The sequence below is a fragment of the Mesorhizobium sp. BR-1-1-10 genome, from assembly GCF_020165595.1.
In the GTDB taxonomy this organism is placed as follows: Bacteria; Pseudomonadota; Alphaproteobacteria; order Rhizobiales; family Rhizobiaceae; genus Mesorhizobium; species Mesorhizobium australicum.
On the sequence record NZ_JAIUIL010000007.1, the window covers coordinates 168,083 to 283,425 of the forward strand.

Consider the following 115,343-nt stretch of genomic DNA (forward strand, 5'->3'; position numbering starts at 1 on the left):
TCGCGGTGCTGGCGGCAAGCGTTTTCCTGGAACTCGTCGGGAAAGGCGACCGCATCGGCGTCGCCTGGGGCCGCACCGTCTACACCATCGCCGACATCATGTCCTATGCCGACCTGCAGGACGTCACCGTGGTGCAGCTCTGCGGCAATCTCGGCGCACCCTATTCCTACCGGCCCGATCAATGCACTATGGAAATCGCGCGCCGGCTCAATGCCAAGGGCCTCAACTTCTACGCGCCCCTGGTGCTGTCGACCGAGGAACTGGCGCAAGGCCTGCGCGCCGAACCTGTGATCCGCGACCAGCTTGCCGGGATCAGCGACTGCGATCTTGCGCTCTACTCCATCGGCGCGGTCGATGCCGACAGCCATCTGGTGAAGTGCGGCGCGCTGACGGCAGCCGAGATGGCGGCGCTGCGCAGGGAAGGTGCCGCGGGTGTCATTGCCGGGCAGATCATCGATGCCCGTGGCGAGTTGCTCGACTGCAGCTACAACCGGCGGGTCATCTCGGCGGGGCTTGCTTCACTGCGCGTCATCGGTAAGCGGCTGATGGTCGTGCAGGAAGACAGCAAGTTCGAGCCGCTGCTCGCCGCGATCGCCGGCGGCCTCTGCACGCATCTGGTGGTCGGCGCGCATATGGCGCAGCGGCTGCTCGATCATGCCGGAACGTCAGCAGAAAAGGCGTCCTGAAAACCAATCCTTTGCCGGCGCATCGTCATCAAGGCGTCGCGGCATTCCTGTTCACCATCAAAGACAGCAACTGGACGAAGCGAACATGAAGAATCTGTGGAACGACGACGCGGCCGAACAACTCGTTGCCGACTACGCGAAGAAGGGCGTCGGCCGCGATCTGGCGTTGCGTGTCTACACGACGCGGCTTCTGGGCGGCGTGCCGCAACTGGTCCTGCATGGCGGCGGCAACACCTCCTGCAAGATCAAGGCGACCGACCTCGTCGGTGACGAATGGGACGTGCTGTGCGTCAAGGGCAGCGGCTGGGACATGGCCGTCATCGAGCCGCAGGGCCTGCCGGCGGTCAAGATGGGCGCCCTGCTCAAGGCGCGCAAGCTGGACAGGCTTTCCGACGAGAACATGGTCGCATTACAGCGGGCCAACCTGATCGACCCCGCCTCGCCCAACCCTTCGGTCGAGACCCTGCTGCATGCCTTCCTGCCGCACAAGTTCGTCGACCACACCCACTCGACCGCTATCCTGGCTATCGTCGACCAGGAAGACAGCAAGCCGCTGGTGGCAAAGGTGTTCGGAGCAAAAATGGGCTATGTGCCCTACATCATGCCGGGCTTCGATCTCGCCAAGGCGGCGGCCGATGTCTTCGACGCCGACCCGACGGTGGAAGGCCTGATCCTCGACAAGCACGGCATCTTCACTTTCGGCGACGATGCCAGGCAGGCCTATGACCGGATGATCCACTATGTGAACGTCGCCGAGGATTATGTGGCCGAGCATGCCAAACCGAAGACTGCGAAGATAGCGCTGCCGGCAAGGCTAGCGTCACCGGCGGCGATCGCGCCCATGCTGCGCGGCGCTGTAGCGGCGCCACGCGGCGAAGGCCGCTTCGACCGCATGATCTCTGACTTCCGCACCTCGGACGCGATTGTCGATTTCATCAATTCCGCAGAGATCGCCGACTATGCAGGACGCGGCGTGTCGACGCCGGATCTGTCGATCCGCATCAAGACCGGGCCGCTGGCCGTGCCGGCGCCCGACGCCGACAAGATCGGCGACTACAAGGCCGTAATCCGGAACCACGTCGACGCTTTCGCCAAGGATTACCGCGCCTATTTCGAGACCAATGACGCGCTCGACGACGTCAAGCGCACCATGCTCGATCCGATGCCCCGGCTGACGCTGGTGCCGGGGCTCGGCATGTTCGGCCATGGCCGCACGCTGAAGGATGCCAGGATCGCCTCGGACGTTGGCGAGATGTGGATCGAGGCCGTGCGCGGCGCCGAGGCCGTCGGGCGTTTCCACCCGCTATCCAAGGCCGACCTGTTCCCGCTCGAATACTGGTCGCTGGAACAGGCCAAGCTCGCCTCCAACAAGCCGAAGCCGCTGACCGGCCAGGTGGTGCTGATCACCGGCGGCGCCGGTGCGATTGGTGCGGCGACCGCAAAACTGTTCGCCGACAATGGCGCTCATGCCGTTGTCGTCGATCTCGACGCCGAAAAGGCCGCCGATGCCGCCAGGAAAGCCGGCAACAATTCGATTGGCGTCGGCGCCGACATCACCGACCCGGACCAGATGCGTGCCGCCTTCGACAAGGCGGTCGCCGTCTTCGGCGGCGTCGACATATTGGTGTCCAATGCGGGTGCTGCCTGGGAAGGCCGCATCGGCGAGCTTGACGATACGCTGCTGCGCAAGAGCTTCGAGCTCAATTTCTTCGCTCACCAGTCGGCGGCGCAGAACGCCGTGCGCATCATGCTGGAACAAGGTACAGGTGGGGCGCTGTTGTTCAACACCTCCAAGCAGGCGGTCAATCCGGGTCCGAAATTCGGCGCCTATGGCGTGCCGAAAGCGGCGACGCTGTTCCTGTCAAGGCAATACGCGCTCGACTACGGCGCCCATGGCATCCGTTCCAACGCCGTCAACGCCGACCGCATCCGCTCCGGGCTTTTGACCGACGCCATGATCGCCAGCCGCTCGGGCGCACGCGGCGTGTCGGAGAAGGAATACATGTCCGGCAATCTGCTCGGCCAGGAAGTGACCGCGCAGGACGTGGCTCAAGCCTTCCTGCATCATGCGCTGGCCGACCGCACCACCGCCGACGTGACGACCGTCGACGGCGGCAACATCGCGGCGGCGCTGCGGTAAGCACCTCCAATTGACAATAAAAAGGGCGGCTCACGGGCCGCCCTTTTCCTTTGTGTGTTGACGAGCCTTACTTCGCGTTGGGGTTCGGCATCCAGGCCGGCATGGCGACATCGGCATGGGCGAACTGCGGCAGCTTGGCCGACAGGTCCTCCATGTTCTTGATGTCCTTGTCGATCAGTTCCTTCTGGGTGATCAGCGTCGGCGGCACGATGACGTTGTGGCCGGGATCTTCGCCGGCGAGCAGTTGCGCCAGGGCGCGCACCGAGACCTGGCCGACGACTGCCGGGTTGGTCGCCGCGGTAGCCGCCCAGGCACTGTCGGGCTCGCGCATCGCCGCGATGTCGGATGTCGAAATATCGGCCGAATAGATCTTGATCTTCTTGTTCAGGCCGGCTTCGTCGACGGCGATCTTCACGCCCTTGGCGAACTCGTCATAGGGCGCGAACATCACGTTGATGTCGGGGTGCGCCGACAGCACCGAGCGCGCCTGGTTGGCGACGGAGTTGGCGATCGGATTGTCGAGCGTGCCGAACATGGCGGCTTCCTTTATGCCGGCATATTTTTTCTTGACGTCAACCCAGGTCTCGTTGCGGCGGTCGAGCGGAGCAATGCCGGCGACATAGACATAGCCGGCGTTCCAGCTTTCGCCATTGTCCTTGACTGCCTGTTCGAGCGCCAGCCGTGCCAGATCTTTGTCCGACTGTTCGATTTGCGGGATCTTGGGGTTTTCGACATTGACGTCGAATGCCACCACCTTGATGCCGGCGTCGACGGCGCGCTGGGCGGCGTCCTTCATCGATTCCGTCAGGCCGTGCTGGATAATGATGCCCTGCACGCCGAGCGCGATGGCCTGGTCGACCATGTCGGATTGAAGGGCGGCGTCCTGGCGGCTGTCGAGCACGCGCAGGTCGATACCGAGCGCCTTCGACTGCGCCTCGACGCCCGACAGATACGCCTGGAAGAAGTCGCCGGTCGAGAGATAGCGAACCAGTGCGATCTTGACGCCGGGTTTGTCGAACGGCGCCGGCTTGTCGGCGGCAAATGCCCCCTGCATCAGCATGGTTGCGCCGGCGAGCCCGAGCGCCACTTTCCCCAGAAGTCTTCTAGTGATGTTCACCTTGTTTTCCTCCACTTTTGTTGAACCCAAAATCCTATCCGGCCGAATGCTAGTTCCTGCCCCTGCCCGAAAGGGCAAAGGTGAAGACAAGGGCGACGACCAGAACCACGCCCTTGACGAAATCCTGCGTGTAGTAAGGCGCGTTCATCATTGTCAGGCCTTGCAGCAAGATGCCGACGAACAGCGCGCCTATGGCGGTGCCAAAGGCGTTCGGCTTGGCGGCGCCGAGCACCGCGTAGCCGATCAGCGCCGCGGCAACCGCATCGAGCAGCAGATTATTACCCGAGGCGATGTCGCCGCGTCCAAGCCGGGCCGCGAGCAAAATGCCGCCGATCGAGGCAAAAACGCCTGAAATAACGTAGGCCCAGATCTTGTATGCCTTGACAGGCGCGCCAGCGAGTTCGGCGGCGCGCTCATTGCTGCCGACCGCATACATCATGCGGCCGAAGCGGGTGTATTCGAGGAAGAACCAGATCAGCACGGCCAGCACCAGAAGCACGACGACCGAGACCGGGATGAGGTTTGGGATGAAGAAGTCGAAGCGGTGGCGGCCGAGCGCCAGGAAGGCATCGGAGAACTTGCCGCTGGCGACCGAGCCATCGGGCATGGTCATGCCGGTGGCGATCGAGCGGCCTTCCGTGGGGATGCGCTGCAGGCCGACCAGCAGGAACATCATCCCGAGCGTCGCCAGCAGATCGGGTACACGCATGTAGACGATCAGCCAGCCATTGATCAGGCCGACAATGGCGCCAATCAACAGGCAGACGATGACCGCCACGAACGCGTTTTGCTCCAGCACCACCATCACATAGGCCGCAGCCATCATGGCAGAGGTTGCGACCGAACCAATCGACAGGTCGAAGCCGCCGACGACAAGCGTGGCGGTAACACCGAGCGCCAGCACACCGGTGATGGCGACAGACTGGAAGATGAAGACGGCACTTTGCGGCGAAACGAACCCGTCGGCGGCGATCGCGAAATAGGCGACCAATCCGAACAGCAGCACGATGAACCCATAGCGGATGGCGTAGTCGCGCAGCGTCATTCGGCGCACCCCGGCGCCGCTGCCCCATTTACCCAACTCGCAGCCATGGTCTCTCCATTCTAATTCCATCGGCCGCCACGCTCAGGCAGCGCTGTGCAGCGGTCCACCGGCAACCTCGGCCAGCAGGCGGTCGAGGTCGACATCGGCATTGCGGTGTTCGCCGACGATCGTGTGCTCCGACATCACCAGGATCCGGTCTGCCGTCTCCAGCGCTTCGTCGAGTTCGGTGACGAACAGAAGCGTGGCGCGGCCATTGGCGCTGGCCCTCAGCTTGGCGGCGATGTCGCGCCGGGCCGAAATGTCGACGCCCTGGAACGGCTCGTCGAGGATGAACAGCGCGGCATTCTGCGCCATCCAGCGGGCGACCATCACCTTCTGCTGGTTGCCGCCCGACAGCGCCGACATCTCGTCCTTCTCGGAGCGGCAGACGATGCCCAGTTGCTCGATCTGCCTGCGCGCGGTGGCGCGTTCGAGGCGGCGCCTGAGCACGCTCAGACTGGACATGCGCTTCAGAAACGGCAGGCTGACATTGCGCTCGATGTTGAAGCCGTCGACGATGCCGCTGGTCGCACGATCCTTGGCGACGAGGAACACGCCGGCGGCGATCGCGTCGCCCGCCGAGCGCGGCGCATAAGGCTTGCCGTTCATCGTCATGGTGCCGTCGAGCGGCCGGCGCACACCGAACAGCGTCTCGGCAAGCGCGGTCTTGCCGACGCCGACGAGGCCGGTGATGGCGACGACCTCGCCATCGCCGAGTGTCAGCGACATCGGCTTGGCGCCCTGCGCGATGCGCAGGCCTTCGACGCTCAGGACCGCCCTGGCGGAACTCCTGGCCACGATCCGGTCGAGATGGATCTTGCGGCCGAGCATGGCGTTGACCGCGCCTTCATAATCGAGCGGCTTGGCATCGAAGGCGCCCGAGACGACACCGTCGCGCATCGAGACGATGCGGTCGGCGAGCCGCCTGATGTCCGACATGCGATGCGAGATATAGAGGATCGCCACGCCCTGCTCGCGCAGACGGTCGACCAGCGCGAACAGCCTGTCGGCCTCGGCACTGGAGAGCGACGAGGTCGGCTCATCGAGGATCAGCACTTTCGGCTGGTGCGCCAGCGCCCGGGCAATCGCCACCATTTGGCGGTCGGCCAGCGAAAGATCGCTGACGCGCGCCTTCAAATCGATGGCCAGCCCCATGCGGTCGGCGACCGCCTTGGCCTCACGGCGCACGCGAGCGGGATTGAACAGGGTCGGCACGCCCCGGCCGCTCAGCCGGTCGAGCGTGAGATTGGTGGCGACATCGAGATCGGCGACCACGCCGTCATTGATGTTCTGGTGCACGGTGACGACACCCGCGCGGATCGCTTCCGCCGGCGTGTTCGGCGCGAACTCCGCACCGGCGAGGGTCATCGAGCCGCCGCCACGCTCGTAGACGCCGCTGATAATCTTGACGAGGGTGGATTTGCCGGCGCCGTTGGCGCCCATCAGCACGGTCACTTCGCCGGCATGGAGGTCCACCGCGATGCCGCCAAGCACCTCGTTGCGGCCAAAGGATTTCCTCAGTCCCTCTACGCGGAACACGGCATTGCCGACCATGCGTTCCTCCCTGGTCATGACGCTATGGTCAACGTCGGCAATTGTCAACACGATTGACAATTGCCAGACAGCTTCCTAGCTTGGCCCCGCCGCTTGGGCTCCTTATGATCGGAGCACATAGGCGGGAGGGACAAGGATGACTGGGAACTTGCCGTTCGAAGCATTGTCGGTGGAGACGCTCGCAACCCGTCTCGGCACGAACGAAGCGCTGTGCGCGAAGATCGGCAAGGATGCGAGCGCCTGGAAAGTTCGCGAGGTTGGCGACGGCAATCTGAACCTGGTGTTCATCGTCGAAGGCGCCAGTGGCGGCGCCATCGTCAAGCAGGCCCTGCCCTATGTCCGCCTGGTCGGCGACAGCTGGCCGCTGCCGCTAAAACGTTCCTTCTTCGAATACCACGCACTGACCCGGCAAGAGGCGCGCGCGCCGGGCTCGGTGCCGGAGATCTACTACTTCGACGAGGTCCAGGCGCTGATCATCATGGAGTATCTGGCGCCGCCACACATCATTCTCAGGCGCGCCCTGATCGACGGGCGCCGACTGCCGAACATTGCCAGGGATATCGGCCTGTTCATGGCCCGCACGCTGTTTCGCGGTTCGGACCTGTCGATGGTGACCAAGGAGCGCAAGGCGGATTTGGCGCTGTTCGCCGACAATGTCGAGCTTTGCGACATCACCGAGAACCTGGTGTTTTCCGACCCCTATTTCGACGCCAAGATGAACCGCCACACCAGTCCGCAGCTCGATAGGCTGGTGGCGGAACTGCGGGCCGACCGCGACCTCAAGGTGGAGGCGCAGCGGCTGAAGCATATGTTCGCCGCCAATGCCGAGACGCTTTTGCATGGCGACCTGCATTCCGGCTCGATCATGGTCACCGATCAGGAAACGCGGATGATCGATCCGGAGTTCGCCTTCTACGGCCCGATGGCCTTCGACGTCGGCATGCTGCTCGCCAATTTCTGGATGTCCTTCTTCTCGCAGCGCGGGCATGAGCAGAACGGCAGGCGCGATGCCATGCGTGCCTATCTGCTCGGCGTCACGGCTGAAACCTGGGCCGTGTTCCGCGCCGAGTTCTCGCTGTTATGGCGGACGGAGCGCACCGGCATGCTCTATCAAAAAAGCCTGTTCGAGGATCAGGGCGACCGGCTGGGCGCCGAGCAGGCGCTCGATAATGTCCTGCACCAGATATGGGACGATCTGCTCGGCTTCGCCGGCATCGAGGTGCACCGGCGCATCCTCGGTCTCGCCCACAATGCCGACTTCGAGACCATTGCCGATGAAGATCTGCGCGCCAGTTGTGAGGCGAAGGCACTGAAATTCGGCCGTCACATCGCCGTCAACCGGCGCCAGATCCACAGCATCGACGAGGTCAACAATCTGGCCGCGCTGATCGAACAGGAGAACAGCATTTGAACGTCGGTGACCGCCACTTTCGGACCATCTGGCTGAGCGACGACGGCCGCTCAGTTGATATCATCGACCAGCGCTGGCTGCCGCATGAGTTCCGCATCGAGAAGCTCGGCACGGTCGCCAGCGTCGCCACCGCGATCCGCGACATGTGGGTGCGTGGCGCACCGTTGATCGGGGTCACCGCGGCCTATGGCGTCGCCATGCAGATGACGGATGATGCATCCGACGAAGCGCTCGACACTGTGTGGGAGGTACTGCACGATACCAGGCCGACGGCAATCAACCTGCGCTGGGCGCTCGACGAGATGCGGCGTTTCCTGCGGCCGTTGCCGCTTGGTGAACGCGCCGCGGCCGCCTACCGGCGTGCCAATGAGATCGCCGACGAGGATGTCGGGCTCAACCGCGCCATCGGCGAGAACGGTCTCGCCATCATCAAGGATATCGCGGCGCGCAAGCAGCCGGGCGAGACGGTCAATATCCTCACCCACTGCAATGCCGGCTGGCTGGCGACGGTCGACTACGGGACAGCCACTTCACCGATCTACCTCGCTGTCGAAGCCGGCATTCCGGTCCATGTCTATGTCGATGAAACACGCCCACGCAACCAGGGCGCCCAACTCACCGCCTGGGAGATGGCTGGCCACGGCGTGCCGCACACGCTGATCGTCGACAATGCCGGGGGCCACCTGATGCAGCGCGGCGCAATCGACATGGTCATCGTCGGCACCGACCGCACCACCGCCGACGGCGACGTCTGCAACAAGATCGGCACCTATCTGAAGGCGCTCGCCGCCGCGGACAACGACGTGCCGTTCTACGTTGCGCTGCCTTCGCCGACCATCGACTGGACGGTGGGCGACGGACTTGCCGAAATCCCGATCGAGGAGCGCTCCGGCGACGAGGTTTCGCTGGTGTGGGGCAAGACAGCGAGCGGCGAGATCGCCCAGGTTCGCGTCTCGCCCGAAGCAACGCCTGCGGCAAACCCCGCCTTCGACGTGACGCCGGCGCGGCTGGTCACCGGGCTGATCACCGAGCGCGGCATCGCCAAAGCGTCGCGCGAGGGGCTGAAGGCGATGTTCCCCGAGCGGGGATAGGCGGGCCGCGCTCAGAACTCGGCATTGTCCAGCGCGTTCACAAATTCCAGCGAGCGCCGCAAGGCGCCGCGAATGGTGCCGATATCCACCGGCGTGCTTCGCCGCTGGGGATCATTGCGCTGCGGGCGCTGCAGCCGCAATGGCAGTTCGATGCTGACTGGCAGCGTGGCGGGCAGCACGGCCCAGTAGGATGCATAGTCGACAGAGCCGTCGCCGATGGCGCAGAAGGCCCATCCCTCGCCGGTGCTGACGACATCCTTCAGATGAGCATGTCCAACCGTATCGATGGCATCGGCGATATCTTGCGCCGGCTGCATCGTCTCGCCGCTGTAGGTGAAGATGTTGCCGGCATCGTGGTTCAGGCGGACGTACGGCGATCCGATGTCGCGGACGAAGCTTGCCCCCGATCGCGCGCTGCCGAGCAGATCGCCACTGCCATGTCCGGGGTTTTCGAGCGCCAGAACCATGCCGGCCTCCTCCAGCCTCGGCAGGAGAGCCTCGATCGTCGCGCGGATCGCCGTGCTGTTTCTCGCCGGACCGGCATTGGTGATCAGGAACGAAGCGCCAAGACCGGCGGCAAAGCCGATCCGCCGGGACAATGCTTCGATCGCATCGGGCCCCGACAGGTCGATATGAGCCGATACGGCGTTGATGCCCAGCCCGGCATGTTCCGCTGCCCGGCGCAGCTTCGCGGCGTGCGCAGCCGCAAACAGACCCTCGTCGAAATCGACATAGCCGCTGATAAAGGCCGGCTCGACATGGGCGGCACCCACAGCGGCAATCTCCTCGACGGCCAATTCCATGGAATAGCCGTCGAAGAGAGCGGTCGAGACCGACATGATCCGCGAAGGCAGGGCTCAGGCTCCCTTGCCGTAGACGATCAATTCCGAGGCTTCCTTCACCTTGGCCGGCGAGAGTGCCTCGCGCCAGTCGTCACGGACCACGACGCCCTTGGCGAAGCGCATCAGGCGCAGTGCGGCGTCGGACGGCACTTTCGGCGAGAAGCCGAACCACATGGCGATCTCGACATTCAGATGACCGATCAGGAAGTCGAGCGCGGCCTGCCTGGGAATACCATATTTGCGCTCGCACTCCTCGACGGCCTCGACCATCGTGTCGACGAAGGGCATGGCGACCATTTCGGACAGGCCGGGCTCCAGGATCGCCAGCTGTTCGACCGTCACCCGGTGGCTGTCGATGATCGGCGACCACATCGCCTTGCACACCTCCTCGCCAAGCGCGTAGTCCTCTTCAGGTCCCTGCATCAGGGCGCAGACGATCGACTGCCTGGCGATGCCGCCATGATAGTCGCGACGCGCGGCCCACTCCGTCTCGTCGCCGAACAGCGGCGGATGGCACGGATGGCCGACGAAATAGGTGAGATCTGGCCTGTCCTTCGGCAGGTCGCCGGCATAGGGTGCGGCCGCATCCAGAACGAGGATCATGGTGCCCTTGGCAAGCATCGGCGAGACCTGCCGCGTCACCTGGCCGATGATGTTGTCCGGCAGAGCCATCACCACGACCTTGGCGCTGGGAATGCCTTCCTCCATGGCGACGGCGGCGATATCGGCTTCTCCCAACCGCTTGCGGCCGGCCTCGCCGATCTCCACGGCGCGGACATCGTAACCTGCTTCGATCAGCTTGCGTGTCACGCGGAAGCCCATCTTCCCTCCGGCTCCAAGCACCGCCACGGATGTCGTCATTTGCTTCTCTCCCATTTCCTCTTGATGGCGCGCCGATGGCGCAGGTTCAGCCGAACGCTTGCAGCGCGGCCTCGAGTTCCGGATGCGTGGCGGCGTAGTCGCGCGCGGGAATGCCTGCCGCGGCGGCTTCGAAAGCATCGTGCAGACTTTGAACGCCGGCGGCCGGACCGCCGGGATGCGCCATGATCCCGCCGCCGCAGCAATAGATGAAATCGTTCGTGCCGAGCCTTCCATAGGTCTCGCCCGCCTGCACCGCGGTCTGTCCGGACGAAAACACCGGCATCACCGTATCGGGCCGGTCGGCCCGGCCGAACATCGGAGTGAGGCAGGCGTGGGCGGATGCCATCACCGAATCGTCGGGCTCGCAGAACTTGTTGGACAGCCCGTTGACGTGCATGTGGTCGATGCCGGCCAGGCGCCAGAATTTCTGGTAGGCGAGATAGCTCATGCCGACATCAGGAGAACGGCTGAAGAGACCCCAGCCCGCCCGATGGCCGTGCAGCGCGACGGCGGAATGCCGGCGCATCTTGACGACACCCGACAGGCCGACGGAATTGAGGACAAGCATGGCGCAGGTGCCGCCACGGCGCTCGATCAGGTCGAGCTGGCGGCGCATGGCGTCGATGTCGCCGGAAATGTTGGCCGCGTACATGACCTTGCGCCCAGTCCTGTCGGCGTGCCGGTCGATGACAGCCATGACCGCCTCGAACCGCTGTTCGAACGGCGAATGCGGGGGATCTCCCATCAGTTCGTCGTCCTTGATGAAGTCGAGGCCGGCTGAGATCAGCGTATCGGCCAGGGTCGCGGTCTCCCGCGGCGTAAGGCCGACGCTCGGTTTGACGATGGTGCCGATCAGCGGCCGTCCCGTGACGCCGGTCAGACGACGCGTGCCTTCGACAGCGAAAGCCGGCCCCGGATAGGCATCAGCGAAGACATCGGGAAAGCTGACGTCGAGCAGACGCATGGCCGAGAAATGATGCAGCTCGAACAGATTGCCGAGCACCGTCGACCAGACCGAAGCCAGCACGGTGCCCATGTTCTCGATGTTCCAGGAAAGACCCACTTTGGCCCGGCGCGGCCTGACGGCCGCCGCATCTCCGGGCGCGCGCGAAAACGGCAACGCCTCGCCATCGACCTCGCCAAGATCCTCGATGAATTCGACGCGCGCGCCAAATCTGAGCAGCAGTTCCGGCGTCTCCCCAGGGATCGGACGGAATGTCCCGCTCGATTGCTCACCCGCCATCGCGGCCGCGGCGACCTCCATGGGATAGCGGGTTTCGATCAGGTAGGTGGCGTTAAGACGACCGGTCAATGCAGGCTTCCCGGCTGGAATGAACTTCATAACGGGAGCGATAGCATCAAAAAGACATCATGTCATCACATGAGTTTTCCCGGTCAAAAAATTTGCGACTGTCAGTCCCCGCCGTCGTTGCCCGCCAGTTTCGAATAGAGTTCGTTGGCGCGGCCTATATGGTCCGCCATGGCGGCGCTGGCGCCTTCGGCGTCGCCGCTGGCGATCGCCTTGTAGATGCGTTCGTGTTCCTCGACCGTCAGACGCTCGGCGCCTTTCACGGCCACGAGATCGCGCTTGAAGCGCGACAGCCATTCGAGCATGCCCTTGGCCACGGCCGCGATCATCGAATTGCCGCTCATTTCCGCTATGACGGCGTGGAATTCCATGTCGGCGGTTACGAACCGAGCCTGGTCGCCCTTCGCCTCGCGTAGGTGGCGCAAGGTCCCGGCAAGCCGTTCCAGGCTCTTGGCCGTGGCGCGTCGCGTGGCGATCCGAACCAGGCCCGTTTCCAGCAAGAGCCTGACTTCTTTGAGTTCTTCGAGGCCGCGCGAATTCGTCGCCAGCATCATGACCATTGCCGCGGAGACCTGATCGACGATCACCTCCGGCGTTGGGTTGATGACGCGCGCCCGTTCGCCGTGCGATATCCGGATGAGCCCCATCTGCTGCAGCGTCAGCATCGCTTCCCGGATCGACGGCCGCCCGACGCCGATCATCGTCATCAGTTCCTTTTCCGACGGCAATTGGGAACCGGGCGGAAATTCGGATGTCGAGATCGCCGCCATCAGCCGATCGAGCACCTCGACATACAACTTCTTCTTCTGGACCGGTTCCATCCGCATCTCTCCTGATCGTTTCCCGGGGGCAATCGATCCCGAGTCGCACCAACAGGCAAGGTCCCCGCTAATAATTGACATTACACATATGATGACCTAGCGTCCAGTGTGGCCAGTCTCGACGCGGCCGTGACGGCAAACATAGTGTCGGCACGGCCCGACTGGCCAGGGATGAGACGGAGAACCCGGCGGGCGCGTTGCTCCCGTCGACTCAGTCAAATGAGGTTCCGAGTGGCTTGCCTATTTGGTATGCTGGTATAACATGTAGCTGGTATGGTGTCCTTCGGAAGAGACACCTTTACGGAGTGACAGACGAGCCGATCAGGTCGGCCGGTTTTTGGGAGGAGAGATCATGAAGTTTTCAATTGTGGCGGCGCTTGCCGGCGCCGCGCTGGCCAGTGCTTCTGTTTTGCCGGCGATCGCATCGTCGGACAAACCGGTGATCGCGCTCGCCAACGCCTATTACGGCAACACCTGGCGCCACCAGATGGTGGAGGCGTTCGAGGCCTCGGCCAAGGAAGCCAAGGCAGGTGGCCAGATCGCCGATTACATCATCATGAACGGTGACGGCTCGGTGGCGCAGCAGAACAGCCAGATCGCCGAGCTGATCCTCAAGAAGGTCGATGTGCTCGCCGTCGACGCCGCCTCGGAGACCGCGGTCAACGGCATCATCGAAAAGGCCTGCAAGGCCGGCATCATCGTCGTTTCCTTCGATTCGGTTGCTTCGGCGCCCTGCAACTACCAGCTCAACTTCGACTTCAAGGGCTACAAGGCGGCCCAGGCCGAAGCCGTCTTCAAGATGATCGGCGGCAAGGGCAACGTCATCCAGGTGCGCGGCGTGAAGGGCTCTGCGCCCGACAGCGACATGTTCAACGCGCAGCAGTCGGTGCTGGCGAAATATCCCGACATCAAGGTTGTCGCCACCGTCTACGGCCAGGCGACCGCCTCGGTCGCGCAGGCGGCGATCGCCAACGTCCTGCCCTCGCTGCCACATGTCGACGCCGTGCTCGGCCAGGGCGGCAGCGACGATGTCGGCATCGCCCAGGCCTTCGTCCAGTATGGCGGCGATTATGCCGGCAAGATGCCGATCATCGAAGGCGGCGGCGGCACCGACTTCGTCAAATGGTGGGCCGAAGAGAATGCCAAGAACGGCTACCAGACCGTCTCGATGAACACCACGCCGGGGATTGGCGGCGCCGCGTTCTGGCTCGGCCTTTCGCTGCTCAAGGGCGGCAAGGCACCGAAGCTGATGATCATGCCGGTGGCGACGGTCGATGCCAGCAATCTCAAGGAGTATGCGAAGCTGCCGGGCGGCCAGATCATCAGCCCTACCTATTCGCTCGACTGGGTCAAGCAGAACCTGCTCAGCAAGTAAGGCTGCCATTGCCAGGGACCGGGCGCGCCCAACGGCCGCGCCGGGCCCCTGCCCGTAAGAAACGGAGGACGAATGTCCCATCTCGCCGTAACCGATCCGGAGGGTGCAGCCGCTACGGTGCCCGACACCAGGCCAAACGTCGTCTCGCTGTCGCGGATCACCAAGAGCTTCGGGCCGACGCTGGCGAATGCGCAGATCGACCTCGCCGTCTCGGCTGGCGAAATCATCGGCCTGGTCGGTGGCAACGGCGCCGGCAAATCGACACTGATGCGCATCCTGTGCGGGGCGACGTCACCGACCCTCGGCTCGATTTCGTTCACCGGCCAGGATGTGGGCTTCGCCGACTACGACACGGCGGAGGCGCAAAGGCGCGGCATCCGCATGGTGCATCAGGAACTGTCGCTGTGCGCCAACCTTTCCGTGGCCGAGAACTTCTTCCTGGAGACGCCAGGCGACGCAGGCAACCGGCCGGGCTGGCGCGCGCTCTATCGAGCCCGCGCCCGGGCGGCGCTGGACGCCGTCTTTCCCGCCAACGGCATCGATGTGAACGCCGAAGTCGGCCATCTCTCCATCGCCGAGCGGCAGATGGTCGAGATCGCGCGCGCCGCCGCCACGCCGGGTGTCAAGCTGATCGTGCTCGACGAGCCGACCTCCTCGCTCGACCTCGACCGCTCGAGGCAGTTGCGGGCCTTCATCCGCGAACGAGCCAAATCCGGCCTTGCCTTCATCTTCATCAGCCACAAGCTGCAGGAAATCATCGACATCGCCACGCAGGTGATGGTGCTGCGCAACGGGCGCACCGCCTGGCGCGGCGATGTCGCCGGCACTTCGATTGGCCAACTTGTGCAGCTCATGGGCGGCGACGCCAATTCGATCCACCAGCACAGCGCGACTGCCGCCAGCAGCGGCGAGGCGCTGGTCAAACTGTCCGGCTTCCTGACTGCCGGGCTCGGCCGCGACATCGAGATCGGCCGCGGCGAGATCATCGGACTGGCAGGGCTCGAGGGCAGCGGACAGAAGGAGTTGCTGCACGCCATTTTCGAGCCGGATTCCGCCAGAGGGGCCGCGGTGACCCGGAGCGGCGATGCCGGTTTCATTGCCGGCGACCGCCAGAAGGAAGGCGTGTTCCCGCTGTGGAGCGTGCTTGGAAACATCAGCATTGGCAGCCTTGCCCGCCGTCCGGCACTGGGGCTGGTTTCGCAGCGTGCCAACCGCGAGGCGGCGGCCGAAGCGGCCGGCCGGCTGCGGCTCGACGACAAGCGCTTCGGCTCCAACATCCTCGAACTCAGCGGCGGCAACCAGCAGAAGGCGCTGGTTGCCCGGGCGCTCGTCGCCGACACGCCGATCCTGCTGCTCGACGATCCGACGCGCGGCGTCGATATCGCCACCAAGCAGGACTTCTACAGGCTCTGCAACGAGATCGCGCGCAGCGGGCGCACGCTGGTGTGGCACACCACCGAAGATGCCGAACTCTTGGCCTGCGACCGCGTGCTGGTGTTTTCCGGCGGCCGCATCGTCAAGGAATTGGCCGGCGAGGCGATCACGGAATCAGCCATCGTTGGAGCGTCCTTTGCCCAGCAGGCGGACAAAGCCATCGGCGCCGGTCGCAGCGGCTCTGCCGGCGCCGGGCTTGCCCGCCGGCTGGTGAACGCGGCTCCCTTCATCGGCCTCGCCGCCGTGCTGGCGGTGATGATCTCGGCCAACCCGGCGGTCGCTTCGATCTTCGGGCTCGACCTGCTCCTGATGCCGGCGCTGTCGCTGGTGCTGGTGACGGCGGCGCAGATGTTCATCGTCGGCGGCAGCGAGATCGATCTCGGCGTCGGCGCCTTTGCCGGCCTGGTCAGCGTGCTTTCCGCCACGCTGCTCTACGATCAGCCATGGCTCGGCGCGCTGGCGCTGGTGGCGGCGGTCGCCGCCTATGCCGGGCTTGGCGGCCTGATCCAGGCACGCAAGATCCCAGCCATCGTCGTCACGCTTGGCGCCTCTTTCATCTGGATGGGACTGGGCTACGCGCTGCAGCCGACGCCGGGCGGCGCCAGCCCCGAATGGCTGTCGGCGATGTTCAGCTGGTCACTGGGTTTCCTGCCCACCTCCATCATCTTAATCGCCGCGGTCGCGCTGGTGGTGCTGGTGATCGACCGGCTGCCGCTCGGCGTGGTGCTGCGCGGCTTCGGCAACAATCCGACCGCCATGATCCGCTCCGGCTGGTCGCCGACGCGCTATGCGCTGGTGCGCTACCTCGTCGCCGGACTGTTCGCGGCTGCCGCCGGCCTGTCGCTGACCGCGATCAACACGGCAAGCGATATCAATTCCGGCAATTCGTTCACGCTGCTCAGCGTCGCCGCCGTGGTGATGGGCGGCTGCTCGCTGCTGGGCGGCGTCATCTCGCCGGTCGGCGCCGTCGCCGGGGCGGTCACGCTGGCCTTGATCGGCGCCTTGCTCGGCACGCTGAACGTGAGCAGCGACTTCAACGCGGCAACGCAAGGGCTGATCCTCATCGCCCTGCTGACGCTGCGCAGCCTGACCGCCGACCGCAGGAGCGAACAATGAACGGCCTCGCCGCCTTCAGCCTGTGGGCGCAGAAGAACCGCTGGGTCTGGTCGGCGATCGGCGTGCTCGTGCTTTGGCTGGTTCTGTCCATCGTCACCAACCGGTTCAGCCTCTCCAGCCTGTCGGGCATCATTCTATCGGCGTCGTTCCTGACCGTTGTCGGCATAGGCCAGATGTTCGTCGTCACCACCGGGCGCGGCAATATCGACCTTTCGGTGGCGTCGGTGATCACGCTCAGCGCCTTCGTGGCGCTGCTCACCATCAAGGGCCAGGATGCCAACCTCGCCATCGGCGTGGGTGCGGCGATCCTGCTCGGCCTTGCGGTCGGCGGCTTGAACTCGCTGCTCGTCGTCGGGCTGAACATACCAGCCATCATCGCCACGCTGGCGACGGGTTATGTGCTGGCGACGGCAACGCTGCTGTCGAACCGCGCCATATCGGGTTTCGCCGTCAGCCCGCTCTTGAAGACGCTGGCGACGGGCCGCGTCTCCGGCGTGCCGATCATGGCCGTCATCGCCATTGTCGGCGTGGCCGCGACCGCGTTCGTGCTGCGCTACACGGTGTTCGGACAGTTGCTGTCGGCGGTCGGCCAGAATCGCACCGCCGCGCGACTGGCGGCGATCCGCAACAACCGGATCATCGCGTCGGCGTTCATCATCTCGGCGGTGCTGGCTTCGCTCAACGGGCTGCTGCTCGGCGCTTATATAGGCGGCGCCTTCCTCGAAATGGGCCAGCCCTATCTCCTGCAGTCGATCGCTGCGGTGGTTCTGGGCGGGACGCTGATCTTCGGCGGCTCGGCCAGCGCCGTCGGCACGCTGTTCGCCAGCATCCTTTTGATCCTCATCGTCACCACCATGCAGATCGTCGGCCTGCCGCCAGGTGCGCAGGACATCGTGCAAGGCATCGTCGTCATCTTCGTTCTGGCGCTGGCCGGCCGCCAGGTGCTGTCGAGGCGAGCCGCCGTCGACCGCGCAGGCGACGACGGCACGCTGAAATCCGAGTGATGATTTCTCTTGCCAAGCTGTGGTAGAGTGATCATACCAGTAGATAAGGTGACGATCGGCAATGCCGGCGTCCGCGACCAAGGAGCAAGGGCTAGATGACGACGATTGCGCTGTTCGGTGCCGGTGGCAAAATGGGCTACCGCCTTTCGACCAATTTCCGCGGTTCGCCCTATACAATCCGCCATGTCGAGGTCAGCGAGGCCGGGCGCGAGCGGCTGAAGACCGGACTGGGCTTCGACACGGTCAGCGCCGACGAGGCGCTGGAAGGCGCCGACGTGGTGATCCTGGCCGTGCCGGACACCCATATCGGCAAGGTCGCGGCCGGCATCGAGAGCAAGCTTGCGCCGGGCACGATGGTCATCGTGCTCGATGCCGCCGCACCGTTTGCCGGCCATCTGCCTAATCGTCCCGACCTGACCTACTTCGTCACCCATCCCTGTCATCCGCCGATCTTCAACGACGAGACCGACATGGCGGCCAAGAAGGATTATTTCGGCGGCGTCAAGGCCAAGCAGCACATGGTCAGCGCACTGATGCAGGGACCGGAGGCCGACTACGCCAAGGGGGAGGCTATCGCCAAGATCATCTGGGCGCCGGTAATGCGCTCGCACCGCGTTTCCGTCGAACAGATGGCGCTGCTCGAGCCGGGACTTTCGGAAACGGTGTGCGCCTCGCTGCTGGTCGTCATGAAGGAAGCGGTCGACGAGGTGGTGGCGCGCGGCGTCGACCAGCAGGCGGCACTCGACTTCCTGCTTGGCCACATGAACGTGCTCGGCGCCGTCATCTTCGGCGAAACCAAGGGGGTGTTCTCGGATGCCTGCAACAAGGCGATCGAGTTTGGCAAGCCGGTGCTGATGCGCGACGACTGGAAGCGCGTCTTCGAGCCCGAAGAGATCGCGGCCAGCATCCAGCGGATCACTTGAGCGTCTCTAGGTACAGATCTGCCTTAGGTACAGATCACCTGAATTTGTGGTTGACTCATCATACCAGTTAGCTAAGCTAATGTTCGCTCGGATCACGCTTCGCCGGGAGTTCGATGCTGAGACGGGTGGAGGATGGGGGAATAGGAACTTGCCTTGGCGGAGCTGGTGGGCTTGAGCCCGGGCGTTCCGCAACCTTCACACGCTGACGAATTCAAACACAGACAAGTGGCTCGAACGATCGAGACACAGGCTTTTCAAACGGGAGGACTTCATGAAACTGACACGCAGAATGACGCTTGCCGCCTTCGCCGGCGTGCTGGCGCTCGGCACGGCGATGCCCGCCTACGCGGCGGACCTGATCGCCATCATCACCCCATCGCACGACAATCCGTTCTTCAAGGCGGAAGCCGTCGGCGCCGAGGCCAAGGCCAAGGAACTCGGCTACGAGGCGCTGGTGCTGGTGCATGACGACGACGCCAACAAGCAGTCCGAGCTGATCGATACCGCGATCGGCCGCGGCGCCAAGGCGATCATCCTCGACAATGCCGGCGCCGACGCGACCGTCGCCGCCGTGCAGAAGGCCAAGGACGCCGGCATTCCCTCCTTCCTGATCGATCGCGAGATCAACGCCACAGGCGTTGCCGTGGCGCAGATCGTCTCCAACAACTACCAGGGCGCCCAGCTCGGCGCGCAGGAGTTCGTCAAGCTGATGGGCGAAAAGGGTAATTTCGTCGAGCTGGTCGGCAAGGAATCCGACACCAATGCCGGCATCCGCTCCAAGGGCTACCATGACGTCATCGACGATTATCCGGACCTGAAAATGGTCGCGCAGCAATCGGCCAACTGGAGCCAGACCGAGGCCTATTCCAAGATGGAATCGATCCTGCAGGCCAACCCCGACATCAAGGGCGTCATCTCCGGCAACGACACGATGGCGATGGGCGCCTATGCGGCGCTCGCGGCGGCGAACCGCAAGGATGTCATCGTCGTCGGCTTCGACGGTTCGAACGACGTGCGCGATTCCATCACCTCGGGCGGCATCAAGGCGACGGTGCTGCAGCCGGCCTACGCCCAGGCGCAGATGGCGGTCGAACAGGCCAACGACTTCATCAAGAACAAGAAGTCGCCCGAGAAGGAAAAGCAGCTGATGGACTGCGTGCTCATCAATGGCGACAATGCCGCCAAGCTGGAAACCTTCGCGCTGAAGAACTGAGCCGGCACGATATAATTGCGAGGGGCGGACACGCGTTCGCCCCTCAGTGCTTTATTTTGATGCAATTCCGGACGGGAAACCGTTTCACAGTTTTCCTGGAATTGCTCTAATTTCACGTTCCGGGTGCTTTTGACCGCCATGCCGAAGACATTGACCTGGCTAACCCCTTTTAGTTGGCTGACGCTTGTCGCGCTCGCGGGCCTTGGCCTCGGCGGTTGCAAAATCCTGCCGACGCCGGTGGCGCAGAGTGAAAACAGCGCGTCTGCCTTTAACCCGGACAAGATGGTCGAGGACATCTGGGCCCCGAAGGTCATCCCCTACCTCAGGCAGAAGGCTGGGCCGTTCGCCGAGGTCCATGCCTTGGCGAAAACCGATCCGGCGGCGGCCGGCGCCAAATACGGCAATCCAAGGAAGCAGGCGAATTCGCCATGGACCTTCGCGGTCCGCGTCGAGGGCAAGATCGTCGCCGCCAACACGCAGTCGCGCGCGGCAACGATGGATGTCGACGTGGACGGCGACGACAAGGCCGATGCGCGCGTCCAGATCGGGCCGGCGATACGCGGCACTGCACTTAGAGACAGCCTCGATTTCGTCCAGTTCAACGACTTCACCAATCAGATCGACTTCGCCCAGTTCGGCAAGGCCTTCAACGCCTATGCCGGTAAGACCGTGCTGTCCAAACTGCCTCGCGAGGCGCTTGAGGGCCGCACCGCCAAGGTGATCGGCGCCTATACGATCGAAGGCGGCCAGGACCTGCCGCTGGTGACCCCGGCGGAGGCCGAGATCGGGCCGAAGCCATGAGCCCCGCTCACGAGGTTATCCTCAAGCTGGAGGACGTCTCGAAGGTTTATGCCGGCACGGTCGCGGTCAAGCAGGCGAACTTCGAGGTGCACAAGGGGGCCGTCAACGTGCTGGTCGGCGAAAACGGCGCCGGCAAGTCGACGCTGATGAAGATCATCGCCGGCGTCGAGCAGCCGACCCTCGGCCGTATCCTGCTCGAAGGCGAAGAGGTTTCCTTCTCCTCGTCGGGAGACGCGGTCGCGCGCGGCATCGGCATGGTGTTCCAGGAGCTGAACCTGTTCGGCAACATGACCGTCGCCGAGAACATCTTCGCCACACGCGAGATCACCAACCGGCTGGGCAAGATCGACCGCAAGGCACAGGAAAAACGGGCGCGCGAATTCCTCGACCGGCTCGAGGCCGGCATCCGGCCCGAGATGCTGGTCGAGGACTTGCGCATCGGCCAGCAGCAGCTGGTCGAGATCGCCAAGGCGGTTTCGCTCGACGCCAAGATCCTGATCATGGATGAGCCGACCTCGGCGCTGAGTGCTACGGAAGTCGAAATACTTTTCAAGGTGATCGCCGACCTCAAGGCGCGCGGCGTCGCCATCGTCTACATCTCGCACCGGCTGGAAGAACTGATCCGCATCGGCGACACCGTCACCGTGCTGCGCGACGGCCGCATCACCGGCCAGGAGGAAATGAAGAACGTCGACACGCAGTGGATCGTGCGGCAGATGATCGGCTCGGATGCCAAGGATTTCGCCAAGGCCGACGGCCACCAGCCAGGCGAGGAAATCTTCCGCGCCGAGGAGATCTGCCTGCCGCGCGTTACCGGCGGACTGGCGGTCGACCATGTCTCGCTGTCGCTGCGCGCCGGCGAAATCCTCGGCATATACGGGCTGATGGGCGCCGGGCGCAGCGAATTGTTCGACTGCATCATGGGTCGCCACGGCCATGCCAGCGGCAAGATCTTCATCGCCGGAAGGCAAGTGAAGGAGCGCGACACGACGCGCCGTATCCAGCGCGGGCTTGCACTGATCCCCGAGGACCGCCAGCGCGAAGGGCTGGTGTCGATCCTCTCGGTGGCCAGCAACCTGACGCTGGCGAGCCTGTCGCGTTTCGTGCGCTTGTTCCACATCCGCGGCGGCGCCGAGCGGCGGGCCGTGATGCAGATGGTGCGGGAACTCGCAATTAAGGTAGCCGACCCGGCGCAGGAAGTCTCGTCCCTGTCGGGCGGCAACCAGCAGAAGGTGGTGATCGGCAAGGCGCTGCTCACCGGACCGAAAGTGCTTCTGATGGACGAGCCCAGCCGTGGCATCGATGTCGGCGCCAAGGCCGATGTCTTCCGCACCATGCGCAAGCTTTCGCGCGACGGGCTGGGCATCCTGTTCGCCACCTCCGACCTCGACGAAGTGATGGCACTGTCCGACCGCATCGCGGTGATGAGCAATGGCAGATTGACCGGCATGTTCGACCGCACCGAAGCGACGGAGGCGGCGATCGTCGCCGCGTCGGCGCTGGGCCACGGACCGGCCGCACATGGGGAGCAACGCTGATGACTGACATTCCGGCCAAGGCGGCCGCTCCTTCCGCTACCAGCGGCTCCGCGTTGCTGACACTGATGAAGCTCAGGACCTTTATCGCGCTGATCGCGGTCCTGGTGTTCTTCTCGATCGCCGCGCCGAACTTCCTGTCGGCGGCGAACCTGATCCTGATGGCCAAGCACGTGGCGCTCAACGCCTTCCTGGCCATGGGCATGACCTTCGTCATCATCACCGGCGGCATTGATCTTTCGGTCGGCTCGATCGTCGGCCTGTGCGGCATGGTGGCCGGCTATCTCGTGCTCAACGGCATCGACCTGCAGATCGGCTACACCATCTATTTCAACGTCGTCGAGATCGCCCTGATCACGCTTCTGGTCGGCATAGCGATCGGCGCCGTCAACGGGCTGCTGATCACCAGGCTCAACGTCGCGCCCTTTATCGCCACGCTCGGTGTGCTCTATGTCGCGCGCGGTTTCGCGCTGCTGTCCTCCGACGGCCGCACCTTCCCCAACCTGGTCGGCAAGCCGGAACTCGGTACCACCGGCTTCGGCTTCCTCGGCGCCGGCCGGCTGCTCGGCCTGCCGGTGTCGATCTGGATTCTGATCGTGGTGGCGCTGGGGGCTGCCTATCTCGCGCGCTACACCCCGCTCGGCCGGCACATCTTCGCCGTCGGCGGCAATGAGCGGGCGGCGCGGATCTCGGGCGTGCGCGTCAACATGGTCAAGATGTTCGTCTACATGTTTTCCGGCTTCTGCGCGGCGATCGTCGGCCTGATCATCTCCTCGGAGCTGGTGGCCTCGCATCCGGCGACGGGCGAGAGCTTCGAATTGAACGCCATCGCCGCGGCGGTGCTCGGCGGCACCTCGATGTCGGGCGGGCGCGGCACGATCGGCGGCACCATAGTCGGCGCCTTCGTCATCGGCATCCTGTCGGACGGGTTGGTGATGATGGGCGTAAGTTCGTTCTGGCAGATGGTGATCAAGGGGCTGGTCATCATCGTCGCCGTCGTCGTCGACCAGGCGCAGCGCCGGCTGCAGCAGCGCGTCACCCTGATGCAGATGGCCAAGGCGGGTTGAGCATGGCGAGCTTAAGTGGAGCGCTGATCGGCTGCGGCTTCTTCGCCGTCAACCAGATGCATGCCTGGCACGACATAGAGGGCGCTTCGATCGTCGCTATCTGCGACCGCGATCCCGAGCGGCTCAAGATAGTCGGCGACCAGTTCGGCGTGACGCGGCGCTACACCGACGCGGCGGAACTTTTCACCGCCGAGACGCTCGACTTCGTCGACATTGCCACCACGGTCGGCAGCCATCGGCCGCTGGTCGAGATGGCGGCCGCGCATGGCGTTCCCGTGATCTGCCAGAAACCGTTCGCGCCAACGCTGGCCGAAGCCAAGGCGATGGTGAAGGCCTGCGCGGATGCCGGCGTGCCGCTGATGGTGCATGAGAATTTTCGCTGGCAATCGCCGATCCAGGCGGTGCGCGCGGTGCTCGACAGCGGCGAGATCGGCACGCCCTTCTTCGGACGCATCTCCTTCCGCTCCGGCTATGACGTGTTCTCCGGCCAGCCCTATCTGGCGACGGGCAAGCGCTTCATCATCGAGGATCTCGGCATCCATATTCTCGATATCGCCCGCTTCCTGCTCGGCGATGTGTCGAGCCTGACCGCGCGGACCAAACGCATCAACCCGGCCATCGCCGGCGAGGATGTCGCCACGATCCTCATGGACCACGCTGGCGGCGCCACCTCGGTGGTCGATTGCAGTTATGCGACCAAGCTTGCGGTGGAGCCGTTCCCGGAGACGCTCATCGAACTCGACGGCAGCGACGGCACGATCCGGCTGGCGCAAGGCTATCGGCTGACCGTCACCGGCAAGAGCGGAACCAAGGTGAGCGACGTCTCGCCGCCGCTGCTGCCCTGGGCCTCGCGGCCCTGGCACAACATCCAGGAAAGCGTGCTGGCCATCCAGCGGCACTGGGTCGACTGCCTTGCATCAGGCCAGGAACCGGCGACGTCAGGCGCGGACAATCTGAGGACATTCGCCCTGGTCGAGGCCGCCTATGCGGGTGCCGCCAGCCGAGAACCGATGCAGATCGAAGCCTTGCTGAGATGACGGCGGACGCTTTCCAGCTCTACGGCACGCGCGCGGCCGAGCCCAAGCCGGTCACGCTGCGCGTGGGCGCATTGAGCGCGGAACTGGACAACGGCAATCTGCGCACCATCCGCCACGGCGGCACCGAAGTGCTGCGTGCCATAGCTTACATCGTGCGAGACCGCGACTGGGGCACCTATGAGCCTGACCTCACGGACCTGACCATCGACCAGACGGACGACCGTTTCTCCGTCAGCTACGCGGCAAGCTGCCTCGGTCCGGGCGGCAGCCGGCTCGGCTTCCACGCCACGATCGAAGGCTCCGCCGACGGCAGGCTGGTCTTCGATGTGACCGCGCTCCCCGAGAGCGATTTCGAAACCAACCGCTGCGGCTTCTGCATCCTGCATCCGATCGCCGGCCTCGCCGGCAGCCCGGTGACGGTCGAGCACACCGACGGCAGCGTGGTCGAGACGGAACTCCCCGATCTGATCGACCCGTGGCAACCGTTCAAGGATTTGCGCGCCATCACGCATCAGGTCCGGCCCGGCGTTGTCGCGCAATGCCGGATGGAAGGCGACGCATTCGAGATGGAGGACCAGCGCAACTGGTCCGACGCCTCGTACAAAACCTATGTGCGGCCGCTGGCGCTGCCATGGCCGTATGTGCTGCCGGCCGGGCAGGCGCTGCGCCAGACGATCAGCCTGCGCATCACCGGCGATCCCAATGTGCCTGCCTCGGCGGCGCCGGCCGAACCGGTCCGCGTCGAGCTCGGGCAAGCCGGCGCGAAGCTGCCCGATATCGGCATCGTGGTCTATCCGGAGGAGATAGAGGCGGCACTTGCCGACCTGCCGTTGCTGCGAGGGCTCGGTCCCCGGCAACTGCTTTTCCACTTCGACCCGACGCGTGGTCACGGCCTCGAGGCGCTGCGCGCCCATGCCCGGCTGGCGGCCGCCTATCCTGTTTCGACGACGCTGGAGTGCGTGGTCGCTTGTGACGGCGATCTGGACGCCGAACTTTCCGAGATCGCCGACATGGTGCGCCGGGCAGGCCTGCGGCTCGACGCCATCGCGGTGTCGCCTGCGGTCGACCGGCAATCGACGCCGCCGGGCAGTGCCTGGCCGGCATGCCCACCGCTCGAGGACGTCTACGCGGCCGCCCGCCGGGGCTTTCCCGGCCTCCGCCTCGGCGGCGGCATGTTCAGCTATTTCACCGAACTCAACCGCAAGCGCGTTCCAGCCGGCCAGCTCGATTTCATCACCCACTGCACCAATCCGATCGTGCACGCCGCCGACGATCTCAGCGTGATGCAATCGCTGGAGGCGCTGCCCTTCATCACCCGGTCCACGCGGGCGATCTTCGGGACAAAGCCGTACCGGATCGGACCATCGACGATCGCCATGCGCCAGAACCCTTATGGCGGCGCGACCAAGGACAATCCTCAGGGACAGCGCATCGCCATGGCGAACCGCGACCCGCGCCACGCCGCGCAGTTCGCCGCCGCATGGACGATCGGCTATGCCGCGCGGGTCGCGCCGGCGGGACTGGAGATGCTGACTCTGTCCAGTTTCGCTGGACCGTTCGGCGTGGTCGCGGGATCGGGCGAATCCGCCGCAGAGGGATCGCCGCGGCCGATTTTCCAGGCCATTGAAGGGCTTTGTGAGTTGGCCGGGCTGACGCATGTTTCCGCCACGACGAGCGACGAGACGCGGGTCCTGGCGCTGGCCGGCCGCTCCGCGTCGGGCGAGACCATCGTCTGGCTGGCGAACCTGACACCGAACGACATGCGGGTCGACGCTTCCGCGCTTGGCCGGGGCGATCTCGTGATGTCTCCCTATGCGATTACCAGGATCGGTTACTTCTCGGAATTCATCACATAGAGCGCACGCGAGCGCTCGAGGTGCTTAATCATCGCCTTCTCGGCGCCGTCGGCATCCCCGTGCTCGATGCGGTCGATGATCTCTTCGTGCTCGGTCAGCGTGTATTTTTCCTTGCCGGTCCAGATCAGCATTTCGGTGTGGTATTCCTTCAGCCAGCCCAGTGTGGCTTCGCTGACGGCGACATAGATCGGATTGCCTGAAATGGACGCGATCTGGGTATGGAATTTCATGTCGGCGGAGATGAAGGCTTCGGAATCGCCGCGCGCGGCGCGCTGCTCGGCCACGGTCGCCTTCAGCAATTGCACATCCTCTGATTTGGCCCTTTCCGCGGCTTCCCTGACCATGCCGCGCTCGAAGAAGATGCGCGCGGTCTTCAGGTGCTCCAGCGTGTCCCGGGACGAGGACAGGATGATCTTGGCCGCACCGTCGACCTGCCTGATGATCGACTTGGCGGTCAATTGCAGCACCTTGGCGCGCTCGCCATGCGAGATGGCGACCAACCCCATATTGCTCAGCGCCTGCATGGCCTCGCGTATCGCCGGCCGGCCGACCTCGAAGCGCTCCATCAACTCGCGCTCGGACGGCATGTCGTCGCCCGGCTGCAGTTCGCCGCTGGTGATCAGCCGCTTCAGTCTTGCAAAGACTTCGTCGGAAAGTTTGCGCCGGACGATCGGCTCCGAACGGTTCATCGTGACGAATCACTCCCTGGCCGGTTCCTGTTTAGCATTCCCGGCAGGATTACCGGAATGCCCGCGCCTGGAGCGGGTTCGCTCCAGCTTTGCGGCAGCCCACCCACTCTTGCCGAGGCGTGGATATTTCTTGCAATACTTATGTACTCATTATACCAGATTTCCTGCGCGACGAAACTTTTTTCGAACCTTTTTCGAGCGGCGGACTGATCATGATCACGCTTACTTATCGCATCGAAACCTCTGGCAGCATCGAGGCGCTGGCCGCCAAGATCGCCAGCGACCAGTCGACCGGCACCTTCGTCGCGCTGCCGGGCGAGACCGAGGAGCTGAAGGCGCGCGTGGCGGCGCGCGTGCTGGCGATCCGGCACCTGCCGGATGCCACGCAACCCTCTCTCCCCGGATCCGGCAGCGGGCCCTTCCGGCGCGCCGATGTCGACATCGCCTTCCCCTTCGACGCCATCGGCACCGACCTGTCGGCACTGATGACCATTGCCATTGGTGGCACCTATTCGATCAGGGGCCTGTCCGGCATCCGCGTCATCGACATGAAGCTGCCGGAACAATACCGGGGTGCCCATCCGGGTCCACAGTTCGGCGTTGCGGGCAGCCGCGGGCTGACCGGTGTCGAGGGCCGCCCGATCATCGGTACCATCGTCAAGCCGGCGCTTGGTCTCAGGCCGCACGAGACGGCCGCGATGGTGGGCGAACTGATCGAGGCCGGCGTCGATTTCATCAAGGACGACGAGAAGCTGATGAGCCCTGCCTATTCGCCGCTGGCGGAGCGGGTGAAGGCGATCATGCCAGGGATTCTCGACCATGAGCAGAAGACCGGCAAGAAGGTGATGTATGCCTTCGGCATCTCGCATGCCGATCCCGACGAGATGATGCGCAACCACGATCTTGTGCTCCAAGCCGGCGGCAATTGCGCGGTCGTCAACATCAACTCGATCGGCTTCGGTGGCATGGCTTTTCTGCGGAAGCGTTCCGGCTTGGTGCTGCATGCCCATCGCAATGGCTGGGACATTCTCACACGCCACCCCGGCCTCGGCATGGACTTCAAGGTCTGGCAGCAATTCTGGCGGCTGCTCGGCGTCGACCAGTTCCAGATCAACGGCATCGGCTCGAAATATTGGGAGCCGGACGATTCCTTCATCCGCTCCTTCGAGGCAGTGACGACGCCGCTGTTTTCATCAGACGATTGCGCGCTGCCCGTGGCCTGCTCGGGCCAATGGGGCGGCCAGGCACCCGAAACCTATGAGCGCACCGGCCGCACGGTCGACCTCCTCTACCTCTGCGGCGGCGGCATCGTCAGCCATCCGGACGGACCCGGTGCCGGCGTGCGGGCCGTGCTGCAAGCCTGGCAGGCGGCGGTCGAGGGCATTGCGCTGGCGGACTATGCCCGCGATCACATCGAACTGGCCCGATCGATCGAAAAGTTCGGCGACGGCAAGGCAGCATGAGCATGGCCGCGCAAAACCTGCTCCTCAGTTATTATGGCGACGACCTTACCGGTTCGACGGACGTCATGGAGGCGCTTGAGCTCGGCGGCGTTCCGACGGTGCTGTTCATGAACCAGCCCGATCCGTCCTTGCTGGCGCGATTTTCGCATTGCCGCGCGGTTGGATTGGCGGGCACCAGCCGAAGCGAAACGCCGCAATGGATGGAGGAAAACCTGACGCCGGCCTTCGAATGGCTGAAAGGCCTCGGGGCGGCGATCTGCCACTACAAGATCTGCTCTACCTTCGATTCCAGCCCGGCGGTCGGCAGCATTGGCCGCGCCACCGAAATCGGCAGGCGTATTTTCGGCCGAGCGAGCGTGCCGATGGTGGTCGGGGCGCCGCAGCTCAAGCGCTACACCGCCTTCGGCAATCTCTTCGCGGCATTCCGCGGCGCGTATTTCCGCATCGACCGGCATCCGGTGATGAGCAGGCATCCGGTGACGCCGATGGACGAGGCCGACCTGCTCATCCACCTTTCGCGCCAGACCAGCCTAAGTTCCGGTCTGGTCGACCTGGCGGCGCTGCAGGCGGACGATCTTTCGCAAACGGTCGATCAGATCCTGCGAGACAAGGACATCGTCCTGTTCGACGTCGATAGCCTCCGGACTCAGCAGCGGGTCGGCGAACAGCTTTGGCGCATCCATGAAAAGGGCCATGGTTTTGTCGTCGGATCCTCCGGCGCCGAATATGCCTTGCTTGCCGAGTGGGCCGCCAAAGGCATCGTGTCGGGGCATGCGGCATTCGCGTCGCCCGGTCCGGTGGATCGGCTCGCCGTGGTGTCGGGCAGCGTCTCGCCCACCACGGAAAAGCAAATCCGCCACGCACTCGCCCACGGGTTCGACGGTATTGAGATGGATGCGATGCGGCTGGTCCGCGAGGGCGCCGGCGAAGCGATCGAGCAGGCGGTCGCGGCCGGGCTGGCGAGCCTTGCCAAGGGCCGCAGCGTCATCCTCTACACCGCGCTTGGTCCACAGGCCGATCGCGGCGCCGAGATCGACCGGATCGAGGGCGCCCGGAACACGCTCGGGCGGGCCCTGGGGACCATCCTGCGCCGTCTGATCGCCGAGCAGAAACTCAAGCGCGCGGTGATCGCTGGTGGCGATACGTCCAGCCACGCGCTCGGACAATTGGCCATCGACGCGCTGACCGTGCGCATGCCGTTGCCGCAATCGCCGGGATCTCCGCTCTGCGTCGCCCATGGCGGCGGTGAAATCGACGGTCTTGAGATCGCACTGAAAGGCGGCCAGGTCGGCACCGACGCCTATTTCGAGACGATCCGGCTGGGAAGCTAGTCGACGAGCCAAGCCGTTCAATACAACGGCTTGCCCATGTGCTTCGGCGTCGGCCACTGCGCCGTGATGCCGGGTTGCACTGGCCGTTCGAGGTAGGTCGCCAGAACCACGTAGCTGCGCGTCGAGGTGACGCCGGGTGTCTCGTAGAGACGCAACAGGAGGCCTTCGAGCGCCTTGGTGTCCTCGGTGCGCACCTTGAGCAATACGCATGTATCGCCGGCGACGGTGTGGATCTCCTCAACCTCGGGATATTCCGAGATCGCCATCAGTTCCGGGGTCTTGCCCCAGCCGCTGGTGTCTATGTGAACGAAGGTGAGCAGCGGCTTTCGCACCGCGTTGGGATCGATGATGGCGGCCGTGTTGCGAATGGCGCCGCTGCGCCGAAGCCGCTTGACGCGCTCGTGCGCTGCCGGCGGCGACAGGCCGACGCGATCGCCGAGTTCGGCATAGCTGACGGTCGCGTCTTCGACGAGAACGCCTAATATTTTTCGGTCGGTCGCGTCGACATCCCGGGCCGCCGGCCTGTTCCGCGGAATGCCATCTGTTTCTTCATCCATAGCGGTATTCCCGATTGTCACGGAATTTAATACGGCCATTATGATGATATGTCGAACAACGATCAAGCTACAGCCTTGGGCGCGGACACCAGGCCGCCCATCCCGGCCCTCGCTTATCTCTTGACCGGGTGCATCGCCGTGATCGGCTCGAATTCGCTTGTGCTAGGTCCGATCGCTCCGGCAGTGGCCGTGTCGTTCTCGACCAGCGTCCCCATGGTGATGATGGCGGCGGCCGCGTTCGGCCTCGGCACATCCGCGAGCGCCCTGTTCCTGGCACGCCATATCGACCGGCTCGGCGCGCGGCGGATGCTGCAGGCGGCCTTGCTGCTGCTGGCATTGGCCTTGGTCGCCAGCGCGGTCGCGCCAACGGTGAGCGCGCTGGTTGCCGCGCAGCTTGTCGCTGGGATCGCCGCTGGCGTCGCCATGCCGGCAATCTATGCCAGTGCCGCGGCCATCGCCCCGCCTGGGCGGGAAAGCGGCACGATCGGCGTGGTGCTGACCGGGTGGACGCTCAGCATGGTGGCCGGCGTTTCGCTGTCGGCGGTGCTTGCCGATCTCGTGCACTGGCGCGCCGTCTTTGTCGCCGTGGCCGTGCTGGCGGCGCTGGCGCTTGGCGGCCTCAGCGCATCGTCGCTCCCGGATGTCCGGAAGGCCGGACCGGCGCCCGCCCCGCTGGCGGCGTTGAACATCCCCGGCATTGTGCCGCTTCTCATCGCATGCGGCGCCTTCATGACCGCCTTCTACGGTGTCTATGGCTACCTTGGCGACCACCTCCACAGCGGGCTGGGGCAGCCGGTCAGCGCCAATGGGCTGGCGGCCCTCGCCTATGGCGCGGGATTTGGCACGGCGGCGCTCTTCGACGGCATCATCGACCGGCTGGGCGCCCGACGCGTCATGCCCTTTGCATACCTTCTCGTCGCCATCGTCTACGTGGCGATCGCCGCGACCAGCGGCAGCTATGGCTTGACGCTCGCCATGGTGGCTGCCTGGGGACTTGCCAATCATTTCGGGCTGAACGTGCTGGTGATGCGCCTGTCGGCGCTCGATCCGTCGCGGCGGGGCACGATCATGGGGCTGAACAGCGCGGTGACCTACCTCGCGGTGTTCGTCGGCACCACCGGCTTCGGGCCGCTCTATTCCGGCTTCGGCTTCGCCACATGCGCGGCAGTTGCGGCCTTGCTGATGCTGGTTGCCGCTGGCGCGGCGGCATGGCGCACACGCTAGAACGATCCGCCTGTTGCATTGCTCCAGTCGGCACAACGTGATTGGCCAAGGGCACCTGCTGCGTTGACAGCGGCCCCACCATCCTTCCATACAAAGCGCGTTAATGTTCTCAGGGCGGGGTGAAAGTCCCCACCGGCGGTAACGGTTTCGGCCGAAGCCCGCGAGCGCTCTCCGCTATCGGAGAGGTCAGCAGATCCGGTGTGATTCCGGAGCCGACGGTTAGAGTCCGGATGAAAGAGAACGAAACGGAAGACGGACCGCCCCGGCGGGCCGGATTTCGTATCGTGCGTCCTGATTCTGGTTCGAAACGGAAGGATGGACCCATGAATCAGCATTCCCACAAAGACTATGAAACAATCCGCGTCGCCGTCATCAGGGCGCGCTGGCATGCCGACATCGTCGACCAGTGCGTGCAAGCCTTTGGGGCGGAACTGGCCGAGATTGGCGGCGGACGCTTTGCCGTCGACATCTTCGACGTGCCCGGCGCCTACGAAATTCCGCTCCATGCCAAGACGCTTGCCGGGACCGGCCGCTACGCCGCGATCCTCGGCACGGCATTCGTCGTCAATGGCGGCATCTACCGGCACGACTTCGTCGCCAACGTCGTTATCGACGGCATGATGAACGTGCAGCTGTCGACCGGCGTGCCCGTGCTTTCGGCGGTGCTCACGCCCCACAATTTCCACGACAGCGCCGAGCATCATCGCTTCTTCTTCGAGCATTTCACGGTCAAGGGGAAGGAAGCGGCAAACGCCTGTGTGCAGATACTCGCCGCGCGGGAAAAGATCGCGGCCTGAAGCGCCGCTGCCGGGGTGGAAATCCCGGTAACGGGCTGTAGTATCTCGGGAAATACTGAGTTCGGGAGAATGCCGGTGCAGACCAAGAAGATCATCAATGACGGCAACCGTGCCGTCGACGAAATGCTCGAAGGGATCCTCGCCGCACATCCTCGCCACCTCAGGAGCGCGGACGGCAGTCCGCGCTCGATCATCGCCCGCGATGGACCACGGTCCGGCAAGGTCGGGCTGGTGATCGGCGGCGGCTCCGGCCACGAGCCGACCTTTCTCGGCTTTGTAGGCAAGGGGCTGGCCGACGCGGCGGCTGTCGGCAACGTCTTTGCCTCGCCGCCGCCCGATCCGATCGTCGAATGCACCAAGGCGGTCAGCGGCGGCGCCGGCGTGCTGTTCATGTACGGCAACTATGCCGGCGACGTGATGAATTTCGACATGGCGGCCGAAATGGCCGCCATGGACGACATCGAGGTGCGCACGGTGCTGACCACCGACGACGTCGCCTCGGCGCCGCGTGACCAGCGGCGGAAGCGCCGTGGTGTCGCGGGTAATTTCTTCATCTTCAAGGCGGCCGGTGCCGCCTGCGACCTGATGCTCTCCCTCGACGAATGCGAGCGCGTCGCGCGCAAGGCCAACGACCGCACCTTCACGATGGGCGTGGCACTGTCGCCCTGCTCGCTGCCGCAGACCCGGCGGCCGAATTTCGAGATCGGCACGGACGAGATGGAAATCGGGATGGGCATCCATGGCGAACCCGGCATCGCCCGCGGCAAGCTCGGGACCGCCGACGAAATCACCGACGCGATGCTAGACAAGATTTTCGCCGAGATGGCGCCGAAGCGCGGCGACAAGGTCGCGGTGCTGGTCAATTCGCTGGGTTCGACGCCGCTGATGGAGCTCTACATCATGAACCGCCGGGTCAAGCAGAGGCTCGACGCCATCGGCGTTTCGGTCCACGCGACCTGGGTCGGCAATTACTGCACGTCGCTGGAAATGGCCGGCGCTTCGGTGACGCTTTTCCATCTCGACGAAGAATTGCAGGCGATGCTCGACCACCCCTGCGACTGCGCCATGTTCCGTGCCGGCTGAGGAGCGCTCCATGACCATCGCCGCGTTCGACCTGAAAAGAATGTTCGATGCGATCGCCGTGGCGATGGAAGCCGACAGGGACCGGCTTTGCCAGCTCGACGGCGTCATCGGCGACGCCGACCACGGCATTGCCATGGCGCTCGGGTTCAACGCCGCGCGCGATGCTCTGGCATCGCTCGACCTTGCGGCGGCCGAGCCGACCGCGCTCCTCAACGCCGCGGCGAAATCGTTTCTCAATGCCGTCGGCGCGTCCTGCGGCCCGCTCTATGCCACCGCCTTCATGCGCGCCGCCGCCGCCGTCAAGGGCAAGGCGACGCTGGCGGATGCCGATGTCGTCGCGCTGCTGCAGGCCATGGCGCAAGGCATCAAGGATCGCGGCAAGGCCGAAACCGGCGAAAAGACAATGGTCGACGCCTGGCAACCGGCGGCGGAAGCGGCCGGCGCCAGCAATGCAGCAGGAAAAAACCTTGCCGAAAGCCTCCAGGCCGCTTTTGCCGCCGCCGAGCGCGGCGCGGAATCGACCAAGGACATGATCGCCGCCAAGGGCCGCTCGTCGCGGCTCGGCGAGCGCTCGCTCGGCCATATCGATCCCGGTGCGGCTTCGGCCGTCACCGTCATCGGTGCGATGCGCGACAGTCTCGCTTAGCCCTTCGCCGCGTCGAGCTTGTCGATCGCCTGGACGTTGCCGGCCGACGGTCCCTTCTCGTCGAACTCCGAGGCCAGCCAGGTATCGACAATGGCCTTGGCCAGTTCCGGGCCGATGACGCGGGCGCCCATGGTGATGATCTGGGCGTTATTGGATTTCGCCGCGCGTTCGGCCGAATAGGTGTCGTGGGTGAGTGCGGCGCGGATGCCCGGCACCTTGTTGGCCGAGATCGAGACGCCGATGCCGGTGCCGCAGAACAGGATGCCGCGATCGTTCTCACCGTCGACGATCGTCTGGGCAAGTTTCCGCGACAGGTCGGCATAGAAGCCGGCCTGGCTGAGATCGCTGACGGTGAGCCCCGGCTTGGTCGCCAGATGCGCTGATATGACGTCGAGCAGCGGCTTGCCGGCGCTGTCGGCTCCAATGGCTATTTTCATTTTTTGTCCTTTCCAGTTCGATGATTCAGATGGCGGCCGACGCGCGGCGCAGGATGTCGATGTAGCCTTCGGCCTGCCAGGCCGAGCGGCCGATGAACAAGCCGTCGATGTTGGGCTGGGCGATCAGTTCCGCGGCATTGCCGGGATTGACGCTGCCGCCATAGAGCACCGGCGGCACGGACGGCAGCAGACCCCCCGCGACCTTCTTGATCAGCGCCTGCTGCTTGTCGGCATAGTCGGAACTGGCCGGAATGCCCTTGTCGCCGATCGCCCAGACCGGCTCGTAGGCGAACAGGATTTTTGCTCCCCTCGCCTCGCCCTCGAGGAATTGCAGTGCACCCTCGACCTGGCTGGTCAGCACCGCATCGGCCTTGCCGCCTTCGCGCTCGGCCAGCGTCTCGCCGACGCAGATCAGCGGTATCAGTGCGTGCTTGACCGCCGCCGCCGTCTTCAGCCCAACCGTGCGGTCGGTCTCGCCGAAGTGCTCGCGCCTTTCGCTGTGGCCGAGTTCGACGAGGTCTAGGCCACAATCGTTCAGCATCACCGGCGAGATCTCGCCGGTCCAGGCGCCGGCGTCGGCCCAATGCATGTTCTGCGCGCCGACCTTGACGCGCGTCGTCGACAGCGCCTGCCCGACCTCGCGCACCGCCGTGAAAGGCGGGACGACGAAAGGCTGGATGCGATCGTCGAAACCCGCCACGAAGCCGGCCAGTGCGCCTGCAAAGTCAAGCGCCTCGGCGAGCGTCTTGTTCATCTTCCAGCTTGTACCGACCCAGTAAACCACGCGTACACCCCTTGATCCTCAGTCCCTGTTTGATCGTCAATCCTTGTCGGCGACCACCGTCAGCGAGACGCCGGCCGCATCCAGCGTGTCGCGCATTCCGGGCTCCGGCCCGCGCCCGGTGAAGACGGCGTCGAATGCCTTGAGATCGGTCAGGAAATGCAGCGCGCTGCGGCCAAACTTGCCGTGATCCACCAGCAGATATTTGCGTGTCGCCGCGGCCATCATCAGTCGCTTGGCCTGCACCACTTCCTGGTCCTGATGGAAGGCGGAGGCGCCATGGATGGCGGACGACGACAGGAAGGCGACGTCGGCACGCAGCGACCGCAGCGAAGCCTCGGCGAGCAGGCCGAAGAAGCCGTGGAATTTCTTCGAGTACTGGCCGCCGAGCGCGATCAGGTTGATGCCTGCGGCACCCGCCAGATCCTGGATGACGGCGAGGTTGTTGGTGATCACCGTCAGTGGCCTGAGATCGGCGAGATACCGCGCGATACCGCCCGCGGTCGAACCGTCGTCGATGATGACCGTCTGGCCGGGTTCGATCATGGTCACGGCCGCCGCCGCAAGGCGCTGTTTTTCCCCAATCGCCTGCTTCTGCCGGTAGCGGAAATCGCTTTCAAAAAGGCTGCTCGGCTGGATCGAGGCGCCGCCGCGCACCTTGCGCAGCAAACCGCTCTCCTCGAGCTCGTCGAGGTCGCGATGCACGGTCATCCTGGAGACGCCAAAGCGGGAGGCAAGATCGTCGACGCTCGCCGCGCCGGCATCCACCAGGAAGTCCATGATGCCTTGGCGTCTGTTGTCGCTCTTCATTCTCGCCGACCCGCCAACGCAGAACCCTGGCTCCTTGATCGAACGAAGATATAACAGATATGATCGCATAGGTATCATGATTTTTGTGATAATGGGACATTTTTGTGGGATATTTCGCCGGCTTTTATCGCGCCGCTGTAACAAGAATTGCTGCCGGGACGGTCTGTCACGGTTGCGGTTGCGCGGGATTCCGGCCAGAAGCATCGGTGGGCTGAACGATGCGCGGGCGGCCCGCAACCACAGTTCGAAACCAGATACGGGAGACTAATCGTTGGCTCGCATCACACTGAGACAATTGCTCGATCACGCCGCCGAATACGGCTATGGCGTGCCGGCCTTCAACATGAACAACATGGAACAGGGCCTCGCCATCATGGAGGCTGCCGAGGAGACCAAGTCGCCGGTCATCCTGCAGGCGAGCCGCGGCGCCCGCGCCTATGCCAATGACGTGGTGCTGGCCAAGCTGATCGACGCGCTGGTCGAGATCCATCCCGACATCCCGGTCTGCATGCATCTCGACCATGGCAACAACGAAGCCACCTGCGTCACCGCGATCCAGCACGGCTTCACCTCGGTGATGATGGACGGCTCGCTCAAGGAAGACGGCAAGTCGCCGGCCGACTATGCCTATAATTCCGGTATCACCAAGCGCGTCGTCGACATGGCGCATTGGGGCGGCGTGTCGGTGGAAGGCGAGATCGGCGTGCTGGGCTCGCTCGAGAGCGGCGGCGGCGAGCAGGAAGACGGCCACGGCGTCGAAGGCGCGATCAGCCACGACCAGCTCCTGACCGATCCGGTGCAGGCCGAACAGTTCGTGCGCGATACCCATGTCGATGCGCTGGCGGTGGCCATGGGCACCAGCCACGGCGCCTATAAATTCTCGCGCAAGCCTGACGGCGCGGTGCTGGCGATGAACGTGATCGAGGAGATCCACCGGCGCTTGCCGAACATGCATCTGGTCATGCACGGCTCGTCCTCGGTGCCGGAGGACCTGCAGGAGATCATCAACAAATATGGCGGCCAGATGAAGCCGACCTGGGGCGTCCCAGTGGAAGAGATCCAGCGCGGCATCAAGCATGGCGTGCGCAAGATCAACATCGACACCGACAACCGCATGGCGCTGACCGGCGCGATCCGCAAGGTGCTGACCGAAAATCCCAGCGAGTTCGATCCGCGCAAATATCTGACGCCGGCGATGGCGGCGATGAGGAAGCTCTGCAAGGAGCGCTTCGAGCAGTTCGGCACCGCCGGCAATGCGCCGAAGATCAAGCCGCTACCGGTTTCGGAAATGGCCAAGCGCTACAAGTCGGGCAGCCTCGATCCGAAATTCGCCTGAGTTCGATCCGGTTGCATTTTATGGACAGGAGCCCATGGGCTCCTGTCCGATTTCTATCCGGCTTTCGGCAGCAGGCCAGGCCTGCCGGTCTCGATGAAGGGCGCCCAGAAGTCGACCGACTCGCGGATCATGGCGACCACCTGATGGTCGACCGGCTCGCGCTCGCGGAAGGATAGTTCGAGACAGATTTCGTTGTCGGTGCCGCCGCCGCGTCGCACCGTCTCCAGCAGCTTCTCAGGCGTGATGCGGCCGTCCTTGTTGTGGGCCGCGGTGAATGGCCAATGGCCACCCTTGTTCATCGACGATTGCTTGATGTGGATGATCGGCGACTTCAGGGGAAAAGCTTCGGCCCAGGCATAGGGATCGATGTCGGCCGGATTGGAGGAAGTGACGTCGCCATGGTCGATGTCGACCATCATCTCCAGCGGAATGGCCATGCCGGCCGAGTCGATCGCGTCCTGCAGCATCCGGCAATTCTCGATCGTGTGACCGAATTCGCGACCGACCGACATCGGCTCCCAGAACAGATAGGTCAGGCCTGCCGCCCGGGCGTGCTCGGCGACCTCGCGCCAGCAGTCCATCGCGATGTCGAACAGCCTGGCGCGACGGGCGGGATCGTCATAGTCCCGATGCGTGAAGATGGCGAACTGCGTGCCCATGCCGCTGGCGCCAAGCTCGGCCGAGATGTCGGCGAAGGTCTTGAACCAGTCGACATAGTAGCGGCGCACATCGGCATCCGGATGGCCGAAATGGTTCAGCCGGCCATAGGGGCCGGTCATGCCGGAGGTGACGCGCACGCCGGTGCGATCCAAGGCGTTGCGGAACAGGCGGACGAACTTGACGATCGTCGCCGCCGGCCAGCCTGGGTTGACGAATTCATGCGTGAGCTGAACGTCGCGAATGCCGATCTCATAGGCGACGGTATCGATCAGATCGTCCGGCTCGGCGAAGCGGTTGACCAGCGGATTGGTGTTGAGGGAGAGCGTGAAAGCCAAGGTCGCGATCCCTTCAACGCGGGCGCAGAACAGGGGCGATGAGCGCCATCAACCTGCCCTCGCCTGCCGGCTCGCGCACCAATGCTCGAAGGCCGACTTCTCCTCGGCGGACAAATGCAGGCCATGCTTGGTGCGCCGTTCGAGAATGTCGGCCGCGTCTTCCGCCCATTCCTGTTCAAAGAGGTAGTTCGCCTCGCGCTCGAAGAAATCCTTGCCGAAGCACCGCCCCAGTGCGGCGAGTGATCGGGCGCCGCCGACCACGGACCGCGTCCTGGTGCCGTAGAGCCGACCGTAATGCTTGAGCAGCGATGCCGGCATCCATGGATACTCGCCTGCGAGGTTGCCAAGAAACTGTTCGAAGTCGGCATTGGCGATGTCGCCGCCGGGCAGATGCGCCCTCGCGGTCCAGGCTTTGCCCATGCGGGGAAAGAACGGTGCGATCCTGTCCAGCGCGTGCTCGGCCAGTTTGCGGAAGGTGGTGATCTTGCCGCCGAAGACGGAAAGCAGTGGCGCCTGCGCGTCCGGCGCGTCGAGTTCGAAAATATAGTCGCGCGTCACCGCGCTCGGATTGTCGGCGTTGTCGTCATAGAGCGGCCGGACACCGGAGAACGAATGGACCACGTCGCCCCGCGCAAGGCCGCGCTTGAAATAGCGGTTGACCACCTTGATGAGGTAATCGATCTCGCTCTCATCCGCCCTCACATCCTCGGGCCGGCCCTCGTAGGGGATGTCGGTGGTTCCGATCAAGGCTAGATCGTTCTGGTAGGGATTGATGAAGATGACGCGCTTGTCGTTGTTCTGGACGAGATAAGCCTGCCTTCCCTCCCAGAATTTGGGCACGACGATATGGCTGCCCTTGACGAGGCGGACGTTGCGCCTGGAGTTCTGGCCGGCAACGCGGTTGACGATGTCGTTGACCCAAGGGCCGGCGGCATTGATCAGCGCGCGGGCCCGTACGCTGGTCTTGATGCCGGTCCTGACGTCGCGCATCTCGACAACCCAGAGGCCGCCCTCGCGGCTGGCCGCGGTGCAGGCGGTGCGGGTGAGGACCTTCGCTCCCCGTTCGGCGGCGTCGAGCGCATTGATGACGACGAGGCGGGCATCGTCGACCCAGCAGTCCGAATATTCGAAACCGCGCTTGAAGCTGTCCTTGATCGGCGCCCCCTCGGGAGCTGTGCGCAGGTCGAGCGTCCGCGTGGCGGGCAGCCGCTTGCGGCCGCCGAGGTGGTCGTAGAGGAAGAGGCCGAGCCGCACCAGCCATGCCGGCCGGTCGTCCGGGCTGTGCGGCAGCACGAAGCGCATCGGCCAGATGATGTGCGGCGCCGATTCCAGCAGCACCTCGCGCTCGATCAGCGCCTCGCGCACCAGGCGGAACTCGTAATATTCGAGGTAGCGCAGACCGCCATGGACGAGCTTGCCTGAGCGCGAGCTGGTGCCTTCGGCGAGATCGTCCTTTTCGCACAGGATGACGGAAAGCCCGCGGCCGGCGGCGTCGCGCGCGATGCCGGCGCCGTTGACGCCGCCGCCAATGACGAAGAGGTCGACTATGTCAGGGCCGACGCTCATCTTGCCGTCGCCCCACTGCCTGATTTTCGCATCATGGCCATCGCTCTCAGCACGGATTGACCGGAGGCAGGCCGGCCAGGTAGCGGCGCACTTCCTCGGCGGCCTGCTCGGCGGCATAGGTCACGGTGCGCACCGAAGCGCCGGCGATATGCGGCGTCAGCGTCACATTGGGCAGCTGCAGCAAGGGCCAGTCCGAGGGCACCGGTTCGACCGCGAAGGTTTCCAGCATGGCGCTGGCGATCTGCCCTGAAACCAGCGCCTCGTAGAGTGCGTCGTAGTCGACCAGCGGGCCACGCGCCGTATTGACGAAGATCACGCCCGGCTTCATCCGCGCGATGGTGTCCTTGCCGATCAGACCGCGTGTCTCCTGCGTCACCCGTGAATGCAGCGTGACCACATCGGAGCGCGACAGGAGGTCGTCGAGCGCAACCAGTTCGACGCCAGCGTTGCGATCCTCGGCGCTCAGTTGCACATAGGGATCGCTGACCAGGACGTGGCAGCCGAAGGCGCGCAGCAGGCGCACCACCTTCGTGCCGATATTGCCGTAGCCGACCACGCCGACGGTCATTTCGCCGAGCTCGCGGCCGGTGCGGTCGGCGCGGTAGAGATCGCCGCGCCATTCCCCCTTGCGCAAGGCCTCGTGGCCGACTCGGATCAGCCGCGTCTCGGCCAGGATGGCGCCGATGGTAAACTCGGCCACGGCAGTGGCGTTGCGGCCGGGCACATTGACCACGGTGATGCCGTGCACCCTGGCCGCTTCCATGTCGATGTTGATCGGGCCGCCGCGCGACACCGCGACCAGCTTGAGCCCCGGCAGGCGCCGCATCATGCCCTCCGACAGGGGCGCAAGCTGGGTGACGAGGATTTCGGCATCGTCGATGAAGTCGACGACCTCGTCGGGATGGCCGAAATATTCCTTGACCTTGTCGAGACCGAGCGCGGCGTTGCCGAACTCCATCGGCTCGTCGGGCCAGGCCGTCTGCAATGTCCTGATATCGAGGTCGCCACTGGCCACCTTCTCGATTTTGGCGCGAAACACCTCCGGCAGCATGAAGTTGTCGCCAATGATCGCTATTTTCCTCAGCATACTCGACTTCTCAATTTTCCTGCGATGTCGCCATGGCACGCCAGACCGGCCGCAGGGCCTGGTGCGCCAGCATGTAGGACGGGGTCATCCTGTCGTAGATCGCGGCGAGATCCGGGTCGCTCGGCTCGGCCTCGCCGAGCAGCGGCGTCACCCATTCGCCGACGCATTCGTCCATGGAGGCGTATTGACCGACGCAGACCGCCCCGATCATTGCGGCACCGGCCGCACCGGCCTCCTCGCGCGCGCTGGTGCGCGTGTCGGCACCAATGGCCGCACCCAGGATCTTGCGCAGCGCCGGGCTTCTGGCGGCGCCGCCGGTCAGGCGAATTTCGCGCGGCAGCGGGCCCATGGCGGCGTAGCAATCGCGCGCCGCGAAGGCCAAGCCTTCGAAGACGGCGCGCACCAGATCGGCGTAGCCGTGACGCGACGAAATGCCGACGAAGCCTGCCCTGGCATTGGCATCGACGAACGGTCCGCGCTCGCCGGCTTCCGACACGTAGGGCTGGTAGAGCAGCGAAGCCGGCTGCGAGGCCGCGATCCAGGCATCGACCAGCGCGATCATCTCGCCATTGCTGCGGGTTATGCCTTGCGAGGCGAGAATGCCCGAAGCGAGGCCAAGCACCCAGTCGATGTTGAGCGTCGCCGCCATGTTGGACTGCATCTGCGCGAAGACGCCCGGCGCCGGCATTGCCATCGTATAACCGGTCGCCGCTTCGTTGAGCTGCACATCATCAGGGGTCTCGGCCAGCCGCATATGCATGCCGGTGGAACCGATGATCGAGCAGCCGGGCTTGCGCTCGCGGTCGAGGAGGCCGGCGCCGAGCGCGGTGCAGACGACGTCGACATAACCGAGCACGACGGGTGTGCCGGCAAGCATGCCGGTGACGCCGGCGGCGGCCGGCGACAGTCCGGCGCTGTGGCTCGTGCCGTCGACGATCGGCGGCAGCAGGTGCCTGAGATCGGTGACGCCGAGGACGTCGAGCACGTCCCCACTGTAGTCACGGGTGCGGAAGTCGCCGAAAGTGAAGGTCCCTTCGGACGGATCGGTGGCGCGTTCGCCGGTCAGCTTGAAATAGAGCCAATCCTTGCAGTGGAACGCGGTCGCCGCCTTGCCGAGCATTTCGGGCATGGTGCGTTTCATGAAGGCGAACTGCGAGCCTTGCTGGCAGGCGGCGAGCCCGCTGCCGGTCTTCTCGAAGCGCAGCCGGTCATCGGGCCGCGCACGGATTTCCTCGACGACGCCGGCGGCGCGCGCGTCGAGCCAGAGCCAACCCTTGGCCACCGGCTCGCCCTTGCCGTCGATCAGCCAGGTGCCGTCGCCCTGCCCGGTCACCGCGATGGCGACGGTCCGGCTGGCGAGATCGGGCACCTTGTCGGCAAGCTGGCGCAGGGTCGTGGCGGCATCGGCCCATGTGCGGGCCAGATCCTGTTCGGCGCCGCCGCCCGGCAGCGTCTCATAATGGTTCGGCGTTGCCGCGGCCGCGATCTGGCGGCCCTTCGTGTCGAAAGCGATGGACTTGATGACGGAGGTGCCGGCGTCGATGCCGATCAGTACGTCGCGCATCACGCGAGCTCCATGCCGTGCGAGATCGCCTTGCCGCTCGCCTGGTCGAAGACGTGCAGGTTTTTGGGATCGATGCTGACATTGATGGGCGCGCCGAGGTCGAGCCGGGTGCGGTCATGCTCCACCAGGACCAGCGAGCCGCCGGCGAAGTCGGCGGCGATGTGGGTCTGGTCGCCGAGCCATTGGTTGGCCGAGACCCTGGCCGGAACACCCTCCTTCGAGCGCCTGACCGCATAGGGCCTGATGCCGATGACCACCCGCTCGCGGCTGAGCAGCTGGTCGCGAACCGGAGTGCTGAAGGCGTCCTTGTCGTAGTCGAGCGACAGCCCGTCGGGCAGCTTGAGACTGATGCGGCCGGCGGTCGTGCCGACAAAGGCTTCGAAGACGTTCATCGGCGGCTCGCCGACGAAGGTGCCGGTGAACAGGTTCGCAGGGCGCTCCTTGATCCGGTCCGGCGTGTCGAACTGCTGCAGCACGCCGCCCTCCATCACCGCGATGCGGTCGGCCAGCGCGTTCGCCTCGGTCTGGTCGTGGGTGACCAGGATCGCGGTCAGGCCGCGTTCCTTGATGAAGTGCTTGATGCGGCCGCGCAGCACGGCGCGAAGCTGCGGCTCGAGCTGCCCCATCGGCTCGTCGAGCAGATGCAGGTCGGCCTCGCGGATCAGCGCCCGGCCAAGGCTGGCGCGCTGCTGCTGGCCACCCGAAATGGAGCTGGGATAGCGCTCCAATATGTCCTCGATCTCCAGCAGCTTTGCGATGCTGGCGACCTTGGCGTCGACCTCGCTCCTGGGCAGCCTTGCGGCCTTGAGGGCAAAGGCCATGTTCTCGCGCACGGTGAGCGGCGGATAGAGCGAATAGCCCTCGAAGGCCATCGCCACATTGCGTTTGACCGGCGGCAAGGTGTGTACCTTGCGGCCGGCGACCGCGATCGCGCCACGCGACACCTCCTCGAAGCCAGCGATCATTCGCAAGGTCGAGGTCTTGCCGCAGCCCGACGAGCCGAGCAGCGCCACGATCTCACCCTTGCCGATCTCCATCGTCAGGTTCTTGACGGCGTGAACGCCCCTGTCGATCGGGCCATAGAATTTGTCGACGCCTGATATGGTGAGCGCGCTCGGGCTCATGCCGCTTCTCCGTTGCGCAGTTTGACGACATTCCTGGCGCCGATGCGCTCGCCGCTCGCCCGATCGAACAGCAGGGCGCTCTTGCCGTCGACGGCGATATGCGCCTTGCCTTCGCTGCGCCCCGGCGTTCCGGCCGGGCGCGAGACCAGGATTTCACGGCCGCGCACGGTGCGCACCAGGGTGACGATCTTTTCGTTGAGCGGCGTCTCCGCCTCGACCGTCACCGGAATGGCGCCGGGTTCGTTTTCGCCAACGAAATGCAGGGCCTCGGGTCTCAGCCCGATGATGCAGTCGCGGCCGATGGCGGCCTCGGGAGCATCGGCGAGATGGACCTGCACATTGGACAGGCCGACATAGCCCCCCCGGGCATCGCGCGCGGGCTTGACGTCGAGCAGGTTGATGGTCGGATCGCCGAACAGCCGCGCAATCTCGATGTTGGCCGGCTCACGATAGATCTGCTCGGGCGTACCAAGCTGCCTGATGACGCCTTGCGACATCACCGCGATGCGGTCGCCGAGCGCCATGGCTTCCTTGTAGTCCTGGGTAACGTAAACGACGGTGGCGCCGCGATCGGCGAGCAGCCGCGGCAGTTCGAGCCGCATCTCGAAACGCAGCTTGGCGTCGACATTGCGCAAGGGATCGTCGAGCAGAAGCAGCGGCGGCGAACCGACCAAAGCGCGGGCAAGGGCCGTGCGCTGCTTCTGGCCGTTGGAGAGCGCGCGCGGCTTGTGGGAAAGCACATGGCCGATCTTCAACAATTTGGCGACGCTCTCGACACCGGCCTTGATCGCGCTCTGCGACGAGCGCTTGGCCGCCAGCGGCGTCGCGATATTGTCGAAAGCGCTCATATGCGGAAACAGCGCGAAATTCTGGAACGCCATGCCGACGCCGCGGAATTCCGCGTCGACATCGGTCATGTCCTCGCCGCCGATCAGGATCTTGCCTTCGTCCGGATCGATGACGCCGGCGACCAGCCGCAACAGCACCGTCTTGCCGGCGCCCGAGGGACCAAACAGCACCAGCGTTTCGCCATCGGCGACGGTCAGCGACAGATTGTCGAGGACGGTCTGGCTCTTGTAGCGCTTGACGACGTTTCTGAGTTCGAGGCTGGCCATTTCTATCCTTTCACCGCGCCGAGCGACAGGCCTTCGACCAGATAGCGCTGTGCGTAGAGGGCGAGAGCCAACGTCGGCGTGATCGACAGGACGATGGCCGCCGAAATCTGGCCGTACTGGATGCCCGATGAAGTGATGAAGGCCAACGCGCCGACCGTCACCGGCTGCTTGTCGGCCGAAGCCAAGACCAGCGCGAAGACAAAATTGTTCCAGGCGAAGATGAAGGCAAGCAGGCCGGCCGCCGCGATGCCAGGGCCGGCGAGCGGCAGCGCGATCTTGCGGAAGGTGGCGAACCAGGAATGGCCGCCGATGCGGTAGGCATATTCGATGTCGGCCGGAATATCCTCGAAATAGCCGCGCACGATCCACAGGATCAGCGGCAGGCAGATCAACTGGTAGACCCAGATCAGCCCGATGTAGGTGTTGGCAAGGCCGAGCTTCTGGAAATAGAGGGTCAGCGGCAGCAGCACCAGAAGTGCCGGCGCGAACTTGAACGACAGCAGCGTGAAGGCGATGTCTTCCGAACCGCGGAATTTGTGGCGCGCGAAGGCGTAGGCCGCCGGCACGCCGAGCAGCAGTGAAACCGCCACCGAGGTCACCGACAGGAATACCGAGTTCCAGAGGTTGCGCATGAAGGCGATGTCGAGCGTGCCGGCGGCGGTCATCAGCTTGCCGGTGATCAACGCCGTGTAGTTGGCGAGCGTCGGTTCGAAGATGAGCTGCGGCGGGATGCGCAGAATGGTCTCGTTGGTCTGGAACGACATCATGAAGATCCACAGGATCGGGAACATGAAGAAGATCACGACCAGCGTCAGTGCCGCGCCGCGCAGGATGCGTTCGAGAAGCGAGGTATGTTCCATCGCCGCCTCCTATGCCTGGCCGCGGGCGCGTTCGCGCAGCCTGAGCCAGTTCTTGATGAAGATGTTGGAGAGGAAATAGGTGATCGCCCACAGGATGATCATCAGCGCCGCCGAGCGGCCGACATTGGTCGACTGGAAGAAGTTGAGATAGGCCTCGACCTGGAACACGGTCAGTGTGTCGCCCGGCCCGCCTTGCGTCATCGCGTAGATGATGTCGAACTGCTGAATGGAATCGAGCAGGCGGAACAAGGTCGCCGTCAGGATGTAGGGCGTCAGCATCGGCAAGGTGATGCGGAAGAAGACGAAGCTCCTCGGCACGCCGTCGAGCGCGGCGGCCTCGAAGGGCTGCGTCGGCAGGCTGCGCAGGCCGGCAAGCAGCAGGATCATGATGAAGGGCGTGTAGACCCAGATGTCGACCAGCACGACGGTGAACAGCGCCGTCGACGGTGACGACGCCCAGCGAAAATCCTGCAGCCCGATGAGGCTGGCGAGATAGCTCAGCACGCCGAAGCCCGGATTGGTCATCAGCTTCCACATCAGTGCTGCCAGCGCGGGCGCCGTCATCAGCGGCATCAACAGCATGATCGAGATGAAGTTGTTGAGCGTCGAGCGCTTCTGCAGCAGCAGCGCGATGGCGAGACCGAGAAGCAGTTCCAGCACGACCGTGGTGCCGGCATAGAGCAGCGACACTTTCAACGTATTCCAGAATTTCGGGTCGGTGAAGAAGGAGATGTAGTTGTCGCCCCAGTTGAACTGGCGCGCCCAGGGCTGGCTCAGACGATAGCGTTGGAACGAGTAAACGACCGAGGTCAGGAACGGGATCAGGATGCCTATGCAGACCAGCAAGGCCGGCAGGCTGAGCACATAGGGCAGCACCCGCTTGCTGATCCTGAAGCCGGATGGCTTGAGCCTTTGCGATACCACCGCAGTCATCGAGCTGCTCCGTTGTTGCTGTCGCTTCGCCCTGCCGGCCGCCCAAGGGAGCAAGGCGGCCGGTGGGGCGAAATGGCGGTCACCTTTCGGCACCGCATCGCAAACATGAAAGATGTGGCGAGGGCCGAACCGCCAAGCAGGCCGGCCCTCGTTGCGACTTAACCGAGGCCGGCTTCCTTGAGCTGGCCGTTGATGCTCTCGGCGAGCTTGTCGAGGCCCTCGTCGATCGGCACTTCCTTGGACACCATCTTCTGCAGCGTCGCCGCCCATTCGGTGGTGAGATCGAAGAACAACGGCTGCGCCGTGAACTTGATCGAGGCGCCGGGTGCCGAGGCGTCGAACATCTCGACATAGCCCGGATAGCTCTTGTTCAGCTTCTCGCGGAAGACCTCATCTTTCCAGACCGACTGGCGGACTGGGTTGACAAAATCCATCTTGGTGGCGCCGAACAGCGCATGCTCAGGTCCGGAGGCCCATTGCATGAAGTACCATGTGGCGTCCTTGTCCTTGGAGAAGTTGGACATCGACAGCGACCAGATCCAGATGTTCGGCGTTGGTGCCTTGGCCTCCGGATTCGCCTTGAAGGCGGCGAAGGCAAGCTTGCCGGCCATCTTGTTGTCGCCACCATTCATGAAGTAGCCAAGGATATCGGCGTCGAAGATCATCGCCGAGGCGCCGGCGCCCAGATCGGTGCCGACCTGGTACCAGGTGTAGGTCGACCAGTCCTTCGGGCCGCTCTCCTGGATCATCTGCACCCACTGCTTGTGGAAAGCCTTGGACTGGGCGGTGTTCATGGCGGCCGACAATTTACCGTCGGCCGACACGTTCAGGTCCTTCTGATCGAAATTGGCGTAGGCCGACAGGAACCCCGGGTGTATGGTCGCCCAGGAGCGCGAGCCGCGCACACCAATGCCGTAGACGCCGCCGCCGACATCCTTGGTGAGCTTGGCGGCAGCGGCCACCATCTCGTCCATATTGCCGGGAACCTTGACGCCCGCCTTGTCGAACATCGCCTTGTTGTAGGTGATGTTGTTCTGCTCGAACCCCCACGGAATGCACCACTGCTTGGCGTCTTCCGATCCCAAAGCTCCGCCCGGCTTGCCGTTCCAGGCGCAGGAATTCTTGACGCCTGGCAGGAAGTCGTCCCAAGCATAGTTCGGGTTGGTCTTGGCCGGATCCTTGATCCATTCGTTGAGGTCGGTGATCCAGCCGGCTGGGCCATAGGTCCAGGTCATGTACGCGCCGGTCATGAAGGCATCATATTCGGGCGAGCTCGCCGACAATGCGGCCGTCACCTTGTCGAAATAGACGTCTTCGGGGAATACGTCGTAGACGACGTTCATGCCGGTCAGCTTCTTGAAGTTCTCAAGATTGGCGATCATGGCGTCGGCATAGGGATGCTTGTTGAGCAAGAGCTTGATGGTCTTGCCCTTATGCGCCTGCCAGTCGAAGTCGGCGGCAAGCGCGCGGGTCTGGCCGAGGTTGAGCAGCGAGCCGGCGGTGCCGGCGGCGAGACCCATGGCACCCAGGCCCTTGATCAGTCCACGACGGTCGACTTGTCCGCGCAGGAAGGCATCTATCAGGTCTTTCTCTTTCTCATGCATTTCGTCTTCTCCTCCACAGGGTAGTTTCAACTGGACTGTTGCCGGCTACCCGACCGGCGTCTCTTCCACGAGCGATCGCGCCGTGCGCTCGTCCGTTATCAGGCCCTTGAGATAGCGCCCCTCCAGCACCGACTTGATGGCGCGAACCTTAATCCTGCCGCCGGCGACGGCGACAATCCGGCGGCTGGCGATATCCTCGCGCGCCAGTGCCAGCGCCCGGTTGGAAACGGTCGTCGCCACTGCCTTGCCGGCCTCGTCAAAGAAATGGCCGAGCAATTCGCCGACACCGCCATTGCGACGGATCTCCTCCATCTCGCCCTTCTCGATCATGCCGGTGGCGACAAGCGAAGCCTCGCGTTCGGCGGTGCCGATGCCCGCAAACAACAGGTCGGCGGATCTGGCGAGATCGAAGACCTCACTAATGCCCTTCTGGCCCAGCAGCACGATGCGGTCCTCCGCCGTGTTGGCGAACATCGGCACCGGCATCACATAGGCTTCGGCACCGGTGCGTTCGGCGAGACGGTGGATGACATCATGCGGGTTGGCCGAGAATTTCCGCGTCAGGCCACCAAGCAGCGAGACGAAACGGATGCGGTCGGTGGTGGTACGCGGCAGATATTCCACGCAGGCCGCGAGCGTGCGGCCATGGCCGACGCCGATCAGCGCCTGCTCGCCGCGCTCGATCTCGCGCTTGAGGAACTGCGCGCCGGCGATGCCGAGCGCCTTGAGCGGCAGATCCTCGGAATCGAAATCCGGGACCACCTCGCAATAGTCGAGGCCGTAGCGGCGGGACAATTCGTCCTCGAGCTCGACGCATTCCGACACTTCGCCGTCGATATAGACCTTCACCAGGCCTTCCTGGTTGGCCTTGGTGATGAGGCGGTGCGCCTTGAGGCTGGTCAGCCCCAGCCGCTTGGCGACCTCGGACTGGGTCAGGCCGCCGGCGTAATGAAGCCACGCAGCCCGCGCCGCCATGCTGGCATCATCGTCCCGCAAAAGGCCGTTTCCAAAACCAACCACGTTTCCGTCCCGGTGATATTTTTATCAGTTGCTGCAAAATTTTTCACACGGATCGGCCGAAGTCAAGCGCCACCTTCAAATCGCGTGGCGTTTGGTCCGCTGCCGCGCGACGGTTCGGCCGGGAACCTCAGGAGGGCAAAAAGGTTCTTACATCGACAGCCCGAGGTCGCGACGTACCGGCCAGCCGCAAGCAACGTCGCAGCGAGGGCGCCGAAATCCTGGGAAAAAATGGAGGGCGGAGCACCAGCGCCGCCCTGACAGGGCGATGTTCGAGCCGCTTTGCTGCGATATGCCACTTCATCCGACATGGCCCGATCTTGTCGCCCGGTTGCTGCTTGCGCTGCTGGCTGGTTTCCTCATCGGCCTGAACCGGGAAGCGCGCGGCCACACCGCCGGGCTTCGCACGACCATCCTGGTCGCCCTGGCGGCCGCTGTGGCCATGATCCAGGCCAACATACTGCTTGATACCACGGGCAAGGGAATGGACTTCTTCGCCAGCATGGACGTGCTGCGTCTGCCGCTTGGCGTGCTGACCGGCGTCGGCTTCATCGGCGGCGGCGCCATCCTTCGGCGCGGCGATCTCGTGACTGGAATCACCACCGCGGCCACCATGTGGATCATGACGATGATCGGACTTGCCGTTGGCGGCGGCCAGTTTGGTCTTGCGGCAATTGCGACCGTGCTGACGCTACTGACACTTCAGGTGTTGAAATGGGTCGACCTCAAGTTGCCGCGCGATCACCATGCGATCCTGTCGGTTTCCTGGGCAAAAGAATCCCCACCTGACCTTCCGGAGATGGTGCGGCCGCTCGGCTACGGCGCGCGCCTTGCCAAGATCGAGCATGATCCCGGCCGCGACCGCTTCGTGTACTCGTTCAATCTCGAATGGAGGCAGTCCGACGCCGCCGAACCCTCGACGGAAATCCTGGCGCTGGTCGCGCGCGAATGCGAGATCGAGCGATTCGAGTTCATCGGCGAGAAGGCGTCCTGAAGAGCAATTTTTCCGCCCCGGGGACGCGGCAGATACCGCGGGTCGCCTGCCCGGGAGGTCAATCGAAGAGAAAGGTTACTGCAAGGTCCGTGCGGCGGACGGCACGGAATGGCCATGTGCCATGCCGGCATCGGCATCACCCTCGCTGAGCGAACGATCGAGGCCCGTCGCCACCACCGAGACCCTGAAGCGGCCTTCCATGCTCTTGTCGAAGATGGCGCCGACGATGATGTCGGCGTCCTCATAGACCTCTTCACGGATGCGCGTGGCCGCCTCGTCGACCTCGAACAGGGTCATGTCCCGGCCGCCCGAAATCGACACCAGCACGCCCTTGGCGCCCTTCATCGACATTTCGTCGAGCAGCGGATTGGCGATCGCGGCTTCCGCCGCCTTCATCGCCCGGCCGTCGCCCGAAGCCTCGCCGGTTCCCATCATGGCGCGGCCCATGCCGCGCATCACCGATTTGACGTCGGCGAAGTCGAGATTGATCAGGCCTTCCTTGACGATGAGGTCGGTGATGCAGCTGACGCCGGAATAAAGCACCCTGTCGGCGATGACGAAGGCATCGGCAAAAGTGGTCTTGGCATCGGCGATCCGGAACAGGTTCTGGTTGGGAATCACGATCACGGTGTCGGCGGCCTCGCGCAGCCGCTCGATGCCCTCTTCGGCCATCTGCATGCGGCGCCTGCCCTCGAAGGTGAACGGCTTGGTGACGACGCCGACCGTCAGGATGCCGGCCTTGCGCGCCGCCTGGGCGATGATCGGGGCCGCACCGGTTCCGGTGCCGCCGCCCATGCCGGCAGTGACGAAACACATGTGGGTGCCGGCCAAATGATCCATGATCTCGTCCAGCGATTCTTCGGCCGCGGCACGGCCGATCTCGGGCAACGAGCCGGCGCCAAGGCCTTCCGTGACGTGCGCGCCAAGCTGGATCAACCGCGTCGCCTTCGACATGGTCAGCGCCTGGGCATCGGTGTTGGCGGCAATGAACTCGGTTCCCTGAAGCTGTTCCACGATCATGTTGTTGATCGCGTTGCCGCCACCGCCGCCGACGCCGATCACGGTGATCTTGGGTCTCATCTCGGAGATTTCCGGCTTCTTGAACTCGGCCATGCCTGCTTCTCCTTCGCCAATTGCGCGCGCTTCACGACCCACAAGCAGACTGCCCGCAAGACATTGCAATCGAGCGGCATGACGCGAATCAGTCCGTTCGGATGGGTACCCCAAAAAGCCAGAGAGCGGCCGGACGTGCAAGTGCGTGAAGGTCAAGTTTTGTGATGAAGAGGCCGACCTTCGAGAACGACTGTCCGGTTTCGGACGATCGCGATAATGTCGTCGTGGATCAGGCACCAAGCGGATGCCTGCGACGGATGCCTAGAACTCGCATTTGCCGAGGCCATCGATGGCTGAGCGAGATTCCTACGGACTTAATCAGCAAGCAAGGCCGAGGGGATATATGCGCCCTCCTGACCCAAAGGTATGAAAGAATTGTCCAGTTTGCCATCAATGAGAGTGCGACAGCCGGGGAGAGTGCGACAGCCGGGATCGCGACGCGGATTTTTGCGGCGATGAAACGCCCCGTCGACCACGGCGCCATGGCCGTCTCAGGCTATACCGTTCCTTGGCATACAGCGGCAGGAACACCAGTCGCCCTCCATGTCTCGTCGTCGCGGCCGGTACGCGACGTGCACGTCGTGCGGCTCGACACGCAAGCGGCCGAGCCGATGGGCTGGCGCGTCGAGCCGACGGGAAATGCCGTGTCCCGTCGCGATTTCGATCACGGATCCTTCCTCAGGGTCGCGGCGGCGGAACTTGCCAAGGCCACCGAGATCGAAGGCGTCGCCTTCGAAGTATACTTGACCCGCAACGATGGCGCCCGCGTGCTGTTCGAAAGCGGAAACCTGCGCCTCGGCTTGCAGGACGGGCGGCTGATATCAGGCGACGACGGCAACTCGCCCGATAGCGACGTGGTCTTGCCGGCAAACACCTGGCTCAAGGTCGAGATTTCGTCGAACGACGGCGCGACCGTGCTGCGGATCGATTCGGACGATCTCCTGTCGCCGTTTCGCCTGGATCGTCGATTCGACCTGCCGTGGCGGCTCCTGACCGGTGACATGGTCTTCGGCACCAGCACGGCAAACGATGTCAGGTCGCTCAACGCGAAATTCTCGACGATCTCGCTGCAAACCGCGGCTGGCCGTATCGCCTGGACGTTTCCGACCCTGCTGCCGAGAGGCCCGCTCGCCTCGACAGGCACCGATCGCGTCCTCTTCCTGGAAACGGTCAACCAGCCCGCCTTCTGCATGACCTCGCGCCGCTGGGACGGGTCGAGTTTCGACCCCCGGCTGGTGCCGTCGCATTACGACGCCGTGCATTGCCACGACGACGACATGGAGGCGTTGCAGTGGCCGGCCTCATACCAATTGCAGGTTCCCGCCGAGGCGCCCGCCGGGGTCTATGCCTTCGAGGTCGGTCACGATGAAGGATCGGAGCGTATCGTCTTCTTCATCACTTCGTCGGAGCGCCGGGCGCCGTTGTTGTTCCTGGTGCCGACGGCCACCTATCTCGCTTACGCGGACGAATTCCTGCCGGCGCATCTCTACGAATGGATGTGCGAAGATCGCGGCCATCGCTTCGCGATCGATAACAATCTGAAGTCGCTCTACGACTATCACAGCGACCTCAGCGGCGTGTCGATCTGTTCCACCAGGAAGCCCAAGGCGACGCTGCGTGACGACTACAAGTATCCGCTCTGCGGCTGCCCGCACAATCTGCCGGTCGACCTGCATTTTCTACGCTTCTGCCACAACAATGATATCGCCTTCGATCTCATCACCGACCGCGACCTGCACGAACTGGGTCTTGCCGGCCTGCAGGAGTATCAGGCGGTCATCACCGGCAGCCATCCCGAATACATGTCGGTCGAGATGGAGCATGCGCTGCGCCAATTCGCGGCGGCGGGCGGCAGCATCGCCTATCTCGGCGGCAATGGCTTTGCCGGCAAGGTGGCGTTCCAGGACGATCTGATGGAATTGCGCCGCTCGCCGCTCGAGGCGGGCCGGACCTGGGACGGCCCCATCGCCGAACAGTCACTGTCGATTACCAACCAGCCGGGAGGCTACCTGCGCGCCAGCGGGCGCGGCGAGTTCTCGCTGACCGGCGTCGCCATCTCGCTGATGGGTTTCGATGGCGCGCGGCCTTTCACGCGTACGCCGGAAAGCCGTCAGCCCTCGGCCGCGTGGTTGTTCGACGGCGTCACCAGCGAGACCTTCGGCGACGAGGGCATCGTGCTTGGCGGCGCCGCCGGCTACGAGGTCGATGCCACCGACCCGCATCTGGGCACATCCCCCGACACCATGGTCATTGCCCGTGCGACCGGGTTCCCGGACAGCTTCGTCCATGACGCGACGCGCTGGTACGAAGGAGGTGACAGAGAGCGCGACGAGCGCCGCTGCGCGGAGATGACGCTGCGCCATCTGCCCTCGGGCGGCCTGATCTTCTGCGCGAGTTCGGTCGCCTGGTGCGGCGCCTTGCCCGCGGGCGATGCCATGAACGACGTCGGCCGGATCACCAGGAATTTGCTGACGCATCTGGCGCTGGAAAAGAGCGGGCCGGCCCCGGATCGATAGCCGGAAAAGAAGGCAGCCCGCCGCACCGCGCCGGCTCCGGCGGTTGGCTTGCCGCGCAACGACCGAAGCGTCTATCATGCCTGATCAATCGGCGGCTTGGGTGTTCCCGCCGTGCCGGGCCTAAGCTTTGTCCGCGGCGCGTGTCGTCAGGTCATTTTCAGAACGGATGAAGGTGCGCCCCGCCAATGGCCGGCAGAACACATTTCGGTTTGACCGCCGTCGACACCGTGCCCTTGCACGAGAAGGTCTATCTGGAGCTTGTGCGAGCCCTGATGTCGGGCCAATTCCTGCCCGGCCAGAAGCTGACCTCGCGCAAGCTCGCCAGGGAACTCGGCACCAGCGACATGCCGGTGCGCAGTGCCTTCATGCGGCTGCAGGCATTGCGTGCACTGAGCCCGATGCCGAATGGCAGCGTCGAGGTGCCGGTGATCTCGGCCGAGCGATTCTCGCAATTGACCGCCGTGCGCACACTGCTCGAAGGCCCGGCGACCGAGCTTGCGACGAAACTGATCAACGGCAACAATCTGCGGGCGATCCGACGCCATTGCACAGAACTGACCCTGACGGCCCGCAAAGGCGATATCGGCGACTATCTCAGGAAGAACCACGATTTTAAGTTCTCGATCTATCGCCATTGCGGCAACGAGCAGATGATCTTCCTGATCGAGACGGTGTGGATGCAGGTCGGCCCGTTTCTCAGAAACCTCGCCGTGGGATTCGAGGACGACCTCTCCTCCATCCTGGACATCGACTATCACGAGGAAGTCGTTGCCGCGATCGAGGCGCAGGACGGTGCGCGAGCGCGGGCGGCCATCGTTCGCGACATCGACGAGGGTGCTGCCCACATCCTGCGGCAGGTCAGATTCCCGGAAGCGAGGAGCTAGGCCGGTGTCTCCTGGACCCCAGATGCCGCTTGGCTTTCCCTTGCCTTGTCGCTATGTTGCGATCGCAGATCGCGCAATTGGTTCCTGAAATGCCTCCCGACATACCGGCTAATGACTTGAAAAAATGAAGGAAACTTTTCCGACCGATGTCGGAGATGCCTTCATGAACTCATCAGCCGCTTTGTCGTAAAAATAGGGTGCTCGCCTCAGACGCGACACCGCAGGGAACCAGAGGTTTGAAATTGAGCGATGCAATTGCGGACGTTTTGAACTGGCTTGAAAGCCGAAGCGACATCCAGAGCCTGAGGGCCGCGGTGTGCGACCTCAACGGCATCATGCGGGGAAAACGCATCCCCGTCGAGCAGGCCCGCAAGGCACTGGAGGGCAAGCTGCGCATGCCCTACTCGCTGATCGGGCTCGATGTCTGGGGCGAGGACATCGAAGGCAACAGCCTGGTCTTCTCGACCGGCGATGCCGATGGCCTTTGCCAATGGACGGGTCGCGGCATTCTGCCGGTGGAATGGACGGCGCATCCGACGGCGCTCGTCCCGCTCTGGCTCGCCGATGAGAGCGGAGCGCCCTATCTCGGCGACCCCCGGCGGGCACTGGCTCGCATCCTCGGTCGCTACAAGGCGCTCGGCCTGACGCCTGTCGCGGCGACCGAACTCGAATTCTACCTGGTCGATCCGCAATCGCAGCGGCCGGTCGGACCGGTCTCACCGGTCACCGGGCGGCGTCTCGATTCCGACGCGGCGCTGTCGATCGACGAGATCGACGATTTCGAAGCCTTCATCCACGACATCTATGAAGCCTGCCGGGCGCAAGGCATTCCCGTCGACACGGCAATCGCCGAAAACGGCGTCGGCCAGTTCGAGATCAACCTGAACCATGTCGCCGACGCCTTGCGGGCGGCCGACGATGCGGTGTTGTTCAAGCGCACGGTGAAGGGCATTGCCCGCAAACACGGCTTTGCCGCCTGCTTCATGGCCAAGCCCTATGGCGATCGCGCCGGCAACGGCTTCCATGTCCATTTCAGCCTGGTCGATGCCGATGGGCGCAACGTATTCGACGACGGCACCGACCAGGGTTCCGACACCATGCGGCACGCGGTCGGCGGGCTGCTGGCGGCGATGGCCGAAAGCACGCTGGTGTTCGCGCCGCACTTCAATTCCTACCGCAGGCTGCGCCCGAGATCCTACGCGCCGACCGCGGTCGCCTGGGGTTACGAGAACCGCATGGTCGCGATCCGCATCCCCGGCGGCCCGACCGGCGCGCGCCGCATCGAACATCGCGTCTCGGGAGCCGACGCCAACCCCTATCTCGTGCTTGCCGCCATACTGGGCGCCGCGCTGATCGGCATCGAGAAGCAGATGTCGCCAGGCGACCCGGCGGGGAGTGACGGGCAAGGCGTTGCCCCGGCCAAATTGCCGCCGGACTGGGCGTCGGCGATTGCAACCTTTGAAGGCGGGACGCATGTGGCGGAGATCTTCCCGGCGATTCTGCGCGACTCCTTCGTCGCCTGCAAACGCCAGGAATTGAATACGTTTGCCCTCAACGTCAGCGATTTCGAGATCGAGACCTATCTCGAAAGCGTCTGAGGCCTTTACGACGAGCGCTCGGCCTTCAGCACCGTGACCGCCGCCTCGCTGTTGTGAACGTAGTCGTTGGCGTCGGGCTGCTTCTGTACCAGCAGGATGAACAGAAGGTCGGTCAGCGTCAGCTGCGCGTCGCGCGCGGTGATGGAGGAAGAGCGCGCGCGTTCCTCGTCGGCGAGGGTGTAGAGGCGGATGTCGGCGACGCGGCTCAGCGGATTGTCGTGCAGGCCGGTGACGGCGATCACCGTCGTGCCACGCTTGCTGGCAAGCTCCGCGATACGCAAGGTTTCGATGCTGGCGCCGGAATAGGACAGCGCGAACAGCACATCGTCAGGCCCGAGCGTCGAGGCGTTGGCCATCTGGATGTGGCTGTCGCTGTCATGCAGCACATTGCGGCCGAGCTTCATCAGCTTGTATGAAAAATCGCGCGCCACCAGCGAGGAGGCGCCGACGCCGACCAGATGGATGCGCCGCGCGCCATCAAGCAGGTCCAGCGTCCTGGAGAGGATTCGCTCGCTGTTGGCGGCGACGGTCTGCTGCATCGACAGCAGCTTGCTGCCGATCAGTTTCTTCAGGATGACCGGAAAACCGTCACCCACCTCGATCGAGCCGTGGATGACGCCGGCCGGCACCTGCCAATCCTGCGCCTTGGCCTCGCTGACGGCGAGCTTGAGCTCCTGGTAGCTGGCATAGCCGAGCTTCTGGCTGAACTTGACGACGCTAGACTGGCTGCGGCCGATCTCGGCCGCAAGTGCCGCCGTCGACAGCCGCAGCATCTGGTCGGGATTGTCGATGATATAACGGCCGATCTCGCGATCGCCGGGCGCCATGCCGTCGAGCTCGGCACTGATCCTGCTTAAGACGGACACGGAAACCCCTCGCTCTTCACTGCAAGACGAGGAATAAATTATTCCAATTTTGATTGACAGCCAAGAACGCAGAATTAATTCTCGACCGACCCGAGGTCATCGCTCGGGATCCCGGGTAGGCCACCGGACGTGGCCGTCAAGGTTTCAGCCATGGACAGATTGCGGATCGTAGGCGGACAGAGACTGGAAGGCGCGGTCACCATATCGGGCGCCAAGAATGCCGCTTTGCCGCAGATCGCGGCCGCTCTTCTCAGCCCCTGCCCGCTGGAACTGACCAACCTGCCCGATGTGACCGACGTCGAAAACATGCTCGGCGTGGTGCGACTTCACGGCGCCGAAATCACCCGGTCCGCCCATGCCGCCACAATCGACACAAGTACCGCCGTTTCCAAGGAGACCTCCTACGACACGGTACGGAAAATGCGGGCGACGGTGCTCGTCCTGGCGCCGTTGCTGGCGCGGTTCGGCCATGCCCGGGTTTCGCTGCCGGGCGGCTGCGCGATCGGCGCGCGGCCGGTCGACATGCATGTCGCCGCACTCGCCGCGCTTGGCGCCAGGATCGCCGTCGAGAACGGCCTGATCGTCGCCTCGGCCCCGAACGGGCTGACCGGCACGCGCATCGTGCTCCCCTCGCCATCGGTCGGGGCGACGGAAACCGCCATGATGGCGGCGACCGCGGCCAAGGGCGAAACCGAGATCCTGAACGCGGCGCGCGAGCCGGAAGTGGCCGATCTCGCCGCCTGCCTCGTTGCCATGGGCGCGCGCATCGAAGGCGCCGGCACGCACCGTATCCTGATCGCGGGCGACACCAGCTGGCACGCCGCCAGGCACGACATCATCCCCGACCGCATCGAGGCCGGCACTTATGCCATCGCGGCCGCCATCACCGGCGGCCAGCTCGAACTGACGCACGCCCGGCTCGAGCACATGGCCTCGGTGGTGCAATTGCTGGAGGCGACCGGCGTCAGCGTCTGGCCAGGCGACCGCGGTCTGATCGTCTCGCGCGACCGGCCGCTCAAGGCCGCGGATCTGACGACGGAACCCTATCCGGGCTTTCCGACCGACCTGCAGGCGCAATTCATGGCGCTGATGTGCTGCGCCCAGGGTGCGTCGCTGCTGCGCGAAACCATCTTCGAGAACCGCTTCATGCATGTGCCCGAACTGATGCGGCTCGGCGCCAACATCAAGCTGCAAGGCACCATGGCGCTGGTGCGCGGCGGCGAGAAATTGCACGGCGCGCAGGTGATGGCCACCGATCTGCGGGCTTCGGTGTCGCTGGTGCTGGCGGCGCTGGTCTGTGAAGGCGAGACGACAATCAACCGCGTCTATCACCTCGACCGCGGCTACGAGCAGCTGGACCGCAAGCTGCGCCTGTGCGGCGCCGATATCGAGCGGCTGGGCGCATGAATACCGAAGCGGATTATTTTCTCGGCGTCGACGGCGGCGGCACCGGTTGCCGCGCCCGTCTCGAGGACGCGCAAGGCACGGTGCTGGGACAGGGCCTGTCGGGGCCGGCGACGACGCGGCTCGGCATCGAGGCAGCCTGGACCTCCATCGCGAAAGCTTTCGGCGCGGCGATCGAGGAAGCAGGTTTCGCGCCAGCCGAAACCGCCAAGATCCATGCCGGCATCGGCCTTGCCGGCATCGGCCGCAAAGGCGCGCTTGAGGCGTTGCGGGCAATCGCGCATCCCTTTGCCAGCATCGACTTCGTCAGCGACGGCATCGGTGCCTGCCTTGGCGCGCATTCCGGCCGGGACGGCGCCATCGTCATCGCCGGGACCGGCTCGATCGGCCTCGGCTTCGTCGAGGGCCGCGACCTGCGCGCCGGCGGCTACGGGTTTCCGATCTCCGACGAGGGCAGCGGCGCCGACCTTGGATTGAAAGCCGTGCAACTGGCATTGCGCGCCCATGACGGCCGCCACGAGCGCACGGCGCTGCTGGCGGAGGTCATGCAGCGCTTCGCGGGCGACCCCATGGAGGCTGTCGCCTGGATGGACCGCGCCAGCGCCACGGACTATGCCGCGCTTGCACCCATGGTGATGCGCCATGCCGACCAGGGGGATCCCGTTGGGCGCCGCATCGTGCAAGGTGCCGCCGAACAGATCGACACGCTGGTGCGGGTATTGTTCGAAAAAGGCGCGCTGCGCGTGACGTTGCTGGGCGGCCTCGCCAGCCCGCTGGAGCCCTGGCTTTCTCCCGATGTGCGCCGCCGCCTGAAGCCCGCCGACGGCGACGCCGTATCCGGCGCGATCATTCTTGCCAAGCGTTCGGTTTGCAAGGGATAGCCAGCACGGGCAGGAATAAAATATTCCAAATCTCTGTTGACGATGTGAATATCAAATTCTAAAAAGTTAACAAAGAAAAACTGCGATGACAGACCCAAGGTCCGTCTGCACTGGTTGCCAGTCGAGCGATGCCGGGCGCCGTGTGGCAGAACTTTTGAAAGCGCTGGGATGACCGAGCAAGGGTTGATGTCTGAGCTGGATCGCTTGGTTTCCGAGGGTCGGAACCCAAGGACCGTCGACATCGATCTGCTGCCGACCCTCGACGTGCTGCGCAGGATCAATGACGAGGACAAGATCGTCCCAGCGGCCGTCGAAAAGGTGCTGCCCGAGATTGCCGCCGCGGTGGACCGGATCGTGCTTGCCTTCGAGAGGGGCGCACGCCTCATCTACATGGGCGCCGGCACCAGCGGTCGGCTTGGCGTGCTCGACGCTTCGGAATGCCAGCCGACATTCGGCGTGCCCGAAGGCATGGTGGTCGGCCTGATTGCCGGCGGGTCCGACGCGCTGGTGCGCTCGCTCGAAGGCGCCGAGGATGACCCGAAGACGGGCGCCAAGGCCTTGCAGGGGATCGGACTCACACCCGACGACGTGGTGGTCGGCATCGCGGTCAGCGGACGCACGCCCTATGTCATCGGCGGGCTGACCCATGCCAGGCAGATCGGCGCAACGACGGTCGCCCTCTCCTGCAATCCGGCATCCACCATTGCCGGTATCGCCGACATCGCGATCTCGCCCGTCGTCGGCCCCGAAGTGCTCACCGGCTCGACCCGGCTGAAATCGGGAACCGCGCAGAAGCTGGTGCTCAACATGCTGACCACGGCCTCGATGATCCGGATCGGCAAGAGCTACCAGAATCTGATGGTCGACCTGAACCCATCGAACAGGAAGCTGGTGGCCCGGGCGATCAGGATGGTCATGCAGACGACCGGCTGTACCGCGCCGCAGGCGCGGCAGGCGCTCGACCGGACCGGCAAGGACGTCAAGTTGGCGATCCTGGTGACCATCACCGGCCTCGACGTGGACGCGGCGCGGGCCGCTTTGTCCAGGGCCGGAGGGTTCCTGCGAAAGGCGATCGGCGACGAAGCAACCTGAAGCCACTTTAGACAAGACGGCGTCAAGCCGCATAGACTGGGCCGACACTCCATAGCATGTGTGCCTTGGAAGCGGTCCTCGGAAACTGCAAGGCACCGAGTTCAATAATGGGAGACGAGAATGGTTCATCTTACAAGAAGGCTGCTTTCGGGCATCACCCTTGCCGCGATGCTCGGCATCGCGACGGTTTCGGCGCAGGCGGCGACGCTGCACATGGCCTGGTCCCAGGACGCCACCGGGCTTGATCCGCACAAGCAGACGGCCTTTTCCTCGCTGCGGCTTTTGGAGCTGATCTATGAGCCGCTGGTGCGCGTCGACGCCAGCCTGCGGATCATTCCCGCCATCGCCTCCTCCTGGGAGTTTTCGAAGGACGGCAAGGGGCTGACCTTCAAGCTCGATCCCAAGGCGAAATTCCAGGACGGCACCGCCGTGACATCCGCCGACGTCAAGGCGTCGTTCGAGCGCATTCTCGACGAGAAGACCGGTGCCGCTGCCCGCGCCAACTTCCTGTCGATCGCCAGCATCGACACGCCGGATGCGGCGACCGTCGTGTTCCACCTGTCGCAGGCCGACGCGCCTATCCTGACGGCGATGAGCGACGTCAACGCGGCCATCGTTCCGGTGGCCGAGATCAAGGCCGGCTCGATCGGCACCAGGACGGTCGGTTCGGGCCCGTTCAAGCTCGACAAGTGGGATCCCAACGCCAAGGAAGTCTTGAGCGCCAACAAGAACTGGGCCGGCGGCGCGACCGGCGTCGACGGCATCGAGATCAGCGTGCTGCCCGACGAGGCGGCGATCCTCGCCGCCATGCGCACCAAGCAGATCGATTTCGCGCTGCTGAATGACCCGCTCGTCGCCACGCTGGTGCCGAAGGAAGCCAACTTGCAATTGAACCGCGTGCCGGTGCTGGCCTACAACGTGCTGCAGCTCAACCCGTCGCGGAAGCCGATGACCGAGCTCAAGGTGCGCCAGGCGATCTCCTGCGCCATCGACCGGCAGGAGGTGCTGGACACCGCCGCGCTGGGCGAAGGCAAGGTCACCGGACCGCTGACCATCCCGGCGCTGGCCACCGATCCCAGCCAGTTGTTCTGCTACAAGCGCGATGTCGAAAGGGCCAAGAAGCTGATGGCCGAGGCCGGCTTTGCCGACGGCTTTTCGGCGACCGTGATCGGCGCCACGGGCGAGCCGCCGACGGCAGCCGCGGAAGCCCAGGTCATCCAGTCGCAGCTCGCCGAAATCGGCGTCAAACTCGATATCAAGATGATGGAGCTCAACGTCTATGTCGACGCCTGGCTGAAGGGCGATTTCGACATGGCGATCGCGCTCAATGGCGGCCGGGCCGACCCCTATACCATGTACAACCGCTACTGGACCAAATCAGGCAATCTGCAAAAGGTGGCGAACTACATCGACGACACGCTCGACAGCCTGATGCAGCAGGGCCGCGCAGAGACCGATCCGGCCAAACGCAAAGCGATCTTCGCCGAATTCGAGAAGCACCTCGCCGAAATGTCGCCGTGGATCTGGCTCTACACCTCCTATAGCTATACGGCGCAACAGAAGAACATATCCGGGTTCGTGCCGACCCCGACCGGCACGCTGTTCAGCCTGAGCAAGGTGACGATCCAGTAGCTTCGGCAATGGGACGAGAGGTCTTCCTGGCGTGAACTATCTCCTGCGACGGCTGGCGACGTTTCCTCTCGTGCTGCTTGGCGTGTCCATCCTGGTCTTCGTCGCGATCCGGATGGTGCCCGGCGATTCGATCACGGCGATGCTGGGCACCGAGGCCGGCCTGCTGACGCCGGCACAACGGGATTCGCTCGCCGCCTATTTCGGCATCGACCAGCCCTGGTTCGTCCAATACTGGCGCTGGATCGGCGGCATCCTGCACGGCAATTTCGGCATATCCGTCACCTATGGCAGGCCGGTTCTCGACGTCATCCTCGAGCGCTTCCCGCTGACCTTGGAGCTGGCGCTCCTCTCTATGATCATCGCCCTCCTGGTCGGCATGCCGGCGGGAATCTACGCCGCCACCCACAGCGAGAAGCTGTCCGACCTCGGTGTGCGCGTCGTCGCCATGATCGGCCAGTCGACGCCGAGCTTCGTGCTTGGCCTGTTGATCATCTACACGCTGTCGGCGGGCTTCGGCGTGCTGCCGGCGATGGGCGAATTCGTGCCGATCTGGCAGGATCCCTTGCGCAATCTCAGCCAGTTGATCCTGCCCGCCATCACGCTCGGCTTTGCCTTCGCGGCATCGGTCACCCGCATTGCGCGCTCGGCAATGCTCGACGTGTTGAGCGACGATTATGTGCGCACCGCGCGCAGCAAGGGCGCTTCGGCGCGCAGCGTCATCTGGCGGCACGCTTTGCCCAATGCACTGATCCCGGTGGTGACGCTGAGCGGCATAGAATTCGGCTACCTCCTGGGCGGCGCCGTCATCGTCGAACAGATCTACGCCCTGCCCGGCCTCGGACGCATGGTGCTCGACGCGATCCTGCAGCGCGATTACGCGCTGGTGCAGGGCAGCGTGCTGTTCATCGCCTTCAACTTCATGATCGTCAATCTCCTGGTCGACCTCGCCTATGTCGCGCTCGATCCGCGCATCCGGCTGGGGGAACAGTGATGCGCATCCTGCGTGCCATCTTCGGCCATGGCAGCGGCCGCATCGGCGGCGTCATCGTGTGCGTCTATCTGCTGCTTGCCATCCTCGGCCTGCTCGGGCTGACGCCGCACAATCCGATCACGCAGTACCGTATCGACCGGCTGCATGCGCCCAGCGCCGCCTACTGGATGGGCACCGACCTGTTCGGCCGCGACGTCGCCAGCCGCCTGATGGCGGGCATCGGCCAGTCGTTCACGGTCGCCTTCTTCTCGGTGGCCTTCGCGGCGCTTGCCGGGACAGTCCTGGGGCTTGCCGCCGCGTGGCTCGGGCGCCGCTGGGACGGCGTCGTGATGCGGATCATGGACGTGCTGCTGGCCTTCCCGGCGATCCTTCTGGCACTGCTCATCGTCACCGTCGCCGGACCCGGCACCTGGACCAGCGTCGTTGCCATCGGCATCGTCTACACGCCGATCTTCACCCGCGTGGTGCGCGGCCCCGCGCTGTCGCTCAAGACACGCGAATTCGTCGACGCCGCGCTTACCTTCGGCAGCAGTTCAAGCTACATCGTCACGCGCCACCTGCTGCTCAACCTGGTGGCGCCGCTGACCGTGCAGGTGACGCTGGCACTGGCCTGGGCGCTGCTGACCGAAGCCGGCCTGAGTTTTCTCGGCCTCGGCACGCAGCCGCCCGCCGCGTCGCTCGGACTGATGCTGAGCGACAGCCGCAACCTGATGGAGACAGCACCCTGGCTGATGATCTTCCCGGGCCTGGCGATCATGATCAGCATTCTCGGCTTCAACCTTCTGGGCGACGCCTTGCGCGATATTCTCGACCCGAGGATGCGGAGCGCGTTCGCATGACCCCGCTCTTGTCGGTTTCGGACCTGCGCGTCGGCTTCGGCCGCGATCCCTTGGCCAACGAGGTGGTGCGCGGCGTCAGTTTCGATATCGCCGATGGCGAGACGCTGGCCATTGTCGGCGAAAGCGGCTCGGGCAAGTCGGTGACGGCGCTGTCCATCAACCGGCTCGTCGATTTCGGTGGCGGCCGCATCACTGGCGGCTCGATGAAGCTCAAGCGGGCCAATGGGACCATCTTCGAGTTGACGACCGCGACCGAACCGCAATTGACCGGCATTCGCGGCGCCGAGATCGGCATGATTTTTCAGGAACCGATGACCTCGCTCAACCCGGTGCTGACCATCGGCACCCAGATCGAGGAATCGTTCCGCCTGCATCGCGGCCTGACCGGCCGGCAGGCTACTGCGGCAGCCATGGACGCGCTCGACCGCGTGCGCATTCCCGATGCCGCGCGCCGGCTGAAATACACGCCCAACCAGCTGTCCGGCGGCATGCTGCAGCGGGTGATGATCGCCATTGCACTGGCCTGCAACCCGCGCCTGCTGATCGCCGACGAGCCGACGACGGCGCTCGACGTTACCGTGCAGGCACAGATCATGGCGCTGCTTGCCGAGCTGAAGCGCGAAAGCGGCATGTCCGTCATCTTCATCACCCACGATATCGGCCTGGTTGCCGGCATCGCCGACAAGGTGATGGTGATGCAGAACGGACAGGCCGTCGAACAGGGTGAGCTCAACCGGATCCTCGACAGCCCCCAGCATCCCTACACCCAGCATCTGCTGCACGCCGTGCCACATTTCGCCAGCGGTCGCGCGACGCGCTCGGATGGGCAACGTGACAACGGCGCGAGCGCCGAACCGGCCTTGAAGGTCGATGGCCTCGTGGTTCGGTTTCCCCTCAAGAGCAGTTTCTTCAGCCGCGCCACCGGCGCGGTGCATGCCGTCGACGGCGTCGATTTCGACCTGATGCACGGCGAGACGCTGGCCATCGTCGGCGAGAGCGGTTCGGGCAAATCCACTGCCGCCAAGGCGGTGCTGGGGCTTGTGCGGCCGGCGCGCGGCAGCTTCTCGGTCGGCGCCCGAGCGGCCTCGCCGAGGCGCAGCGCCAGGCCCATGCAGATGGTGTTCCAGAACCCTTATGCCTCTCTCAATCCAAGGCTGGCGATCGAGAGCATTCTGGCGGAACCCGTGATCGCCACCGGCGGCCGGGTGGATGCCGAAACGCGGGCCAGAATGGCGCGCCTGCTGGAACGCGTCGGCCTGCCCAAGAACAGCCTCGAGCGCTATCCGCATGAGTTCTCCGGTGGCCAGCGGCAAAGGCTGTGCATCGCCCGCGCGCTGATGCTCAACCCGTCCGTCGTGGTCCTCGATGAAGCAGTGTCGGCGCTCGATGTGTCGGTGCAGGCCAAGGTGCTGGAGCTGCTGGTCGACCTGCAGCGCGAGTTTGGGCTGGCCTATCTCTTCATCTCGCATGACATGGCGGTGGTCGAGCGGATCGCGCACCGCATCGCAGTCATCTATGCCGGCCAGATCGTCGAGATCGGCGACGCACAGTCTGTGCTGTCGAAGCCGAGACATTCCTATACGAAGAAGCTCATATCAGCCGTTCCGGCCATCGACCGGCGGCATGAGCGTTTCGAACTGGATACGCGCCAGGTGCCTTCGCTGGTGCGCCCGCCAGGGTTCGAGCCGGCGCCGGCGAAGTGGGAGCGGTTTGGGGTGGATCATATGGCGAGGGCGGAGGTGTGATGGACGGTGCACTGGGATATGCAAGGTCGGCGGGACAGCGCCCCCCTCTGGCCTGTCGGCCATCTCCCCCGCAAGGGGGGAGATTAGCAGCTTCGGCATCCCGCCCCTTCCTGCGACGTCGGCGATTGGCGAAAGCCGCTATTACGGCCAATCTCCCCCCTTGCGGGGGAGATGTCCGGCAGGACAGAGGGGGGTGCGAAGGATCGCCGACTTTTCCGTTTGACGACATGCCCACGTGCGGTGGCCGGCATTGAGCCCCCTTGCCCAGCTCTTCGATCGCGCGTTCCAACCGCTCGCAGCGGCAGTGGCGGCCAAGCGCATTCCCGGCGGCGTGCTCGGCCTCGTCGGTGGAAATGGCGAGCGCATCACCAGAGCGATCGGCTCCGCGCAGCTTGTGCCTAAAGTCAGGCCGATGACGGTTGAGACCTGGTTCGACCTGGCGTCGCTGACCAAGGTGATCTTTACCACGCCGCGTATCCTGGCGCTGGCGCAGGACGGCATCATCGATCTCGACGCGCCGCTGATTTCCCTGCTTCCCGACCTTCGCCAGTATGACGCGAACGCATGGGAGCGGGAGGTGACGTTTCGCCAGTGCCTCGGCCACCAGACGCCCTTCCCGGCCGTCGAGCCGATCTACACCTATGGGCGGGACCGCGAGCTGCTGCGCGCCTTCGTCCTGCAGCGCGAATGGCGGGCGCGCGACCCTGTCTATTCCGACATCAACTTCATCCTGCTCGGCTTTGCGATGGAGCGGCTGTCGGGCAAGAGCATCCGCGCCATGGAACCCGGCCCAGGCTTTGCCTGGTTCGCGGAACCCGATGCCGCCGCGGCGACCGAGGACTGCACCTGGCGCCATCGCGTGCTGTCCGGCGAGGTCCACGACGACAATTGCTCGGCGCTGCAGGGTGCGGGTCATGCCGGCCTGTTCGGCACAGCTGCTTCGGTGCTCGATTTCGCCTGGGGATTGCTGGACGGAACCGGCGCATCCGAACAATCGATCGCGCTGATGCGCGAGCCCCTGTCGGCCACCCGCACCCATGGCTGGGAGCGCCCTTACCAAGGCTGGTCCGGCGGTGCGCTGTGCGGTCCGGGAACGATCGGCCACACCGGCTTCACCGGCACAGGATTGTGGATCGACTTCGACAAGGGCAAGGCGTGGACCTTGCTTACCAACCGGATCCATCCGACGCGTCATTTCGACAGCGGCATCGTTCAGCTTCGGCAAGCGGTCGGCGACCTCATCAATGGAGCTCAATGATGGAACCAATCTGGGCCGTCGGCCTGATGACCGGCACGGTGCTTGACGGCAACATCGATGTCGCCCTGATCAAGACCGATGGCGAGCGGATAGACGATTTCGGCACTTACCGGCTGATGCCTTATCCCGCGTCGATCCGGTCGCTGCTGGAAGAGACGCTGGCGGCGGCGCGGGCCTGGAATTTCACCGGGCCGGAACCTGCGATTTTTCGCAAGGCCGAAGAGGCGCTGACGCGCGCGCAGTCGGCGGCGGTGAAGGAACTCGTGGAAGGTTACGGCATGACGATGGCCGAGATCGGGGTCGTCGGCTTTCACGGCCAGACCGTGCTGCATCGCGCGCCGCAGGTCGGACGGTTCGGCCAGACCCGGCAGCTCGGCGACGGCGAGCTCATGCATGCCATCCTCGGCACCAAGGTCGCCTACGATTTCCGCTCGGCCGACATGCGCGCCGGCGGACAAGGCGCGCCTTTGGCCGCTGCCTATCACACCGCGCTGATGCGCGGCGCCGGCGCCAGTGGCGAGGTGGCGGTGCTCAATCTCGGCGGCGTCGCCAACATCACCTGGTGGGACGGCGCCGACAATGTCATCGCCTTCGACACCGGCCCCGCCAATGCGCCGCTCAACGATTTCATCAAGTCGAAAGGGCTCGGCGAAATGGACCGCGACGGCGCGCTTGGCCGCGCGGGAAAGGTGGACGAAGCCCGGCTCGCCAAGCTGTTGCAGCATCCCTATCTGACCAAGGCCTATCCGAAATCCCTCGACCGTTTCGATTTCGGCGCGGCCATGGCCGACGGCCTGAGCGCCGAGGATGGCGCGGCCCTGCTCACCGCCTTCACCGCGTCCGCTGTCGGCAAGGCGCTCGACCTTCTGCCCAGCCGGCCGAAGAAGCTGGTGGTCAGCGGTGGCGGCCGCCACAATCCGACAATGATGGCGATGCTCGCCGGCCGCGCCGGCGTCGAGGTCGTGCTGGCCGAAAGCCTCGGCTGGAGCGGCGACGCGGTGGAGGCGGAGTGTTTTGCCTTCCTCGCGGTTCGCGTGCTGCGCGGCCTGCCGATCAGTTTCCCGAGCACGACGGGCGCGCCGCGGCCGATGCGTGGCGGAAAGCTGGCTGGCTGATCAGTCGACCAGTTTCTTCCGCAGGAAGATGCGGCTGCGGCCGACCGGGAAATCGGCCAGCGTCCCGAAAGGCTGGTAGCCTTGCCTCTGATAGACCTTGGCGGCGTTGGGATTGAATGTGTCGATCCAGGCGTTTTGGCAGCCGCGCGCCACGGCTTCGCGTTCGGCCGCGTCGAGCATCCGGCCTGCCATGTGCTGGCCGCGCAGCCTTTCGTCGACCCACAGCCACTGCACGTAGAGCCAGCCCCAGGCGGTGTAGCCTGAAATGCCGGCGACGATCGCCCCGATCTCGTCGCGCACGAACACCGCCAGCGCCTTCCTTTCGGACGCGCCGACATCGCCGTCGTTGAACGCCGTCAGCCGTTCGCTGAGAAAGGCGAGTTCTTCCGGCAGGGGATCGGCGGTCGTTTCAAGTGTCGTGTTCATGGCTTTCGCGATACTCACTTGGAAAGATCAAGAGGGACGGAAATCAGATGCGGCGATGCCATAGCGCTTGAGCTTGTCGTAGAACGTCTTGCGCGGCACGCCGAGCGCGTCGATGGCGCCGCGCACGTCGCCGCCATGGTCGCGCAGCGCGTCGCGGATGAGCTGCGCCTCGTAATGCCCGACCCGCTCCGGCAGTGCGGCGGCGGGCGCTGGCAATCGTGCGGGCGAGAACCTGGTTTCGTCATCGGGACCAAGACCGAGCGCGACGCGATCGGCGAAATGGGCGAGTTCGCGCACATTGCCCGGCCAGTCGTGCGACTGGAGATGATGGCTCACGGCGGCGTTCACCTTGGCGACAGGCCGGCCAAACCGTTTCGCCGCCTTGCCAAGGAAGTGGCCGAACAGCATCTCGATATCGCCGCGCCGCTCGCGCAGCGGCGGAATGCGCAGCGTCACCACGTTGAGGCGGAAATAGAGATCCTCGCGAAAACCGCCGCGCTGGTCCTGCCGGCTGAGATCGACCTTGGTCGCCGCGACGACCCGGAGATCGAGGCGCCTTGTTTCGTTCGAGCCGAGCGGGGTGAGGCTGCGCGTCTCCAGCACCCGCAACAGCTTGACCTGCAGGGCCGGCGGCATGGATTCGATCTCGTCGAGGAACAGCGTGCCGCCGCTGGAATGCTCTATGCTGCCGATCCGCCGTCGCTGCGCCCCGGTAAACGCGCCGGCCTCGTGCCCGAACAGCTCGCTTTCGATGACGGTCTCGGGCAGAGCGCCGCAGTTCAGTGCCACGAACGGCTTTGCACGCCGCCGGCCCCACCGGTGCAGGAGGTCGGCCACCACTTCCTTGCCGGTTCCGGTCTCGCCCTCCACCAGCACGTCGACGTCCATGTCGGCGATCTGGCGCAAGGTCTCGCGCAGCCGCCTTATGGCCGGCGCTTCGCCGATCAACGGCATGCCGTCCGCGGCAAGTGCGGCGGCTTCGCGGAGCCGCCGGTTTTCCATCACCAGCCGCCGCTTCTCCGATGCACGCTTCAGCGCCTCGACCAGACGCTCCCCCGCATAGGGTTTCGGAATGAAATCATAGACCCCGTCCTTGAGCGCGGCGACCGCAAGATCGACATCGCCATGCCCGGTGACCAGGATCACCGGCAAGTCGGGATCAACAGCCTTGACGCGGTCGAAGAGTTGCAGCCCATTCATGCCGGGCATGCGGATGTCGCTGACGACCACACCCTCGAAGTCCCTGTCGACGACACCAAGCGCTGCCTCGGCGGCGTCGAGCCCGATCACCGTGAAGCCGGCAAGTTCGAGCAGTTGCGTGGTGGCATGCAGCAGATCCGCATCGTCGTCGACAAGCGCGACCAGCCCCGATCCCTGCGTCATTCGATCCGCCTCAAGTCGATGGTAAAGGATGCGCCGCTGGCGGTGTCGGGGTCGAGCCGCAGCGTGCCGCCCAATTCCTGGGCGATCTCCTGCGAGATCACCAGGCCAAGGCCAAGCCCCTTCTCCTTGGTGGTCTGGAACGGCATGAACAGATTGGCGGCCGCGTCCGACTGGAGGCCGGGCCCATTGTCGCGCACCGAAATCAGCACGCGGTCGCCGCGTTCGGCGAGGTCGATCTCAATGCGGGGATCAGGCCGGTCCTTCATGGCGTCCAGCGCGTTCTGCAACAGGTTCACGAGGATCTGCTCCAGCCGGATGCGGCTTGCCATCACCAATGGCGATGCGGTGCCGCGCGGCTTGACGATGGTGACGCCGGAATCGCGGATGCGGCCGGACAGCAGCGACAGCGCGCCCTCGATCGCCTCGCGTACCGGCAAGGGCGAGGCAGCGACGCCAGGCCGTCGCGCAAAGGTGCGCAGCGTGTTGGTGATCGCGCCGATGCGCTCGGTCATCGAGACGATCGAGGTCAGGTTGCCGCTTGCCGGTTCGGTCTTGCCGGCCGCGATAACGCGGCCGGCATTCTCGGCATAGGTGCGGATGGCGGCGACCGGCTGATTGATCTCATGCGCCACGCCGGCGGCGATCTGGCCGAGGATGGAGAGCCGGTTGGCCTGGGCAAGATCGTCGCGCAGCCGGCGGACCTTGGCCTCGGCGTTTTCGCGCTCGGCGATTTCGCCGGCAAGGGCCGTGTTCGATCGCGTCAGTTCGGCGGTCCGGGAACTGACCCGGCTTTCGAGTTCGGCATTCATGCGCGCCAGCGCCTCCTGCCGCAGCCGGCGTGTGCGCCGGCGCCGGGTGAACACATAGGCAAGCAGCCCCATCAGCAGCAGCCCGAGCAGTGTCGTCAGGCGCGCCGTGTTGGCGGCGGCGGTCAATGCGGCATCGGCGGGCGTCAGCAGCCACAGGCGCCAGCCGGGGACGGCACCGGGCAAGTCCTGCACCACCTCGACGAACCGACGCGATTTTCCGGCTTCTTCGATCGTCGCCAGGCCGTCACCGGCGCCACGCCGTATCGGCAGCGGCTCGAAGGCGGCGTCGACCAGTTGAAGCTGGTCATGCGCCGCGGCGGCATCCGCGGCGGAGAGCGGCGCCAGCGCATGGAACCGCCAGTCGGGCTGGCTGGTGGCCAGAACGACGCCGCGCTCGTCGGTGACGAAAACGAGAAAGCCGCTCGCCCGCCAATTGGCTTCGACACCGCCGAGTTCGACCTTCAGAACCGCGACGCCAAGCGGTTTGCCACCGTCGTCGACACGGCCGGCAAGGTAGAGTCCCGGCTTGCCGCTGATCGTGCCGAGGCCATACTGGCTGGCTGCGCCCTTGGCCATCGCATCGGTGAAATAGTGGCGAAAATTATAATCGATACCGACAAAGCTGTCCGGCTGGCCGGCATTGCTGGCCGATATCGCCATGCCCGCCGTGTCGATGACATAGATGGCGGACGCCGACGCATCGCCGGCTATGGCCTTCAGCTTGGCGTCGAGCGCTGTTTCCTCGACTTTCCCGGAACGGTGCAGCGCATCACGCACCGCATCGTCGCGCGCCAGCACCAGCGGCACGAGACGTTGCTTTTCGATTTCGCCGGTCAGGGTTCCGGCCGCCAGCGGCAAGGCGGCCAATGCCCCGTCGCGCAGGTCATCGGCGGCCTGACCCTCGGCGATGCGCCCGGCGGTGGCAACCGCGCCGGCAAGCACAGAGAGCGCTATTGCCGTAAACAGCCAACGGCCACGCAGGCGCGCTACCGCTTCGCGCAGCAGGTCGCGGCCGGCAAACCCGGGGGATCCGCTATCGATGCGCTGTTGTGGCGTCGGCCCTCTCCCTTTGCTCCCCGGCTTTGCCCCCAGTCTAATGCGAAATTCCGCCCGGGCAAACAAGGCCTGTGCGGAAATCCGCACAACTCCCCGTCAAAGGCAAGGCAGGAACGGCTGAACCCAGGGATTCCGGCCTATCCGGCATCTGGCACAGCGCTTGCAAAGTTCTTGCAGCGGCGGGCGACCGGAACGCCGCGATGGGAGAAGTCACGCAGGGCGGGTTCCGTCCATCCGGCCAGGGAGAGTTCGATGCATATCGCAGACCAATCCGCCGCGCCCGCCGCGCAGCGCAAGCCCCTCTATGCCCAGCTCTACGTGCAGGTGCTGGTGGCGATCACCGTGGGCATCCTGCTCGGCCACTATTATCCGTCGATCGGCGAGAGCATGAAGCCATTGGGCGACGCCTTCATCAAGCTGGTCAAGATGATCATCGCCCCGGTCATCTTCCTGACGGTGGCAACCGGCATCGCCGGCATGAGCGACCTGCAGAAGGTTGGCCGCGTCGCCGGCAAGGCGATGCTCTACTTCCTCACCTTCTCCACGCTGGCGCTGATCATCGGCCTTGTCGTGGCCAATGTCGTGCAGCCAGGCGCCGGCTTCAACATCGATCCGGCGACGCTCGACGCCTCGACGGTCAACACTTACGCGGCCAAGGCACATGACCAGTCGGTCACCGGCTTCCTGATGAACATCATTCCCGGCACGATCGTCGGCGCCTTCGCAGACGGCGACATCCTGCAGGTGCTGTTCTTCTCGGTCCTGTTCGGCATCGCGCTGGCGCTGGTCGGCGACAAGGGCACGCCGGTGCTCAATTTCCTGCAGGCGCTGATGGCGCCGATGTTCAAGCTGGTCAGCGTGCTGATGAAGGCAGCCCCGATCGGCGCCTTCGGTGCGATGGCCTTCACCATCGGCAAATACGGCATCGGCTCGGTCATCAACCTCGCCATGCTGGTCGGAACCTTCTACGCGACCTCGTTCCTGTTCGTGTTCGTCGTGCTCGGTGCCGTCTGCCGCTACAACGGCTTCTCGATCCTGTCGCTGATCCGCTACATCAAGGAAGAGCTGCTGCTGGTGCTGGGCACCTCATCGTCGGAAGCGGCATTGCCCTCGCTGATGGAGAAGATGGAAAAGGCCGGCGCCAAGCGTTCGGTGGTCGGCCTGGTCATCCCGACCGGCTATTCCTTCAATCTCGACGGCACCAACATCTACATGACGCTTGCCGCCCTGTTCATCGCCCAGGCGACGAACATCCATCTGTCGATATCAGACCAGATCCTGCTGCTGCTGGTGGCGATGCTGTCGTCCAAGGGTGCCGCCGGCATCACCGGGGCAGGCTTCATCACCTTGGCCGCCACGCTTTCGGTGGTTCCCTCGGTGCCGGTCGCCGGCATGGCACTGATCCTCGGCGTCGACCGCTTCATGTCGGAATGCCGGGCGCTGACCAACTTCGTCGGCAATGCGGTGGCGACGCTGGTCGTGGCGCGCTGGGAAGGCGAACTCGATGAGGCCAAGCTGGCGAGAGCGCTGGCTGGGAGCGCCGACGACAGCCTGCCGGCGGACATCGTTCCCGCCGAGTGATCCACCGTTTCATACGACGGATAATGGCCGCAAGCACGCCGCTTGCGGCCATGGTCATGTTTCATCGCTATCAGACGGCTTTGCGCAGCGGTGGCACGGCCTTGCCACCCCCCGCGAAGGGGTCGCAGCGCGACGGACCGGCTTGCGGCGAGACAGGGCCGCGCAAGCTTGAGCTCAGCCGTTGAAGTCCTTCCGCGTGTCCGGATATGTGCTTGGGCCGACCGGCATGGGAGCCGCCAACGTGCCCAAATCATCGGACAGGACGAGGCTCGCCGCGCCGACCAGCCCGGCGTGGCGGCCGAGCTGGGCCTGGACGACCGGCACGTCGCGATAGGCGCGCATGGCGCGCTGGCGGATGGTCGCCTCGATGACGGGTGCCATCAGGTCCAGGCCATTGGCGATGCCGCCGCCAACGACCAGCACGTCGGGCGAATAGAGGTGCAAAAGGTTGGTGAAGCCAACGCCCAGCCAGCGCGCCTCCTCCTCGAGCAGAGCCAGAGCGAGGTCGTCCTGCAGCCCTGCGGCCTCGACCACGTGGCGACCCGTGACCTCGGCGTTGGCCGAGAGGCGGCGCAGCGTCGAACCGTCCAAAGGAGACGTTGCGGCATTGGCGCGGCGGCCGAGCGCGGTTCCCGAAGCGATCGCCTCGAAGCAGCCGACGACGCCGCACACGCAGCGCTCGCCTTCGTTGGTGATGGTCATGTGGCCGATCTCCGCGGCAAGACCGCGACGGCCGTGCAGGATGCGTCCGTCGGCGACGACGCCACCGCCGATCCCGGTCGAGACGGTGACGAAGACCAGGGAGCGCGCACCGTGGCCGGCGCCGAAGCGCCATTCGCCGAGCGCTGCCGCATTGGCGTCGTTCTCCAGCCGCACCGGCAGGCCGAGCCGCCGCTCGAGGATGTCGGCCAGCGGCACGTCCTGCCAGCCGGCCAGCGTCGGCGGTCCGACGGCGATGCCGGCCAGCGGATCGAGCGGGCCCGGCGCGCCGACGCCGACGCCGAGGATCGACAGCCCCGGCGCTTCGGCATGGACGGCCACGGCTAGCGCCTCGATCTGGGCGATCACCACGTCGGGGCCGGCCTGCGCCTGCGTCGGCACAGCCGCGAAGGCCAGGATCTTGCCGTCACGGTCGACCAGGGCGGCACGAAGCTCGGTGCCGCCAAGATCGATCGCGAGGGCGACTTCAATGCTCATCAGGCCGCGACCTTCAGACCACGCAACCAGCCGATGCGGCCGGCGAGATCCTTGTCGCCGAAAGCGAGCGAACCGAGCACCACGGTCTCGGCGCCGGCGGCGCGCAGCAGCGGCACGGTTTCGTGGCGGATACCGCCATCGGCGGCGAGCACCACGGCCGACTCACGACCAGCGTTCCTCAGGATGGCGCGGGCTTCGCCCAGCCTGTCACAGGCCTTCTCCGACAGGCCCTGGCCCTTGACGCCGATCGCGGTTCCAAGAAGCGTGACGAACGCCACTTCGGAGACGAAAGGCTTCATCGCCTCTACAGGGGTCTCCAGCCTCAGCACGACGCCGGCCTCGGCGCCGAGTTCATGCGCCAGCCGCACCGCGCGCAGACCCGCCTCGCCGTTCTCGGCATGGACGCTGATCATGTCGGCGCCGGCCTCGATGAACTGGCGCGTCTGTTCTTCGACGATTGCTTGGTCGACCATCAGATGGACGTGGACGGGCCTGGCCGTCAGTTTGGCGATACGGGCGACGAGATCGGGGAAGAACAGGAAGGACGGCGCGAAATGGCCGTCCGCGACGTCGATGTGGTGCATATCGGCATAGGGTTCGATGCGCTGCAAGTCGCTCTCGAAATTGGCGAGATTGGCCGACCACGATGAGAATTCGGCGATCAGACGGTCGCGCGGCAGTGCGGCGATGGCGGCCGGGCCTGACAAAGGTTTCGAGATCATGATTGGTCCTGGTTGTTGAAATTTCTATCGAGAAAGCCGCCGATGGCGGCGCGGATTTCGGTGAAATGGCGATCCTTGTCGGCGGCTTTCGGCGTCACCTCGGTGAAGGCGGCGCCGGGGATGGTCTCAGCCAGTTCGCGGGCGGTCGCCAAGGGATGGACGAGGTCGATGCCGCTGCCGATGACAAGCGTCGGGATTGCGAGGCCGGTCGCCATCGCCCGCGTCACGCCCGGCCCGTCATTTGCGATCGCCTGCATCACCTCGGCAAAAACGCTCGCGTTGTCACGCGCGAAGAAGCCGAGCAACGAGGCGAGATTGTCCGGCGCCTCGCTGCGAAAGCGGGCCGCCGTTGCCGAAGCCGCGAAGATGTCGCGCGCCCCTTCCAGCGGGTGGTCGCGGATGAGTTCCGCCACTTCGACGTAAGGGCGCATGTTTTGCGGGGCCGCGTCGAAGGTCCAGGCCGGGCGCACCAGGACAAGACCGGTGACGCGAGCCGGGTGGCGGGCCGCCAGGTGCAGTGCAATGGCGGCGCCCATCGAGATGCCACCGGCAACGAAGCGCTCAATGCCAGCTGCATCGGCAGCGGCGAGCACATCGTCGGCGAACATCCCGATCGAAAACGGACGCTTGCCGCCGGCACCTGAGCCGCCCTGCGCGCGGCATTCCACCGTCAGCCGGCGGCGCGACGGACTGTCGGGAAAGTTCAGCGCCACCTGCGCGGCATCGCCGCCGAGGCCATGCTGGAAGACGATGGGAAGCCCCTGCCCCGTGTCGAAGACGTGGGTGTCCAAGACCTGGGTGTCGAAGACCTGGGTGTCGAAGACGTGGAGCGCAGCGTCGTCGCGCAGCATGATCGTCGGCGCGGCACCCATCAGAGCAGCCCCCGCAGGAAGATTGCGACGCCAGGAGCCTCGTCGGCGGACAAGCCGTGGGTGACGAGCGCGCCATCGAAACCCACCCCCTTCAGCCGCGCTACGAAATCCGGGAAGTCGACGACACCCTGGCCTGATGTGGCGAAGCGGCCGTCGGCAAAACGATCCTTGGCGTGCGCCATGGCGATGTGGCCAGCGGCCTCATCGATCGCGGCGGCGACGATGGCTCTCGCTTCATCGGGCTTTGCATGCTCGAACAGGTTGGCGGGGTCGAGCACGATCTTCAGATGCTTCGAACCCATCTCGGCAATCAGCCGGGTCGCATCCATGGCCGAGGTGACGATGTTGGCCTGCTCGGGCTCGATGCCGAGATCGACGCCGGCCTCCTCGGCCAGCGCCAGTCCCTTCGCCATTTCGACGGCCATGTCGAACCAGGCCGACGGATCGGCATTGTCGGGATGGTATGCCCATTGGTCGGCTGCGTTGCGCGAGCCGGTGCAGAGCGTCACCAGTGGGATGTCGAGCTTGGCTGCAGTGTCGATGACCACCGCCAGGCGCCTCAGCCCGTCGTCGCGCGCAGCCTTGTCGGGATGCGCCATGTTGTAGGTGCCCGACAGCGCGGCCAGCGAAACGCCTGACGATCGCGCGGCGGCACCAATGGCGGCGACGGCATTCGCCGGCACGGCATCCGGCATCGACGGCAGGCCGGCGCAGGCGAGATTGAACTGCGTCGTCTCGTAGCCGGCCTGCTTCACGGCAGCCAGCACGGTGGCCGGGTCGGTGCCCGCAAATGTCTTGGCGAAGATGCCGAGGCGCATCAGGCCGCACCCGAAACCGAGGCAAGCTCGATCCGCTCGCCAGTCTCGACAGAGCGCGCAATTGCCACCATGGCGCGGATCGACGCAATGCCGTCCCCGACATTGGCGCCGCGCATCGGCGCGCCGGTGAGCACGGTGTCGGCAAGGCCCTCGAGCTGGCGACGGAAGAAGTGGCCGTCGGCACCAAGCGGTTTTCGCGAGGTCGCGTCCTTCTCATGGAAGATGTCGACCTCGCTGGCGCGGAAATACCAAGGATTGAAGGTTTTGGCGATGACGGAACCGTTCTCGCCATAGAGCTGAAACCCTTCGTGCCAGTCCATGCGCACGGCGACGGTGAGGTCGAGATGGCCGAGCGCGCCGCTGGCGAATTCGGTTTCGACGAACCAGCAATAGGCGCCGAAGCGCTCGTTGAGGCGGGCGCGCACGGCAACGATGTCGCCACAGAGGAAGCGGGCGGTGTCAACCAAATGCGATCCGTGCGCCAGCATGAAATATCGCCTGAGATCAGCCTTGGGATTTCCGCCGGGCTTTTTTGCGAGCTTGCTGGTGACTGGCAGCGGCTGCACGGCGTCGGTGTTGGTGTAGCGGTGGGTGGAGTCGCAATACCAGGCCTTCAGTGCCAGCACCTCGCCCATCTCGTCGCGAACGAAGTCGCGGGCGGCCTCCAGCGCCGGATCGAAGCGCTTCATGTGGCCGACCTGCAGCACCTTGCCGGAGCGCTTGACCGCCTCTGCCAAGGCCTCGCCTTCCTCGACCGAGGTACCGATCGGCTTTTCGCAGAGAACATGCTTGCCGGCATCGAGCGCCTTGATCGACATTGGCACGTGATAGGCATCCGACGTGGCGACGATGACTGCTTCGAGCTCGGGATCTGCGAGCATGGCGTCATAGTCGGCATACATCTTCTTTGGTTCATAGGTGGCGCCCATGCGGGCGAGCAAATCGGGTGCCGCATCGCAGATGGCGTAGAGGTCGGCATTGCCGGCCTTGACGCAGGATTCCAGATGCGCGAACTGGGCGATCGGGCCGCAGCCGAGCACACCGACCCTGAGGCGTCTGTCCTGTTTCTTGATCATCGTCTCAGGCCCCGTAGCCGCGCATCGTCCGGCGGTTGGTCTTGACCGCGCCGGCCGGATCGGCGGCGGCGGTGTCGGATTCTTCTTCCAGCACCAGCCAGCCGTTGAAGTTCGGCGCGGTACCGGCGATCTCGATGACCTTAGGCGTGTCGCAGACGCCTTGGCCCAGCATCGCCCAGGTGCCGTCGGCATCGACGTCCTTGAGGTGGATGTAGCGGATGCGGTCGCGGTAGGTGGTGAGCGTGTCGGCCATGTCCCTGTGGCCGCGCAGGATGTGACCGGTATCCGGCACCCAGCCGACCAGATCGGGGTCGAGCAAGGCAAAAATCGCGTCGTAATCGGCGCGGTCGAACAGCAGCGTGTTGTGGTGCGAACTCGGATGCACCGCCACCTGGACACCCGCCTTGCGGCCGAGTTCGCCGGCCTTGTTGTAAACCTCGGCCGCGACAGCGAATTTGTCGTGGCGTGGCCCGTCGGAGACGACGGTGGCCGAGCCCATCGACACGAGCGCATCGGGAAAGTTTGCCACGAAATCGATCCAGCGCCTGGCGGTTTCGAGATCGGTGCCGATCCCGTTCTTGAGCGTGAAGCCGCTCCTGGAGCCGAAGGCGAAGGAAATGAGCGCCAGACCGGACGACTTCAGCGCGGCGGCGAACTCGGTGGGTTTGCCGGCATAGTGGCCGATCATGGTGTCGGTGATCTCGATGCCGGCATAGCCACCATCGGCGATCGCCTTCAACAGATCGTCGGGGCCGCCGGTGAACCGGTCTCCCAGCATTTCCCAGGTGAAGGTCTGGCAGCCGACTTTGAGGTCTTTCACGTTCATCCTTTCATTCCTTGATCCCGCCCATTCCTTGATGCCGCCCTGCGTCAGCCCTTCGATGATGGAAGAACGGCACGAGTGCAATCAGCGGAACGGTGACGACGGCGGAGGCGCGGCGATATCGCCCGCCAGCAGACAGGGTCCAATCATCCATTGCAACACACGGACCCTGCTCCGTCAGTCTCCTTGGGATGGACATCCTACTTGACCGAGCCCGCGGTCATGCCGGCGAGGAAGAACCTCTGGGCAACGAGGTAGATGAGCAAGAGCGGTAGCGAGCCGAGCACGCTCATCGCCATCATCTGGTTCCATTCGAAGGCGTGCTGCCCCATCAACAGCTGTATGCCGATCGGAACGGTGCGCATGGAGGTCGACTTCGTCAGTGTCAGCGCAAAGAGAAACTCGTTCCAGCATAACAGGAAGGTGTAGACCGACGTCGCCACGATACCAGGCAGTGAGATCGGCACGATTACCCGCCAGAGCGCCGTCCAACTGGTGCCGCCGTCAACGGCAACGGCTTCATCGAGATCGCGTGGCAACGTGTTCAGGTACCCTGTCATCAGCAGGATCGCATAGGGCAACGTAAACACCAGGTAGGTCAGGATCAGCGCGACATAGGTGTCGAAGATGCCGTACGAGACGACAAGCCCGAAGAAGGGGATCAGAAGCGTGATCGGAGGGATCGTCTGCGTGCTGATGATGAGTGTGTTCAGAATGCCCTTGCCGCGGAAGTTGAAGCGGCTGAACCCATAGGCCGCCAGCAAGGCGATCAGCACCGTGAGCACGGTCACCGCCCCCGCGACGAAGTAGCTGTTGAAGAAGAAGCGCAGCTTTACCGGGTCGCCAAGGATGGCCGCATAGGCTTCCAGGGTGAAGGCCTTCGGCAGGATGGTCGGTGGCAGGGCAAAGGTTTCGGTATTCGACTTGAACGAGCTGCTGAGCATCCAGTAAATCGGGAAGGCTGCGAAGAACAGCCCTGCCGCAAGAGCAACATGCAGCGCGACGGTGGTCAGTTTGTCCTTGCCGGAGTTCCGTTTCCTCATGGCGTCCTACCTGGCCCGCTGATAGCGAATATAGAACAGCGTCAGGCCGAGAGAGATCAGCAGGATGACCACGGCGCTCGCCGATGCCTGAGACAGGTTGTAGCTCGAAAACGCCAGCTTGTAGGTGTAGGTGCTGAGGACCTCGGTCGCGTAGATCGGGCCGCCGCCCGTGGTTATCCAGATCAACGGGAAGACCTGCATGGTCCAGATGAAGTCGAGCAGCGAGATGCTGATGATGATCGGCATCAGCTGCGGGATGGTGATGAAGATCAGCTTCTGGTAGGCTTTCGCCCCGTCGATATCGGCAGCCTCGTAGAAGTCCTTGGGAATGCCTTGCAGGCCTGCGAGCAGGCTGACCATGAAAAGTGGGTAGCCCGCCCAGATATTGGCGAAAGTGACGGCATGCAGCGCGGTCTCGGGCGAGGAAAACCACTCGACCTTGGAACCGATGATGCCCATCTGCATGAGGATGCTGTTCACGACGCCGTTCGGCTCAAGCAGGAGGCGCCAGATCACGGCGATGATCACCGCGGTGAACAGCCAAGGCAGTATGTAGAGCACGCGCAGTACATTGCGCAGCGTCGGATTGATGCGGTCGCTGTTCAGCATGAGCGCGAAGATCATGCCGATGGTCATGTGGAAAACCACACTCATGCATGTGAAATAGAGCGTATGCCACAGCGAAGCCCAGAACACCGGATCGTCAAAGATCGCCTGGTAGTGCTTTAGCCCGGCAAAGGATGGATCACGACGCAGGACCGCGCTGTTCTGAAAGGAATAGGCAATCACCGTAACCATCGGCAACAGCATCAGGAGCCCGACTATGAGCAGCGAGGGCGACAGATAGAGATAAGGTGTCACGGCTCGCTTGAGCTTGTGATGGGAGCGCTTCTGCCGGGTCATAGGGCCAACCTCGCGACAAGAGAAAAGAGCTTCAAACCATTCGGAGTGGTCATTTGCCGGCTGGCCCGCCTAATGGCAGGCCAACCGGTAGATGGGCCGCAAGAGCGGAGCACGAGGGTCAGAATTTCGCTATCCAGCCCTTTTGCGCGGCAGCGGCTGCTTCTTCCGGCGTTTGCTCGCCGGCAAGCATCTTTTGAGCCTGCACGTCGAACTGGGTCATCAGGTCTTCAGCCACCGGCAGGCCCGTGAACTCGTTGGCGAGATAGCCGGTCTTGAAGATCTCGAAAGCCTTGCCGAAAGCCTTGTCGGAGGTCACGAAATCGGGCTTGGCGTTGACGTTGCCCGGGAAGGCGTTGGCAAGCGAGACGAGCTTGGCGTTCACCTTTTCGCTCATCAGATACTGGACGAGTTTCCAAGCCTCCTCCTGATGTTTCGAGGCAGCGGAGATGCCGATGCCCCAGGAGGCATAGGGAAGGCCGCGCTTGCCCGTATAGCCCTCCACAACCGGGACCGGGATGAGGTCGAAGTTCAGCTTGGGATTGCGCTTGCGGATGAGGTTCACATGCGCGAGCGAGTCGATCATCATCCCGACGCGGTCGTTGACGAATTCCTCGACTTTTTCCTGTTCGGTCTTGGTGGCGATGCCGGGCGAGATGGTGCCGGCGTTATTGAGCGATTTGACGAAGGAGAGCATATCCACCACCGGTTTGCCCTCGAGGGCGGGCTTGCCGTTCGCCATCATCGACTGACCCGAAGCCCAGACCCACGACATCATGTCGTTCTGGACACCGGAAGGCGTTTGCAGCGACAGAGGCAGCACCCAGCCATACTGGTTCTTGTCGGCGTGCGTCATCTTCTTGGCGGCTTCGAGAAATTCCGCGCGCGTCGACGGCAGCTTGGTCACGCCTGCCTGGGCGGCAAGGTCCAGATTGACGAAAACCGGATAAACGAACGAGGCGACCGGAAACATCACCGCCTTGCCGTCGACCTTGATGATATCGGCGACCTGGCTCTTGTCGAACTTGCTCGCATCCATCATCGGGTTCATGTCGGCGAGTGCGTTCTGCGCGTTCAGATTGTTCACCCAGGCGCCGTCGAGGCCGACGACGTCGCTGAGCGTTCCGGTTGCAGCCCCAACCGAGATCTGGTCCCGCGTGGTCGCGTAGGGGCCGCTGACCAGCGTCACCTTGATTCCGGGGTTTGCGGCCTCGAAGCCATCCATGATTGCCCTGAGCGAGCCGGCCGGCAGTTCGGGCTCCCACCATTGGGTGAATTCCAGCGTCGTGTCCGCCATGGCACCGGTTGCGCCAAGCAACCACGCGGCCGCGGCTATTTTCAGCATCGCGGATTTCATATGAAACGTCATATTCTCCTCCTTCTCTTTTATGATCGACCGCACAATGCCGCCGATCGTCTGGTTATTCAGAAGTCTTCTTACGCGGACGCCTCGCCCTCGCCCGCGGGCCTTGCCACGGATGTTCAGATCGCCAGATGCGTCTCGGGATCGAAGAAATGGAGCTTGGCATCATCCAGGGCCACCCGGATTTCCGAACCGGAGCGGGCTGCGCTGACCGGTTCGAATTTCGCCACCGCGTTCGACGCCCGGCCGAAATCCTCCACCGCGTCCGGGTCGCCGGAATCTACCCGGACCGCGTCGATGTTCAGGTGGACGATGTGCTCGGATCCGAGTTCTTCGATCGAGGTCACCTTTGCCGGGATCGTCTGGTACTTGCGACCGGATTCGAGGCTGCTGTCATAGAGATGCTCCGGTCGAATCCCGAACACGACCTTGCGTCCCGCATACGATCTCAAGCCCGGCCTGCGGACGAAGGCCTCATCCTGCAGCCGGATGGCGAAGGTGCCGGAAATCAGGTCGTCGCCCGCCAGGGTCGCCTCGAAAAGGTTCATCGAAGGAGAACCGATGAAGCCGGCGACGAAGGCGTTCACCGGCGATTCATAGAGTCTCTTGGGGGTGTCGACCTGCTGCAGCACGCCGCCTTTCAGCACCGCGACCCTGTCCCCCATCGTCATCGCTTCGGTTTGGTCGTGGGTGACGTATATGGTCGTGACGCCCAGCTGCTTTTGCAGGCTGGTGATTTCGGCGCGCATTTGAACACGCAGTTTCGCGTCCAGATTCGAAAGGGGCTCGTCCATGAGAAAGGCGGCCGGGTCGCGCACCATGGCGCGGCCCATGGCAACCCGTTGACGCTGTCCGCCTGAAAGATTCGCGGGTTTGCTGTCCAGCAGCGACGTCAGCTGCAGGGTTTTGGCGATCTCGTCGACGCGCTTCTTGCGCTCGGCCTTTGGCTTGCCTGCCAGCCTCATCGAAAAAGCAATGTTTTCGAACACGGTCATATGCGGGTAGAGCGCGTAACTCTGGAAGACCATCGCGATGTCGCGGTCCTTGGGCGGCATGTCGACGACGTCGATGCCGCCGATCCGAAGGCTGCCGCTGGTAATGTCCTCCAACCCAGCGATCATCCGCAACGCGGTGGATTTGCCGCAGCCTGACGGCCCGACGAGAATCAAAAACTCGCCGTCCTCGACCGACAGGTTCAAGTGGTCGATCGCGTTAAAATTGTTCCCGTAGGTTTTGCAGATATTCTCAAGAATGACTTGAGCCATATTCCTCCCTCCACAAGTCCAGCCCGCCGATTTTTATAGTTCTCCTTGGCTTATGTTCGCCTGCGAAATATTTGCTCGGACAGTTCAGGCTATGTACCAGTATCGAGCGGCGCATATTTCAGTTCGACTGCCGACGGCGCGTTCGTCGATGCAAGGAATTCCGTGACCTGGCCGTCGGTCGGCAGCGCCTCGCGCCCGCCCCGCCCCGTTATCGAAAGGGCCGCCGCCGCGGCCGCGAACGCGACCCGGCGTGGGGTGTCGGCCCCGCGCGTCAATGCCAGGGCATAGGCGCCATGAAAGCAGTCACCGGCGCCGGTCGAATCGACAACGGCAACCCGATGGGGAGGCAGGTGCCAGAGCCCTTTCTCGTCGCGTCCGCGATAATAGACGCCCCTGCCGCCATCCGTCAGAACCACGGCGGACCGCGACGGCAACCACAATGCATCGAGTATCTCGGCGGGCGAGCGGCACCCTGTGGCGATCCGCGCAAAGCCGAGGGGAAGAATGAGGTGGTCGCAGAGCGCGATCAGCTTCTCGGTGGCTGGGCCTCTGCTCCATTCGATATCGCCGAGGATCGCAAGGCCGAGATCGCGAGCCCGAACCACGACATCCAGCGACCGGATCGCGTAACTATCGACGATCAGGACTGTCGCGCGGCTGAGGACCTCGTCCGGAAAGTCCGGCGCGGTGCCCAGCATCGCTTCGTCGTCATAGGCGATGAACCGCTCCCCATCCGAGCCGACGGTGATCCGCGAGCGCACCGGGCGTGCGTGCGGGTGGCGCGGCGCGAATGCAGTTTCAACACCGCTCGCAACGAGATCGCACAGCACGGCGTCGTCCGCGGCACTGCCCAGCCATCCGACGAACCCGGCGGTGCCGCCGAGCCGCGCGACGGCGGCAAGGGCCGTCGCGACATTTCCGCCGAAAGCCCGGGCGCTTTGCAGAACCTTCCCCTTGCCCGCCGACAACGGCTGATCGACATAGACGATGTCGTCGATCGCAATAGCTCCGAAGCCGAGGATTGAAGGGACGGCGGGCATCGTTCAGGCACCCGCCCTTGCCAGGGCGTCTTGCGCCGAAAGGCCGTCATGGATGACGCCCCGAAAGGCTATCGCTGCTTTCTCCGGATCGCCATGCCCCCAGAGATTGCGGCCCACCACGGCACCGCGCGCACCGGCACGGATGGCGTCCGCCGTCTGCTGGAGGGCGCCGAGCAGCGTATCGGTCTTCGGGCCACCCGCGATCACAACCGGCACCGGGCATGTCCGAACGGTCTCTCGGAACGATTCGAAATCTCCCGTGTAACCGATCTTGATCACGTCGACGCCAGACTCGTAGCCGATGCGCGCCGCATAGGCGATCTCGTCGGGGGTGAAGACGATTTTTGCCCCGTCGGTGAAATCGCGAGGATAGATATGCGCGACCACCGGCATGCCGTAGCGGGCCGCTGCATTCACCGAATCGGTCAGCCAGCGTATGTATTTGCCCTCGGTCGCGCCGCGTACCGGAATGGCCACGGCCAAGGCATCGGCGCCGGCGCGCACGGCATCCTCGGGCGTTGCGATCAGCTCACAGATGCGATCGTCCGGGGTGAAGCAGCCGGCCTGGATCACCAGGCAGGCCTTGCCCGCGTATTGCGGCCATAGATGGCGCGCTGTGCCAGGCTGGATGCTGACGTAGTCGGGTTTGCCCACCATGACGCGGGCGAGCGCACCGGGCAGATCGGCAAGACCGCCTTTGCGCACGTCGCCATAGCCGACAAAGTGGTCGACCGCGCCGCCAAAAAGATTGCCCGATGGATGCGAGAAGAGGCGCGCAAGGCGCACCTGGGTTCCGAGGCTCATGAGTGCAAAATTCTCCAATCGATTGATTTCCAAATCCTGGATCCAGTGTTTTCGAAAGAAAGGATAAATGCAATCTTTCGAAATCTTTCGAATTCGCGTATTTTCGGTAGCGTGAGCCGAGGCCAGGGCTTGGCATATGGAGGCAAGGACAAGGCAATGTTGTCAGAGCAGAGACGCCAATCGATCCTGTGTGAGGTGCAACGCAGCGGACAGGTTCGCATCAAGGACCTGTCAGACGATTTTGGCGTGTCGGAAGTCACGGTCCGCTCCGACCTCGAGATACTGGACCGCAAGGGACTGCTGACCAAGACCCGTGGAGGGGCGGTGACCCGGACCACGGATTCGACCACGGCCGCGTTCGCCCGCCGGATGCAAACCAACCTCGATGCGAAGAAACGCATCGCCCGGGCAGCGGTAGAGCTGTTCGAGGACAACCAGTCGGTCATCTTCGACGGCGGCTCGACATTGATGCAGGTTGCCATGCAGCTACCGCCGCTCAACAATGTCGTGGTCGCGGCCACGGCGATGAATATCGTGCAGCATCTGATGCATCGGCCCGGGCTCGACGTTCACATGATCGGTGGCCGGGTCTATCCAGACACGGTGAGCACGCTGATTACCGATGCCGACACGGCTCTCGGCGGCTTGGTAGCGCATCAGGTCTTTGTCGGAGCGCATGCGATCGACTCGTCACTGGATGTGGTCGACGTGAACGAAGACATGGCGCGAACGAAGCGAATCCTCGTGCGCATGGCCCGGCGCGTTGTCCTCCTGGCGGATTCGAGCAAATGGGGCGTCAGCGGGACCTCCAAGGCCTTTTCGCTGTCGGGCGTCGATGTGGTGATCACCGACGATGGCCTGCCCGGTCCAATACGCAGCCAGCTTGATAGGATCGGGGCCATGGTGATCTATGCCTGAACCCGTCGCGATTCCTGGCCGCCCTCGAAATATCCGAGGCCGAATGACCCGCGGGCTTCGGCGCCCGCGATCGGCCGGTTTTCATGTCCGTCATTTTCTCCTCCCAGGGCCAGCAGCCTCCCGACACCGCACCAGCATTTCCGCATGTTCTATAAAAATTTTACGCGCGTCAATATTTAAAACGTTGTATAGCCATTTCGAGCCCGATCCGGCACCGTCGCGACGATCGGGCAGACGTGATCGCATTGGGAGGTACGACAGAATGCAGGCAAACTCACAAGCCAAACTCGGCATCGGTGTCATCGGATGCGGCAACATCTCGATGACGTACCTGCGCAATGCCGCGCTTTTCGGCGGCATCGAATTGCGCGCCTGCGCCGATATTTCAGCCGAGATGGCGGCGCTGCGAGCCAAGGAATACGGTATCCGGCCCCTTGACGTCGATGCGCTGCTGGCCGATCCCGAGATCGACCTCGTCCTCAACCTGACCATTCCGGCGGCGCATTTCGATATTTCATTCTCCGCCCTTTCGGCGGGAAAGCATGTCTTCACTGAAAAACCGCTCGCAACCTCGGCCGGCGACGGCCGCCGCCTGGTGGCGGAGGCGGCCAAACGCGGCCTGCTGCTCGGCTCGGCTCCGGACACTTTCCTTGGCGCAGCCGGACGCAAAGCGCGCCGCCTGATGGACGAGGGCGCCATCGGCCGCCCTGTCACCGGCACCGCCTTCATGATGGGGCGCGGCATGGAGCGCTGGCACCCCAACCCGCAATTCTATTATCAGCCGGGCGGCGGCCCGGTGTTCGACATGGGTCCCTATTATCTGACCATGCTGGTCAATCTGCTCGGCCCGGTCGCACGCGTCATGGCGATGGTGACACGCGGCCAAGAGGAACGCCTGATCACGGCCGAAGGGCCGTTCAAGAACACCAAATTCAAGGTCGGCACGCCGACCAGTGTGCTGTCGCTGCTCGAATTCCGCTCCGGCGCGACCGTCACTTTCGGCGCGTCATGGGATGTCTTCAGGCATTCCAATCATCCGATCGAACTGCACGGCACGGAAGGCTCGCTGCGGCTGCCCGACCCGGATACGTTCGGCGGCACGGTGTCGCTGTCGGAACGCGGCGCCGACTGGAAGGATTTCGCCAGCGAAGGCGAACTCTACGGCGCCTGCAACTGGCCTTACGCGGCGCCCGACCGCGCCAACTACCGCATGCTCGGCGTCGCCGACCTGGTGCGTTCGCTGCAGACAGGCGCGACGCCCCGCGCTTCCGGCAATCTGGCGCTGCATGTGCTGGAGATCATGGAAGCGATCCTGCATTCGGGCGAGACGAAAAGTCCGGTCGCCATAGCAGGTGACGTCGTCCAGCCGGCCCTGCTTGGCGAAGACGAGGCGCGCGGCCTGCTCGCCTAAGCGTTCCTTGTTTCACGCAATTCCGGACGGAAAACCGCTGCACACTTTTCCTGGAATTGCTTTGACGGAGATGACGATGACGCTCGACCCAGATGCGCTGCGTGCCCTGGAAATCGGCCGTGCCGCCGGCGGCGAACCCTTCGAGAATGACAGCGTCGCGGCGGCGCGGGCCACGTACAACGCTTCGTTCCCGACGCTGCAGGGCGAGCACGAGCCGGTCGCGGCAACCGAGCAGCAGCAGATCGACGGGCCGAACGGCCCGGTGACGATCCGCATCCATCGCGGTATCGGCGCGCCGCGGACGGGGGCGCGCGCCGTGCTCTATCTGCATGGTGGCGGCTGGGTGATCGGCAATCTCTCCTCGCATGACGATATCTGCCGCTGGCTGGCCAATCTCGGCAACGCCGTCGTCGTCTGTCCCGATTACCGGCTGGCGCCGGAGCACAAGTTTCCCGCCGGGCTCGAGGATTGCGCGGCAGCGCTGCGCTTCATGGCCGCTGGAGAACTCGGCATCGACCCTACCCGTATTGCCGTCGCTGGCGACAGTGCCGGCGGCAACCTTGCCGCCGTGCTGGCATTGCTCGCCCGCGACAGGCTGGCGCCGCCGCTCGCCGCCCAGATCCTGATCTATCCCAACACCGATGCCCGCCAGACGGCGGACAGCTACCGGCGTTTCGGCGAAGGCTTCGGACTCACCGCCGCCACCATGGCCTGGTTCCGCGACCACTATGTGCGAACGCCCGATGATATCGCGGACTGGCGCGTATCGCCGCTGCTGGCCTCCAGCCTCGCCGGCGCACCGTCGGCCTTCGTCGTGATCGCCGGCCACGACATCCTTGCCGACGAAGGCACGGCCTATGCCGAGCGCCTGCGCGCCGACGGAGTGCCGCTGGCGTTGCGACACTGGCCGGGTCAGATCCACGGCTTCGTCTCGATGGGCCGCCACATCCTGGCCGCGCGGCAAACGGTAAGCGAGGCGGCGGCCTGGCTCCGCCTACAGACGCCGGAGCCGATCACTCAGGCCGACTGACGCATCACCAGGGTGGCGCCAAGCTTGACGTTGCGCGCCAGATCATGGCCGGACGGATCGGCCTCGTCCAGCAACGCCAGCAGGATCTCGACGCTGCGGCCGGCCATGGCGGCGAAGTCCTGTGCCATGGTGGTCAGCGCGGGACAGGTGTAGCGGCTCAACGGATGATCATCGTGGGCGGCGACGCGAAAATCGCAATCGGCGCGGCGGCCGATCTTCAGCCCGCGCGAAAAGGCGGCCGCCATCACACCGAAGGCGAGACGGTCATTGGCGCAGAGCAGCGTGCGGGCCGGCAGGCCGCCTTTCTCCAGCGTCCTGTCCATCCATTCGTGGCCGATGCGCTCGAAGTCCCAGCTATAGTCGCCCGCCGCCTTGAGAACGGTGGGCTCCAGGCCCGCGGCCTGCATCGCGTCGATATAGCTCTGCAGGCGTTCGCCCGAATTGTGGTTGACGTGCGGGATGTCGACATAGACAGGCGGTTCGCCGGACCGGCAGAGATAATCGACGATGGTCGAGGTGCTCTGGTGGTTGTCATTCCCGACGAATGGCGTGTCGCCTTCGATATAGGTGTCGAAATAGACGATCGGGATGTCCTCGCTCATCCGTTCGAAGACGCCGGGTTCGGAGACCAAGCCCAAGGGCGCGACGATAGCACCCGCGACCTTCAGCGACATCAGCGTCCTGACCGATTCCGCCTCCAGTTTCGGCGAACCGTGCGAGGAGATGACGATCGGCCAAAACCCTTCGTCGCGACAGCGCCGTTCGATGCGGCTGACCATCTCGGCGTAGAACGGATCGGTGATCGCCGGTACGACGATGCCGACATTGCGGGTGCGCTTGCGGTTGAGGTTGCGGGCAAAAACATTCGGCTGATAGTCGGACGAACTAAGCGCCGCCTCGATGCGCGCCCGGGTCGCCGGCTTCACGCTGGCCGGATCGTCGAAATACTTCGACAGGGTCGGCCGCGAAACGCCGGACGCCCTGGCGAAATCATCCATCGTCCGGTGGGTCTTTTCCGCCATCTATATTTCAGGCCCCTTATCCTCGATGCCAGCCTTAACGCTCTGGCGAGAATCAGTCTTGCGATCGTCGCGGTGAGGCAGCATTGCTTGAGCCAACTTATTCAGTCAAATTTCCACGGTTTCCAGTACAACGCAGAAGCATTGCGCACGTCAAATTATTTATTGACGCTCCGAAAACGACAACTTAGGTTTTGAACATGCACGGATAAAGGAATTTCTGGCCAAGCGGAGGCCGTCCGTCCGGCAGATGGTGAGGACATGAAGAAACTGGTTTGTGCCGGCGAGATCCTGGTCGAGATCATGGCCGAGCGGATCGGCCAGAGTTTTCGCGCTCCCGGCCCGCTGGTCGGTCCGTTTCCCTCGGGCGCTCCCGCCATCTTCGTCGATCAGGCGGCGCGGCTCGGCCAGCCGGCGGGGCTGATCGCGGCAGTGGGCGACGACGATTTCGGCCATTTGAACATCGAGCGCCTGCGTGCCGACGGCGCCGACATCTCGGCCATCACCGTCCATCAGGGTGCCGCGACCGGAACCGCCTTCGTCACCTATGAGAGCGATGGCAGCCGGCACTTCGTCTACAACATCAAGCAGAGTGCCGCCGGCCTGATCGAGATGGGCGCGGAAGCGCGCGCGCTGCTGGCCGGCGCCGACCATTTTCACGTCATGGGGACATCTCTGTTCTCGCCCGAGGTGATCGAAATTGCCCGCAACGGGATCGAAGCCGTCAAGACGCGCGGCGGCACGGTCTCTTTCGACCCCAACATCCGCAAGGAGATGCTCGATCTACCGGGCATGCGCGACGCCTTGCTCTTCGTGTTGTCAAAGACCGACGTGTTCCTGCCGAGCGGGCCGGAACTCTTCACCTTTGCCGAGGCAAACCACGAGGAAAGTGCGGTACGCGAAATGCTGGACCGCGGCATCTCCACTATCGTCGTCAAGAAGGGCGCGCAGGGCGCCGTCCACTACGACCAGTCGGGGCGCACAGCCTCACCCGGCTTCGTCGTCGAGGAAATCGATCCGACCGGCGCCGGAGACTGCTTTACCGCGGCCTTCGTCTCCTTCTGGCTGCGTGGAGAGGCACCGGAAAGGGCACTGCGAATAGCCAATGGCTGCGGCGCGCTGGCGGTGACGAAGAAGGGACCGATGGAGGGTATCGCCTCGCTCGCCACCGTTGAGGCGTTCATCGAGACCGCCCGGACCGGAGCACCGGCATGAGCCAGGCGACCGATCGACTGGCTGGCATCGCCACGCGCCGTGCGGCCGGCGAACGCTGTGGCATCACCTCGATCTGCTCGGCCCATCCGCTGGTCGTCGAAGCGGCGCTGCGCCACGGCAAGGCGCGCGGCGCCGATGTGCTGATCGAGGCCACCTGCAACCAGGTCAACCACGAGGGCGGCTATACCGGCATGACACCGCGCGATTTCCGCCGCTTCGTCGAGACGATCGCCGGAAAGGCCGGCTTTCCCCTGGACAGGCTGGTGCTCGGCGGCGACCATCTGGGCCCCAATCCTTGGAAGCACCTGCCGGCGCCCGAGGCGATGGAAAAAGCCGCACGCATGGTGGATGCCTATGCCGAGGCCGGCTTCACAAAGATCCACCTGGACGCCAGCATGGGCTGCGCCGGCGAAGGCGCGGCATCGCCCGACGCCACCATCGCCGCGCGCGCCGCCGAACTGGCCGAGGTGGCGGAGGCCGCGGTTGAACGAACAGGCGGCACCAGGCCTGTCTATGTCATCGGCACGGAAGTGCCGGTGCCGGGCGGCGCACAGGAGGCCATGGACCATCTGGCGGTGACGACACCGGAGGCTGCGGGTGAGACGGTTCGCATCCACCACGATGCCTTTAGACGGCGCGGCCTCGACCAGGCTTTCTCGCGGGCGATCGGCGTCGTCGTGCAGCCGGGCGTCGAATTCGGCAATGCCGAGGTCATCACCTACCGGCCGGAACGCGCCCGGGCGCTTGCCGGCACCCTGCGAGACCTGCCGCAATTCGTCTTCGAGGCCCACTCGACCGACTACCAGCCCGCTGCGGCGTTGAGCGCGCTGGTCGACGATGGTTTTGCCATACTCAAGGTCGGGCCCTGGCTGACCTTCGCGCTGCGGGAAGCCCTCTACGGCCTGAGCCATATCGCCGACATTCTGGTTCCCGATCCATCGCGGGAAAGCCTGCCGGCGGCCATGGAGCGCGTCATGCTGGCGGCGCCCGGCAATTGGAAGAATTACTATCACGGCTCCGAGGCCGAGCAGCGGATCGAGCGGCATTTTTCCTACAGCGACCGTATCCGCTACTACTGGCCTGCGCCGGCGGCGCGGCAGTCCGTGAACGCGCTGATGCAGGCGCTGGGCGAGCGCGACATCCCCTCACCCCTGATCAGCCAGTATCTCGGCCGCCTCGACAGCGCGGTAGCGAGCGGATCCGTCGCGCCAAAGGCCAGGGAACTCCTCATCGCAGGCGTGACGGACGTTCTCGACATCTATGCCAGCGCAACCGGCTGATCCCGACTTTCATGGCTGTGGCACCAGGGCGCGCGTGGTGCGGCGCAACGCCAGATCGCGATGCGCGTCAGCGGCGGCGTCAAGGGCTCCGGCTATGGTTGCTTCGGCGGCAAGGCCTCGATCGCCGAATTCACCGATTTGCGCCGCGTGACGATCGAGGACCCGGGCCAGCACTATCCGTTCTGCAATGGCCTCGCTTCGGGCAAGTCGCGGCGAAGATCAAACAGCCAGCGACGGTATAAAGCGGACGCTTGCGGATTGTTTCTGGCCAGGGGCCAGCACAATGCAACCGGTGTCGATCTCCTTGTCGCCCCTCCGGTTGAAAGCATCGGTAATGTTGCTGACCGGCTCGGCGCAAAAGAACGGTTCGCCCGGCGGCGTGTAGAGGGCGAGGAAGTCGAGCGGCGCCTCTGCCTCAATGTCCAGCTGCCGCCCGTGTTCGGGCCAGGTAATCCGGGCGCGGCGCGCCCATCCGGTGAAGACCGTGTCGAACTCCACTTCCGATACGTCAAAGCCGATGGATGGATCGGCCCCCACGGGCGGCGGGACATGCCGGATGGGCAGCACCTCCGCATCGGTTTCCCACATGCCTGATACCCGTGCCTGGACATGCGTCCACGGTGTCGACGGGAAGTAAGGATGGAGACCGAGGCCAACCGGCATCGGCGCGTCCGACAGGTTGCGCATGGTAATGGTCATGCAAAGCCTGCCTTCGGCCAGCGAGATCACTTGCTCGGCTTCGTAGCTCCATGGCCAGGAATCGACGGCGTGGCGATAGCGCAGGACGATCATGCTCGCTTCATGGCTCACGACGGCCCACGGGTGACGCCAGCCATGGCCGTGCTCATGATGTGGATCGTCCGGGACCGTCGGCAATTGAATGGGGCGCCCCGCGAATTCAAAGCGGCCATTCCTGATGCGGTTGGAATAGGGCACGAGCGGAAAGCAGGCCATGGCGCCGGCATCGCCATGGCCGATCGCCGCCGGGTGAGCCGCACGCAGCCAATCCACGGCCGAACCATCCCGCCACCATCGATACGACGCCAGCGCTCCACCAGCGGCGGGAGCAATTTCGACCGTCGCGATGCCGTCGCTGATCGAGACCAGTTCCGTGTGCTGCGCGACGGCCACAGCGAAATTCTTTGTCATCGGCACTCCCCCAATCCCTTGACTCCAATCCCCACGCCTATAAGACATATCATATGAATAGTATGAAGAATAGAAAATCATTCAGCACAGCCCGCACGTCACGAGTCGCGGTCGCGGTTTCCAGCGGTTCCACCGCGCTGCACGCCACGGTCGTCGAGCAGATCGGGCTGCGCATCGTGCAGGGCGACTTCCTGCCCGGCGAGGCGCTGCCTAATGCCGACGATTCCAGCGAGATGCTGGGGGTCAGTCGCACCGTGCTGCGCGAGGCGATCAAGGTGCTGGCGGGCAAGGGGCTGGTCGAATCCAGGCCGAAGACCGGCACGCGGGTGCGTCCTCGCGCCGATTGGAATTTCCTCGACCCCGACGTCCTGTCCTGGCGCTATACCGGCGGTGTCAGTGCGGAGGATGTGCGGGCGCTGTTTGAACTGCGCCGCGCCATCGAGCCGATGTCGGCGGCCCTTGCCGCGCAGCGTGCGACGCCGGCTCAGATCGCCGAGATCCATGCAGCGCTGGCTGAAATGGAAGCACTGAGCGATGACGGAGACCGCTTCGCTAAGCCCGATCTGGTGTTCCACCAGACCATATTGCGCATGACCGGCAACGAGCTGATCGGCTCGCTGGCCGCACTGGTCGAGACCGCGTTGGTAATGAGCTTTCGCCTCTCCAACGACAATCCGGAAGGGCAGCGCCATTCCTTGCCGCTGCACCGGGAAGTCGCCGAGAAGATTGCCGACGGCGACGCCGCCGGCGCGCAAAAGGCATTGCTGGTGCTTATCGACAATGCCGAGGATGACGTGCGCCGCAGCGTCGAGAACCGCAACAAACGCCGCAACGAGCGGGGCCTGCAATCGTGACCGAGACCAAACGCAAATTGCGGTCGGAAGCCTGGTTCGGCGGTGAAGGCAAGAACGCTTTCATGCACCGCAGCTGGATGAAGAACCAGGGCATTCCCGCTGACGCTTTCGACGGCCGCCCGGTGATCGGCATCTGCAACACGTGGTCGGAACTGACCCCCTGCAATGCGCATCTGCGGGCGCTCGCCGATCACGTCAAGCGCGGCGTCTATGAGGCCGGCGGCCTGCCGTTCGAATTTCCCGTGATGTCGCTGGGCGAGAGCAACATGCGCCCCACCGCCATGCTGTTTCGCAACCTGGCGAGCATGGATGTCGAGGAATCCATCCGCGGCAATCCGATCGACGGCGTCATCCTGCTTGTCGGTTGCGACAAGACCACGCCGGCGCTCTTGATGGGGGCTGCCTCGTGCAACCTGCCAACCATCGCCGTCTCCGGTGGGCCGATGCTGAACGGCAAGTTCCGCGGACAGGATATCGGCTCGGGCACGCATGTCTGGAAATTCGCCGAGGAGGTCAAGGCCGGCCGCATGCCGGTCGCCGACTTCCTTGCCGCCGAGCAGGGCCAGAGCCGGTCGGCCGGCAGCTGCATGACGATGGGCACCGCCTCGACCATGGCCAGCATGGTGGAGGCGCTCGGCATCGGCATGCCCGACAACGCCGCGATCCCGGCGGTGGATTCGCGCCGAAGCGTGCTTGCCCAGTTGGCCGGACGGCAGATCGTCGATCTTGTCCACCGCGACGTGACGATTGCAAAGATCCTTACCAGGCAAGCCTTCGAGAATGCCATTCGCGTCAATGGCGCGATCGGCGGCTCGACCAATGCGGTGCTGCATCTGATCGCCATCGCCAACCGGGTCGGTGTCGATCTCGGCCTCGATGACTGGGACCGCCTTGGCCGCGGCGTGCCAACCATTGTCGACCTGATGCCGTCGGGCCGGTTCCTGATGGAAGATTTCTACTATGCCGGGGGGCTAGCTGCGGTCATGGCGTCGCTTGATGAAGTGGGGCTTCTTCATCGCGACGCCATGACCGTCAGCGCCAAGACCATCGGTGAACTGATCGACGGCGCGCCCAACTATAACCGTGAGGTCATACGGCCGCTGCGCGAGCCGCTGACCAAGGAGGGCGGCATCTCGATCCTGCGTGGCAATCTGGCGCCCAACGGAGCGGTCATCAAGCCGTCCGCGGCAACGCCCGAACTGATGCAGCATCGCGGCAAGGCGGTCGTTTTCGAGAACATCGAGCATTACCATGCCCGCATCGACGATCCGGAGCTGGATATCGACGCCTCCTCGGTGATGGTGCTGAAGAATTGCGGACCGCGCGGTTATCCCGGGATGGCCGAGGTCGGCAACATGCCGCTGCCAGCCAAGCTGCTCAGAGAAGGCGTTTCCGACATGGTGCGCATTTCGGACGCGCGCATGAGCGGTACCGCCTACGGCACGGTGGTGCTGCATGTGGCGCCGGAGGCCGCGGCCGGTGGTGTGCTGGCCCTGGTGCGCGACGGCGATCTCATCGAGCTCGACGTCGCCGGCCGCCGTCTCGAGCTTTTGGTTTCGGACGAGGAACTGGCGATCCGCCGCCGTGACTGGAAGCCGCCGGAGCCGCCGCAGGGTGGCTACCAGAGCCTCTATGTCGAGCGCGTGCTGCAGGCCGACAAGGGCTGCGACTTCGACTTTCTCGTCGGTCGGCGCGATGCCGGCATTCCCCGGCATTCCCATTAGAGAGGGGCGCGATGACGGATCAGATCGGCAGCTACGCGACCTACCCCAGCCTGAAGGGCCGCAGCGTGTTCATAACCGGCGGCGGCAGCGGCATCGGTGAAAGCCTGGTGCGCCATTTCTGCGCGCAAGGCAGCCGCGTCGCCTTCGTGGATCTGGCCGAGGAGCCTTCACGGCGCCTGGTCGATGCGATCGCGGCCGAAGGGCATGCCGCGCCGCTATTCATTCCCTGCGACCTGCGCGATGTCGAGCAGCTGCAGGCGGCGACCGTCGAGGCGATGCGGCACAACGGCCCGATCCAGGTGCTGTGCAACAATGCCGGCAATGACGACCGCCACCAGACCAAGGACGTCACGGTGGCCTATTGGGACGACCGTATGGCGGTCAATCTGCGCCACCAGTTCTTCGCCGCCCAGGCGGTGCGCCCGCAAATGGGCTCGCTGGGCGGCGGCTCGATCATCAATTTCGGTTCCATTACCTGGATGGTCGGCGATCCCGACTGCCCTGCCTATGTCACCGCGAAAGCCGCTGTCTACGGCATGACGCGGGCGCTGGCCCGCGAACTCGGCCCCGAGCGCATCCGCGTCAACTGCATGGTGCCTGGCTGGGTGATGACAGAGCGCCAGATGCGGCTATGGCTGAACCCCGCCGGCGAACGCCAGATCGCGGAGCGGCAGTGCCTGCCCGACCGGCTGCAGCCATCCGACATTGCGCGCATGGCGCTGTTCCTCGCCGCCGACGACAGCCTGATGTGCACGAGTCAACAGTTCATCGTCGACGCGGGCTGGGTGTGACCCCGTACGGCCTCTAGGGAAGAAGGGTATTTCATGCGTCTTGTTCAGTACACAACGATCGATGGCGGCAGGCGGGTCGGCCGCGTTTCCGATGACGGCAATCGCCTGCATCCACTCGACAAGACAAGCACCGTGCTGGAGCTCGCCGAAGCGGCGATCGCCCAGGGTGCATCGATCGCGGCGCTGGTCGAGAAGCGGACGGGTGCGGCCACGATCGACTATGGCGAACTGCTGCGCGATGGCCGCGTGCTCGCTCCCGTCGACCATCCGGAACCGGCGCGCTTCCTGGTCACCGGCACCGGCCTCACCCACACCGGAAGTGCCGCCGCGCGCGACAAGATGCATGTGCTGACCCATGGCGAGGACGCCGAGGAATCGGATTCGCTGAAGATCTTCCGCATGGGCCTGGAAGGCGGCAAGCCCGGCGCCGGCAAGATCGGCATCCAGCCCGAGTGGTTCTTCAAGGGCGTCGGCACCTGTGTCGTGCCGCCTGGCGCCGATCTGCCGATGCCTGCCTTCGCGAAAGCCGGCGCCGAAGAAGCCGAGATCGTCGGCCTTTACCTCAATGGGCCGGATGGCCGCCCCTATCGCATCGGCTATGCGCTGGGCAACGAATATTCCGACCATGTGACGGAGGCCGAGAACTACCTCTATCTCGCCCACTCGAAACTCCGCTCCTGCTCGATCGGACCGGAGCTTCTGATCGGCGACCTGCCCGAAGAAGTGCGTGGCCATTCCCGCATTCTGCGCGACGGCACTGTTATCTGGGAACAGGAATTCCTGTCGGGCGAAGCGCACATGTCGCATTCGATCGCCAATCTCGAACACTTCCATTTCCGCTACCCGATGCACCGCAGGGCGGGCGACCTGCACGCCTATTTCTTCGGAGCGGCGGTGATGAGCTACGCCTCCGGCGTCAAGACGGCTTCCGGCGACGAGTATGAAATCCAGGCACAGACATTCGGCAAGCCGTTGCGCAACCGGATGGTGTCGGTGCCGGACGAGGGACTGGTCGCCGTCACCCAGCTGTGACGGCGATAGCCCCGGAAATTACGGTCCACCAGAACGACAATGGGAGATTAAAAATGGGACTGAAGAAAGCGTTTCTGAGACTAGCGACCATCGGGCTCGGCATCGGCCTGATGACGTCGGCGGCGCTGGCCGCGAACCTTCGCGTGCTGGCCTGGGACGGTTATGCCGACCCGGACTGGGTGAAGGACTTCACCGCCGCCACCGGCATCGGCGTCGATGTCGTCTTCATCGGCAGCGATGACGAAATCTGGGCCAAGATCAAGGGCAGCGAAGGGCAGGACTTCGACGTCTTCGCCGTCAATACCGCCCAGTTGCAGCGCTACATCAAGGCCGATCTGGTGTCGCCGATCGACATCACCAAGCTGCCGAACCAGAAGGACGTGCTGCCGCGCTTCCGCGATCTGTCTCAGGTCAGCGGCGACACCAAGGACGGCAAGGTCTACGGTATTCCGTTCTGCTTCGATTCCATCGGGCTGATCTACGACACCGACAAGGTCAAGCCGGCGCCGACCTCGATGTCCGTCCTGTGGGATCCGGCCTACAAGGGCAAGATCCTCGCCTACGACAATGGCGAGCACAATTTCTCGTTCACCGCGCTGACGCTCGGCTACAAGGATCCGTTCAACCTCGACGAAAAACAAATGGCGGCGGTCAAGGCCAAGCTGGTCGAGCTCAAGCGCAATGTGCTGAGCTTCTACACCACCGCCGACGAGGCGCAGCAGATCTATCAAAACAATGACGTTGCGCTGATCTGGGCCAATTATGGCCAGCAGCAGGTGAAGGCACTGCAGAAGATCGGCGCCCATGTCGCCTACGTCAATCCGAGCGAAGGCGCGCTTGCCTGGCTCGACAACTGGGTGATCTCCAAGGGTGTCCGCGACAATGCCGCGGCCGAGAAATGGATCGACTTCATGCTGACGAAGAAGGTCAGCGGCGCGCTTTCCGAGCGCACCGGATTCGGCAACACGGTGGTCGAGTCGAGCAGTGCGGGCGGCAACGACAAGCTGGTCTGGCTCAACAATGTCGAGGATCCGCTCAAGCGTTCGGACTTGTGGAACGAGGTCAAGGCGACGCCCTGATCCCTTCCGCGCCTGACTTCGAAGGACCCGGCGGTCCGGACGTTCCGGACCGCCGAAGCGTATGCGAGAATATCCCATGAGCCAGAACACCGACCTCTTGACGCTGCGGTCCGTCTCGAAATCCTACGGCACGGTTCCCGTGCTGCACGACATCGACCTGTCGCTCCGGGACGGTGAGTTCCTCACCGTCCTTGGACCGTCGGGTTCGGGCAAGACGACGGTCCTGCGGCTGATCGGGGGGCTGGAGCCGCTGACGTCAGGCGAGATCCGGCTGGACGGCCAGGACATCAGCCGCATGCCGATCAACAAGCGGCCGTTCAACACGGTGTTCCAGGACTATGCGCTGTTCCCCCATATGACCGTCTCCGGCAATGTCGGCTATGGGCTTTCGGTGCGCCATATCAAGCGCAAGGAGATCGCCAGCCGCGTGGCGCAAGCCCTCGATCTGGTGCAGCTCGGACGTTTCGCCGAGCGCTTTCCGGCACAGCTTTCCGGCGGCCAGCGCCAGCGTGTCGCGCTCGCCCGGGCGCTGATCTGCCAGCCGCGCCTGATCCTGCTCGACGAGCCGCTGGCGGCACTCGATCTCGAATTGCGCCGGCAGATGCAGGAGTTCCTGAAATCCATCCAGCGCGAGATCAAGACCACCTTCCTGTTCGTCACCCACGACCAGGAAGAAGCGATCGGCATGGCCGATCGGATCTGCGTCATGCAGGCCGGCCATATCCGCCAGCTCGGCACGCCGCATGAGCTCTACTACAAGCCGAATTGCGAATTCGTGGCGCGCTTCTTCGGCGAGAACAATCTGGTGGCCGGAAAGCTCGGTCCGGTGCAAGGCGAGCAGCGACCGATCGAGACGGCACTCGGACGGTTGGTCTGCTCGATCGGCGACCAGCCGCATCTGAAGATTGCCCCGGATGGCGCCGCGGCTTTCGCGGCGTTCCGCCCCGAAGCCTTGCATCTCGCGGACGCCCGTGATGGCGCCAATCGCTTTTCCGGTGCCATTGTCGATCTCGCCTTTGCCGGCTCGTCGACGGTCGCCACGATCATGGCGGGGGCGGACGATGCCGCGCAGCGCCTGCGGCTGCGCATGCCGAGCCGGATCGACGGCAGCATCTTGAAATCCGGCGAGACGGTCTCGCTTTCGTTTGCGCCGCATGAAGGCCATCTGGTGCTGGCATGAGCGGAACCGGCTCGACACACGCCGCGCAACGGCGACTGTCAGGGCTGGTGACGGTGCTGGCATTCGCCTTGCCGGTTATCTTCGTCCTCGTGCCGCTGGCAATCTTCCTGGTCTACAGTTTCTTCAGCGTCGACCAGGGTACGATCGTCCATGCACCGACGCTCGGCAACTATGTCAGGTTTTTCACCGACCCGATCTTTCTGCCGGTGTTCTGGAACACCATCGTGCTGTGCGTATCGGTGGCCGTCATCTGTATCCTTCTCGCCTATCCCGCCGCCTACTTCCTGACGACGCTGAAAGGGCGGTGGCGCTATGCCCTGCTGATGTTGCTGCTGGTGCCACTGCTGATGAGCTACGTCATCAAGATCTACGCGATCCGCAGCATCCTCGGCCTCAACGGCTTCCTCAACAAGGCGCTGGTGGCGCTCGGCATCCTGGATCAGCCATCGACGCTTTTCGTCTTCAACATGAACGCGATCCTCTTGACGCTGAGCCTGCTTTTGATCCCGTTCGCCATCCTGCCGATCTTCCTGTCGCTGGAGCGGATCCCGCAGACCTTGCTGCGCGCCTCGGATGACCTGGGCGCCAGCAGCCTGCAGACATTCCTGCGCATCACCTTGCCGCTGAGCCTGCCCGGCGTCGCCTCGGCGGCGAGCTTCGTCTTCGTACTGGCGATCGGCGATTTCCTGACGCCTCAGATGGTCGGCGGGATCAGCGGCTTCACCTTCGGCCGCATCCTCTACAGCCAGTTCGGCACGGCCTATAACTGGCCGTTCGGCGCCGCGCTGTCGGTGGCGCTTGCGATCGTGGTGATCGCCGCCATTCTCATTGGCGAACGGTTCGGGCGCAGCCGGGGGACGTCGGTATGAGCGCGCTGCCCCGGCCTTCCACTGTCTTCCTGGCCGCGATTACGACGCTGGTCGCGGTACTGCTTTACAGCCCACTGTTCGTGCCGATCGTGTCGTCGTTCTTCACCATTTCGCATGGCAATGTCGACTGGTCGTCGCCGACCTTTTCGACCTATGTGGCGCTGGCTGAAAACCATGACATCCTGACCGCGTTGCGCACCACGCTGATCGTCGGCGTCTGTACCGTGATCCTGTCGGTGGTCAGCGGGACGCTGCTGGCGCTCTACTATCACGGCCGCCGCTCGGGACGTTCGGTTCTGCAGTTCATCATCTTCCTGCCATTCCTGATGCCGCCTATCATCAGCGGCCTGGCGCTGCTGATCTTCTTCCGCGAGATCGGCCTCGAACGCTCGCTGCTGACGGTTGTCATCGGCCACACCGTGTTCGTGCTGGCGATCGTCTACCGCACTGTGCTGATGCGGCTGCAGTCGATGAGCCGCACGCTGGTCGAAGCATCCTACGATCTCGGCGCCAGCGGTTGGCAGACCTTCTGGCGCATCATCCTGCCGAACCTGTCGAGCGCCATGGTCGGCGGCGCCATCCTGGCCTTCGCGCTGTCGTTCGACGAGACCATGATCACCATCCTGGTCACCGGCACGCAAAGCACGCTGCCGGTCCGGCTGTGGGCGATGATGCGTCTAGGCTTCTCGCCCGACATCAATGCGCTGGTGGCGCTGATCCTGATGTTCACCGTGCTGCTGTGCGTGCTCGCCGCCCGTTTTCTCATTCCCAGGCAAATGGCGACGGAACGTACCTGAGTTTCAAGCGGTTGGGTCAAGGTCGAAGACTCGTCCGGGATTGAGGATGTTCTTCGGATCGAGCGCCGTCTTCAGCCGCCGCATCGTGGCGATCTCGGCGTCACTGCGCACCAGATTCAGCCACCGCTTCTTATCGAGGCCGATGCCATGCTCGGCCGACACGCCACCTCCGGCCGCCGCCACGCCGCGATAGATGATACCGTAGGCCGCCGCCGGGTCCGCCGTCAGCACCTGATAGTGCAGGTTGCCGTCCCCGAGATGGCCGAAGACGTAGATGTCGGCACCGGGATCGACCGCGCGGATGGCGGCATCCGCTTCTTGCAGGAACGCCCCCATTCGCGCCAACGGGATGCTGATGTCGACGCCGATCAGGCCTTTCATCGAAAACAGGACGCGGTTGGCGTCCTCCCGCACATCCCACAGCGCGCGGAATTCGCGCGGCGATTGGGAGACGACAACATCGTCGACGACGCCGTCCTCGACCGCCTGCATCAAGACCTCGGCGAAGCGCTCGCCGTCACGTTCTGGCTCGCTGCCCTGGATTTCGGCCAGCACATAGACGGGTGATCCGGCCGGAAGCGGCGCCGGCATGGCCATGCTGGCGACCATGACGTCATAGAGCGGCGCGATATTGACCTCATAGGCGGACAAAAGCGGGCCGAGCTTTTGCCGCAGCAGCCCAAGCAGGCCAATCGCCGCATCGAGCGAAGGCAGCGCGCAGAAGGCGTTCACCTCGGATGCGGGCTTGGGATGCAGCCGGAGCGCGGCGCGGGTGACGACGCCAAGCGTCCCTTCCGCGCCGATGAAGAGTTGGCCGAGGTCGTAGCCGGAATTGTCCTTGGGCAGGCCTTTGAGCGACGTCAGCACGGTGCCATCGGCGAGTACCGCCTCCAGCCCCAGCACCTGTGCCCGGTACATGCCATAACGCAGCACGCGGATGCCGCCGGCATTGGTGGCGATGTTGCCGCCGACCGTGGCGGAGCCCCGCGCGCCGATATCGACGCCGAACATCAGCCCGGCGCCGTCGGCCGCTTCCTGCACCGATTGCAGCGTCGCGCCAGCTTCGGCGACGATGGTGGCGGCTTGACAATCCGGGGCGGCAAGGCCGGTCATGCGTTCCAGCGACAGCACGACCTCGCCCGGCTGGACGCGCGCGCCACCGGCCAGCCCGGTGCGCCCGCCCTGGACGACGACCGGCTGGCCAAGAGCGTTGCACGCGGCGAGTGCCGCCGCGACACCCTCGGCATCGCGCGGGCGCAGCACGGCTTCGGGAAGCACGCCGAGCTTGCCGTCGGGATCGTCACGATAGCGCTGGTCCACGTCGGAGCCGGCGAGCACGCCGCCCGCGCCCAGCCTGTTGCCAAGCGCGGAGAGCAGCCGTTGTATTTCAGGTGACATCCGGCTCAGGCGCCTGCGTGACAGGGCGCATCATCAGCGTCCAACAACCGGATCGCCCGATGAGTATCCTTGTCCAGCACGCTCGCCATCCCCTGAATTGCAGCCGACCAATCCTAATCGCGCCCGCTTGTCGTGCAAGCGATATCGAGCTGCCTCAGACTATGCCGGCATCGATCGCGATGGGCGAGATCGATGCCGGAAGTACAGCGACGGCTTACTGAAGCTTGGCCTGCAGCGCGTTGACGTCGTCGGTGGTCATTTCACCATCGGTCGTCACCTTGCCGTCGGCGATCTTCCACAGCCGGAACGGGCCAGTGATGTCGCCAAACTTGTCGAAGACCACGGGACCGATGACGCCTTCATAGCGGATCGGCTTGCCGTCCTTGATCAGGCCGAGCGCCTTGGCGAATTCTTCCTTGCCGGCATAAATCGGCGTGCCGGCGGGATCGACTGCCTTGTACATGGCGTCCTTGATCTTGGCCGGGTCCTCGGAGCCGGCAATCGCGATGGCGAGCCCGACAATGGCGCCGGCATCATAGGAGCGGTCTGCCGCGGGATTTGACGGTTCGATGCCGGAAAACGCCTTGTAGTTCTTGGTGAAATACTCCGTCGAGGCGGTCGGGCTGGTGCCGGAAGACGTGCCATAGGCGTCCTTCAGATAATCGGCGCCGACGGACTCGATGAAATCAGGGCTGTTCATGCCGTCATTGAGCAGGAATTTCTGCACGCCGCCCTGCGAAATCCAGGTGCGGGCGATGGTGGCGCCGTCGACGGGCGTGCTGACCAGGTACAATCCATCCGGTTCGCCACCCATCGCCGCGGTGACTTCCGAGGCGTAGCTCGACTGCTTCTCGTTGTAGGGGGTGTCGGAGACGATGGTGCCGCCGAGCGCTTTGTAGGCCCGCGAGAATTCGGCCACCATGTTGACGCCGAAGTCGTTGTTGACGTGGATGATCGCCAGCTTCTTGAAACCCCTGTCGACGGCATATTTGGCGGCGGCCACGCCCTGCAGCGCGTCCGAGGTGATGGTGCGGAAGAAGATGCCGTTGGTCTTGCCGTCGCGGCCGAGTGTCGTCAGTGTCGGCGAGGACGACGCCGGCGAGACCTGGACGATCTTGGCCGGCGCGGTCACCGAGGTCAGGATCGGGATCGACACCGAGGAAATGATGCCACCGATGATCACAGGCACTTTCTTGACCTGCACCAGCTGGGTGGCGGCATCGACCGCGATGTTGCCCTGGCTCTGGCTGTCGCGCGTGTCGGTGACGAGATCGCAGCCGCGCACGCCGCCGGCTTGGTTGATGTCGCGGAAGGCCATTTCGACCGATTTGGCGCCGGCCTGTCCGTATTCACCGGCCGGACCGGTCAGTTCCATGACGAGACCGACGGTGATCTTGCAGTCGGCGGCCTGTGCGGCACCCGCCATCGTCACGAGAGCAAGTGCCGTGGTGAGCTGGAGTATCGTCTTTCTCATTGTTGTTCCCCTTGAGTTACACGAACTGATTTGACGTCTGGAAATTCTCAGTGTTCCGGCACCTGCAGCCAGGTTTCATGCAGATGCCGCCATTGGACGCCGTTGGGCGCCGATGAACGGGTGGTGAAGACCGCGCTCGACTGGCGGCGGCCGTGCTTGCCCGCGCGCAGCTGCGCCTCGACATAGAGGACGACGATCGTGTCGCCATCCTGCCAGCCGGGCCGGATGTCCTCGATCGATATGGCAAAGCCGTCGTCGCAAGTGGCGCGGCTGGAGCGCACATGGTCGATCACGGCATCGCGGTCGAGGATCTGGCCGCCTGGTGCGATCATGGTCAGGCCTTCGCCCATGACGGCTTCGAAGCGGCCGAAATCCACCTTGTCGGCGCGCGAGGCGACGAACCAGTCGACGAAAAAGCGATGCAGATCGACGACTTCGGCGCTGGCCTGCGAAAACAACCTGTCGTCCATGGTCTTCATATCCGGCCCGCGTTGAGATTGTAGTGCATGATCGAGCCGTGGCGGCCGTGGCGGTCGCGCTCCAGCGTGTAGACATCTCCCTCAAGGCCGTTGCCCCTCGCTATCACGGCTGCAATCCGCGCACGGTCATCGGCGTCGAGTACGACATCCATGATCTTGGCGTTGGCCAGCGCATGCGCCTGGTTGCGGGCACCGACGATGACCGCGGCCACTCGCGGCTGCTCCAGCACCCAGGCGCTGGCGATGGTGGCGATGTCGACGGCGTGGCGGTCGCCCACCGCCTTCAGCGCGCGAAGCAGTTGCTGGAACAGGTCCCAGCCGCCGAAATCGTCGATGATCAGCTTGTACTTGACCAGCGAGCGGTTTTCGAGCGGCGTGCCGGGTTCGGCGACACCAAGCCATTTGTCGCTGAGAAAGCCGCCGGCCACAGAACCGTAGCAGAGAAAGCTGACGCCGTTTTCCTCCGCAAGCCCGGCGAGGCTGTTCGCCGGACGCTGGTCGAGCACCGAATATTGCAGCTGCTGGCTGACCAGCGGGATGCCGGCTGACAGAATTTCGGCAAGCCGGGGCGTATCGAAATTGGTGGTGCCGAGATTGCGCAGCTTGCCCTCGCGCCGAAGCTCGTTGAGCCAACCCATCGCCTCGATATAGCGCGGCTGCGCATAATCCCACCAGTGAAACTGCACGAGGTCGAGCCGCTCGGTCTTAAGCCTGCGCAGCGACTGGTCGACGATGCCCCTGATATAGTCGCGGCTGATCGTAGCGAGCCGTTCAAGGTCGGGCACGAGCTTGGTGTGCACCTTCATTTTGGCGGCTGCATCGAGACCACGCTCATTGGCCAGCCGCAAGCGCGCGGCGCCGATCAATTCCTCGACGCCGGTGTAGATATCGGCGCAATCATAGGTCCAGATGCCGGCATCGAAGGTGGCGATCAGGTCGCTTACGGCCTGACTGCGATCGATGGCGCCATGGCCGCCGGCCAGTTGCCAGCCACCGCGTATGACGCGCGAAATCGCGTGGCCGGGGCTGAGCTCGAATGTCTTGGCGGTCATGTCAGGTCATTCCCTTTCGGCAGCGGCACGGCCGTGGTTTCGGCATGGCTGAATCGCCGCTTGGCCAGTCTGACGATCCGCAGCCTGCTGGCACAGTTGGGATCGGGACAGGCGATCTCCGCGTCCGAGGTCATCCAGTCGTTCGGGTGGGTCGGGCGCTGCTTCGCCGCCAGGAGCGGCAGCACCGCCGAGATCGAATAGATCGAAAAGCCCTGCCCGGCTGGCATCGACAGCATCTCGCCCTTGAGCTCGAAATAGTCGCCGGCCCTGGCGCCGCAATAGATCGGCTTGCCCCGCGGAATGACCGCCTCGACGCGGAGATCGAAGAGTTCGAAACTGTCGTCAGCCATTTCAGGCCTCCACCAGGCTGAAGGTGATGTCGCAGGCGCCGTTGCGGCGGATGATGCCGCAGGCAGCCGCGAATTGATCGCGCTCCTCGGGCTTCACCTGCGCGACGACGCTGCCGGCCAGCCAGCCGATCGGGAACAGCAGACGCGCGCCCTGCCCGTAGAACAGGCCGATGTCGAAGATGGCGTTGGGGTGGCCGCCCCACATGCGCGGCGGCACGTAGGACAACACGATGTCACCTGGCTGCGGCGTCAGGGTCGCGTTCTCCGCCGGCAGCGGCTGGGCATAGGCCTGCCCCTCGAGATCGGCTGATGGAACCGGAGAGGAGATCTCAGGTCCCGTCCACATGGCGTGAATGGCGGGGACGACACGTGGCGTGGCGAGATAGGCTGTGAGAAAGGCCGCATTCTCCGGCGCCTTTTCCGGCAGCAGCAGCGCAGTGACGGAAAGCTTGGAGCGGGGCTCGCTGATCCTGATGGAGGTCATATCTGGCCTTTCGCGGCGGCGGATTGCAGTTTGCTGCGCAGGAAGGTGAAGGGCCGGCTGATGTCGGCGACCAGTGCTTCGCGCGCCGCCCGAGCATCCTGCGTGGCCAGCGCCTCGACGATGCGGCGGTGATACTGGGCGGTGTCGACCTCGCCGGCTTCCGAGAAAGCGTAGATGGCGACGCGGATGCATGGACCTGATTGCAGCCACAGGCTCTCGATCATCGGGATCAACACGGCCGAGCCGCAGGAGCGATAGATCTCGAAGTGAAAGCTCTGGTTGAGCGTCACTTCGCGGTCGACATCCTTCTTGTGTTTCAGCGCCCGCATCTCGTCCCACTCGCCGAGAATGGTTTCGATGGTGGTGATCTGGCGCGGTCCCATGCGGGCGGCAGCCAGCGCGATCGCCTCGCCCTCGATCAGGACGCGGGCACGCAAGAGATCGTCGAGGCGCTCCAGCGTGATTGGCGGCACGCGCACCGAGCGGTTGGGCAGCGCCTCCAGCGCCTTCTCCGTGATCAGGCGGCCAAGCGCCTCGCGCACCGGCATGGTCGAAGTGACCAGCGCATCGGCCAGACCGCGGATGGTCAGCACCTGGCTTGGTTCGAACAGGCCACCGATCAAGGCGCGACGCAGTTCGGAATAGACGCGATCCTGCACCGTCTCGCGGCCGACCGGCGCGAGCTGGGCCGCGATCGCCTCGTTGTTTTTTTCGATGGCAGCCTTTTGCATGGAATTCCGTTCTCGGCGGGTTTTCGGCTTGCAGATGAAATTAAAGCCGAATAGCGTGATCAAAGCAAGTGTGATCACAAATCATAATCAGAAGACGGCGACGACCGTCTTCGGCCAGAGGGTTTGATGAGCGAGGCAGCGGAAAGGCAGGGGAAGGAGACCCTTGTCCCGGTTCTGACGGCAAGCAACGTCGTCAGGCGGTTCGGCGGCCTTGTCGCCGTCAACAATGTCTCGTTTCATGTCAAAGCGGGCGAAATCCTTGGCCTGATCGGACCCAACGGGGCCGGCAAGACGACCATGTTCGACCTGCTCGCAGGCAGCATCCTGCCGACCAGCGGCGACATCCTTCTCAACGGCACGCGCGTCTCCGGCGAAGCCGCTCATTTGCGCATCGGCCGAGGGCTCGGCCGCACCTTCCAGATCCCGCGCCCGCTGCCCAATCTGACGCTGATCGAAAACATCATGCTCGCGGCACAGGGTCAGGCCGGCGAAAAGCTGCTGGCTAACTTCCTCACGCCGTGGCGGGTGGCGGCACAGGAAAAAGCCGCCCGGACGAAAGCCCTCGAGCTGCTCGAACTCGTCACCCTCAGCCATCTCGCCCATGAGCCGGCGCGCGTGCTGTCCGGCGGCCAGCGCAAGCTGCTCGAACTTGCCCGGGTCATGATGGCCGACCCGGCGATCATCCTGCTTGACGAACCCGCCGCCGGCGTCAACGCGACGCTGCTCGAAGTCATCATCGACCGCATCCGCGACATCAACGCGCGCGGCATCACCTTCCTGCTGATCGAGCACAACATCGACATGGTGACGCGGCTCTGTCACCGTGTCCTTGTCATGGCGAGCGGCCAACTGCTGAGCGAAGGCACGGCGGAAGAGGTCGCTCGCGACCCGCGCGTCATCGAGGCCTATCTCGGAGGCACCGCATGAGCGAGACCGTCCTCGATGTGCGCGACCTCGAAGCCGGCTATGAGCCCGGCGTGCCGATCGTGCGCGGCGCCTCGATCACCGTCGACAGAGGCGAGATCGTCGTCGTGCTCGGCCCCAACGGCGCTGGCAAGTCGAGCTTCATCAAGGCGATCGCCGGCCTCGTGCCGATCACCGGCGGCACGGTGCTGCTGGACGGCAGGGACATCACCGCCGCGACCGCCCACACCATGGTGCGGCTTGGCCTCGCCTTCGTGCCGCAGACCGAGAACATCTTTCCGCTGATGTCGGTGGAGGACAATCTCAAGGTGTCCTGCGGCATCCTCGAGCGGCGCGACATCCCGGCCCGCATCGAGGAAATGTACGCCGCCTTCCCCGACCTTGTCCGCCAGCGCCGCACCGCCGCCGGCAATCTGTCGGGAGGCCAGCGGCAGATGCTTGCCGTGGCGCGGGCGCTGATCGTCCATCCCAAGGTGCTGGTGCTGGACGAGCCGTCCGCCGGCCTGTCGCCGAAGTTCGTCGCGATGGTATTCGAGATGCTGGCCGGCATCCGCAAGTCCGGAGTCACCATCCTTTTGGTCGAGCAGAATGCCAAGGCAGCGCTTGCCATCGGCGACCGCGCCTATGTGCTGGCCGAAGGCAAGGACCGGCACGAAGGCATAGCCTCCGAATTGTGGAACGACCCTGTCGTCGCCGAACTCTATCTTGGCCAGCGCCCTTCTCACGCAGGTAAGGGAGGCGCGGCATGAGCCTGCAATTCATCGTCGACGGATTGCTGACCGGCTCGATGATCGGCCTCGGCGCAATCGGCGTGACGCTCACCTATTCAATCCTGCGTTTCTCCAACTTCGCCCATGGCGACTTCATGGCCTGGGGCACCTATGCGACGCTGGCCGTGGTCAGTGCCATCGGTGCGATGTTCGGCAAGGTGGCACCGATCGGGCCGCTATCCTTCGGCTGGCCGCTTCTTGTTGCCCTGATCGTCGGCATGGCATTCACCGCCTTGCTCGCACTGCTGCTCGACAAGATCCTGTTTTCGCGGCTGCGCTCGCAGGGCCAGGCGATCATCGTGGTGATGGCGAGCTTCGGGGCCTCGATGGCGCTACGCAGCCTGCTCGAATTCACCTTCACCTCACGGCCGACCTATTTCAGCCGGGCGATCCAGATCGCCATGCCGGTCGGCTTCGGCATCCGCATCACGCCCGACCAGATCGCGTTGCTCGTGTTGACCGCCATACTCGTGCTCGGCGTGCATCTGTTGATGACGCGCACGCAGACTGGCCGCGCCATGCAGGCCTTGAGCCAGAACGCGGCACTGGCCCGCGTCGTCGGGATCGACGTTGCCAGCGTGGTGCGGGTGACGTGGATCATCGGCGGCGCGCTCGCCTGCGTGGCTGGCGTGATGATCGGCATCCTGGTGCAGATCCGCCCGTTCATGGGCTTCGACATGCTGCTGCCGATGTTCGCCGCCGCCATCCTCGGCGGCATCGGCAGCATCCCGGGCGCGGTGCTCGGCGGCCTGATCATCGGTCTCGCGGAAGCCGGCGCGGTGCAGCTGATCGGCCCCGAATGGCGCGCCGCCGTTTCCTTCATCATCCTGATGGCTGTGCTGTTCGTGCGGCCGATCGGCCTTTTCGGAGTTCGGGAAAGATGATCGATCTGGTCGGATACGGCGCCTTCTTCCTGACCACGGCGCTGATCTTCTCACTGGTCACGCTGGGGCTCAACCTGCAATGGGGCCTGACCGGCCTGTTCAATGTCGGCCTGGCGGGCTTCGTCGCCATCGGTGCCTACACCTCGGCGCTGCTGACGACACCGGACGATCCCGCGCGGCTCGGCGGCTTTGGCCTGCCCATCCTCGCCGGCTGGGTGGGTGCCATGATCGTTGGCGGCATTGCGGCCGCGCTTACCGGCATGGCGACGTTGCGTCTTAGATCCGACTATCTGGCGATCACCACCTTCGGCGTGGCTGTCGTCGTGCAATTGGTCGCACTCAACGCGCAGAACCTGACCGGCGGACCGTTCGGCATCGGCTTCATCCCGCGCCCCTTCGGCGGCCTGGCGGAGACGCCGCTGCTGTTCAACCTGTCGAACCTTGCCGTCGTCTGCGCTGTGACGCTGATTGCCTATCTCGCCTTGGAACACCTGTCGCGCAGCCCCTGGGGGCGTGTGCTGAAGGCGCTGCGGGAGGACGAGCGGGCCGCGATTTCGCTGGGCAAGAGCGCGCGCTTCTACCGCGTCCAGGCGTTTGCCGTCGGCGGCGCCATCATGGCGCTGGCCGGCGCGCTGCAGGCGCATTTCACCGGCTTCATCGCGCCGGACAATTACCTGCCGATCCTCACCTTTCAGGTCTGGGTGATGCTGATCGTCGGGGGCTCGGGCAGCAATCTCGGCGCGGTCATCGGCAGTGTCCTGGTCTGGGGGATTTGGGCCGGATCGGGCACGCTGACCAGCGTGTTCTTCCCGCCCGAGCAGCAGGCGCGCGCCGCTTCGCTGCAGATCGTCGCCATCGGCGTGATGCTCTGCGTGATCCTGCTGATGCGGCCGAACGGATTGTTCGGCGACAGGCCGCTGCGGACGCGCTTCGGCAAGCGCACGCGGATCGCCACGGACAAAAGCAGTTCCGGTTCATGAATGCCCCGGTCCGGCAGGGTGCGAACGGCATTTCGCTTTGGCATGCCATCAGACGCGATCGCCGCAAGCGGCCTGCGCTGAGTGGCAACCTCGATGTCGACCTTGCCATTGTCGGCGGTGGATTTTCCGGTCTGTCGACCGCGCTGCACGCCGCCGAAAAAGGCATCTCGGTCGCAGTGCTCGAAGCCGAGATCATCGCCTGGGGCGCGACTGGCAGGAATGCCGGTTTCGTCGTGCCGAACTTCGCCAGGATGGACCCCGGCAGCATCCTCGCGCATCTCGGCGCCGAGCGCGGCGAACGCCTCATCGATTTTGCCGCCGGCAGTGCCGACCTCGTCTTCGGATTGATCCGGCGGCACGGCATCGACTGCGACGCGGTGCAGAACGGATGGATCCAGCCGGCGCACTCGCCGGCGGCCCTGGAGAAGGTCAAATCCCGCGCGGACCAATGGGCGCGGCGCGGCCGGCCTGTCGTAACCCTGGATCGGCAAGAGGTCGAAGCGCTGACCGGCGCACGCGGCTATGTCGGTGGCTGGATGGATCGTTCCAGCGGCGTGCTCAATCCGGTCGCCTATGCGCTGGGGCTCGCCGATGCGGCGGAGAAGGCCGGCGCGAAGATTTTCGAGCACACGCCGGTCACCTCGATCGATCGCGTCGCCGATGGTTGGGCACTTCAAACACGGTTGGGCCTGGTACGCGCGGCCAAGGTGCTGATCGCTACCAACGCCTATGGCGGGTCGCTCGATCCGTTGCTGCGGCGAACCTATATTCCGCTGAAGGTCTTCCAGATCGCGACCGCGCCCCTGCCGCATGAAATCCGAACGCGTCTGCTGCCTGGCGGACAAGGCGTCGGCGACACCAGGCGCAACCTCTTCACCTTTCGCTTCGACGCCGACAACCGGCTGATCAGCGGCGGCATGCATATTCTTGGCGCCGGCGCCGATACGCGCGTGTCGCAAACAATCTGGCGACGGCTCGGCCGGCACCTCGACCTGCCTGATTTGCCCCCGATTGCCTACAACTGGTCGGGGATGGCGGCGGTCGAACCGGATTTCCTGCCGCATGTCCTGGACCTCGGGCCGGGGCTGATCGCCGGTCGCGCCTGCAATGGACGCGGCATTGCCATGACCACGGCGATGGGCAAGGTGCTGGCCGACTGGGCCGCTGGAACCGAAGCGCGTGATTTGCCGCTGCCCTTCGCACCGCCGGCGCCAATTCCGTTCCATGCCCTGCTGCGGCACGCGCCCAACATGCTGCTCGGCTGGAGCATCCTGCGCGACCGGATGGACGAGACGGCATAGGCCGACCGGGCCTGCCCCGCGATCAGTGCGCCATGTGAAGATTGTCGGAGAGGACCGCGGCCGCCACGGAGATATCCTCTTCAAGGGAAGCCCGAACGGCCGGACCGTTGCGCTGTTCCAGCGCGGCGACGATCCCGCGGTGTGCGTCATTGGATTGCGGAATGTAGCGATCAGCCCGCATCAGGAGCTTGAGATAGGGTCCGACGCGCCCCCAGAGATCGCGGATCATGTTCAAGAGGATCGGCGCGCCGGCGTGCTCATAAATAGCAAAATGGAAGGCTTCGTTCAGGGCCAGATAGGCCGTGGCGTCCTGCGCCTCGATAGCCCGCTGCATGCCGGCGAGCGCGGCTTGGATGTCGGCCAGCCCGCTTTCAGTCATCCGTGACGTGGCCATATCGCCCGCCAGTCCCTCGACGGCGATGCGGATGCGCGTCAGTTCCGAGAAGGCGGGCGCGGAGAGCAAGGGCACGATGATCGAGCGGTTGTTCTGCATTTCCAGAAGTCGCTCGGCGACCAGTCTTTGCAGCGCCTCGCGGATCGGCGTCGTCGAAATGCCAAAGCTCTCGGCAAGCTTGCGGATGACCAGTGTCTGGCCCGGGCTGAAGCCGCCCGAGATCAACTCCTGCTTGAGCGCGCCGTAGGCCCGGTCATTGAGGGTTTGATGCTCGAGCTTCAGCATGCGTGCCGCTCAGTTCACCAGTTCGACAGTGCGCGATCGAGCGCCTCGGCCAGCTGCTCGGCATTGTCCCTGGCAAAGGGCAGCGGCGGCCTGATCTTCAGCACATTGCCGCGTGGACCGCACGACGAGATCAGCACGCCGTCCTCGCGCATGGCTTCAACGACGGATGAAGTCTTGGCAGCAGCAGTGGCCTCATCCTCCGCCATCAGCTCGACGCCGAAATAGAGGCCGTTGTGCCTGACATCGGCGACCATGCCGTGCCGGCTCTGCAAGGCGCGCAGCAATTCTCCTGTATAGGCGCCAACCGTCCGCGCGTTCTCGATCAGCCCCTCGCCCTCGATCACATCGAGCACGGCGATGCCGACCGCGGCGGCGACCGGATTGCCGCCGAAAGTGTTGAAGTAGCCGGTGTTCGAACCGAACGAGCTCACCAGCTGCGGCCGCACGATCACCGCGCCCATCGGATGCCCGTCACCGATCGGCTTGCCCATGGTGACGATATCAGGCGCGAGGCCATAGTTGGCGAAGCCCCACATGCCCTGGCCAAGCCGGCCGAAACCGGACTGGACCTCGTCGGCGATGACGATGCCGCCCGCCTTCCTGACGTGATCGGCCGCCTCGCGCATGACGGAAGCGTCGGGGAAGAAGATGCCGTCGCTAGAAAAGGCGGAATCAAGCAGCAGCGCCGCCGGGCGGATGTTTTGCGCGCGCATATCCTCGATGGCAGCGGCGACATTTCTGGCGAAATCATGCGCGGCGCGGCCGCCGTCGCGGAACGTGTCCGGCGCCGCCACGACCCGATGCTGCGCGGGCACGCCCGCTGCCCCGACCGCCGCCGGCGACAGCTGTGCCGTCGCGATGGTGGCGCCGTGATAGGCGAAGTCGGTGATGATCACACCGCTGTTGCCGGTCGAGTGCTGGGCGATGCGGATGGCGAGATCGTTGGCCTCGCTGCCGGTGCAGGTGAACATGGCATGGCCGAGATGGGAGGGAAGCGTACCGAGCAGTCTTTCCGCGTAGTCGAGGATGATCTCGCTGAGATAGCGCGTGTGCGTGTTGAGCGTGGCGGCCTGCCCAGACAGCGCCTCTACGACGCGCGGGTGGCAGTGTCCGACGGAGGCGACGTTGTTATAGGCGTCGAGGTATTTTCGGCCTTGGGCATCGTAGAGCCAGATACCGCTGCCACGCACCAGATGGATCGGGCTGCGGTAGAAGGCGCGATAGGTCGGCCCGAGCAATCTGGCGCGACGTTCGAGCAGCGCTTGCTCGGATGCCGCCGAATCGACATTTGCAGGATGTGGCGAGGACAGGGACACGGCATCTACTCCGGCTTGGAATGGTCGAGAAAATAGCGGCGGGCGTCCGCGGACGACAGTCCGTCCAGCCGCTCAAGCGAGGCCCAGACCTCGGTGATGAGGCGCAGGACATAGTCGCGCTTGGCTGGAAAACGCTCGGCCTGCCAGCTGGCGATGTTGGCGATGAGTGCGAGGCGGGCACGAATGAGGTGAAAGAGGATGCCAAGTTCTTCGATCTCGAGCGGCTGCACGGACTGATAGCCGGCGACGAAGCGCGCGGCGGGCGCCAGCGGATGACCTTCGGCCGGCCAGCGATAGACGGCCCCGATGGCGAGATCGCAGATCAGCGGCGAATGGATCATGTCGCCGAAATCGAGGATGCCGTTGACCATTTCCGGTCGCGAAGCGTCCATCACCACATTGTAGGAGTTCATGTCGTTGTGGACGATCTGGGCGCGCAGTCCGGGAATAACCGGCGCCGCGTGCTCCTCGTAGGCGTCGATGGCGCGCTCGACCATGGCGCGGTGGCCGGCATCGACGATATGCGCCAGCATGGGCCGCGTCTTGGCGACCTTGCGGATGTCCCACAAAAGGTCGCTGCCGGCGGCCGGATGGAAGAAGCCGCGCAGCGCCCGGCCAAGCCGGGCGAGGAAGATGCCGAGATTGCGATCCTGTGCCGATGAGGTGGGCGAGCGCGAAAGCAGCTGGCCCGGCAGATAGGTGACGAGCCGCACGATGCGCGGCACCGATCCGCCGAGGTCGACCATGAACTGCGCTTCGCCTTCAAGGCTC

104 protein-coding genes and 1 riboswitch (2 of these 105 running past the window's edge) are annotated in these 115,343 nt (G+C 64.5%); of the genes, 53 read left to right on the top strand and 51 right to left on the bottom strand.

The annotated features are described in order from the left end of the window. Together LB555_RS17095 and LB555_RS17100 are read left to right on the top strand one after the other, a co-directional pair. On the top strand, positions 1-686 hold the 3' portion of the coding sequence (locus LB555_RS17095; protein WP_140715138.1) for a sugar-binding transcriptional regulator. The gene continues 280 nt to the left of window position 1, outside the view; 686 of the gene's 966 nt are visible here — the last part of the coding sequence; the start codon falls outside the window, past its left edge; the stop codon is at positions 684-686. Between the two features lie 85 nt (positions 687-771). Next, entirely contained in the window at positions 772-2,826 is a 2,055-nt protein-coding gene (locus tag LB555_RS17100; RefSeq protein WP_224683322.1) for a bifunctional aldolase/short-chain dehydrogenase, read from the top strand. 67 nt (positions 2,827-2,893) lie between these two features. Here LB555_RS17100 and LB555_RS17105 read toward each other — a convergent pair whose 3' ends face one another. The 3 genes from LB555_RS17105 to LB555_RS17115 form a co-directional block, all read right to left on the bottom strand. After that, positions 2,894-3,943 carry a substrate-binding domain-containing protein gene (locus tag LB555_RS17105; protein WP_140661484.1) on the bottom strand — a complete coding sequence of 350 codons (1,050 nt, stop codon included), beginning with the start codon at positions 3,941-3,943 and terminating at the stop codon, positions 2,894-2,896. A gap of 49 nt (positions 3,944-3,992) precedes the next feature. Beyond that, positions 3,993-4,988 carry an ABC transporter permease gene (locus tag LB555_RS17110; RefSeq protein ID WP_140823384.1) on the bottom strand — a complete coding sequence of 332 codons (996 nt, stop codon included), beginning with the start codon at positions 4,986-4,988 and terminating at the stop codon, positions 3,993-3,995. Positions 4,989-5,069: 81 nt separating this feature from the next. Continuing rightward, positions 5,070-6,581 (bottom strand): sugar ABC transporter ATP-binding protein, encoded by a 1,512-nt coding sequence (locus LB555_RS17115; protein ID WP_224683449.1) that lies wholly within the window; start codon positions 6,579-6,581, stop codon positions 5,070-5,072. Positions 6,582-6,717: 136 nt separating this feature from the next. On the opposite strand from LB555_RS17115, the gene mtnK reads away from it, so the two are divergent. Continuing rightward, positions 6,718-7,992: an S-methyl-5-thioribose kinase gene (mtnK, locus tag LB555_RS17120; RefSeq protein WP_140661486.1), complete on the top strand. Its 1,275-nt coding sequence runs from the start codon at positions 6,718-6,720 to the stop codon at positions 7,990-7,992. Beyond that, positions 7,989-9,083, top strand: a complete 1,095-nt coding sequence (gene mtnA, locus LB555_RS17125) for an S-methyl-5-thioribose-1-phosphate isomerase (protein WP_224683323.1) — start codon at positions 7,989-7,991, stop codon at positions 9,081-9,083. Before mtnK ends, mtnA begins: the two co-directional genes overlap by 4 nt. Positions 9,084-9,094: 11 nt before the next feature. Here mtnA and LB555_RS17130 read toward each other — a convergent pair whose 3' ends face one another. The 4 genes from LB555_RS17130 to nanR form a co-directional block, all read right to left on the bottom strand. Next, entirely contained in the window at positions 9,095-9,922 is an 828-nt protein-coding gene (locus tag LB555_RS17130) for a sugar phosphate isomerase/epimerase family protein (protein ID WP_224683324.1), read from the bottom strand. An 18-nt stretch (positions 9,923-9,940) separates the two neighbouring features. Then, positions 9,941-10,786, bottom strand: a complete 846-nt coding sequence (locus LB555_RS17135; RefSeq protein ID WP_224582820.1) for a phosphogluconate dehydrogenase C-terminal domain-containing protein — start codon at positions 10,784-10,786, stop codon at positions 9,941-9,943. A 46-nt stretch (positions 10,787-10,832) separates the two neighbouring features. Continuing rightward, complete coding sequence (locus tag LB555_RS17140; protein WP_140715146.1) at positions 10,833-12,128, bottom strand: ribulose-bisphosphate carboxylase large subunit family protein; 1,296 nt, start codon at positions 12,126-12,128, stop codon at positions 10,833-10,835. 71 nt (positions 12,129-12,199) lie between these two features. Then, positions 12,200-12,916 (bottom strand): transcriptional regulator NanR, encoded by a 717-nt coding sequence (gene nanR / locus LB555_RS17145; protein ID WP_015318938.1) that lies wholly within the window; start codon positions 12,914-12,916, stop codon positions 12,200-12,202. A 352-nt stretch (positions 12,917-13,268) separates the two neighbouring features. On the opposite strand from nanR, the gene LB555_RS17150 reads away from it, so the two are divergent. The 10 genes from LB555_RS17150 (at position 13,269) to LB555_RS17195 (ending at position 26,277) form a co-directional block, all read left to right on the top strand. Further along, positions 13,269-14,291 (top strand): ABC transporter substrate-binding protein, encoded by a 1,023-nt coding sequence (locus LB555_RS17150; protein ID WP_224683325.1) that lies wholly within the window; start codon positions 13,269-13,271, stop codon positions 14,289-14,291. 72 nt (positions 14,292-14,363) lie between these two features. Beyond that, positions 14,364-16,841, top strand: coding sequence for an ATP-binding cassette domain-containing protein (locus LB555_RS17155; protein ID WP_140617392.1), 2,478 nt, complete (start codon positions 14,364-14,366; stop codon positions 16,839-16,841). Further along, positions 16,838-17,845, top strand: coding sequence for an ABC transporter permease (locus tag LB555_RS17160; protein WP_140617393.1), 1,008 nt, complete (start codon positions 16,838-16,840; stop codon positions 17,843-17,845). Before LB555_RS17155 ends, LB555_RS17160 begins: the two co-directional genes overlap by 4 nt. Positions 17,846-17,940: 95 nt before the next feature. Further along, entirely contained in the window at positions 17,941-18,768 is an 828-nt protein-coding gene (locus LB555_RS17165; RefSeq protein ID WP_015318942.1) for a phosphogluconate dehydrogenase C-terminal domain-containing protein, read from the top strand. 271 nt (positions 18,769-19,039) lie between these two features. Further along, positions 19,040-19,981 carry a D-ribose ABC transporter substrate-binding protein gene (locus LB555_RS17170; protein WP_015318943.1) on the top strand — a complete coding sequence of 314 codons (942 nt, stop codon included), beginning with the start codon at positions 19,040-19,042 and terminating at the stop codon, positions 19,979-19,981. A 138-nt stretch (positions 19,982-20,119) separates the two neighbouring features. Continuing rightward, positions 20,120-20,782 (top strand): DUF2291 family protein, encoded by a 663-nt coding sequence (locus LB555_RS17175; protein ID WP_015318944.1) that lies wholly within the window; start codon positions 20,120-20,122, stop codon positions 20,780-20,782. Then, complete coding sequence (locus LB555_RS17180) at positions 20,779-22,320, top strand: sugar ABC transporter ATP-binding protein (RefSeq protein ID WP_224683326.1); 1,542 nt, start codon at positions 20,779-20,781, stop codon at positions 22,318-22,320. Before LB555_RS17175 ends, LB555_RS17180 begins: the two co-directional genes overlap by 4 nt. Next, positions 22,320-23,384 (top strand): ABC transporter permease, encoded by a 1,065-nt coding sequence (locus tag LB555_RS17185; protein WP_224683327.1) that lies wholly within the window; start codon positions 22,320-22,322, stop codon positions 23,382-23,384. Before LB555_RS17180 ends, LB555_RS17185 begins: the two co-directional genes overlap by 1 nt. Positions 23,385-23,386: 2 nt before the next feature. After that, entirely contained in the window at positions 23,387-24,421 is a 1,035-nt protein-coding gene (locus LB555_RS17190) for a Gfo/Idh/MocA family protein (protein WP_224683328.1), read from the top strand. Further along, positions 24,418-26,277, top strand: a complete 1,860-nt coding sequence (locus LB555_RS17195; protein WP_224683329.1) for a hypothetical protein — start codon at positions 24,418-24,420, stop codon at positions 26,275-26,277. The genes LB555_RS17190 and LB555_RS17195 overlap by 4 nt, the downstream gene beginning before the upstream one ends. Here the strand turns inward: LB555_RS17195 and LB555_RS17200 are convergent. Beyond that, positions 26,253-26,966, bottom strand: a complete 714-nt coding sequence (locus LB555_RS17200; RefSeq protein WP_224683330.1) for a transcriptional regulator NanR — start codon at positions 26,964-26,966, stop codon at positions 26,253-26,255. The two genes, LB555_RS17195 and LB555_RS17200, sit on opposite strands and share 25 nt — an antisense overlap. A 212-nt stretch (positions 26,967-27,178) precedes the next feature. Between LB555_RS17200 and oiaX the strand changes: the two genes are divergently transcribed. Together oiaX and LB555_RS17210 are read left to right on the top strand one after the other, a co-directional pair. Further along, positions 27,179-28,429, top strand: a complete 1,251-nt coding sequence (oiaX, locus tag LB555_RS17205; RefSeq protein ID WP_140661500.1) for a 3-oxo-isoapionate-4-phosphate decarboxylase OiaX — start codon at positions 27,179-27,181, stop codon at positions 28,427-28,429. A 2-nt stretch (positions 28,430-28,431) separates the two neighbouring features. Continuing rightward, positions 28,432-29,760 carry a four-carbon acid sugar kinase family protein gene (locus LB555_RS17210; RefSeq protein WP_140715166.1) on the top strand — a complete coding sequence of 443 codons (1,329 nt, stop codon included), beginning with the start codon at positions 28,432-28,434 and terminating at the stop codon, positions 29,758-29,760. 17 nt (positions 29,761-29,777) lie between these two features. Here the strand turns inward: LB555_RS17210 and LB555_RS17215 are convergent, their stop codons facing one another. Further along, positions 29,778-30,317, bottom strand: a complete 540-nt coding sequence (locus LB555_RS17215; RefSeq protein WP_015318952.1) for an Lrp/AsnC family transcriptional regulator — start codon at positions 30,315-30,317, stop codon at positions 29,778-29,780. A gap of 48 nt (positions 30,318-30,365) precedes the next feature. Between LB555_RS17215 and LB555_RS17220 the strand changes: the two genes are divergently transcribed. The 4 genes from LB555_RS17220 (at position 30,366) to dhaL (ending at position 34,067) form a co-directional block, all read left to right on the top strand. Further along, entirely contained in the window at positions 30,366-31,541 is a 1,176-nt protein-coding gene (locus tag LB555_RS17220) for an MFS transporter (protein WP_224683331.1), read from the top strand. A gap of 101 nt (positions 31,542-31,642) precedes the next feature. Continuing rightward, positions 31,643-31,787, top strand: a riboswitch (FMN riboswitch). Between the two features lie 77 nt (positions 31,788-31,864). Beyond that, entirely contained in the window at positions 31,865-32,338 is a 474-nt protein-coding gene (locus LB555_RS17225) for a 6,7-dimethyl-8-ribityllumazine synthase (protein WP_224683332.1), read from the top strand. A gap of 75 nt (positions 32,339-32,413) precedes the next feature. Next, complete coding sequence (locus tag LB555_RS17230; RefSeq protein ID WP_224683333.1) at positions 32,414-33,421, top strand: dihydroxyacetone kinase subunit DhaK; 1,008 nt, start codon at positions 32,414-32,416, stop codon at positions 33,419-33,421. A 10-nt stretch (positions 33,422-33,431) separates the two neighbouring features. Further along, positions 33,432-34,067: a dihydroxyacetone kinase subunit DhaL gene (dhaL, locus tag LB555_RS17235; RefSeq protein ID WP_140661504.1), complete on the top strand. Its 636-nt coding sequence runs from the start codon at positions 33,432-33,434 to the stop codon at positions 34,065-34,067. Here dhaL and LB555_RS17240 read toward each other — a convergent pair. From LB555_RS17240 to LB555_RS17250, 3 genes are read right to left on the bottom strand one after another with little or no spacing between them, the layout of a single operon-like run. Continuing rightward, positions 34,064-34,504 carry an RpiB/LacA/LacB family sugar-phosphate isomerase gene (locus LB555_RS17240; protein ID WP_015318957.1) on the bottom strand — a complete coding sequence of 147 codons (441 nt, stop codon included), beginning with the start codon at positions 34,502-34,504 and terminating at the stop codon, positions 34,064-34,066. The two genes, dhaL and LB555_RS17240, sit on opposite strands and share 4 nt — an antisense overlap. Positions 34,505-34,529: 25 nt before the next feature. Further along, entirely contained in the window at positions 34,530-35,288 is a 759-nt protein-coding gene (locus LB555_RS17245; RefSeq protein WP_224582802.1) for a triose-phosphate isomerase, read from the bottom strand. Between the two features lie 36 nt (positions 35,289-35,324). Next, positions 35,325-36,095 (bottom strand): DeoR/GlpR family DNA-binding transcription regulator, encoded by a 771-nt coding sequence (locus tag LB555_RS17250; protein ID WP_224683334.1) that lies wholly within the window; start codon positions 36,093-36,095, stop codon positions 35,325-35,327. Positions 36,096-36,366: 271 nt separating this feature from the next. Here LB555_RS17250 and fba point away from each other — a divergent pair, with 271 nt between their 5' ends. Then, positions 36,367-37,431, top strand: a complete 1,065-nt coding sequence (fba, locus tag LB555_RS17255; protein WP_015318960.1) for a class II fructose-bisphosphate aldolase — start codon at positions 36,367-36,369, stop codon at positions 37,429-37,431. 53 nt (positions 37,432-37,484) lie between these two features. On the opposite strand, the gene LB555_RS17260 is transcribed toward fba, so the two are convergent. The 10 genes from LB555_RS17260 to LB555_RS17305 form a co-directional block, all read right to left on the bottom strand. Beyond that, on the bottom strand, positions 37,485-38,426 hold the full coding sequence (locus LB555_RS17260) for a sugar phosphate isomerase/epimerase family protein (RefSeq protein WP_140878002.1): 942 nt from the start codon (positions 38,424-38,426) through the stop codon (positions 37,485-37,487). Positions 38,427-38,474: 48 nt separating this feature from the next. Continuing rightward, positions 38,475-39,992: a glycerol-3-phosphate dehydrogenase gene (locus tag LB555_RS17265; RefSeq protein ID WP_224683335.1), complete on the bottom strand. Its 1,518-nt coding sequence runs from the start codon at positions 39,990-39,992 to the stop codon at positions 38,475-38,477. 46 nt (positions 39,993-40,038) lie between these two features. Further along, positions 40,039-41,079 (bottom strand): 2-hydroxyacid dehydrogenase, encoded by a 1,041-nt coding sequence (locus tag LB555_RS17270; protein WP_224683336.1) that lies wholly within the window; start codon positions 41,077-41,079, stop codon positions 40,039-40,041. 10 nt (positions 41,080-41,089) lie between these two features. Next, positions 41,090-42,643: an FGGY-family carbohydrate kinase gene (locus tag LB555_RS17275; protein WP_224683337.1), complete on the bottom strand. Its 1,554-nt coding sequence runs from the start codon at positions 42,641-42,643 to the stop codon at positions 41,090-41,092. Next, entirely contained in the window at positions 42,643-43,767 is a 1,125-nt protein-coding gene (locus LB555_RS17280) for an ABC transporter ATP-binding protein (RefSeq protein ID WP_224523692.1), read from the bottom strand. The genes LB555_RS17275 and LB555_RS17280 overlap by 1 nt, the downstream gene beginning before the upstream one ends. Beyond that, positions 43,764-44,882, bottom strand: a complete 1,119-nt coding sequence (locus LB555_RS17285) for an ABC transporter ATP-binding protein (RefSeq protein WP_140617412.1) — start codon at positions 44,880-44,882, stop codon at positions 43,764-43,766. The genes LB555_RS17280 and LB555_RS17285 overlap by 4 nt, the downstream gene beginning before the upstream one ends. 2 nt (positions 44,883-44,884) lie before the next feature. Next, positions 44,885-45,742, bottom strand: a complete 858-nt coding sequence (locus LB555_RS17290) for a carbohydrate ABC transporter permease (RefSeq protein ID WP_015318967.1) — start codon at positions 45,740-45,742, stop codon at positions 44,885-44,887. Between the two features lie 9 nt (positions 45,743-45,751). Next, positions 45,752-46,675 (bottom strand): carbohydrate ABC transporter permease, encoded by a 924-nt coding sequence (locus LB555_RS17295; protein ID WP_015318968.1) that lies wholly within the window; start codon positions 46,673-46,675, stop codon positions 45,752-45,754. Between the two features lie 158 nt (positions 46,676-46,833). Continuing rightward, the gene (locus LB555_RS17300; protein WP_140877996.1) at positions 46,834-48,279 is read right to left on the bottom strand and encodes an ABC transporter substrate-binding protein; all 1,446 of its coding nucleotides are present in this window, start codon (positions 48,277-48,279) and stop codon (positions 46,834-46,836) included. A 45-nt stretch (positions 48,280-48,324) separates the two neighbouring features. After that, positions 48,325-49,299: a sugar-binding transcriptional regulator gene (locus tag LB555_RS17305; RefSeq protein ID WP_015318970.1), complete on the bottom strand. Its 975-nt coding sequence runs from the start codon at positions 49,297-49,299 to the stop codon at positions 48,325-48,327. Positions 49,300-49,564: 265 nt separating this feature from the next. Between LB555_RS17305 and LB555_RS17310 the strand changes: the two genes are divergently transcribed. After that, complete coding sequence (locus tag LB555_RS17310; protein WP_041163515.1) at positions 49,565-50,290, top strand: MgtC/SapB family protein; 726 nt, start codon at positions 49,565-49,567, stop codon at positions 50,288-50,290. Between the two features lie 75 nt (positions 50,291-50,365). On the opposite strand, the gene ftsZ is transcribed toward LB555_RS17310, so the two are convergent. Continuing rightward, positions 50,366-51,403: a cell division protein FtsZ gene (gene ftsZ / locus LB555_RS17315; RefSeq protein ID WP_015318972.1), complete on the bottom strand. Its 1,038-nt coding sequence runs from the start codon at positions 51,401-51,403 to the stop codon at positions 50,366-50,368. Between the two features lie 455 nt (positions 51,404-51,858). On the opposite strand from ftsZ, the gene LB555_RS17320 reads away from it, so the two are divergent. The 3 genes from LB555_RS17320 to LB555_RS17330 all read left to right on the top strand — a co-directional run bounded on the left by LB555_RS17320 (position 51,859) and on the right by LB555_RS17330 (position 56,401). Then, positions 51,859-53,919, top strand: a complete 2,061-nt coding sequence (locus LB555_RS17320) for a N,N-dimethylformamidase beta subunit family domain-containing protein (RefSeq protein ID WP_140724576.1) — start codon at positions 51,859-51,861, stop codon at positions 53,917-53,919. A gap of 185 nt (positions 53,920-54,104) precedes the next feature. Further along, positions 54,105-54,803, top strand: a complete 699-nt coding sequence (locus LB555_RS17325) for a GntR family transcriptional regulator (protein WP_015318974.1) — start codon at positions 54,105-54,107, stop codon at positions 54,801-54,803. A gap of 242 nt (positions 54,804-55,045) precedes the next feature. Then, the gene (locus LB555_RS17330) at positions 55,046-56,401 is read left to right on the top strand and encodes a glutamine synthetase family protein (RefSeq protein WP_140877994.1); all 1,356 of its coding nucleotides are present in this window, start codon (positions 55,046-55,048) and stop codon (positions 56,399-56,401) included. A 5-nt stretch (positions 56,402-56,406) separates the two neighbouring features. On the opposite strand, the gene LB555_RS17335 is transcribed toward LB555_RS17330, so the two are convergent. Beyond that, on the bottom strand, positions 56,407-57,267 hold the full coding sequence (locus LB555_RS17335) for a MurR/RpiR family transcriptional regulator (protein WP_224683338.1): 861 nt from the start codon (positions 57,265-57,267) through the stop codon (positions 56,407-56,409). 150 nt (positions 57,268-57,417) lie between these two features. Between LB555_RS17335 and murA the strand changes: the two genes are divergently transcribed. From murA to LB555_RS17380, 9 genes are all read left to right on the top strand, one after another. Then, positions 57,418-58,674: a UDP-N-acetylglucosamine 1-carboxyvinyltransferase gene (gene murA / locus LB555_RS17340; RefSeq protein WP_224683339.1), complete on the top strand. Its 1,257-nt coding sequence runs from the start codon at positions 57,418-57,420 to the stop codon at positions 58,672-58,674. After that, positions 58,671-59,552 (top strand): N-acetylglucosamine kinase, encoded by an 882-nt coding sequence (locus tag LB555_RS17345; protein ID WP_015318978.1) that lies wholly within the window; start codon positions 58,671-58,673, stop codon positions 59,550-59,552. The genes murA and LB555_RS17345 overlap by 4 nt, the downstream gene beginning before the upstream one ends. A gap of 168 nt (positions 59,553-59,720) precedes the next feature. After that, entirely contained in the window at positions 59,721-60,644 is a 924-nt protein-coding gene (gene murQ, locus LB555_RS17350; RefSeq protein ID WP_041163516.1) for an N-acetylmuramic acid 6-phosphate etherase, read from the top strand. A gap of 120 nt (positions 60,645-60,764) precedes the next feature. Next, positions 60,765-62,276 (top strand): ABC transporter substrate-binding protein, encoded by a 1,512-nt coding sequence (locus tag LB555_RS17355; protein ID WP_015318980.1) that lies wholly within the window; start codon positions 60,765-60,767, stop codon positions 62,274-62,276. A gap of 31 nt (positions 62,277-62,307) precedes the next feature. Then, positions 62,308-63,267 carry an ABC transporter permease gene (locus tag LB555_RS17360; RefSeq protein ID WP_224683340.1) on the top strand — a complete coding sequence of 320 codons (960 nt, stop codon included), beginning with the start codon at positions 62,308-62,310 and terminating at the stop codon, positions 63,265-63,267. Continuing rightward, positions 63,267-64,106: an ABC transporter permease gene (locus LB555_RS17365; protein WP_224683341.1), complete on the top strand. Its 840-nt coding sequence runs from the start codon at positions 63,267-63,269 to the stop codon at positions 64,104-64,106. Before LB555_RS17360 ends, LB555_RS17365 begins: the two co-directional genes overlap by 1 nt. After that, positions 64,103-65,851: an ABC transporter ATP-binding protein gene (locus tag LB555_RS17370; RefSeq protein WP_224683342.1), complete on the top strand. Its 1,749-nt coding sequence runs from the start codon at positions 64,103-64,105 to the stop codon at positions 65,849-65,851. The genes LB555_RS17365 and LB555_RS17370 overlap by 4 nt, the downstream gene beginning before the upstream one ends. 250 nt (positions 65,852-66,101) lie before the next feature. Then, complete coding sequence (locus LB555_RS17375) at positions 66,102-67,109, top strand: serine hydrolase domain-containing protein (protein ID WP_224683343.1); 1,008 nt, start codon at positions 66,102-66,104, stop codon at positions 67,107-67,109. Then, positions 67,109-68,224, top strand: coding sequence for an anhydro-N-acetylmuramic acid kinase (locus tag LB555_RS17380; protein WP_224683344.1), 1,116 nt, complete (start codon positions 67,109-67,111; stop codon positions 68,222-68,224). Before LB555_RS17375 ends, LB555_RS17380 begins: the two co-directional genes overlap by 1 nt. Here the strand turns inward: LB555_RS17380 and LB555_RS17385 are convergent, their stop codons facing one another. Genes LB555_RS17385 through LB555_RS17395 form a run of 3 tightly spaced genes read right to left on the bottom strand, consistent with a single transcriptional unit; the run spans position 68,225 to position 71,985 of the window. Continuing rightward, positions 68,225-68,650, bottom strand: a complete 426-nt coding sequence (locus LB555_RS17385; RefSeq protein ID WP_224683345.1) for a GNAT family N-acetyltransferase — start codon at positions 68,648-68,650, stop codon at positions 68,225-68,227. A gap of 27 nt (positions 68,651-68,677) precedes the next feature. Next, positions 68,678-70,033 carry a sigma-54-dependent transcriptional regulator gene (locus LB555_RS17390; RefSeq protein WP_224683346.1) on the bottom strand — a complete coding sequence of 452 codons (1,356 nt, stop codon included), beginning with the start codon at positions 70,031-70,033 and terminating at the stop codon, positions 68,678-68,680. Next, entirely contained in the window at positions 70,030-71,985 is a 1,956-nt protein-coding gene (locus tag LB555_RS17395) for an ATP-binding protein (RefSeq protein WP_224683347.1), read from the bottom strand. Before LB555_RS17395 ends, LB555_RS17390 begins: the two co-directional genes overlap by 4 nt. 165 nt (positions 71,986-72,150) lie before the next feature. Here LB555_RS17395 and LB555_RS17400 point away from each other — a divergent pair, with 165 nt between their 5' ends. Then, entirely contained in the window at positions 72,151-73,479 is a 1,329-nt protein-coding gene (locus LB555_RS17400; protein WP_015318989.1) for a dicarboxylate/amino acid:cation symporter, read from the top strand. A 174-nt stretch (positions 73,480-73,653) separates the two neighbouring features. Here the strand turns inward: LB555_RS17400 and LB555_RS17405 are convergent, their stop codons facing one another. The 12 genes from LB555_RS17405 to LB555_RS17460 all read right to left on the bottom strand — a co-directional run bounded on the left by LB555_RS17405 (position 73,654) and on the right by LB555_RS17460 (position 85,402). After that, positions 73,654-74,676 carry an ROK family protein gene (locus tag LB555_RS17405; RefSeq protein ID WP_224683348.1) on the bottom strand — a complete coding sequence of 341 codons (1,023 nt, stop codon included), beginning with the start codon at positions 74,674-74,676 and terminating at the stop codon, positions 73,654-73,656. Next, on the bottom strand, positions 74,676-75,398 hold the full coding sequence (locus LB555_RS17410; protein ID WP_224683349.1) for a ribulose-phosphate 3-epimerase: 723 nt from the start codon (positions 75,396-75,398) through the stop codon (positions 74,676-74,678). The genes LB555_RS17405 and LB555_RS17410 overlap by 1 nt, the downstream gene beginning before the upstream one ends. Continuing rightward, positions 75,395-76,270 carry an alpha/beta fold hydrolase gene (locus LB555_RS17415; RefSeq protein ID WP_224683350.1) on the bottom strand — a complete coding sequence of 292 codons (876 nt, stop codon included), beginning with the start codon at positions 76,268-76,270 and terminating at the stop codon, positions 75,395-75,397. The genes LB555_RS17410 and LB555_RS17415 overlap by 4 nt, the downstream gene beginning before the upstream one ends. Next, on the bottom strand, positions 76,270-77,088 hold the full coding sequence (locus tag LB555_RS17420; RefSeq protein ID WP_224683351.1) for a sugar phosphate isomerase/epimerase family protein: 819 nt from the start codon (positions 77,086-77,088) through the stop codon (positions 76,270-76,272). The genes LB555_RS17415 and LB555_RS17420 overlap by 1 nt, the downstream gene beginning before the upstream one ends. After that, positions 77,088-78,164, bottom strand: coding sequence for a Gfo/Idh/MocA family protein (locus tag LB555_RS17425; protein ID WP_015318994.1), 1,077 nt, complete (start codon positions 78,162-78,164; stop codon positions 77,088-77,090). Before LB555_RS17425 ends, LB555_RS17420 begins: the two co-directional genes overlap by 1 nt. A gap of 4 nt (positions 78,165-78,168) precedes the next feature. Next, the gene (locus LB555_RS17430; RefSeq protein ID WP_015318995.1) at positions 78,169-78,990 is read right to left on the bottom strand and encodes a sugar phosphate isomerase/epimerase family protein; all 822 of its coding nucleotides are present in this window, start codon (positions 78,988-78,990) and stop codon (positions 78,169-78,171) included. A gap of 197 nt (positions 78,991-79,187) precedes the next feature. Then, a complete protein-coding gene (locus LB555_RS17435; RefSeq protein ID WP_224683352.1) occupies positions 79,188-80,030 on the bottom strand; it encodes a carbohydrate ABC transporter permease in 843 nt (280 codons plus the stop codon). Positions 80,031-80,036: 6 nt separating this feature from the next. Continuing rightward, positions 80,037-80,933: a carbohydrate ABC transporter permease gene (locus tag LB555_RS17440; RefSeq protein WP_015318997.1), complete on the bottom strand. Its 897-nt coding sequence runs from the start codon at positions 80,931-80,933 to the stop codon at positions 80,037-80,039. A gap of 118 nt (positions 80,934-81,051) precedes the next feature. Beyond that, the gene (locus LB555_RS17445; protein WP_224683353.1) at positions 81,052-82,299 is read right to left on the bottom strand and encodes an ABC transporter substrate-binding protein; all 1,248 of its coding nucleotides are present in this window, start codon (positions 82,297-82,299) and stop codon (positions 81,052-81,054) included. Between the two features lie 113 nt (positions 82,300-82,412). Then, positions 82,413-83,558 carry an ABC transporter ATP-binding protein gene (locus LB555_RS17450; protein ID WP_015318999.1) on the bottom strand — a complete coding sequence of 382 codons (1,146 nt, stop codon included), beginning with the start codon at positions 83,556-83,558 and terminating at the stop codon, positions 82,413-82,415. 89 nt (positions 83,559-83,647) lie between these two features. Further along, positions 83,648-84,598 carry a PfkB family carbohydrate kinase gene (locus LB555_RS17455; protein WP_015319000.1) on the bottom strand — a complete coding sequence of 317 codons (951 nt, stop codon included), beginning with the start codon at positions 84,596-84,598 and terminating at the stop codon, positions 83,648-83,650. 3 nt (positions 84,599-84,601) lie between these two features. Beyond that, on the bottom strand, positions 84,602-85,402 hold the full coding sequence (locus tag LB555_RS17460; RefSeq protein WP_015319001.1) for a class I fructose-bisphosphate aldolase: 801 nt from the start codon (positions 85,400-85,402) through the stop codon (positions 84,602-84,604). Between the two features lie 156 nt (positions 85,403-85,558). Between LB555_RS17460 and LB555_RS17465 the strand changes: the two genes are divergently transcribed. The 3 genes from LB555_RS17465 (at position 85,559) to LB555_RS17475 (ending at position 88,761) form a co-directional block, all read left to right on the top strand. After that, positions 85,559-86,320: a DeoR/GlpR family DNA-binding transcription regulator gene (locus LB555_RS17465; RefSeq protein WP_015319002.1), complete on the top strand. Its 762-nt coding sequence runs from the start codon at positions 85,559-85,561 to the stop codon at positions 86,318-86,320. 262 nt (positions 86,321-86,582) lie between these two features. Further along, positions 86,583-87,731, top strand: coding sequence for a Gfo/Idh/MocA family protein (locus tag LB555_RS17470; RefSeq protein ID WP_015319003.1), 1,149 nt, complete (start codon positions 86,583-86,585; stop codon positions 87,729-87,731). Between the two features lie 76 nt (positions 87,732-87,807). Next, complete coding sequence (locus LB555_RS17475) at positions 87,808-88,761, top strand: alpha/beta hydrolase (RefSeq protein ID WP_015319004.1); 954 nt, start codon at positions 87,808-87,810, stop codon at positions 88,759-88,761. Here LB555_RS17475 and LB555_RS17480 read toward each other — a convergent pair. Then, positions 88,749-89,783, bottom strand: coding sequence for a LacI family DNA-binding transcriptional regulator (locus tag LB555_RS17480; protein WP_015319005.1), 1,035 nt, complete (start codon positions 89,781-89,783; stop codon positions 88,749-88,751). The two genes, LB555_RS17475 and LB555_RS17480, sit on opposite strands and share 13 nt — an antisense overlap. A 258-nt stretch (positions 89,784-90,041) precedes the next feature. Here LB555_RS17480 and LB555_RS17485 point away from each other — a divergent pair, with 258 nt between their 5' ends. Together LB555_RS17485 and LB555_RS17490 are read left to right on the top strand one after the other, a co-directional pair. Then, a complete protein-coding gene (locus LB555_RS17485) occupies positions 90,042-90,995 on the top strand; it encodes a sugar kinase (protein WP_224523753.1) in 954 nt (317 codons plus the stop codon). After that, the gene (locus LB555_RS17490) at positions 90,992-92,275 is read left to right on the top strand and encodes a D-tagatose-bisphosphate aldolase, class II, non-catalytic subunit (RefSeq protein ID WP_224683354.1); all 1,284 of its coding nucleotides are present in this window, start codon (positions 90,992-90,994) and stop codon (positions 92,273-92,275) included. The genes LB555_RS17485 and LB555_RS17490 overlap by 4 nt, the downstream gene beginning before the upstream one ends. 219 nt (positions 92,276-92,494) lie before the next feature. On the opposite strand, the gene LB555_RS17495 is transcribed toward LB555_RS17490, so the two are convergent. After that, complete coding sequence (locus tag LB555_RS17495) at positions 92,495-93,424, bottom strand: aldose 1-epimerase (RefSeq protein WP_224683450.1); 930 nt, start codon at positions 93,422-93,424, stop codon at positions 92,495-92,497. Positions 93,425-93,477: 53 nt separating this feature from the next. On the opposite strand from LB555_RS17495, the gene LB555_RS17500 reads away from it, so the two are divergent. The 8 genes from LB555_RS17500 (at position 93,478) to LB555_RS17535 (ending at position 101,750) form a co-directional block, all read left to right on the top strand. Further along, positions 93,478-94,278, top strand: a complete 801-nt coding sequence (locus tag LB555_RS17500; protein ID WP_224595545.1) for a FadR/GntR family transcriptional regulator — start codon at positions 93,478-93,480, stop codon at positions 94,276-94,278. Further along, the gene (locus LB555_RS17505) at positions 94,275-96,002 is read left to right on the top strand and encodes an IlvD/Edd family dehydratase (protein WP_224582764.1); all 1,728 of its coding nucleotides are present in this window, start codon (positions 94,275-94,277) and stop codon (positions 96,000-96,002) included. Before LB555_RS17500 ends, LB555_RS17505 begins: the two co-directional genes overlap by 4 nt. Positions 96,003-96,013: 11 nt before the next feature. Continuing rightward, complete coding sequence (locus tag LB555_RS17510; RefSeq protein ID WP_224683355.1) at positions 96,014-96,793, top strand: SDR family NAD(P)-dependent oxidoreductase; 780 nt, start codon at positions 96,014-96,016, stop codon at positions 96,791-96,793. A 33-nt stretch (positions 96,794-96,826) separates the two neighbouring features. After that, entirely contained in the window at positions 96,827-97,825 is a 999-nt protein-coding gene (gene araD1 / locus LB555_RS17515; RefSeq protein WP_140724501.1) for an AraD1 family protein, read from the top strand. A 53-nt stretch (positions 97,826-97,878) separates the two neighbouring features. Beyond that, the gene (locus LB555_RS17520) at positions 97,879-98,904 is read left to right on the top strand and encodes an ABC transporter substrate-binding protein (protein ID WP_023782299.1); all 1,026 of its coding nucleotides are present in this window, start codon (positions 97,879-97,881) and stop codon (positions 98,902-98,904) included. Positions 98,905-98,980: 76 nt separating this feature from the next. Continuing rightward, positions 98,981-100,084 carry an ABC transporter ATP-binding protein gene (locus LB555_RS17525; protein ID WP_224683356.1) on the top strand — a complete coding sequence of 368 codons (1,104 nt, stop codon included), beginning with the start codon at positions 98,981-98,983 and terminating at the stop codon, positions 100,082-100,084. Further along, complete coding sequence (locus tag LB555_RS17530; protein WP_224683357.1) at positions 100,081-100,953, top strand: ABC transporter permease; 873 nt, start codon at positions 100,081-100,083, stop codon at positions 100,951-100,953. The genes LB555_RS17525 and LB555_RS17530 overlap by 4 nt, the downstream gene beginning before the upstream one ends. Beyond that, positions 100,950-101,750: an ABC transporter permease gene (locus LB555_RS17535; RefSeq protein WP_140724495.1), complete on the top strand. Its 801-nt coding sequence runs from the start codon at positions 100,950-100,952 to the stop codon at positions 101,748-101,750. Before LB555_RS17530 ends, LB555_RS17535 begins: the two co-directional genes overlap by 4 nt. A 3-nt stretch (positions 101,751-101,753) precedes the next feature. Here the strand turns inward: LB555_RS17535 and LB555_RS17540 are convergent, their stop codons facing one another. From LB555_RS17540 to LB555_RS17570, 7 genes are all read right to left on the bottom strand, one after another. Next, on the bottom strand, positions 101,754-103,148 hold the full coding sequence (locus tag LB555_RS17540; RefSeq protein ID WP_224683358.1) for an FAD-binding oxidoreductase: 1,395 nt from the start codon (positions 103,146-103,148) through the stop codon (positions 101,754-101,756). Positions 103,149-103,362: 214 nt separating this feature from the next. Next, on the bottom strand, positions 103,363-104,622 hold the full coding sequence (locus LB555_RS17545) for an ABC transporter substrate-binding protein (RefSeq protein WP_224683359.1): 1,260 nt from the start codon (positions 104,620-104,622) through the stop codon (positions 103,363-103,365). A 47-nt stretch (positions 104,623-104,669) separates the two neighbouring features. After that, the gene (locus LB555_RS17550) at positions 104,670-105,092 is read right to left on the bottom strand and encodes a DUF4440 domain-containing protein (protein WP_224683360.1); all 423 of its coding nucleotides are present in this window, start codon (positions 105,090-105,092) and stop codon (positions 104,670-104,672) included. Positions 105,093-105,097: 5 nt separating this feature from the next. Next, positions 105,098-106,153 (bottom strand): aldo/keto reductase, encoded by a 1,056-nt coding sequence (locus LB555_RS17555; RefSeq protein WP_224683361.1) that lies wholly within the window; start codon positions 106,151-106,153, stop codon positions 105,098-105,100. Further along, complete coding sequence (locus LB555_RS17560) at positions 106,150-106,503, bottom strand: TIGR04076 family protein (RefSeq protein WP_140617451.1); 354 nt, start codon at positions 106,501-106,503, stop codon at positions 106,150-106,152. Before LB555_RS17560 ends, LB555_RS17555 begins: the two co-directional genes overlap by 4 nt. Before the next feature lies 1 nt (position 106,504). Beyond that, on the bottom strand, positions 106,505-106,987 hold the full coding sequence (locus tag LB555_RS17565; protein WP_224683362.1) for a DUF3830 family protein: 483 nt from the start codon (positions 106,985-106,987) through the stop codon (positions 106,505-106,507). Next, on the bottom strand, positions 106,984-107,718 hold the full coding sequence (locus LB555_RS17570; RefSeq protein WP_224683363.1) for a GntR family transcriptional regulator: 735 nt from the start codon (positions 107,716-107,718) through the stop codon (positions 106,984-106,986). Before LB555_RS17570 ends, LB555_RS17565 begins: the two co-directional genes overlap by 4 nt. 126 nt (positions 107,719-107,844) lie before the next feature. Here LB555_RS17570 and LB555_RS17575 point away from each other — a divergent pair, with 126 nt between their 5' ends. Genes LB555_RS17575 through LB555_RS17595 form a run of 5 tightly spaced genes read left to right on the top strand, consistent with a single transcriptional unit; the run spans position 107,845 to position 112,577 of the window. Then, positions 107,845-108,645, top strand: a complete 801-nt coding sequence (locus tag LB555_RS17575) for an ABC transporter ATP-binding protein (protein WP_140617454.1) — start codon at positions 107,845-107,847, stop codon at positions 108,643-108,645. Then, positions 108,642-109,391 (top strand): ABC transporter ATP-binding protein, encoded by a 750-nt coding sequence (locus LB555_RS17580; RefSeq protein WP_224683364.1) that lies wholly within the window; start codon positions 108,642-108,644, stop codon positions 109,389-109,391. Before LB555_RS17575 ends, LB555_RS17580 begins: the two co-directional genes overlap by 4 nt. Then, positions 109,388-110,296 carry a branched-chain amino acid ABC transporter permease gene (locus LB555_RS17585; protein ID WP_224683365.1) on the top strand — a complete coding sequence of 303 codons (909 nt, stop codon included), beginning with the start codon at positions 109,388-109,390 and terminating at the stop codon, positions 110,294-110,296. Before LB555_RS17580 ends, LB555_RS17585 begins: the two co-directional genes overlap by 4 nt. Continuing rightward, positions 110,293-111,276: a branched-chain amino acid ABC transporter permease gene (locus tag LB555_RS17590; protein ID WP_224582746.1), complete on the top strand. Its 984-nt coding sequence runs from the start codon at positions 110,293-110,295 to the stop codon at positions 111,274-111,276. The genes LB555_RS17585 and LB555_RS17590 overlap by 4 nt, the downstream gene beginning before the upstream one ends. Continuing rightward, positions 111,273-112,577 (top strand): NAD(P)/FAD-dependent oxidoreductase, encoded by a 1,305-nt coding sequence (locus tag LB555_RS17595; RefSeq protein ID WP_224683366.1) that lies wholly within the window; start codon positions 111,273-111,275, stop codon positions 112,575-112,577. Before LB555_RS17590 ends, LB555_RS17595 begins: the two co-directional genes overlap by 4 nt. A gap of 22 nt (positions 112,578-112,599) precedes the next feature. Here LB555_RS17595 and LB555_RS17600 read toward each other — a convergent pair whose 3' ends face one another. The 3 genes in view from LB555_RS17600 to LB555_RS17610 are tightly spaced (at most 14 nt apart) and all read right to left on the bottom strand, a layout consistent with a single transcriptional unit that may run on beyond the window. Continuing rightward, positions 112,600-113,256: a GntR family transcriptional regulator gene (locus LB555_RS17600; protein ID WP_224683367.1), complete on the bottom strand. Its 657-nt coding sequence runs from the start codon at positions 113,254-113,256 to the stop codon at positions 112,600-112,602. Positions 113,257-113,270: 14 nt separating this feature from the next. Further along, entirely contained in the window at positions 113,271-114,572 is a 1,302-nt protein-coding gene (locus LB555_RS17605) for an aspartate aminotransferase family protein (RefSeq protein WP_224683368.1), read from the bottom strand. A 5-nt stretch (positions 114,573-114,577) separates the two neighbouring features. Further along, positions 114,578-115,343: the 3' portion of a phosphotransferase gene (locus LB555_RS17610; RefSeq protein ID WP_224582732.1), read on the bottom strand. The gene runs 293 nt beyond the window's last position; 766 of the gene's 1,059 nt are visible here — the last part of the coding sequence; the start codon falls outside the window, past its right edge — the gene reads right to left on this strand; it ends in the stop codon at positions 114,578-114,580.

Coding starts and splice junctions, on each gene's coding strand:
- LB555_RS17100 (WP_224683322.1), top strand. CDS start 772: ATGAAGAATCTGTGGAACGACGACGCGGCCGAACAACTCGTTGCCGAC.
- LB555_RS17110 (WP_140823384.1), bottom strand. CDS start 4,988: ATGACGCTGCGCGACTACGCCATCCGCTATGGGTTCATCGTGCTGCTG.
- LB555_RS17115 (WP_224683449.1), bottom strand. CDS start 6,581: ATGGTCGGCAATGCCGTGTTCCGCGTAGAGGGACTGAGGAAATCCTTT.
- mtnK (WP_140661486.1), top strand. CDS start 6,718: ATGACTGGGAACTTGCCGTTCGAAGCATTGTCGGTGGAGACGCTCGCA.
- LB555_RS17130 (WP_224683324.1), bottom strand. CDS start 9,922: ATGTCGGTCTCGACCGCTCTCTTCGACGGCTATTCCATGGAATTGGCC.
- LB555_RS17135 (WP_224582820.1), bottom strand. CDS start 10,786: ATGACGACATCCGTGGCGGTGCTTGGAGCCGGAGGGAAGATGGGCTTC.
- LB555_RS17140 (WP_140715146.1), bottom strand. CDS start 12,128: ATGAAGTTCATTCCAGCCGGGAAGCCTGCATTGACCGGTCGTCTTAAC.
- nanR (WP_015318938.1), bottom strand. CDS start 12,916: ATGGAACCGGTCCAGAAGAAGAAGTTGTATGTCGAGGTGCTCGATCGG.
- LB555_RS17150 (WP_224683325.1), top strand. CDS start 13,269: ATGAAGTTTTCAATTGTGGCGGCGCTTGCCGGCGCCGCGCTGGCCAGT.
- LB555_RS17155 (WP_140617392.1), top strand. CDS start 14,364: ATGTCCCATCTCGCCGTAACCGATCCGGAGGGTGCAGCCGCTACGGTG.
- LB555_RS17160 (WP_140617393.1), top strand. CDS start 16,838: ATGAACGGCCTCGCCGCCTTCAGCCTGTGGGCGCAGAAGAACCGCTGG.
- LB555_RS17165 (WP_015318942.1), top strand. CDS start 17,941: ATGACGACGATTGCGCTGTTCGGTGCCGGTGGCAAAATGGGCTACCGC.
- LB555_RS17170 (WP_015318943.1), top strand. CDS start 19,040: ATGAAACTGACACGCAGAATGACGCTTGCCGCCTTCGCCGGCGTGCTG.
- LB555_RS17175 (WP_015318944.1), top strand. CDS start 20,120: ATGCCGAAGACATTGACCTGGCTAACCCCTTTTAGTTGGCTGACGCTT.
- LB555_RS17180 (WP_224683326.1), top strand. CDS start 20,779: ATGAGCCCCGCTCACGAGGTTATCCTCAAGCTGGAGGACGTCTCGAAG.
- LB555_RS17185 (WP_224683327.1), top strand. CDS start 22,320: ATGACTGACATTCCGGCCAAGGCGGCCGCTCCTTCCGCTACCAGCGGC.
- LB555_RS17190 (WP_224683328.1), top strand. CDS start 23,387: ATGGCGAGCTTAAGTGGAGCGCTGATCGGCTGCGGCTTCTTCGCCGTC.
- LB555_RS17195 (WP_224683329.1), top strand. CDS start 24,418: ATGACGGCGGACGCTTTCCAGCTCTACGGCACGCGCGCGGCCGAGCCC.
- LB555_RS17200 (WP_224683330.1), bottom strand. CDS start 26,966: ATGAACCGTTCGGAGCCGATCGTCCGGCGCAAACTTTCCGACGAAGTC.
- oiaX (WP_140661500.1), top strand. CDS start 27,179: ATGATCACGCTTACTTATCGCATCGAAACCTCTGGCAGCATCGAGGCG.
- LB555_RS17210 (WP_140715166.1), top strand. CDS start 28,432: ATGGCCGCGCAAAACCTGCTCCTCAGTTATTATGGCGACGACCTTACC.
- LB555_RS17215 (WP_015318952.1), bottom strand. CDS start 30,317: ATGGATGAAGAAACAGATGGCATTCCGCGGAACAGGCCGGCGGCCCGG.
- LB555_RS17220 (WP_224683331.1), top strand. CDS start 30,366: ATGTCGAACAACGATCAAGCTACAGCCTTGGGCGCGGACACCAGGCCG.
- LB555_RS17225 (WP_224683332.1), top strand. CDS start 31,865: ATGAATCAGCATTCCCACAAAGACTATGAAACAATCCGCGTCGCCGTC.
- dhaL (WP_140661504.1), top strand. CDS start 33,432: ATGACCATCGCCGCGTTCGACCTGAAAAGAATGTTCGATGCGATCGCC.
- LB555_RS17240 (WP_015318957.1), bottom strand. CDS start 34,504: ATGAAAATAGCCATTGGAGCCGACAGCGCCGGCAAGCCGCTGCTCGAC.
- LB555_RS17250 (WP_224683334.1), bottom strand. CDS start 36,095: ATGAAGAGCGACAACAGACGCCAAGGCATCATGGACTTCCTGGTGGAT.
- LB555_RS17265 (WP_224683335.1), bottom strand. CDS start 39,992: ATGAGCGTCGGCCCTGACATAGTCGACCTCTTCGTCATTGGCGGCGGC.
- LB555_RS17270 (WP_224683336.1), bottom strand. CDS start 41,079: ATGCTGAGGAAAATAGCGATCATTGGCGACAACTTCATGCTGCCGGAG.
- LB555_RS17275 (WP_224683337.1), bottom strand. CDS start 42,643: ATGCGCGACGTACTGATCGGCATCGACGCCGGCACCTCCGTCATCAAG.
- LB555_RS17280 (WP_224523692.1), bottom strand. CDS start 43,767: ATGAGCCCGAGCGCGCTCACCATATCAGGCGTCGACAAATTCTATGGC.
- LB555_RS17285 (WP_140617412.1), bottom strand. CDS start 44,882: ATGGCCAGCCTCGAACTCAGAAACGTCGTCAAGCGCTACAAGAGCCAG.
- LB555_RS17290 (WP_015318967.1), bottom strand. CDS start 45,742: ATGGAACATACCTCGCTTCTCGAACGCATCCTGCGCGGCGCGGCACTG.
- LB555_RS17295 (WP_015318968.1), bottom strand. CDS start 46,675: ATGACTGCGGTGGTATCGCAAAGGCTCAAGCCATCCGGCTTCAGGATC.
- LB555_RS17300 (WP_140877996.1), bottom strand. CDS start 48,279: ATGCATGAGAAAGAGAAAGACCTGATAGATGCCTTCCTGCGCGGACAA.
- LB555_RS17310 (WP_041163515.1), top strand. CDS start 49,565: ATGTTCGAGCCGCTTTGCTGCGATATGCCACTTCATCCGACATGGCCC.
- ftsZ (WP_015318972.1), bottom strand. CDS start 51,403: ATGGCCGAGTTCAAGAAGCCGGAAATCTCCGAGATGAGACCCAAGATC.
- LB555_RS17320 (WP_140724576.1), top strand. CDS start 51,859: ATGAAACGCCCCGTCGACCACGGCGCCATGGCCGTCTCAGGCTATACC.
- LB555_RS17325 (WP_015318974.1), top strand. CDS start 54,105: ATGGCCGGCAGAACACATTTCGGTTTGACCGCCGTCGACACCGTGCCC.
- murA (WP_224683339.1), top strand. CDS start 57,418: ATGGACAGATTGCGGATCGTAGGCGGACAGAGACTGGAAGGCGCGGTC.
- LB555_RS17345 (WP_015318978.1), top strand. CDS start 58,671: ATGAATACCGAAGCGGATTATTTTCTCGGCGTCGACGGCGGCGGCACC.
- murQ (WP_041163516.1), top strand. CDS start 59,721: ATGACCGAGCAAGGGTTGATGTCTGAGCTGGATCGCTTGGTTTCCGAG.
- LB555_RS17355 (WP_015318980.1), top strand. CDS start 60,765: ATGGTTCATCTTACAAGAAGGCTGCTTTCGGGCATCACCCTTGCCGCG.
- LB555_RS17365 (WP_224683341.1), top strand. CDS start 63,267: ATGCGCATCCTGCGTGCCATCTTCGGCCATGGCAGCGGCCGCATCGGC.
- LB555_RS17370 (WP_224683342.1), top strand. CDS start 64,103: ATGACCCCGCTCTTGTCGGTTTCGGACCTGCGCGTCGGCTTCGGCCGC.
- LB555_RS17380 (WP_224683344.1), top strand. CDS start 67,109: ATGGAACCAATCTGGGCCGTCGGCCTGATGACCGGCACGGTGCTTGAC.
- LB555_RS17385 (WP_224683345.1), bottom strand. CDS start 68,650: ATGAACACGACACTTGAAACGACCGCCGATCCCCTGCCGGAAGAACTC.
- LB555_RS17390 (WP_224683346.1), bottom strand. CDS start 70,033: ATGACGCAGGGATCGGGGCTGGTCGCGCTTGTCGACGACGATGCGGAT.
- LB555_RS17400 (WP_015318989.1), top strand. CDS start 72,151: ATGCATATCGCAGACCAATCCGCCGCGCCCGCCGCGCAGCGCAAGCCC.
- LB555_RS17405 (WP_224683348.1), bottom strand. CDS start 74,676: ATGAGCATTGAAGTCGCCCTCGCGATCGATCTTGGCGGCACCGAGCTT.
- LB555_RS17410 (WP_224683349.1), bottom strand. CDS start 75,398: ATGATCTCGAAACCTTTGTCAGGCCCGGCCGCCATCGCCGCACTGCCG.
- LB555_RS17415 (WP_224683350.1), bottom strand. CDS start 76,270: ATGGGTGCCGCGCCGACGATCATGCTGCGCGACGACGCTGCGCTCCAC.
- LB555_RS17420 (WP_224683351.1), bottom strand. CDS start 77,088: ATGCGCCTCGGCATCTTCGCCAAGACATTTGCGGGCACCGACCCGGCC.
- LB555_RS17425 (WP_015318994.1), bottom strand. CDS start 78,164: ATGATCAAGAAACAGGACAGACGCCTCAGGGTCGGTGTGCTCGGCTGC.
- LB555_RS17430 (WP_015318995.1), bottom strand. CDS start 78,990: ATGAACGTGAAAGACCTCAAAGTCGGCTGCCAGACCTTCACCTGGGAA.
- LB555_RS17435 (WP_224683352.1), bottom strand. CDS start 80,030: ATGAGGAAACGGAACTCCGGCAAGGACAAACTGACCACCGTCGCGCTG.
- LB555_RS17440 (WP_015318997.1), bottom strand. CDS start 80,933: ATGACCCGGCAGAAGCGCTCCCATCACAAGCTCAAGCGAGCCGTGACA.
- LB555_RS17445 (WP_224683353.1), bottom strand. CDS start 82,299: ATGACGTTTCATATGAAATCCGCGATGCTGAAAATAGCCGCGGCCGCG.
- LB555_RS17450 (WP_015318999.1), bottom strand. CDS start 83,558: ATGGCTCAAGTCATTCTTGAGAATATCTGCAAAACCTACGGGAACAAT.
- LB555_RS17455 (WP_015319000.1), bottom strand. CDS start 84,598: ATGCCCGCCGTCCCTTCAATCCTCGGCTTCGGAGCTATTGCGATCGAC.
- LB555_RS17460 (WP_015319001.1), bottom strand. CDS start 85,402: ATGAGCCTCGGAACCCAGGTGCGCCTTGCGCGCCTCTTCTCGCATCCA.
- LB555_RS17465 (WP_015319002.1), top strand. CDS start 85,559: ATGTTGTCAGAGCAGAGACGCCAATCGATCCTGTGTGAGGTGCAACGC.
- LB555_RS17470 (WP_015319003.1), top strand. CDS start 86,583: ATGCAGGCAAACTCACAAGCCAAACTCGGCATCGGTGTCATCGGATGC.
- LB555_RS17475 (WP_015319004.1), top strand. CDS start 87,808: ATGACGCTCGACCCAGATGCGCTGCGTGCCCTGGAAATCGGCCGTGCC.
- LB555_RS17480 (WP_015319005.1), bottom strand. CDS start 89,783: ATGGCGGAAAAGACCCACCGGACGATGGATGATTTCGCCAGGGCGTCC.
- LB555_RS17485 (WP_224523753.1), top strand. CDS start 90,042: ATGAAGAAACTGGTTTGTGCCGGCGAGATCCTGGTCGAGATCATGGCC.
- LB555_RS17490 (WP_224683354.1), top strand. CDS start 90,992: ATGAGCCAGGCGACCGATCGACTGGCTGGCATCGCCACGCGCCGTGCG.
- LB555_RS17495 (WP_224683450.1), bottom strand. CDS start 93,424: ATGACAAAGAATTTCGCTGTGGCCGTCGCGCAGCACACGGAACTGGTC.
- LB555_RS17500 (WP_224595545.1), top strand. CDS start 93,478: ATGAATAGTATGAAGAATAGAAAATCATTCAGCACAGCCCGCACGTCA.
- LB555_RS17510 (WP_224683355.1), top strand. CDS start 96,014: ATGACGGATCAGATCGGCAGCTACGCGACCTACCCCAGCCTGAAGGGC.
- araD1 (WP_140724501.1), top strand. CDS start 96,827: ATGCGTCTTGTTCAGTACACAACGATCGATGGCGGCAGGCGGGTCGGC.
- LB555_RS17520 (WP_023782299.1), top strand. CDS start 97,879: ATGGGACTGAAGAAAGCGTTTCTGAGACTAGCGACCATCGGGCTCGGC.
- LB555_RS17525 (WP_224683356.1), top strand. CDS start 98,981: ATGAGCCAGAACACCGACCTCTTGACGCTGCGGTCCGTCTCGAAATCC.
- LB555_RS17530 (WP_224683357.1), top strand. CDS start 100,081: ATGAGCGGAACCGGCTCGACACACGCCGCGCAACGGCGACTGTCAGGG.
- LB555_RS17535 (WP_140724495.1), top strand. CDS start 100,950: ATGAGCGCGCTGCCCCGGCCTTCCACTGTCTTCCTGGCCGCGATTACG.
- LB555_RS17540 (WP_224683358.1), bottom strand. CDS start 103,148: ATGTCACCTGAAATACAACGGCTGCTCTCCGCGCTTGGCAACAGGCTG.
- LB555_RS17545 (WP_224683359.1), bottom strand. CDS start 104,622: ATGAGAAAGACGATACTCCAGCTCACCACGGCACTTGCTCTCGTGACG.
- LB555_RS17550 (WP_224683360.1), bottom strand. CDS start 105,092: ATGGACGACAGGTTGTTTTCGCAGGCCAGCGCCGAAGTCGTCGATCTG.
- LB555_RS17555 (WP_224683361.1), bottom strand. CDS start 106,153: ATGACCGCCAAGACATTCGAGCTCAGCCCCGGCCACGCGATTTCGCGC.
- LB555_RS17560 (WP_140617451.1), bottom strand. CDS start 106,503: ATGGCTGACGACAGTTTCGAACTCTTCGATCTCCGCGTCGAGGCGGTC.
- LB555_RS17565 (WP_224683362.1), bottom strand. CDS start 106,987: ATGACCTCCATCAGGATCAGCGAGCCCCGCTCCAAGCTTTCCGTCACT.
- LB555_RS17570 (WP_224683363.1), bottom strand. CDS start 107,718: ATGCAAAAGGCTGCCATCGAAAAAAACAACGAGGCGATCGCGGCCCAG.
- LB555_RS17575 (WP_140617454.1), top strand. CDS start 107,845: ATGAGCGAGGCAGCGGAAAGGCAGGGGAAGGAGACCCTTGTCCCGGTT.
- LB555_RS17580 (WP_224683364.1), top strand. CDS start 108,642: ATGAGCGAGACCGTCCTCGATGTGCGCGACCTCGAAGCCGGCTATGAG.
- LB555_RS17585 (WP_224683365.1), top strand. CDS start 109,388: ATGAGCCTGCAATTCATCGTCGACGGATTGCTGACCGGCTCGATGATC.
- LB555_RS17590 (WP_224582746.1), top strand. CDS start 110,293: ATGATCGATCTGGTCGGATACGGCGCCTTCTTCCTGACCACGGCGCTG.
- LB555_RS17595 (WP_224683366.1), top strand. CDS start 111,273: ATGAATGCCCCGGTCCGGCAGGGTGCGAACGGCATTTCGCTTTGGCAT.
- LB555_RS17600 (WP_224683367.1), bottom strand. CDS start 113,256: ATGCTGAAGCTCGAGCATCAAACCCTCAATGACCGGGCCTACGGCGCG.